The organism is Ectobacillus sp. JY-23 (genome assembly GCF_023022965.1).
GTDB lineage: Bacteria > Bacillota > Bacilli > Bacillales > Bacillaceae_G > Ectobacillus.
In genome coordinates this window covers 2,460,001-2,575,343 of the sequence record NZ_CP095462.1, presented here as the reverse complement: position 1 = coordinate 2,575,343, position 115,343 = coordinate 2,460,001, and the positions used below count along the sequence as shown (strand labels likewise).

Sequence of the window (115,343 nt, the reverse complement as noted above, 5' to 3'; positions counted from 1 at the left end):
ATTACTCGATGATTGTAGCAACTACACCGTGACCTACTGTACGGCCACCTTCGCGGATAGAGAACTTAGTTCCCTCTTCAACAGCGATTGGAGCGATAAGCTCAACAGACATTTCGATGTTGTCGCCAGGCATTACCATTTCAGTACCTTCTGGTAACTGCATGATACCAGTTACGTCAGTTGTACGGAAGTAGAACTGTGGACGGTAGTTGTTGAAGAATGGAGTGTGACGTCCACCTTCTTCTTTAGATAGAACGTAGATTTCAGACTTGAATTTAGTGTGTTGTTTAACAGAACCTGGCTTAGCAAGTACTTGTCCACGTTGGATGTCATCACGAGCTACACCACGAAGAAGTGCACCAATGTTGTCACCAGCTTGTGCTTGGTCAAGAAGCTTACGGAACATTTCAACACCTGTTACAGTTGTGTTTTTAGTTTCTTCCATAAGACCTACGATTTCAACTACGTCACCAACTTTAACAATACCACGCTCAACGCGGCCAGTTGCTACTGTACCACGACCAGTGATTGAGAATACATCCTCAACTGGCATCAAGAAAGGCTTGTCAGTGTCGCGCTCTGGAGTTGGAACGTATGCATCAACTTCAGCCATAAGCTCGATGATTTTAGCTTCCCACTCAGGATCTCCTTCAAGACCTTTAAGAGCAGAACCTTTTACTACAGGAACCTCGTCGCCAGGGAAATCGTACTCAGACAATAGGTCACGTACTTCCATTTCAACTAGTTCAAGCAATTCTTCGTCATCAACCATGTCGCATTTGTTCAAGAATACAACGATGTAAGGAACACCTACTTGGCGAGAAAGAAGAATGTGCTCACGAGTTTGTGGCATTGGGCCATCAGCAGCAGATACTACTAGGATAGCGCCGTCCATTTGAGCAGCACCAGTGATCATGTTTTTAACATAGTCAGCGTGTCCTGGGCAGTCAACGTGTGCGTAGTGACGAGTTTCAGTTTCGTACTCAACGTGAGCTGTAGAGATTGTGATACCACGCTCTCTTTCTTCTGGAGCAGCATCGATTTGATCGTATGCACGTGCTTCAGCACCACCAGCTTTTGCAAGAACTGTAGTGATAGCAGCAGTTAGAGTTGTTTTACCATGGTCAACGTGGCCGATTGTACCGATGTTAACGTGTGGTTTAGAGCGTTCGAATTTAGCTTTAGCCATTAGAATAGCCTCCTTAATAATATAGATGATTAATTTATATAGGATAGAAAGCGGCGGCGCAAGCCTGTCCGCTTTCTAGGCTTACATAGTAGTTATACTTGAACAATCGATAAAAATCAATTATTGTCCTTTATTTTTCTTTACGATTTCTTCAGCAATGCTGCGTGGAACTTCTTCGTAGTGATCGAACACCATGGAGAATGTTCCGCGACCTTGCGTGTTAGAACGTAGAGATGTCGCATAACCGAACATTTCAGAAAGTGGAACCATTGCGCGTACAACTTGTGCGTTACCGCGTGCTTCCATACCTTCTACACGTCCGCGACGAGAAGTTACGTCACCCATGATGTCACCTAGGTACTCATCAGGGATTACAACTTCAACCTTCATCATTGGCTCAAGAATTGCTGGGTTACACTTAGAAGCAGCAGCTTTAAGTGCCATAGACGCAGCAATCTTAAACGCCATCTCAGAAGAGTCAACATCATGGTAAGATCCGTCAACCAATGCAGCTTTAACGTCTACTAGTGGATAACCAGCTACTACACCGTTTTGCATTGCGTCTTTTAGACCTGCTTCAACAGCTGGGATGTATTCACGAGGAACAACCCCACCCACGATTTTGTTTTCGAATACGAAACCTGCACCCTCTTCGTTAGGCTCGAACTCAATCCAAACGTGACCGAATTGACCGCGACCACCGGACTGACGTGCGAACTTACCTTCAACTCTAGCCGCAGCGCGGAAAGTTTCACGGTAAGCAACCTGAGGAGCACCAACGTTAGCTTCTACTTTGAACTCGCGACGCATACGGTCAACGATGATATCAAGGTGAAGCTCACCCATACCGGAGATGATTGTTTGACCAGTCTCTTGGTCAGTATGAGCACGGAATGTAGGATCTTCTTCAGAAAGTTTTACTAGAGCTGTACCCATTTTATCTTGGTCAGCTTTAGATTTAGGTTCGATAGCTACAGAGATAACTGGCTCTGGGAATGTCATGGACTCAAGGATTACTTGATTTTTCTCATCACATAGAGTGTCACCAGTTGTAGTATCTTTTAAACCTACAGCAGCAGCGATGTCACCAGAGTAACATACAGAAATCTCTTGACGAGAGTTTGCGTGCATTTGTAGGATACGTCCTAGACGCTCACGCTTACCTTTTGTGGAGTTAACAACGTAAGAACCAGCTTCTGCTTTACCAGAGTAAACGCGGAAGAATGTTAACTTACCAACATAAGGGTCAGTCATGATTTTAAATGCCAATGCAGAGAATGGACCTTCGTCATCAGCAGGACGTGTAACTTCCTCATCAGTATCAGGAACGATACCTTTGATTGCCTCAACGTCAACTGGAGATGGCAAGTAGTCAATTACTGCATCTAGCATAAGCTGAACACCTTTGTTTTTGAAGGCAGAACCAGCAACTACTGGGAAGAAGTTTACGCTTAGCGTAGCCTTACGAATCGCAGCTTTTAACTCTTCAACAGTAACTTCTTCACCTTCAAGATACTTCATCATCAACTCTTCATCGTGATCAGCAAGTGCCTCGATTAGAGATCCGCGAAGTTCTTCAGCTTTATCTTGATATTCAGCAGGGATTTCACCTACTTGAATGTCAGTACCTAAGTCATTCGTATAGAAATGAGCTTTCATTTCTACAAGGTCGATGATTGCTTTAAATTGATCTTCCGCACCAATTGGTAACTGGATTGGATGAGCATTTGCTTGCAAACGATCATGAAGTGTACCTACAGAGTATAGGAAATCAGCACCGATTTTGTCCATTTTGTTGATGAACACGATACGTGGTACTCCGTAAGTTGTAGCTTGGCGCCAAACAGTCTCTGTTTGAGGCTCTACACCGGATTGTGCATCAAGTACAGCAACTGCGCCATCAAGTACGCGTAGGGAACGTTCTACTTCAACTGTGAAGTCTACGTGTCCTGGAGTATCAATGATGTTTACGCGATGACCTTTCCATTGAGCAGTTGTCGCAGCGGACGTGATTGTAATACCACGCTCTTGCTCTTGCTCCATCCAGTCCATCGTTGCAGCACCTTCGTGCACTTCACCGATTTTGTGTACACGGCCTGTGTAAAACAAAATACGTTCAGTTGTAGTTGTTTTACCCGCATCGATGTGGGCCATGATACCAATGTTACGAGTGTTATTTAAGGAGAACTCTCTTGCCATATGGTATTCTTTCTCCTTCCTTTAATGGAATTAGATTTTTTATAGCAGCATAAAATTTCAGTTTGTCGTATGTAAGTATTCTCAATGACATCCAATTTATGTAAAGGGACGTTCATTGAAGAGAGAGGAATTTCTCCCTCTCTCTACTTTTCATGAACGACAAGCCTAGCTTAATGCATACAATTATTATTTTAATCTTACCAACGGTAATGAGCAAACGCTTTGTTTGCTTCTGCCATTTTGTGAGTGTCCTCACGCTTCTTAACAGATGCACCAGCGTTGTTCGCTGCATCAAGGATTTCGTTAGCTAGACGCTCTTCCATAGTTTTTTCACCACGAAGACGAGCGTAGTTAACTAACCAACGAAGACCTAGAGTAGTACGACGCTCCGGGCGAACTTCTACAGGAACTTGGTAGTTAGCACCGCCGACACGACGAGCACGAACTTCAAGAACTGGCATGATGTTCTTAAGAGCTTGTTCAAATACTTCCATTGGATCTTTACCCGAGCGATCGCGTACGATATCAAACGCGTTATAAAGAATAGCTTGGGATGTACCTTTTTTACCGTCAATCATCATTTTGTTGATTAAGCGAGTAACAAGTTTAGAGTTGTAAAGCGGATCTGGTAATACGTCTCTTTTTGCAACAGGTCCTTTACGAGGCATGTTGATTTCCTCCTTTCAAAGAAAAATGTCTATTATTTTTTAACTTTTGGTCTCTTAGTACCATATTTAGAACGGCCTTGTGCACGATTGTTAACACCAGCTGTGTCAAGCGCACCGCGAACGATGTGGTAACGTACCCCTGGTAAGTCTTTTACACGACCACCGCGAATTAGTACTACACTGTGTTCTTGTAGGTTATGTCCGATACCAGGAATGTAAGCAGTAACCTCAATACCATTTGTCAAACGCACACGAGCATATTTACGCAACGCGGAGTTTGGTTTCTTTGGAGTCATTGTACCAACACGAGTACATACGCCACGTTTTTGTGGTGCAGAGATATCAGTTGATTTTTTCTTCAAAGAGTTGAAACCTTTGTTCAACGCTGGTGATTTGGATTTCCATACTTTATCAGTACGACCTTTTCTGACTAATTGGTTAATAGTAGGCATGGTTTGTCCTCCCTTCACATCTTTGTATGACCACATATCCAGGTGGTTCATTATTAGTTGAAAACAAAGTTTTTGCAAGGGGGAACCATGCGCTCCCGCCTCACAAAAACAGTTTTAACTGATTATATTAAAGCTTTTGCTCATTTTCAGAAGAGATCGCAATGTGCTGTTCGCAATCATCCGAAGCCCCTCATGAGCAACCTTGCTTATATTAACATTTTGACGTACGCAATGTCAACTGCTGATGTGCACTTTTACATATTATTTATACTAGAAAATTTTAACTTTCTACATAAACCTCTGTGTTTTCAAGTGTTTCATCTTCAGCTGAAGTTTTTGTAAGTTCTACTTTACGGTAACGGCTCATACCCGTACCAGCAGGAACCAACTTACCGATGATAACATTTTCTTTCAGGCCAAGAAGCTCATCGCGCTTACCTTTAATTGCTGCATCTGTAAGAACGCGTGTTGTTTCTTGGAAGGAAGCTGCAGACAAGAAGGAATCCGTTTCAAGAGACGCTTTTGTAATACCAAGAAGGACAGGACGTGCCGTTGCCGGCTGCTTACCTTCGAGCAATACTTTCGCGTTCGCATCTGTAAATTGGTGAATATCCAGTAGTGTACCAGGCAGTACATCTGTGTCACCTGCATCCATAACGCGAACCTTACGAAGCATTTGACGTACCATTACTTCAACGTGCTTGTCGCCGATTTCTACCCCTTGCATACGATATACTTTTTGTACTTCGCGCAATAGGTACTCTTGTACTGCTGTAATATCTTTTACTTTTAGTAATTCCTTTGGATCAATAGAACCCTCTGTTAGTTCTTGACCGCGCATAATTTGCTGACCTTCAGCAACCTTCAAGCGCGCGCCATATGGAATTACATAAGGGCGTGACTCTACATCACCTTGGATAATTACTTCTTGACGATCTTTTACATCGTTGATTGCAGACACAACACCATCGATCTCAGAAATAACCGCTTGACCTTTTGGATTACGTGCTTCAAACAACTCTTGAATACGCGGTAGACCTTGTGTAATATCATCTCCCGCAACCCCACCTGTATGGAATGTACGCATCGTCAACTGTGTTCCAGGCTCACCGATAGACTGCGCTGCAATAATACCTACTGCTTCGCCGACTTCTACATCAGTACCTGTCGCAAGGTTGCGGCCGTAACATTTCTTACATACACCGTGACGCGTATTACATGTGAACGCAGAGCGGATGTGTACTTCTTCTACACCAGCTTCTACCACAACTGTAGCAAGATCTTCTGTAATTAATTCATTTTCAGCAACCAGCACTTCATGTGTACCTGGGTGCTTAATTGTTTTTCTTGCAAAGCGACCTACTAGACGATCATATAATGATTCGATGACTTCATTACCTTCTTTAATTGCACGTACAAGCAAGCCTCTATCAGTTCCGCAATCATCCTCACGAACAATCACGTCCTGTGCAACGTCAACAAGACGACGAGTCAGGTAACCGGAATCGGCAGTCTTAAGCGCTGTATCAGCAAGACCTTTACGCGCACCATGCGTGGAAATGAAGTACTCTAGTACAGTCAGACCCTCACGGAAACTTGATTTAATTGGAAGTTCGATAATACGTCCTGACGGGTTGGCCATCAATCCACGCATACCTGCAAGCTGCGTAAAGTTTGATGCGTTACCACGGGCACCAGAATCACTCATCATGAAGATCGGGTTGCGTTTATTCAAGGATTTCATCAACTTACCTTGAATAACATCCTTTGCATTACTCCAGATTGTGATAACACGGTCATAGCGCTCTTCCTCTGTAATCAAACCACGACGGAATTGCTTTGTAACTGTGTCTACCTTCGCCTGTGCTTCACGAAGAATTTCTTCCTTTTCACCCAATACTACGATATCTGCAACACCAACCGTAATACCAGCTTTTGTTGAGTATCTGAAACCTAGGTTTTTCATACGGTCAAGCATACGAGACGTTTCTGTAATTTTGAAACGCTTGAATACTTCCGCAATGATGTTACCCAGGATTTTCTTTTTAAACGGTGCTACTTCTTCGCGCTCAGCAATAATTGCTTTTATATCTGCGCCTTTTGGAACAAAGTACTTAGCAGGTGTTTCTCTCTCTAAGTTATCTTTTGTAGGCTCATTGATATAAGGGAAAGAAGTTGGTAGGATTTCGTTGAAAATCAACTTACCTACTGTTGTTAACAACAACATGCCTCTTTGCTCTTCTGTAAACGTTTCGTTATCTAATGAACCTGCTGCAACCGCAACGCGTGTATGCAAATGTACATACCCATTGTGATATGCAAGCAAAGCCTCGTTTGTATCTTTAAATACCATACCTTCACCGACTGCACCTTCGCGCTCCAGAGTCAGGTAATAGTTACCTAATACCATATCCTGAGATGGTGTAACAACAGGTTTTCCATCTTTCGGGTTTAGGATGTTTTGCGCAGCAAGCATTAATAGACGAGCTTCCGCTTGTGCTTCAGATGAAAGCGGTACGTGAACCGCCATTTGGTCTCCATCAAAGTCAGCGTTATATGCTGTACATACAAGTGGATGCAGACGGATTGCGCGACCTTCTACAAGAGTTGGTTCAAACGCTTGAATACCAAGACGGTGAAGCGTTGGGGCACGGTTTAGAAGTACAGGATGCTCTTTAATTACAGATTCCAATACGTCCCAAACTTCAGGCTGTACACGCTCAATCTTTCGTTTCGCACTCTTAATGTTATGTGCTAATCCTTTTTCTACAAGCTCTTTCATAACAAAAGGCTTGAACAGTTCAAGAGCCATCTCTTTTGGAAGACCACATTGGTACATTTTCAAGTTCGGTCCTACGACGATAACAGAACGACCAGAGTAGTCAACACGCTTACCAAGCAGGTTTTGACGGAAACGGCCTTGCTTACCTTTTAGCATGTGAGAAAGAGATTTTAATGGACGGTTACCAGGCCCTGTTACTGGACGACCACGACGACCGTTATCGATTAATGCATCTACCGCTTCTTGAAGCATACGCTTCTCGTTTTGTACGATGATGCTTGGTGCACCAAGGTCAAGAAGACGTTTTAAACGGTTGTTGCGGTTGATTACACGGCGATATAAGTCATTCAAGTCAGAAGTCGCAAAACGACCACCATCCAATTGAACCATCGGACGAAGCTCCGGTGGAATAACCGGAAGTACATCAAGTACCATCCAAGATGGTTCGTTACCAGAACCACGAAATGCCTCCAGCACTTCTAGACGCTTGATCGCACGTGTGCGGCGTTGTCCTTGTGCTGTTTTCAATTCTTCTTTTAAATAATCTACTTCTTTATCTAAGTCGATGTCTTGAAGTAGCTTTTTAATTGCTTCTGCACCCATAGATGCTTGGAATGTATTTCCGTATCTTTCACGGTATGCGCGGTACTCCTTTTCAGATAAAAGTTGCTTTTTATCAAGAGGTGTATCGCCACTTTCCGTTACAACATAAGAAGCAAAATAAATAATTTCTTCCAGTGCACGCGGAGACATATCAAGGACAAGACCCATACGGCTCGGAATACCCTTGAAGTACCAAATGTGAGAAACAGGAGCAGCTAGCTCAATGTGACCCATACGCTCGCGACGTACTTTTGCACGAGTAACTTCAACGCCACAGCGATCACATACAACACCTTTGTAGCGCACGCGTTTGTATTTTCCACAATGGCATTCCCAGTCCTTTGTAGGACCGAAAATGCGCTCGCAGAACAAACCGTCTTTTTCAGGCTTTAATGTACGGTAGTTAATCGTTTCAGGTTTCTTAACTTCACCATGTGACCAAGAACGGATCTTGTCAGGTGAAGCAAGTCCAATCTTCATATATTCAAAGTTGTTTACATCTATCAAGGGGCCTACCTCCCTTTTAATCTACAGGTTATACCCAATTATTCTTTCGTTGTCTCAACTTCGATGTTTAGTCTATCGGCAGATTGATGATCATCATCATCATCCATGTCACGCATCTCGATTTCTTCATCGTCGCTTGACATCATTTTTACGTCCATACCCAAGCTCTGAAGCTCTTTAATTAATACCTTAAAGGACTCTGGTACACCTGGCTCTGGAACATTTTCGCCTTTAACAATCGCTTCGTACGTTTTCACACGTCCTACAACGTCATCGGATTTTACTGTCAAGATTTCTTGCAATGTGTATGCTGCACCGTAAGCTTCCAGTGCCCATACTTCCATCTCACCGAAGCGCTGTCCGCCGAATTGCGCTTTACCACCAAGCGGCTGTTGCGTTACAAGTGAGTAAGGTCCTGTAGAACGAGCATGTAGCTTATCGTCAACCATGTGCGCAAGTTTAATCATATACATAACACCGACAGATACACGGTTATCAAAAGGCTCCCCTGTGCGTCCATCGTATAGAACTGTTTTTGCATCACGAGCCATACCCGCTTCTTCAATTGTTGCCCAAACATCTTCTTCACGTGCACCATCGAATACAGGCGTTGCTACATGAATACCTAAATGGCGTGCTGCCATACCAAGGTGAAGCTCTAACACCTGACCAATGTTCATACGAGAAGGTACCCCTAGCGGGTTCAACATGATGTCAATTGGCGTACCGTCTGGAAGGAAAGGCATATCTTCTTCCGGTAAAATACGGGAGATAACACCCTTATTACCGTGACGACCGGCCATTTTGTCACCCTCAGAAATTTTACGTTTTTGTACGATATACACACGTACCAGCTGGTTTACACCTGGAGGAAGCTCATCGCCATCTTCACGGTTGAACACTTTCACATCCAGAATAATACCGCCGCCGCCGTGAGGAACACGAAGAGATGTATCGCGTACTTCACGCGCTTTTTCACCGAAGATTGCATGCAATAGACGTTCTTCAGCAGTAAGCTCTGTTACACCTTTTGGCGTTACTTTACCTACAAGAAGGTCACCGTCTTTTACTTCCGCGCCAATACGAATGATGCCGCGCTCGTCTAGGTTACGAAGTGCATCTTCTCCAACATTCGGAATATCGCGCGTAATTTCTTCTGGTCCAAGCTTTGTATCACGAGCTTCTGACTCATACTCTTCGATGTGAACAGATGTATACACATCATCCTTTACAAGGCGTTCACTCATGATGATTGCATCCTCGTAGTTGTAGCCATCCCATGTCATAAAGCCAACAAGCACGTTGCGACCAAGCGCAAGCTCACCTTTTTCCATAGATGGTCCATCAGCAAGGATTTCCCCTCTTACTACTTCATCACCAACACTTACAATTGGACGCTGGTTGTAGCATGTTCCTTGGTTAGAGCGGATGAATTTCAACATTCTGTAGCGATCTAAATCGCCTTTTACTTTTTGTCCGTCTACATCAATATAACGACGTACCCAAACTTCTTTTGCTTCTACACGTTCTACAACGCCCGGATGTTTACAGATAACTGCCGCACCGGAGTCTTTGGCAGAAACGTATTCCATACCTGTTCCGACAATTGGCGCCTCAGGGTTTAACAAAGGAACCGCTTGTCGTTGCATGTTCGCTCCCATTAGCGCACGGTTGGAGTCATCGTTCTCTAAGAACGGGATACAAGCCGTCGCAGCAGAAACAACCTGCTTAGGTGATACGTCCATATAATCGACGCGATCGCGATTTACGACGATGTTCTCACCACGGAAACGAGCAATAATATCTTCATCAATAAAGTCTCCCTCATCAGATAAACGCATATTTGCTTGTGCTACCACATAGTTATCTTCTTCATCTGCAGTTAGATAATCTACACGGTTTGTAACACGACCTGTTTCAGGGTCAACACGACGATACGGTGTTTCAATGAAACCAAACTCATTCACCTTCGCAAAAGAAGACAAGGAGTTAATCAAACCAATGTTTGGTCCCTCTGGCGTTTCAATCGGACACATACGACCATAGTGAGAGTAGTGAACGTCACGCACTTCAAAACCTGCGCGCTCACGTGTTAAACCACCAGGTCCAAGTGCAGATAGACGACGTTTATGTGTTAACTCAGCCAATGGGTTTGTTTGATCCATGAACTGAGATAACTGAGAGCTACCGAAGAACTCTTTAATAGATGCAATAACTGGACGAATGTTAATTAACGCTTGTGGCGTGATCGCATTCGTATCTTGAATAGACATTCTCTCGCGAACAACACGTTCCATACGAGAAAGACCAATTCTGAATTGATTTTGTAACAATTCACCTACAGAACGTAAGCGGCGGTTGCCTAGATGATCAATATCATCTGTATCTCCTACTTTATAAAGAAGGTTAAAGAAGTAGCTGATAGAAGAAATAATATCAGCAGGTGTAATATGCTTTACACCTCGATCGATGTTGGCATTACCAATTACATTGATCACATGCTCACCATCTGATTCAGGTGCATAAATCTTAATAGACTGCATATTTACATCTTCATCAATTACACCACCCATAGGTTTTGCAACCTTGAAGCCAATGTTCTTCTCTAAATAAGGAAGAATACGGTCTAGCGTACGGCGATCAAGAATAGTACCTTCTGAAACAAGGATTTCTCCTGTTTCTGGATCTACCAATGTTTCTGCTACACGCTGATTAAACAATCTATTTTTAATATGAAGCTTTTTGTTCATTTTATAGCGTCCTACATTCGCTAAATCATAGCGCTTCGGATCAAAGAAACGGGAAACTAGCAAGCTTTTGGCATTTTCTACTGTAGGCGGCTCACCTGGGCGAAGACGCTCATAGATTTCAAGCAATGCTTTTTCAGTGCTATCTGTATTGTCTTTCTCAAGGGTGTTACGTAAGTACTCATTTTCCCCTAAAAGATCTACAATCTCTTGATCAGAGCCAAAACCTAATGCACGAAGCAACACTGTTACAGGAAGCTTACGTGTACGATCAATACGTACATACACAACATCTTTTGCATCTGTTTCATACTCTAACCAAGCACCACGGTTTGGAATCACAGTCGCTGTGAAACCACGCTTTCCGTTTTTATCAATTTTGCCACTATAATATACACTCGGCGAACGAACAAGCTGTGAAACGATAACACGTTCTGCTCCATTGATCATGAACGTACCAGTCTCCGTCATTAACGGGAAATCACCCATAAATACATCTTGCTCTTTCACTTCGCCTGTTTCTTTGTTGATAAGGCGTACCTTCACACGCAACGGCGCAGCGTATGTAACGTCGCGTTCCTTACATTCTTCTACAGAGTACTTAGGCTCACCTAAGCTGTAGTCAATGAATTCAAGCGATAGATTACCTGTGAAGTCCTCGATAGGAGAAATGTCTTGGAACATTTCGCGCAAACCTTCATCCAAGAACCACTGATAAGAAGAGGTTTGAATTTCAATAAGATTTGGTAACTCCAATACTTCACTAATACGGGCATAACTTCTTCGTTGGCGGTGGCGTCCGTATTGAACTAGTTGACCTGTCAACTGCTTCACCCCTCAAATCATGAGTATTATAAAAATGCACTTTTAAAAGTGCAAAACAACAAACAAAAGACGACTAACACTTCTAAAGCGTAGCCTTAATACAGTTTTCATTCTTAGCCTGCAAAAAAGAAAAATGGTTTCTCATCAGAAAACCATCATTCTATTTCACGTTTTTACCGATTTTACTATCATTTCCAAGTTTCCAAAAAATATACATACTAAAGAAACCCAGAAAATCACACATTGGCATTGTATAATGTTAACACAACCAAAAATAACCGTCAACGTTTTTTTGATTTTATGATATAATATCCTTTTTTCTTTTCTACAGTTTCTGCAGACCCAAACACTTCTTCCATCTTAGCTATAGCTGAAGGCGCTCCTTGCTTCTTTTGAATTACAATCCAAAGTTCCCCGCCCACCACTAAGTGGTTATAAGCTTTCTCTAAAATTTCATGAACAACCTGCTTCCCCGCTCTAATGGGAGGGTTAGATAAAATGGCAGCATAAGAACCTTGTACATTTTCATATACACTACTAGAAAATATACGAACATTCTTCACCCCGTTTAATTGTGCATTTTCAGCCGCTAATTCCATAGCACGTTCGTTTACATCAACCATATCAACATGACGATCAAATTCTTTCGCAAGCGATAAACCAATTGGACCATAACCGCAGCCTACATCAAGCAACGCACCTTCTACCGCAGGCAGCTCAAACATCTCAATTAATAAACGAGAACCAAAATCTACTTCACTCTTAGAAAAAACGCCGTGATCAGAATAAAACTGCATAGTGCGTCCACGCAACGGGAATTGCCATTTTCTTTTATCACTCTTACTAGTCGGGCTATTTGAAAAATAATGCTCTGTCACTATTCTCACCTCTTATATCGTACAGAAATTACAATATCCTTGTTATAGACATGATACTGCAGATCCTATACGCGGCACACAATATAAACTTCAAAACCTCATAATATATAAGGATAAAAAAAAGCTCGCATAAGAGCGAGCTTTTTTATGCAGCATCAGTGAAATTACTTAACTTCAACAACTGCTCCAACTTCTTCAAGTTTAGCTTTGATTTCTTCAGCTTCTTCTTTAGAAGCGCCTTCTTTAACAGCTTTAGGCGTGTTGTCAACTAGTTCTTTAGCTTCTTTCAAGCCAAGACCTGTAAGTTCACGAACAACTTTGATAACTTTGATTTTTTGAGCGCCTGCGTTAGCAAGTACTACATCGAACTCAGTTTTCTCAGCAGCAGCTTCAGCAGCGCCACCAGCCATAACAGCTACTGGAGCAGCAGCAGTTACGCCGAATTCTTCTTCGATAGCCTTAACTAGGTCGTTAAGTTCTAATACAGTCATATTTTTAACCGCTTCAATGATTTGTTCTTTAGTCATTTGAAGATCCTCCCTTATTTACACGTAGTTTAAGTTAATAAAAATTGGTTGTAGGCGAAAATTAAGCGCCTTGTTCTTCTTTTTGGTCCGCCACAGCTTTTGCAGCAAGTGCAAGGTTGCGGATTGGAGCTTGAAGAACGCTAAGCAACATAGAAAGTAAGCCTTCGCGAGATGGAAGTTCAGCGATTGCTTTAACTTCTTCTACGGATACTAATTTACCTTCGATGATACCAGCTTTGATTTCTAAAGCTTCATGCTTCTTAGCGAAATCGTTCAATACTTTAGCAGGTGCTACTACATCTTCATTGCTGAATGCGATAGCGTTAGGACCTGTAAGGTATTCGTTCAGTTCAGCCATTTCAGCTTCTTCTGCCGCGCGACGAGTCAATGTGTTTTTGTAAACCTTGAACTCGATGCCAGCTTCACGTAATTGCTTACGAAGTTCAGTTGCTTCACCAACAGTCAGACCGCGATAGTCAACAACAATTGTTGATTTACTCTCTTTAAGTTTGCCTGCGATTTCAGCTACTACTACTTGTTTTGCTTCGATTGCTTTGCTCATCGTTACACCTCCTGTAAGACTGGATTGTACCGATACCGTGCGTCATAAAAAACCTCCACGCTAAGCAGACATGGAGGTTTTATAGTCACAGAAAAAGATCCGTTTCTATTCAAACACCTCGGTAGGAAATTAAGCCAATTGGCACCTACTGTCTACGGTACAGGTAATTAAATTAACAACGTTATTGATTATATACAAACTTCAATAAGAAGTCAACTTCCAATTATTATGCAAAAGTAGAAACGTCTACTTTTACGCCAGGTCCCATTGTAGAAGAAACTGTTACGTTCTTCATGTAAGTTCCTTTAGCAGCAGATGGCTTAGCTTTAAGCATAGCTTCATATACTGTTTGTAAGTTTTCAGCAATCTTATCGTTTTCGAAAGATACTTTACCTACTGGAACGTGGATGTTACCAGCTTTATCAACGCGGTATTCTACTTTACCAGCTTTGATTTCGTTAACTGCTTTTGTTACATCAAATGTAACTGTGCCAGTTTTAGGGTTTGGCATTAAACCTTTAGGTCCCAATACGCGACCAAGCTTACCAACTTCACCCATCATATCTGGAGTTGCAACTACCACATCAAAATCGAACCAACCTTGTTGGATTTTGTTGATGAAGTCAGAATCTCCTACGTAGTCAGCGCCAGCAGCTTCTGCTTCTTTCGCTTTTTCACCTTTAGCAAATACCAACACGCGTTGTACTTTACCAGTACCATTTGGAAGTACTACAGCACCACGAATTTGTTGGTCAGCTTTCTTAGGGTCTACACCTAAACGGAATGCAACTTCTACAGTCGCATCAAATTTAGCAGGGTTTGTTTTCTTAACAAGCTCAATTGCTTCTGTTACAGAGTAAGCAGTAGCACGATCTACAAGCTTTGCAGCTTCTAGGTACTTTTTACCTCTTTTCGCCATTTCAATTTCCTCCTTGAATGTGGTTTTAGCGGAATAACCTCCCACGTATATGCCTTTTTAGAGGATAAGGCACCATCCTTGTATATAAAACCTGACATATTTTACGATAATAAAGGTTGCAGTGTTACCCGCAACCTTCTTTTGCAACAAACAAATCGAAATTAGTCTTCGATAACAATGCCCATACTGCGAGCAGTACCTTCGACCATACGCATAGCAGCTTCTACGCTAGCAGCGTTTAGATCTGGCATTTTTTGTTCAGCGATTTCACGTACTTTATCACGCTTTACAGTTGCCACTTTATTACGGTTTGGTTCACCAGAACCAGACTGAATTCCAGCTACTACTTTCAATAGAACAGCAGCAGGCGGAGTTTTTGTAATGAAAGTGAAAGAACGGTCTTCGAATACCGTAATTTCAACAGGAATGATCAAACCAGCTTGGTCTGCTGTACGAGCGTTGAACTCTTTACAGAAGCCCATGATGTTAACACCCGCTTGTCCTAGTGCCGGACCAACCGGTGGAGCTGGATTAGCTTTACCTGCAGGAATTTGTAGTTTAACAACTTTAATTACCTTTTTAGCCACGAGACACACCTCCTTAAGTCCGTGATGTGGTAAATGGGCTTTTGCCCTCCCACTCTATTCTTTCATCTCTTTATGAGATAAAAGTATGCAAGTTACTGTCTTCTGTATGAAGACATACTGACTTTAAAGATATTATCACTTTTTGTTTTGGATTTCAAGTTTTATTCTTATAATTTTTCAACCTGATTAAAATCAAGTTCTACCGGCGTTTCGCGACCGAACATATCAACAAGCACAGTTACTTTTTGCTTTTCCATATCAATCTCTTCAATTATACCTGTATAGTTTGCGAAAGGACCTTCCTTGACGCGAATCGTTTCTTTCATTTCAAAGTCAAAGTCAACCTTTTCACTTTCTACACCCATACGTTTTAAGATAACTGCAACTTCTTCCTCCAACAAAGGTGTGGGTTTTGAACCAGATCCCGCAGAACCAACGAAACCTGTTACACCAGGTGTATTACGCACAACGTACCAGGAATCATCTGTCATGACAAGCTCTACTAAAACGTAGCCTGGAAACACCTTTCGCTTCATGAGCTTCTCTTTGCCATTTCTCATTTCTACTTCTGTTTCTTCCGGTACAACCACTCGGAAAATTTTATCTTGCATATTCATTGTTTCTACACGTTTTTCTAGGTTCGTTTTTACTTTATTTTCGTAACCAGAATACGTATGCACTACATACCAGCGTTTTTCCATTCCGTTAGGACAACCGTCCTTCCCTCCCCGACTCTATTATTTTTGCTCAAACGAAAAAACCCGTTCACCGGGTTTTCAACACAGTTCGTATAGATATTATTATACCATGTACACGCGCATCTTATTCAAGAATTAAACGGATTAGTGAAGAAATACCCATGTCTAATACCGCAAAAAAGATAGCGAAAAATACAACAGTAACAAGAACTGTAATGGTGGAACGAACAAGTTCTGCTCGTTTTGGCCAACTTACTTTTTTCATTTCACGACCTACATCGCCAAAAAAGGTAGTCAAACGCATTTACGGGACCTCCAATATGAATAGCAATTCTTATTTTGTTTCTCTATGAATCGTATGATCATTGCAAGATTTGCAGAATTTCTTCATTTCAAGCCGCTCCGCAGAGTCTGCCTTTTTCATTGTGGAGTAGTTTCTGCTGTTACAACTCGTGCATGAAAGTACAACTTTTTTACGCATCTTTACACCAGCCTTATGAAACTATGTCTTTAAAACTGTACCATATGTTAAAAAGGCATGTCAATTGCAGGTATAAGATATAATGAGAGAAATATGCATGTATACACAGAAAAATAACATTCTTTTTAACAGGATAGAGCAGATAATGTGTGACTACAGTCAGAGCCTACCTAGCGACACATTCTCGCACCTTTATTTTCTTATGGCTTATAAGTTGCATAAACTTATACAGTAATGATACATATAATCCCCTGCGACAGACAGACGCAAGGTGTTATATGTATCATCTAATTCATTGCCGCACTTTCTCTCATTTCTACGTAGCGCTCCATTTTGCGCTTCACACGCTGCAGCGCATTATCAATTGATTTGACGTGACGATTCAGTAATTCAGAAATCTCTTGATAAGAACGCCCGTCCAAGTATAAAGAAAGTACCTTCCTTTCTAAATCGCTTAATAATTCAGAAATTTTAAGTTCTATGTCAACATACTCTTCTTGACTAATAATCATTTCCTCAGGATCTGTCACCTTGGATTCAGAAATAACATCCAAGAGCGTACGATCCGATTCTTCATCGTAGATAGGCTTGTCCAATGAAACATATGAATTTAAAGGAATGTGCTTTTGCCTTGTAGCCGTTTTAATAGCTGTAATAATTTGGCGAGTGATGCAAAGCTCTGCAAATGCTTTAAATGATGAGAGCTTGTCTTCTTTGTAGTCTCGAATTGCTTTAAATAAGCCAATCATACCTTCTTGGATGATATCTTCTCGATCTGCACCTACTAAAAAGTACGATCTTGATTTGGCGCGTACAAAATTTTTGTACTTATGAATTAAGTACTCAAGTGCCAATACATCACCCTTCCTGACATACTCGACAATTTCTTCATCTTCTAAATCAACGAATTGCGCGTTGTGTTCACTTAAGAAGTTCAGTTCCAAATTGCACCCTCCCCCAACCGCTAATTAGACTACTTTTGAACCATTATATAAAGCACTGTTCATTTTCATATGTTTTTTACTAAAAAAAACACATTTTTACAGTTAGAAATATTATACAGTACGTCATGAAAGAGCGTCAATCACTCAACGCTCTCCGCGACGTAATTTTTCTAACTTTTCTGTAATTTCTTTGCTATATCTTGATTCAAACATACCTTTTTGTGATTTTTCCTTTGCAATTTCACGTCGAACCCGCTTTTCCATACTTTTCACTTCAATTTCAAGTTCGCGTGCAGATTTGCGAAGAGCACCTTGTGCAAAAATAACCCATTGCTCTGTATAATCAGAGGTAGCTACATGAATGCGAGTATCCAATTGCTTTAGCTCTCTTGCTAATTGTTCAATCTTTTCATCCGCAGTTTGGTTTTTTCTTGTAAAAATGACCTCTACTTTAGCTTGGTTTATCTTTTTCTCAATTCCTTGTACAAAGTGAGCATCAAATACAATAATTACTTTTGTCCCCATATAACCTTGGTAATCAGCCATCTTGTCTATTAACATATCTCGGGCGGCCTGCAGATCATCATCACGGAGCTTGCGCAAATCTTCCCAAGCTCCAATGATGTTGTAACCATCCACTATCAATATCTCTTTCATTTCCTATTCACCGAGCGGCATTCTTTTACGAAACACCTCATACATTAACAATCCTGCGGCAACCGATGCATTCAATGATGTAACCTTTCCCTTCATCGGCAATCTAATTAAGAAATCACATTTGTCCCTTACCAGGCGACTTACACCTTTGCCTTCACTTCCAATTACAAGTCCAAGGGGCAATGTACCATCTAGGTTTCGATAGTCATCGCTACCTTTTGCATCTGTTCCTGCAATCCAAACACCGCGTTCCTTTAACTCGTCAATAGTTCTCGCTAGATTGGTGACACGCGCTACAGGTATATACTCGATTGCGCCGGTTGAAGACTTTGCTACCGCTGCCGTCAATCCAACTGCTCTACGCTTTGGAATAATAATTCCATGCGCTCCGACTGCGTCTGCTGTTCGCATAATAGAGCCTAAATTATGCGGATCTTCAATTTCATCAAGCAGTAAGAAAAAAGGAGCTTCTCCTCTCTCTTCTGCCAGCTTAAACAAATCATCCACATCTGCATACTCGTATGCAGCTACTTGTGCAATGACCCCCTGATGATTACCTTCTACCATTTGATCTAACTTTTTCTTAGGAGACTGCTGTACGATAACTCCATTTTCTTTAGCTAATTGAAGTACCGTTTGAATCTGCCCTTTATTTGCTCCTTCAGCAACCCAAATTTTATTGATATCTCTCCCTGACCTTAATGCTTCAATGACAGGGTTCCTTCCAATTACATAGTCCTGACTCATTGCTCTCTTCCTTCCTTGTTCTCGGAAAGCGAAATGGCTCTTTCAATAATTTCCGAAAGTCTATTATGGTTGTCCAATAAATAGTGATAGCCTACTAATGCTTCAAATGCTGTACTGTACCGGTATGTTTGTACATCTGTGTTTTTCGGAATTGTTCCTGACTTAGCATTTCTTCCTCTTTTCACAACAGCAATTTCTTCTTCGTTGACAAAGCCTTCTTCAAGCATTTGTAAAATCACTTTTGCCTGCGCTTTTGCTGAAACATATTGCGTACTAAGGCGATGAAGCTGATTAGGCCGAATATTTCCTTTTAAAAGGAGGTGATGCCGAACGTACTTCTCGTAAACGGCATCACCCATATATGCTAACGCCAAGCTGTTTAATTGCTTTACATCAATCATATTTATCCTCTTTTCCAACGCGTTCCTTGCGGTGTGTCTTCAAGAATAATATTACGCTCCTTCAGCTCATCGCGAATTTGGTCAGCTCGTGCAAAATCTCGATTTTTACGTGCATCAATTCGTTGTTGAATTAGATCTTCAACTTCTTCATCCAACAACTCAGCCTCTTGGATTAATTGTAAACCAAGGATAGAAAATAAATCTTCAAATTCCTTTATGAATGTCTCAATAACGACTTTTGATGTATGCTGTTCGAGCAAATATTGATTCGCTAGATTCGCTAGATTGTACAGCTCTGTTACTGCATTCGCCGTATTAAAATCATCATCCATAGCTGTTTCAAAAGCTGTTCGGAACGATGTTGCTTCTTTTACCCATTTTTCATCGCTATCCGTTAAATTTGTGCTGCTTTCCATACGATGCTTTAGATTTTCATAAGATGTACGAATCCGCTCTAAGCCTTTTTGCGTACTCTGCAATAATGATTCACTAAAGTTAATTGGATGGCGATAATGTACAGATAACATGAAGAAACGAATTAATTGTGGATCATACTGCTTAATGATGTCATGTACAAGGATAAAATTACCTAGCGATTTCGACATCTTTTCATTATCGATATTGATATAACCATTATGCATCCAATACTTTGCGAATGGCTTTCCTGTTAACGCTTCTGATTGCGCAATCTCATTTTCATGATGCGGGAATGCCAAATCCTGACCGCCCGCATGGATATCAATCGTATCTCCTAAGTACTTTCTAGCCATGGCAGAGCACTCAATATGCCAGCCCGGACGACCTTTCCCCCAAGGACTTTCCCAGTAAATTTCGCCTTCTTTTGCTGCTTTCCATAATACGAAATCAAGCGGATCTTGTTTCTTTTCGCCAACCTCAATACGAGCACCATGACGAAGATCAGCTATTGATTGATGAGAAAGTTTTCCGTACCCATCAAACTCTTTCGTTTTGTAATAGACATCACCTTGTGATTCATACGCATAACCTTTATTAATTAGTTCCTGTACAAATTCAATGATGATATCCATATTTTCTGTTACACGAGGATGTACATTTGCATGCTTGCAGCCTAGTGCCTGTGTATCATCAAAGTACGCTTGAATAAATCGCTCTGCAATTGTTGGTACATCTTCACCTAACTCATTAGCTGCCTTAATCAACTTGTCATCTACATCAGTGAAATTGGAAACATAGTTTACTTCAAAGCCTTTATATTCTAAGTAGCGGCGTACCGTATCAAATACAATAGCAGGTCTCGCATTCCCTATATGAATGTAGTTATACACTGTTGGGCCGCATACATACATTTTTACTTTCTTTTCTTCTAGCGGAATAAACGCTTCTTTCTTGCGTGTTAAAGTATTATACAGATGAATTGTCATAATCCTTCTTCCTTTCTTGTAACCCCTGCAGTTGTAACTTTAGCTGCTGCATCTCTGCCTCCATTGCTTTTAATTTATCAGCAATCGGATCGGGTAAATCTGTATGATTTAAATCATGTTTGACTTTGATACCATCCCGGATGACTACACGTCCCGGAATACCTACTACGGTTGAATTTGGAGGAACTTCCTTTAAAACTACTGAGCCAGCACCGATTTTAGAATTTTCACCTACTGTAATGGAACCAAGGACTTTTGCTCCCGTTGCAATAAGAACATTGTCCTTAATGGTAGGATGCCGCTTTCCTTTTTCCTTCCCTGTACCACCAAGTGTCACACCTTGAAAGACAATTACATTATCTCCAATCTCACAGGTCTCACCAATTACAACTCCCATACCATGATCAATAAAGAACCTTCTTCCTATTGTAGCGCCAGGGTGTATTTCAATACCGGTGAAAAAGCGGCTAATTTGCGAAATGACACGAGCGAGAAAGAAAAAACGCTTCTTATATAAAGCATGTGCTACTCTGTGTGACCAAATTGCGTGCAGTCCTGAATACGTTAAAATTACTTCCAGGTAGCTCCTGGCCGCCGGATCTTGTTCAAAGACGACTTCTATATCTTCGCGAAGTCTCTTCAACATAATTGGTTCCCCCTTTGTTTACAATCTTCCCCATTTAACATTATGAACAGATTAAAACTTACTCGTTCGTGATAGCTGTTTAGCTCAAGCCCCTTAGAATGTATAGCTTCTTTTCAAATCGTTCTGTGAAGAGTCTCTGTTACTTGCTGCTCTGCAGCGGTTTGTTTTTTATTGGCTCTGTTAAATTTCGTTGTTGATTTCCGTTATGGGGGTTCGCTTTCCGCGTGCGGACAGGGAGTCTCACCCCTTCATTCCAATGCACAAGTGCCAATTAGCAGCATTAGGCTTTAACACAGCCTTTTCATTAACACACATTACTTAACACCATTTTCTAAATAAAAAAGACGCCTCTGTAAAGACAGAGACGCCAAGGCGCGGTTCCACTCTGTTTAAGTCCCATAAGGACCTCAACTTATGTTTCGTAACGGCTCTTCACCGCTTCCGCCTACTGTATCATTCAGCGGAAGACTCCAAGGGGCACTTCAAAAGCTAACTCATAAATCGCTCACAGCCAAGGCGATTCTCTCTGTAAAGAGTATAACTTCCTACTTTTCCTTATCGTCGCTTTATCATATGAATTGTGCTTGTTTACATATTGTCATATCTCTGAGCTTACTGCAAGAATTCTGTATGAATCTAAAAGTATTCTTATTATATTGCAAAGTTCCAAAAAAGTTAACGAATTGCTTTGCTAATTCTTGATAAAACTTTTTGTTTTCCTAAAAGTGCGATTGCTTTCGGTAAATCAGGACCATGCGTTTGACCTGTAGTAGCTACGCGAATTGGCATAAATAATTTTTTACCTTTTTGTCCTGTTTTCTTTTGAACAGCTTTAATAGATGTCTGCACTGCTTGAGCCGTAAATTCTTCTAAGGATTCAAGCTCCGCAGCAAATGCCTCCAACACTTCTGGAACTTGCTCTTCCCCTATCACAGTAGCCGCTTCTTCATCATAACTGATTTCATCTTTAAATAGCACGTTAGACAGTTCGACAATTTCAGCACCATAACTAAGCTGCTCTTGATAAAGGGCAACAAGGTCTCGTACCCATTGTAGCTCTTGCTCAGTTGGATGTTCTCCAATGCGGCCTGCTTTCACAAGATGCGGCATACAAAGCTCCATCACACGCTCAACCGATTGCTTTTTGATATATTGATTGTTCATCCATGTTAGTTTTTGTGTATCAAACACAGCTGGCGATTTAGACAAACGTGCTGAGTCAAAGATATCAATGAATTGCTCTTTCGTAAAGATTTCCTCCTCACCGCCCGGAGACCATCCAAGCAAACCGATAAAGTTAAGGAGCGCTTCAGGAAGATAGCCAAGTTCTTCGTACTGCTGAATGAACTGAATGACAGATTCATCACGCTTACTTAATTTCTTACGATTTTCATTTACAATTAGTGTCATGTGACCAAAAATCGGTGTCTCCCAGCCAAAAGCCTCATAAATCATCATTTGCTTCGGTGTGTTGGAGATATGCTCTTCTCCGCGCAGTACGTGTGTAATTTTCATAAGATAATCATCTACCGCTACCGCAAAGTTATAAGTAGGAATGCCATCCTTTTTTACAATAACGAAGTCACCGAAATCTTCTGAACCGAATCGTACTTCTCCCTTAACCATGTCATTGAACACGTATTCCTTGTTTTCAGGAACGCGGAAACGGATGCTTGGGATACGTCCTTCTGCTTCAAAAGCTTGCATTTGCTCTGGTGTTAAATTTCGATGCGCACCAGAATACTTTGGATTTTCTCCAGCTGCCATTTGTGCCTCGCGCTCTGCTTCCAGCTCTTCTTCTGTTACGTAACACTTATAAGCTAAACCTTTTTCTAAAAGCTGCTCGTACAGTTCACGATAAATGTCAAGACGCTCTGTTTGGCGATACGGACCGTACGGGCCGCCTACATCTACACTTTCATCCCATTCGATACCTAACCATTTCAAATATTTTAACTGGCTTTTCTCACCATTTTCTACATTACGCTTTAAATCTGTATCTTCAATACGAATAATAAAATCTCCACCATGATGTTTGGCAAATAAATAGTTAAATAATGCTGTTCTTGTATTTCCAATATGCAAATGTCCTGTCGGACTAGGTGCATAACGTAACCTTACCTTTTTATCCATAACGTACACCTTCCAAATTTAAAATAATTTATCGTTTTTTCTGTAATAACACAACAGCCTGTGAAGCAATTCCTTCTTCTCTTCCAGTAAAGCCCAGCTTCTCAGTTGTCGTTGCTTTTACATTTACATTTTCAATAGAGGTTTGCAACAGTTCACTGATGCGCTTTCTCATATCTCCAATGTAAGGAGCCATTTTGGGTTTTTGAGCAATAATAGTACAATCTATATTTACAAGCTCATAGCCTTTTTCAGTTACAATATCCCATACTCTTTCCAGTAAAACAGCAGAATCGGCATCTTTGAATGCCTGATCTGTATCCGGAAAATGTTTCCCGATATCCCCTTCTGCTACAGCACCCAAACACGCATCTGCAATCGTATGAAGCAACACATCTGCATCTGAATGTCCTAACAGCCCTTTTTCATAAGGAATGGTGATACCTCCTAGGATAAGCGGTCTTCCTTCAGCAAAGGCATGGACGTCAAACCCTTGTCCAATTCGAAACATGATGTTTCCTCCTATCTGTTCGTTCGCAGAAAAGCTTCTGCTACAACTAAATCATCCGGCGTTGTCACCTTAATGTTATAGTAGCTTCCTTCTACCACCGTAACCTTGTGCTTTATGTATTCCACCAAACTTGCATCATCTGTCCCATTATAACCTGCTTCACGGGCAATTTGATGCGCTTTTTTCAGAAGTGGTAGGTGAAATCCTTGTGGTGTTTGCACCGCCCATAGAGATGCGCGTTCCACAGTCTCTGCAACCATACCATCTACAATTCGTTTAATGGTATCCTTTACTGGAACAGCACAAACAGAAGCCCCGTCTTCCACAGCAGCATCTAAAACACGTCGCGTAACATCCTCCGTTACAAAAGGTCTCGCTCCATCATGCACCAAAATATATTCGTATTGTGCATGACATATACCATTATAAACACTGTCCTGCCTTTCTCTACCACCATTTACAAAGACCACATCTTTTTTTATATCATGTTTTGCCAGTAAATCAGAGAATATTTTATACTCATCTTGACTAATCGCCAAAATAATCTCTGCACAGTTCGAATCATGCTCAAATGCTCGTAATGTATGAATAATAACAGGAACAGATTGAATAGGTACAAACAGCTTGTTTACCCCTGCTCCCATGCGTTTTCCTTTTCCCGCAGCAGGAATTACCAGAGTGTATTTCATAACATTCTCCTATAGCGCTTTTTCCAATTGCTTTCTTTTTGCAAAGATCATTCGACCTGCCGAGGTTTGCAGGACGCTTGTCACCAATACATCCAATTGCATACCAATATAATCCCGGCCATCTTCTACAACAATCATTGTACCGTCATCTAGATAAGCTACGCCTTGATTATGTTCTTTCCCATCTTTTACAACATACACACGCAGTTCCTCACCCGGCAAGACGACTGGTTTAATAGCGTTTGCGAGATCATTAATATTAAGAACCTTAACACCTTGGAGTTCGCACACTTTATTTAAGTTAAAATCATTGGTGACAACAGTTCCATTCATAATTTTAGCTAACTTAACCAATTTGCTATCAACCTCTTGAATATCTTCAAAATCACCTTCATAAATTTCGACCTTAATATCTAGCTCTTTTTGAATCTTATTTAAAATATCTAGGCCGCGACGTCCCCTGTTACGTTTTAATGTATCCGAGGAATCGGCAATATGCTGCAACTCCCCAAGCACAAACTGCGGAATTAAAATCGTACCTTCAAAAAAACCGGTTTGACAAATATCCGCAATTCTCCCATCAATAATTACGCTCGTATCAAGAAGCTTAAAATTAGTCACTGTGGTCTCTTCAACGTCTTCATCATGGTTCACTTTCTTTTTTCCCGCGCGCTGAGGCAGTGAAAATAGCGCCACAAGCTCGTTTCGTTTTTTAAAGCCAACCTGAAAGCCTAGATAACCTAATAATAAAGTCACAAAAATTTGCAGCACTGTACTGATAATATCAATGGTGATAGATTTAATAGGCAAAAGTATTAAATAAGCTACTATAAGTCCAAAAATCAGCCCTAAACTACCAAAAAGAACATCCGTTACAGGTGCTCGAACCATTGCTTCTTCTACATACTTAATTAAATGGACAATATAATCGACGAGCCAAAACGTTGTGATAAATAGAACAAGTGCACCGACAATTGCACGGATATATGATATTTCTAAAAGAGCAACAGATTCCATGCCAAGTACATCTGTAATTTTAGGAATAAGAAAAATTCCCAAGGTTCCTCCTACTATTAAAAAGAAGAGTTGTACAATCCGTTTTAACATCCAACCACCTCCTACTCATTATAGACCGCACTGCTCACTTAAAAACAAAATGCACAGTATTTCTTTCTAAATCATGGTTCTATCATACCATAACTCACAATACCTTGCGTGCTGACACACATGAATACGCTCATTAATTATGACGACTTATGTAAAGTTGCTCTTGAATACGTTTTAATCCGTCGCGAATTTTCTTTGCGCGCACTTCTCCAATTCCCTCTACTTCATCCAAGTCATCTATCGTTGCTCTGCAGATGCCTTGCAAATTTTTAAACTGATTAATTAAGTTTTCAATAACTAAAGGAGGTAATCTTGAAATCTTCCCCATAATACGATATCCACGAGGTATAACTTGTTTTTCTTCTAGCTTTAATTGACTTGGATATCCTAGTAGTTTAACAAGGTCGCTATCTTCAAGTAGTTCAACATTCGCTAACTCCTGAAGCTTTTTTAAGATTTGATAATGATCTTGCGTTTTTTCATATGAGTAATCTTTAATAAGTAGCGCCGCCTCTTCTTCTAAATCAGCTAATAATTCATCGAGCTGCAGTCGAATAAGGCGTCCTTCCGTTCCAAGCTCATGTATATAGCTTAAAATCTCATTTTTAATACGCAACACCATTTCCACACTATGTAATACATGCATAACTTCTGCTAATGTTACAACCTCCTCAAACTCTAGAACCCCTAAATTCGTAATCCCTTCATTCCACACCGCTTTATATTTTTCCAGCGTTTGAATAGCTTGATTTGCTTTTGTTAAGATAACTCCAATATCTTTCAATGTATAACGCAGGTTTCCGCGATATAGTGTGATAACATTACGTCTTTGGGAGATGGCAATAACCAAATTTCCTGTTTGTTTCGCAACTCGCTCTGCTGTTCTATGACGCATTCCTGTTTCTTTAGATTCTATAGCTGCTTCCGGCATAAGCTGTGCATTTGCAATTAATATTTTACTACCGCTTTCATTTAGAATTAAGGCGCCATCCATTTTAGCAAGCTCATATAAACTAGCAGGGGAAAACGCACAGTTTATATGAAAACCACCATCTACAATATTCTTCATTTGTTCATTATAGCCAAGAACGATTAATCCGCCTGTTTGCGCGCGCAATACATTATCAATCCCTTCACGCAATAATGTGCCCGGAGCAACAAGCTGAAGTATACCAATTATTGTTCTTGAACGCTGTTTGTGTTCATCCATTACTATGCTCCTCCTAATGTATGACGAAGTGCTTCCCCAATGTTTGATACCCCTACTACTTCAATCCCTTCTGGAATATTCCACCCACCTAAATTTTTACTTGGCATAATGACTCTTTTAAAACCAAGCTTTGCAGCTTCGTGTACCCGTTGTTCAATACGAGAAACCCTTCTAATCTCTCCTGTTAAGCCTACTTCCCCGATTACCGCATCAACGGGCGAAGTAGGTTTATCTCTAAAGCTGGAAGCGATGCTGACCGCAACTGCTAAATCAACAGCAGGTTCATCAAGTTTAATACCGCCCGCTACCTTTAAATATGCATCTTGGTTTTGTAAAAGAAGCCCGGCACGCTTTTCTAGTACAGCCATAATAAGTGATACACGATTATGATCTACCCCTGTAGCCATACGACGAGGATTGCCAAAGCTTGTAGGAGAAATCAACGCTTGCACTTCCACCAAAACAGGACGCGTCCCCTCCATAGAAGCTACAACTGTTGAGCCAGCCACTCCAACAGGGCGTTCCTCCAAAAATATTTCAGAAGGATTTAACACTTCCTCAAGTCCAAGCTCCTTCATTTCAAAGATTCCCATTTCATTCGTAGAACCAAAACGGTTTTTCACAGCTCGTAATATGCGATAGGTGTGATGTCTTTCACCCTCAAAATATAATACAGTATCCACCATGTGCTCAAGTAATCTTGGCCCCGCAATATTCCCTTCCTTCGTAACATGTCCCACAATGAAAATAGGAATTCCTTTTGTCTTTGCAATTTTCATCAACTCCGCCGTACATTCACGTACTTGCGAGACACTGCCCGGTGCAGATGTTACATCAGGCATATAAATGGTCTGAATGGAATCAATAACGACAAATGCCGGATTCATATCTTCAATATATTGAACAATTCGTTGCAAGTCCGTTTCAGAGTATACATACAAATTGCTGCTTGCAGCATCTAACCGATCAGCACGTAATCTAATTTGCTTAGGAGACTCTTCTCCTGATATATATAGAACTTGATGATTATGCTGCGCCAGCTGCGCAGAAACTTGTAAAAGAAGTGTGGACTTTCCAATCCCTGGATCTCCCCCAATTAATACTAGAGATCCGCCTACAATTCCTCCCCCAAGTACACGGTTCAACTCTTGATAGTCGGTTGTAATACGCGCCTCTTGTTTTGTTTCTACATCTGTAATGGGGCGAGGCTTAGCTGCCTCTGTTTGTAAACCTGTTGCGAACGTTAGCCTTCGATTGGATGCAGAAGGTGCCAGCTCTTCCACAAATGTATTCCATGCCCCACATCCTGGACATTTTCCCATCCATTTCGGAGACTCATAACCACAATCCTGACACACAAATTTTGTTTTTTTCTTAGCCATACTGTGTCCCTCTTTATATCCTTTTTACTCTAGCTAGATATGTAACTGCGTTTACTATATAAGAAAAGGGGCTGTGCTAGCCCCCTTTTCCTGTTTATTATTATTTTACCTTTTCAGCGCTACGAATGACAAATGTTTCCCCTTCTGCATCAAAGATAACTTTTTGTCCTTTCTCAATAGCACCTTTTAATAGTTCTTCAGATAGACGATCTTCCACATGCTTCTGAATTGCCCGGCGTAATGGGCGTGCTCCGTATTCTGCATCAAAGCCCTTATCAGCAAGTGCACTTAGCGCTTCATCTGTAATCTCAAGCTCGATTTCTTGCTCAACCAGACGCTTTTGCAGCTGATTTGCCATAAGCGATACAATTTCCTTAATATGCTTCTTCTCTAATGGATGGAACACGATAATTTCATCAATACGATTCAAGAATTCAGGACGGAATGCCTTTTTCAATTCATCCATTACTTTCCCTTTCATATCAGCGTAATCACGGCCTTCGTCTTGTACATTGAAGCCCATGTGCTTACTGCGCTTCAATGTATCTGCTCCCACGTTAGACGTCATGATTACAATTGTATTGCGAAAATCAACTGTGCGTCCTTTAGAATCAGTCAATCTACCATCCTCAAGGACTTGCAGAAGGATATTAAACACATCTGGGTGCGCCTTTTCTACCTCATCCAACAAAATAACGGAATATGGTTTACGTCTTACTTTTTCTGTTAATTGGCCACCTTCTTCATAACCTACATAACCAGGAGGCGAACCTACTAGACGCGATGTAGAGTGCTTCTCCATGTATTCGGACATATCAATGCGAATTAAAGCATCTTCATCACCAAACATGGATTCAGCTAAAGCACGTGCTAGTTCTGTTTTACCTACGCCTGTAGGACCTAGGAAGATGAAAGAACCAATCGGACGCTTTGGATCTTTTAAACCTGCTCTTGCGCGACGAACCGCTTTTGCTACCGCAACAACAGCTTCTTCTTGACCAATTAATCGATCATGTAAAATTTGTTCTAAATTTAACAGTTTATCCGTTTCTGTTTGTGCTAATTTAGATACAGGGATACGTGTCCATGTAGATACAACGCTTGCTATATCTTCTACCGTAACCTCTGAATTTTCTTTTCCTTGTTTTTCTTTCCACTGGCGCTTTGTATCCTCTAATTGCTCGCGCAGGCGTTGCTCTGTATCACGCAAGGATGCAGCTTTTTCAAATTCTTGACTTTGTACAGCCGCATCTTTTTCTTTGCGAACCTCTTCTAGCTTTTGCTCACATTGCTTTAAATTTGGCGGAGCAGTATAGGAACGTAGGCGTACTTTAGATGCTGCTTCGTCAATTAAATCAATTGCCTTATCTGGCAAGAAACGATCTGTTATATAACGGTCTGATAGCTTGACTGCAGCTTCAATAGCTTCATCTGTAATAGATACACGATGATGTGCTTCATAACGATCACGCAGTCCTTTTAAAATTTGAACAGATTCTTCTGCACTTGGTTCATCTACTTGAATTGGCTGGAAGCGTCTCTCTAATGCAGCGTCTTTTTCAATATATTTTCTATACTCATCAAGTGTCGTAGCACCAATACATTGTAACTCACCACGTGCAAGAGACGGCTTTAAAATGTTAGAAGCATCGATTGCCCCTTCTGCGCCACCTGCGCCAATCAGCGTGTGTAATTCATCAATAAACAAAATAATGTTGCCCGCCTGTCTAATTTCATCCATAACTTTCTTTAAGCGATCCTCAAACTCACCGCGATATTTTGTTCCAGCAACAACTGTTCCCATATCAAGTGTCATAACACGCTTATCACGTAACGTTTCCGGCACTTCATTATTAATAATTTGTTGTGCCAATCCTTCAGCGATAGCTGTTTTACCAACACCAGGCTCACCAATTAACACAGGGTTATTTTTCGTACGACGGCTTAATACTTCAATAACGCGTTGAATTTCTTTACTGCGCCCAATTACAGGATCAAGGCGTCCTTCTCTTGCGATAGCAGTTAAATCACGTGCTAGGCTATCTAAAGTCGGTGTATTTGCATTAGCCGTAGCGCCACCCTGGCCTCCTGAATTTGTCTCATTGCTTCCTAAGAGCTGCAATACTTGTTGTCTTGCTTTGTTTAAGCTAACACCAAGATTATTTAAAACACGTGCAGCAACGCCTTCTCCTTCTCGAATCAACCCAAGCAAAATATGTTCAGTCCCTACATAAGAGTGACCTAGTTTACGAGCTTCATCCATGGATAGCTCTATTACTTTCTTGGCACGCGGTGTATAATGAACTGTTTGTGTTGTATCTGTTCCGCGTCCAATCAAAGCTTCGACCTCTTTTTGAATTTTTTCAGGGCTTAATCCCAATGCAACAAGCGCCTTTGCTGCAATTCCCTCACCTTCGCGCACTAACCCAAGTAAAATATGCTCGGTTCCTATATTGTTATGGCCAATGCGGATCGCTTCTTCTTGAGACAAAGCCAATACTTTTTGAGCTCGCTCTGTAAATCGTCCAAACATCATATGAATCAGCTCCCTACATATTTTTATTTTCTTCAAATTGTAATCTTTCACGAATTAATGAGGCACGACGTTGATCGCGCTCCTCAGGCCTTAATGGAAAGCCTGCATACTGCTGTAAGATACCTGGTTGGGTCAAAATCATTAATTCGGTTAATATGTTACCAGACAAATGTTTGATGTACCCTAAATCAATCCCTAATCTTACATCAGATAAACAACTAGCTGCTTCTGCCGACTCAATTAAACGGCAGTTAGCTAGAACGCCATATGAGCGATATATCTTATCCTCGAGGCGTATGCCTGAGGCTCTCGCAATAGCATCTCGAGATGCTCTTTCCTGCTCAATGATTTGTAATACAACACTGCGCAAATCTTCAATAATGTCGTTTTCGGATTTTCCAAGAGTTGTTTGGTTAGATATTTGAAAAATATTACCGAGGGCATCGCTGCCTTCACCATATATACCTCGCACTACTAACCCCAGCTTATTAATAGCTGTAACAATACGAGACATTTGACCTGTTAGCACCAATCCCGGCAAATGCATCATAACAGAAGCTCGTAGACCAGTTCCTACATTGGTCGGACAGCTTGTTAAATAGCCAAGATGTTCATCAAATGCATATTCTACATTTGATTCAAGCAAATCATCCACTGAATTAGCTAAATCTAATGCCTCTTTTAATTGTAAGCCCGGGAATAAACATTGTATGCGAATGTGATCTTCTTCATTAATCATAACGCTAATTTGTTCGTTTTCTGATAATAGACAAGCACCTGCAAAAGGAGCTTCAGCTAAATCAGGGCTAATTAAATGCTTTTCCACAAGTACCCTTCGTTGCAGTGGCTGTAACTCATCCATCCTAATTGATTGGAGTTTACCTATCTTTGCATCTTTATCTTGCAAAATGCCTTGTAGCTCATTCAATACCTTTAAAGCTCCATCTTCTGATAAAAAAGCAGGAAATGTATATCGTTTTAAGTTCCGTGCAAGTCGAACCCGACTGCTTAATACAATATCCTCCTCAGGACCATGTTCTTTCATCCAAGGACTAATAGCCTCATTCATAATTCGATCAAGTGACATAGACTAATCCTCCTCCCTATGCTCACTCAACTGTTTGCTAATCTCACGAATACGATCGCGAAGCTCAGCAGCTTTTTCAAACTCTTCTTTCTGTATATGCTGTGTCATGAGATGTTTTAACTGTTCTAATTCTTTTTTAAGACGTATATTTCCTTCCAGGCGCTCGGGAAATTTCCCTTTATGTGTGTTGTTACCACCATGTAGCTTCCTTAATATTGGTTGCAACTGCTCCCGAAAGGTTTCATAACAATGAGAACAACCAAATTTCCCAACCTGTATAAACTGCTCATATGTCATATGACAGTGTTGACATCGCTTCTGTGTATCGTCAGCAACTTTTTGAGGCTGATTGACAATGGTATGCTCATGATTTAAAAGTCCCGCTAGAAGGTTATGAAATGAAAAGCTAGAATTTTTTCCTGAAAAGAATGCACTATACTTATCTTGCTTTGCACATTCATCACAAACATGTATTTCTGTTTTTTCACCATTCATTATCTGCGTAAAATGCAATGTGGCTGGTCGCATTTGACATTCTTGGCAAATCAAATTTCATCCCGCCCTTTTCTTACTTGTATTTTAAAGCTGTAAGCATTGCTTTTAGCATACGAGCCCGCAATTCATCACGATAAGGCAACTCAGCTAATAAAACAGAACGATCTAGCACACTTAACATAATCTTCGCCTCTCTAATAGTAATAATTTCTTCCTCAGCAAGACGAGTGACAATGCTTTCCGCACCAGATTGAGAAATGCTGTTATGTGCCAAACGAATCATCTGGTCAATCATATGAATCTCATCGTGAAGCTTAACTTTAATAATCCTAATATATCCCCCGCCACCTCTTTTACTTTCAACCACAAAACCTTTTTCTAGTGTAAACCTAGTGTTAATAACATAATTGATTTGAGATGGTACACAGTCAAACTTATCTGCAACCTCACTGCGCTTAATTTCTACGGCGTGATTTTCGCTTAAGTCAATAACATGCTTCAAGTACTGCTCAATAATATCAGATATATTTCTCATTCACCTTCCACCTTCATTGACTTTGACTATCTTTGACTTTAATTATATACATCTACATATTTTTTGCAACTATTTTGTATGATATCAGTATCACCAAATCAAACCAGGTTTAATCCAAAGGTACTCATGTTTAATAAAGCTTTCATTTATATCTTATATTCTTTACTGATTTCTGCTACAGAGGTTTGCTTTCCACAAGCGGTCAGAGAAATCCTACCGACATGTAGAGATATCGAGACATTTCATCAATATTAAAATTTAACAAAAACAAAAAAGCCGGTCAAAATGACCGGCTTACTGTGTGCCTAGCGACGTCCTACTCTCACAGGGACAAGGTCCCAACTACCATCGGCGCAAAAGAGCTTAACTTCCGTGTTCGGTATGGGAACGGGTGTGACCTCTTTGCCATCATCACTAGACTTTTTTTAGAGACAATCATTATTATAATGATTTCTCATGAGATGTCAACATGTTTTTTAAAGAGCTTCGCTCTTTTGAAGGCATGTTCCTTCAAAACTGGATAACAAGTGTGTAATCTAGCTCCAGCTCGCTAAACGCTCGCTTCTGCTTTTTTGGTTAAGCCCTCGATCGATTAGTATCAGTCAGCTCCACACGTCGCCGTGCTTCCACCTCTGACCTATCAACCTGATCATCTTTCAGGGATCTTACTAGCTTGACGCTATGGGAAATCTCATCTTGAGGGGGGCTTCATGCTTAGATGCTTTCAGCACTTATCCCGTCCGCACATAGCTACCCAGCGATGCCCTTGGCAGAACAACTGGTACACCAGCGGTGCGTCCATCCCGGTCCTCTCGTACTAAGGACAGCTCCTCTCAAATTTCCTGCGCCCGCGACGGATAGGGACCGAACTGTCTCACGACGTTCTGAACCCAGCTCGCGTACCGCTTTAATGGGCGAACAGCCCAACCCTTGGGACCGACTACAGCCCCAGGATGCGATGAGCCGACATCGAGGTGCCAAACCTCCCCGTCGATGTGGACTCTTGGGGGAGATAAGCCTGTTATCCCCGGGGTAGCTTTTATCCGTTGAGCGATGGCCCTTCCATGCGGAACCACCGGATCACTAAGCCCGACTTTCGTCCCTGCTCGACTTGTAGGTCTCGCAGTCAAGCTCCCTTATGCCTTTACACTCTTCGAATGATTTCCAACCATTCTGAGGGAACCTTTGGGCGCCTCCGTTACATTTTAGGAGGCGACCGCCCCAGTCAAACTGCCCACCTGACACTGTCTCCCGCCCCGATGTAGGGGCGCGGGTTAGAACTTCAATACAGCCAGGGTAGTATCCCACCGACGCCTCCACCGAAGCTGGCGCTCCGGGTTCATAGGCTCCTACCTATCCTGTACAAGCTGTACCAAAATTCAATATCAGGCTACAGTAAAGCTCCACGGGGTCTTTCCGTCCTGTCGCGGGTAACCTGCATCTTCACAGGTACTATAATTTCACCGAGTCTCTGGTTGAGACAGTGCCCAAATCGTTACACCTTTCGTGCGGGTCGGAACTTACCCGACAAGGAATTTCGCTACCTTAGGACCGTTATAGTTACGGCCGCCGTTTACTGGGGCTTCGGTTCAAAGCTTCGCTTGCGCTAACCTCTCCCCTTAACCTTCCAGCACCGGGCAGGTGTCAGCCCCTATACTTCGCCTTGCGGCTTCGCAGAGACCTGTGTTTTTGCTAAACAGTCGCTTGGGCCTTTTCACTGCGGCTCTCGCTAGAGAGCACCCCTTCTCCCGAAGTTACGGGGTCATTTTGCCGAGTTCCTTAACCAGAGTTCTCTCGCACACCTTAGGATTCTCTCCTCGCCTACCTGTGTCGGTTTGCGGTACAGGCACCTTTTACCTCGCTAGAAGCTTTTCTTGGCAGTGTGGAATCAGAGAGTTCGCCCATACGGGCTTCCCCATCACAGCTCAGCCTTACGATGAGCGGATTTGCCTACTCATCAGCCTAACTGCTTAGACGCACGCGACCAGCGGTGCGCATCTCCTATCCTCCTGCGTCCCTCCATTGCTCAAACGGTAAAGAGGTGGTACAGGAATATCAACCTGTTGTCCATCGCCTACGCCTGTCGGCCTCGGCTTAGGTCCTGACTAACCCTGAGCGGACGAGCCTTCCTCAGGAAACCTTAGGCATACGGTGGATGGGATTCTCACCCATCTTTCGCTACTCATACCGGCATTCTCACTTCTAAGCGCTCCACCAGTCCTTACGGTCTGACTTCACAGCCCTTAGAACGCTCCCCTACCACTGATACCATCGGTATCAATCTGCAGCTTCGGTAGTATGTTTAGCCCCGGTACATTTTCGGCGCAGAGTCACTCGACTAGTGAGCTATTACGCACTCTTTAAATGGTGGCTGCTTCTAAGCCAACATCCTAGTTGTCTAAGCAACTCCACATCCTTTTCCACTTAACATACATTTTGGGACCTTAGCTGGCAGTCTGGGCTGTTTCCCTTTTGACCACGGATCTTATCACTCGTAGTCTGACTCCCAAGGAATAAGTCATTGGCATTCGGAGTTTGACTGAATTCGGTAACCCGAGGGGGGCCCCTAGTCCAATCAGTGCTCTACCTCCAAGACTCTCACACTTGAGGCTAGCCCTAAAGCTATTTCGGGAGAACCAGCTATCTCCAGGTTCGATTGGAATTTCTCCGCTACCCACACCTCATCCCCGCACTTTTCAACGTGCGTGGGTTCGGGCCTCCATTCAGTGTTACCTGAACTTCACCCTGGACATGGGTAGATCACCTGGTTTCGGGTCTACGACCACGTACTATGTCGCCCTATTCAGACTCGCTTTCGCTGCGGCTCCGTCTTATCAACTTAACCTTGCACGGGATCGTAACTCGCCGGTTCATTCTACAAAAGGCACGCCATCACCCGTAAATGGGCTCTGACTACTTGTAGGCACACGGTTTCAGGATCTCTTTCACTCCCCTTCCGGGGTGCTTTTCACCTTTCCCTCACGGTACTGGTTCACTATCGGTCACTAGGGAGTATTTAGCCTTGGGAGATGGTCCTCCCGGATTCCGACGGAATTTCACGTGTTCCGCCGTACTCAGGATCCGCTCAAGAGGGAACGAAGTTTCAACTACAGGGTTGTTACCTTCTATGACAGGCCTTTCCAGACCGTTTCGTCTACCTCGTTCCTTTGTAACTCCGTATAGAGCGTCCTACAACCCCAAGAGGCAAGCCTCTTGGTTTGGGCTAATTCCGTTTCGCTCGCCGCTACTTGGGAAATCGCATTTGCTTTCTCTTCCTCCAGGTACTTAGATGTTTCAGTTCCCTGGGTCTGCCTTCCTTACCCTATGTATTCAGATAAGGATACCATTCCATTACGAATGGTGAGTTTCCTCATTCGGAGATCTCCGGATCATAGCTTACTTACAGCTCCCGAAGCATTTCGGTGTTAGTCCCGTCCTTCATCGGCTCCTAGTGCCAAGGCATCCACCGTGCGCCCTTTCTAACTTAACCATTAAAAAGTTTACACTTTTTGAATTACACTTGTATTGTTATCCAGTTTTCAAGGTACATGTTTGAGAGATAGTTCTCTCAAAACTGAACGAAGTTGTCAAAACGTATTCATACAATGAACAGCGTTCATTGATGTCTCCATAGAAAGGAGGTGATCCAGCCGCACCTTCCGATACGGCTACCTTGTTACGACTTCACCCCAATCATCTGTCCCACCTTAGGCGGCTGGCTCCTTACGGTTACCCCACCGACTTCGGGTGTTACAAACTCTCGTGGTGTGACGGGCGGTGTGTACAAGGCCCGGGAACGTATTCACCGCGGCATGCTGATCCGCGATTACTAGCGATTCCGGCTTCATGCAGGCGAGTTGCAGCCTGCAATCCGAACTGAGAACAATTTTATGGGATTCGCTCCACCTCGCGGTCTCGCAACCCTTTGTATTGTCCATTGTAGCACGTGTGTAGCCCAGGTCATAAGGGGCATGATGATTTGACGTCATCCCCACCTTCCTCCGGTTTGTCACCGGCAGTCACCTTAGAGTGCCCAACTGAATGCTGGCAACTAAGATCAAGGGTTGCGCTCGTTGCGGGACTTAACCCAACATCTCACGACACGAGCTGACGACAACCATGCACCACCTGTCACTCTGTCCCCGAAGGGAAAGCCCTATCTCTAGGGTTGTCAAAGGATGTCAAGACCTGGTAAGGTTCTTCGCGTTGCTTCGAATTAAACCACATGCTCCACCGCTTGTGCGGGCCCCCGTCAATTCCTTTGAGTTTCAGCCTTGCGGCCGTACTCCCCAGGCGGAGTGCTTAATGCGTTAACTTCAGCACTAAAGGGCGGAAACCCTCTAACACTTAGCACTCATCGTTTACGGCGTGGACTACCAGGGTATCTAATCCTGTTTGCTCCCCACGCTTTCGCGCCTCAGCGTCAGTTACAGACCAAAGAGCCGCCTTCGCCACTGGTGTTCCTCCACATCTCTACGCATTTCACCGCTACACGTGGAATTCCGCTCTTCTCTTCTGCACTCAAGTCTCCCAGTTTCCAATGACCCTCCACGGTTGAGCCGTGGGCTTTCACATCAGACTTAAAAGACCGCCTGCGCGCGCTTTACGCCCAATAATTCCGGATAACGCTCGCCACCTACGTATTACCGCGGCTGCTGGCACGTAGTTAGCCGTGGCTTTCTAATCAGGTACCGTCAAGGTACGAGCAGTTACTCTCGTACTTGTTCTTCCCTGACAACAGAGTTTTACGACCCGAAAGCCTTCATCACTCACGCGGCGTTGCTCGGTCAGGCTTTCGCCCATTGCCGAAGATTCCCTACTGCTGCCTCCCGTAGGAGTCTGGGCCGTGTCTCAGTCCCAGTGTGGCCGATCACCCTCTCAGGTCGGCTACGCATCGTCGCCTTGGTGAGCCGTTACCTCACCAACTAGCTAATGCGACGCGGGTCCATCTGTAAGTGATAGCCGAAACCATCTTTCCATTTTGAACCATGCGGTTCAAAAACATATCCGGTATTAGCTTCGGTTTCCCGAAGTTATCCCAGTCTTACAGGCAGGTTACCCACGTGTTACTCACCCGTCCGCCGCTAACCTCCGAAGAGGTCCGCTCGACTTGCATGTATTAGGCACGCCGCCAGCGTTCATCCTGAGCCAGGATCAAACTCTCCATAAAAGTGTTTGTCTAGCTAAAATAAATATTGACGTTTTGTACTTCGTTCAGTTTTCAAAGAACTAATGGTGGAGCCTAGCGGGATCGAACCGCTGACCTCCTGCGTGCAAGGCAGGCGCTCTCCCAGCTGAGCTAAGGCCCCATGAAATCGGGAAGACAGGATTTGAACCTGCGACCCCCTGGTCCCAAACCAGGTGCTCTACCAAGCTGAGCCACTTCCCGTATAACGCGCCCGAAAGGATTCGAACCCATAACCTTCTGATCCGTAGTCAGATGCTCTATCCAATTGAGCTACGGGCGCATATTTAAGTGCCGAGGACCGGAATCGAACCGGTACGGTAGTCACCTACCGCAGGATTTTAAGTCCTGTGCGTCTGCCAGTTCCGCCACCCCGGCATAAGCGGAAGACGGGATTCGAACCCGCGACCCCAACCTTGGCAAGGTTGTATTCTACCACTGAACTACTTCCGCATATATTGGTGCGGGTGGAGGGACTCGAACCCCCACGCCAAAGGCGCCAGATCCTAAGTCTGGTGCGTCTGCCAATTCCGCCACACCCGCAAAATGTGAGCCATGAAGGACTCGAACCTTCGACCCTCTGATTAAAAGTCAGATGCTCTACCGACTGAGCTAATGGCTCATGTTGAGCGTTCTCAAAATGGTGCCGGCTAGAGGACTTGAACCCCCAACCTACTGATTACAAGTCAGTTGCTCTGCCAATTGAGCTAAGCCGGCATATGGTGGAGGATGACGGGATCGAACCGCCGACCCCCTGCTTGTAAGGCAGGTGCTCTCCCAGCTGAGCTAATCCTCCATTGCCTAGCGACGTCCTACTCTCACAGGGACAAGGTCCCAACTACCCTTGGCGCAAAAGAGCTTAACTTCCGTGTTCGGTATGGGAACGGGTGTGACCTCTTTGCCATCATCACTAGACTTTTTTTAGAGACAATCATTATTATAATGATTTCTCATGAGATGTCAACATGTTTTTTAAAGAGCTTCGCTCTTTTGAAGGCATGTTCCTTCAAAACTGGATAACAAGTGTATAATCTAGCTCCAGCTCGCTAAACGCTTGCTTCTGCTTTTTGGTTAAGTCCTCGATCGATTAGTATCAGTCAGCTCCACACGTCGCCGCGCTTCCACCTCTGACCTATCAACCTGATCATCTTTCAGGGATCTTACTAGCTTGACGCTATGGGAAATCTCATCTTGAGGGGGGCTTCATGCTTAGATGCTTTCAGCACTTATCCCGTCCGCACATAGCTACCCAGCGATGCCCTTGGCAGAACAACTGGTACACCAGCGGTGCGTCCATCCCGGTCCTCTCGTACTAAGGACAGCTCCTCTCAAATTTCCTGCGCCCGCGACGGATAGGGACCGAACTGTCTCACGACGTTCTGAACCCAGCTCGCGTACCGCTTTAATGGGCGAACAGCCCAACCCTTGGGACCGACTACAGCCCCAGGATGCGATGAGCCGACATCGAGGTGCCAAACCTCCCCGTCGATGTGGACTCTTGGGGGAGATAAGCCTGTTATCCCCGGGGTAGCTTTTATCCGTTGAGCGATGGCCCTTCCATGCGGAACCACCGGATCACTAAGCCCGACTTTCGTCCCTGCTCGACTTGTAGGTCTCGCAGTCAAGCTCCCTTATGCCTTTACACTCTTCGAATGATTTCCAACCATTCTGAGGGAACCTTTGGGCGCCTCCGTTACATTTTAGGAGGCGACCGCCCCAGTCAAACTGCCCACCTGACACTGTCTCCCGCCCCGATGTAGGGGCGCGGGTTAGAACTTCAATACAGCCAGGGTAGTATCCCACCGACGCCTCCACCGAAGCTGGCGCTCCGGGTTCATAGGCTCCTACCTATCCTGTACAAGCTGTACCAAAATTCAATATCAGGCTACAGTAAAGCTCCACGGGGTCTTTCCGTCCTGTCGCGGGTAACCTGCATCTTCACAGGTACTATAATTTCACCGAGTCTCTGGTTGAGACAGTGCCCAAATCGTTACACCTTTCGTGCGGGTCGGAACTTACCCGACAAGGAATTTCGCTACCTTAGGACCGTTATAGTTACGGCCGCCGTTTACTGGGGCTTCGGTTCAAAGCTTCGCTTGCGCTAACCTCTCCCCTAACCTTCCAGCACCGGGCAGGTGTCAGCCCCTATACTTCGCCTTGCGGCTTCGCAGAGACCTGTGTTTTTGCTAAACAGTCGCTTGGGCCTTTTCACTGCGGCTCTCGCTAGAGAGCACCCCTTCTCCCGAAGTTACGGGGTCATTTTGCCGAGTTCCTTAACCAGAGTTCTCTCGCACACCTTAGGATTCTCTCCTCGCCTACCTGTGTCGGTTTGCGGTACAGGCACCTTTTACCTCGCTAGAAGCTTTTCTTGGCAGTGTGGAATCAGAGAGTTCGCCCATACGGGCTTCCCCATCACAGCTCAGCCTTACGATGAGCGGATTTGCCTACTCATCAGCCTAACTGCTTAGACGCACGCGACCAGCGGTGCGCATCTCCTATCCTCCTGCGTCCCTCCATTGCTCAAACGGTAAAGAGGTGGTACAGGAATATCAACCTGTTGTCCATCGCCTACGCCTGTCGGCCTCGGCTTAGGTCCTGACTAACCCTGAGCGGACGAGCCTTCCTCAGGAAACCTTAGGCATACGGTGGATGGGATTCTCACCCATCTTTCGCTACTCATACCGGCATTCTCACTTCTAAGCGCTCCACCAGTCCTTACGGTCTGACTTCACAGCCCTTAGAACGCTCCCCTACCACTGATACCATCGGTATCAATCTGCAGCTTCGGTAGTATGTTTAGCCCCGGTACATTTTCGGCGCAGAGTCACTCGACTAGTGAGCTATTACGCACTCTTTAAATGGTGGCTGCTTCTAAGCCAACATCCTAGTTGTCTAAGCAACTCCACATCCTTTTCCACTTAACATACATTTTGGGACCTTAGCTGGCAGTCTGGGCTGTTTCCCTTTTGACCACGGATCTTATCACTCGTAGTCTGACTCCCAAGGAATAAGTCATTGGCATTCGGAGTTTGACTGAATTCGGTAACCCGAGGGGGGGCCCCTAGTCCAATCAGTGCTCTACCTCCAAGACTCTCACACTTGAGGCTAGCCCTAAAGCTATTTCGGGGAGAACCAGCTATCTCCAGGTTCGATTGGAATTTCTCCGCTACCCACACCTCATCCCCGCACTTTTCAACGTGCGTGGGTTCGGGCCTCCATTCAGTGTTACCTGAACTTCACCCTGGACATGGGTAGATCACCTGGTTTCGGGTCTACGACCACGTACTATGTCGCCCTATTCAGACTCGCTTTCGCTGCGGCTCCGTCTTATCAACTTAACCTTGCACGGGATCGTAACTCGCCGGTTCATTCTACAAAAGGCACGCCATCACCCGTAAATGGGCTCTGACTACTTGTAGGCACACGGTTTCAGGATCTCTTTCACTCCCCTTCCGGGGTGCTTTTCACCTTTCCCTCACGGTACTGGTTCACTATCGGTCACTAGGGAGTATTTAGCCTTGGGAGATGGTCCTCCCGGATTCCGACGGAATTTCACGTGTTCCGCCGTACTCAGGATCCGCTCAAGAGGGAACGAAGTTTCAACTACAGGGTTGTTACCTTCTATGACAGGCCTTTCCAGACCGTTTCGTCTACCTCGTTCCTTTGTAACTCCGTATAGAGCGTCCTACAACCCCAAGAGGCAAGCCTCTTGGTTTGGGCTAATTCCGTTTCGCTCGCCGCTACTTGGGAAATCGCATTTGCTTTCTCTTCCTCCAGGTACTTAGATGTTTCAGTTCCCTGGGTCTGCCTTCCTTACCCTATGTATTCAGATAAGGATACCATTCCATTACGAATGGTGAGTTTCCTCATTCGGAGATCTCCGGATCATAGCTTACTTACAGCTCCCCGAAGCATTTCGGTGTTAGTCCCGTCCTTCATCGGCTCCTAGTGCCAAGGCATCCACCGTGCGCCCTTTCTAACTTAACCATTAAAAAGTTTACACTTTTTGAATTACACTTGTATTGTTATCCAGTTTTCAAGGTACATGTTTGAGAGATAGTTCTCTCAAAACTGAACGAAGTTGTCAAAACGTATTCATACAATGAACAGCGTTCATTGATGTCTCCATAGAAAGGAGGTGATCCAGCCGCACCTTCCGATACGGCTACCTTGTTACGACTTCACCCCAATCATCTGTCCCACCTTAGGCGGCTGGCTCCTTACGGTTACCCCACCGACTTCGGGTGTTACAAACTCTCGTGGTGTGACGGGCGGTGTGTACAAGGCCCGGGAACGTATTCACCGCGGCATGCTGATCCGCGATTACTAGCGATTCCGGCTTCATGCAGGCGAGTTGCAGCCTGCAATCCGAACTGAGAACAATTTTATGGGATTCGCTCCACCTCGCGGTCTCGCAACCCTTTGTATTGTCCATTGTAGCACGTGTGTAGCCCAGGTCATAAGGGGCATGATGATTTGACGTCATCCCCACCTTCCTCCGGTTTGTCACCGGCAGTCACCTTAGAGTGCCCAACTGAATGCTGGCAACTAAGATCAAGGGTTGCGCTCGTTGCGGGACTTAACCCAACATCTCACGACACGAGCTGACGACAACCATGCACCACCTGTCACTCTGTCCCCGAAGGGAAAGCCCTATCTCTAGGGTTGTCAAAGGATGTCAAGACCTGGTAAGGTTCTTCGCGTTGCTTCGAATTAAACCACATGCTCCACCGCTTGTGCGGGCCCCCGTCAATTCCTTTGAGTTTCAGCCTTGCGGCCGTACTCCCCAGGCGGAGTGCTTAATGCGTTAACTTCAGCACTAAAGGGCGGAAACCCTCTAACACTTAGCACTCATCGTTTACGGCGTGGACTACCAGGGTATCTAATCCTGTTTGCTCCCCACGCTTTCGCGCCTCAGCGTCAGTTACAGACCAAAGAGCCGCCTTCGCCACTGGTGTTCCTCCACATCTCTACGCATTTCACCGCTACACGTGGAATTCCGCTCTTCTCTTCTGCACTCAAGTCTCCCAGTTTCCAATGACCCTCCACGGTTGAGCCGTGGGCTTTCACATCAGACTTAAAAGACCGCCTGCGCGCGCTTTACGCCCAATAATTCCGGATAACGCTCGCCACCTACGTATTACCGCGGCTGCTGGCACGTAGTTAGCCGTGGCTTTCTAATCAGGTACCGTCAAGGTACGAGCAGTTACTCTCGTACTTGTTCTTCCCTGACAACAGAGTTTTACGACCCGAAAGCCTTCATCACTCACGCGGCGTTGCTCGGTCAGGCTTTCGCCCATTGCCGAAGATTCCCTACTGCTGCCTCCCGTAGGAGTCTGGGCCGTGTCTCAGTCCCAGTGTGGCCGATCACCCTCTCAGGTCGGCTACGCATCGTCGCCTTGGTGAGCCGTTACCTCACCAACTAGCTAATGCGACGCGGGTCCATCTGTAAGTGATAGCCGAAACCATCTTTCCATTTTGAACCATGCGGTTCAAAAACATATCCGGTATTAGCTTCGGTTTCCCGAAGTTATCCCAGTCTTACAGGCAGGTTACCCACGTGTTACTCACCCGTCCGCCGCTAACCTCCGAAGAGGTCCGCTCGACTTGCATGTATTAGGCACGCCGCCAGCGTTCATCCTGAGCCAGGATCAAACTCTCCATAAAAGTGTTTGTCTAGCTAAAATAAATGTTGACGTTTTGTACTTCGTTCAGTTTTCAAAGAACTAACTTGCCGCTCAGAAGCGACTTTATTAATATAACATTTTGTCTTAGCCAAGTCAATAACTTTTTTCATTCAAGTTATTTTGTCAGCGACAACGTTTATAAATATAACAGCTATAAATTAGAAATGCAATAGTTTTTGTAATAAAACTTTATATAATTTTAACAGATAGCGTTTTTTAAGCTAGGAGACAGCGCAGAAGAGATTTACTTTGCTCTGAGAGCAGCAACTTCTAGTAATATTACATGTACGAAGTGAGCCATTCTTATGCTTTTTCATGACAACTTAATACAACAAAAGATTTATGCATACGTTTAATATACGAACACTTTACTCACACTTACTCTCTAAGTCGAAAAACTTTGTGCTCTCCCTTCGCTGAAGAAGGGGACTCCTGGACAATTTTAGTTCAAATTCTTTGCTGATTTCAGCGGACGATCAGAAGGTTCCGTTCCTTCCACTCTAATCAATAAGTAATTACTAACATGAAACTTTCACACTCCCAGCAAAATAAAAAATGCCCCAAAAACTATGGGGCATTTTTCTTATGAATAAACACGTGCAATTGGGTTCTCCTTTTATTATGAGGTTACCCTTTTGTCAAAATAACCGTTAGTCTTGCTTATGTCTCATCTGCGGGAATAATAATACATCACGAATAGATGGAGCATTAGTCAGTAGCATAACAAGACGGTCAATACCGATACCTAATCCGCCCGTAGGAGGCATACCGTATTCTAGCGCTTCAATATAATCATCATCCATCATATGCGCCTCATCATTTCCTTGCTCACGTTCTTTTAATTGTGCTTCAAAACGCTCTTTTTGATCGATAGGATCGTTAAGCTCAGTGAATGCATTTGCATGTTCACGCGCAACGATAAACAACTCAAAACGATCTGTGAAGCGCGGATCTTCCTCATTCTTCTTAGCTAGTGGAGAAATCTCAACTGGATGACCATAAATAAACGTCGGTTGAATTAGATGCTCCTCTACTTTTTGCTCGAAGAACTCATTAATAATGTGTCCCACTTCCATATGCTCAGTTACTTCTACACCATGTTCTTTAGCTAGAGCTCGAGCTTCTTCTACGCTCATAGGAGCCCAGAAATCCGCACCTGTTTGCTCTTTAATAGCATCCACCATGTGAACTCGTTTCCATTTTGGTTCTAAGTCTACTTCATACTCACCATACTGTACTTTTGTTGTACCAAGTACTTCTTTCGCAATATGAGCAATTAGGTTTTCTGTAAGTTCCATAATATCTTTATAGTCAGCATATGCCTCATATAATTCAATCATTGTAAACTCAGGATTATGACGAGTAGAGATACCTTCGTTACGGAATACACGTCCAATTTCATATACTTTTTCTAAACCGCCGACAATCAAACGTTTTAAATGCAGCTCGATAGCGATACGCATATATAGTTGCATATCTAAAGCGTTGTGATGTGTAATGAATGGACGAGCAGACGCACCACCTGCAATCGCATGCATCATAGGTGTTTCTACTTCTAAATAGCCATTGTCATCTAAATACCTTCTCATGGATTGAATAATTTTACTGCGAGCAATGAATGTTTTACGACTTTCCATGCTCGTAATCAAATCTAAATAGCGTTGACGATATCGTTGTTCAATATCTTTCAAGCCATGATATTTATCAGGTAGCGGACGAAGAGACTTTGTCAACAGCGTGAAGTCTGTGACTTTAATAGATAATTCGCCGACTTTCGTTTTAAATACTGTACCTGTCACACCAACAAGGTCACCTAAGTCAGCGCTATTGAACAACTCATATTGTTCTTCTCCCACCGCATCTTGTCTTACATAGATTTGAATTTGATTATGCAAATCCTGAACATGAGCAAAGCCCGCTTTACCTTTTCCACGCTTTGTCATGATACGTCCAGCAATAGAAACAGAGATTCCTTTTTCATCAAGCGCTTCTTTCTCTACTTCACCATAAAGTGCTAGCAATTGATCAGTAGAGTGCGTACGCTCAAATCGCTTACCAAACGGGTCCATTCCTTTTTCAAATAGTTTTTGCAACTTATCACGGCGGACCTGCAACTGGTCATTTAATTCTTCGTAGCTCATTACATCAACTCCAGATTGTTAAATTTACAATAATACATAGTATAACACTTTCTTTCAAGTATATATAAGTACAAGCAGAAAAACCAATATTCTTTTAAGATGAGAGGGCAAAGTAAGTCATGAACGACAAGCAGACTCTCCATTTTTATGAAGCTCTTTGCATTTACTCAATCTCTTTATCTTCCTACGAAACAAGGGCATCCCGTGACTACAGGACACCCTCTTTCATCTGTAATTATTATAAAAGTTAGCCTACCTGAATTGCTGCCTGCTTGTTCTCCATTTCTTCAGCAAATGCATGAAGCAACGAAACCATATCTTCTCTCGTGTTACATTCATTTACTGCGTTTCTTACTTTCGCGTTTCCGCGTACACCTTTTAAATACCACGCTGCATGCTTACGCATTTCTCTAACTGCAATTTTTTCATTCTTTAAGGCAATTAATCGGTCTAAATGCAGAATACATACATCCATTTTTTCTCTTACACCTGGCTCATCCATTAGTTCGCCTGTCTCTAAATATTTAACAGTTCTATAAATCATCCATGGGTTACCGAGAGCTGCACGGCCAATCATCACACCATCTACACCGATTTCATCAAGCATACGCTTTGCATCTTGCGGTGTTTCGACGTCCCCATTTCCGATAACAGGGATTTTAAGCGCCTGCTTTACTTGCTTAATGTAGCTCCAGTCTGCTTTACCCTCATACATTTGAGAGCGCGTTCGACCGTGAACTGCTACAGCCTGTCCTCCTGCTCGTTCAACAGCTAAAGCATTCTCAATTACATAGATGTGATCTTCATCCCAACCAAGACGCATTTTGACTGTAACTGGCTTTTGGACCGCATCTACTACGGACGCTACCATTTCATATACCTTGTTCGGGTTAAGAAGCCACTTTGCACCCGCATCACATTTTGTGATTTTTGGCACGGGGCATCCCATATTAATATCAATAATATCAGCAGTTGTATTTTTATCTACAAACTTGGCCGCTTCGACTAATGTTTCTTTTTCGCCGCCAAAGATTTGTAAGCTCAAAGGTTTTTCACGTTCATCAATATATAACATATCCATCGTTTTTTGATTATTAAATAGAATAGCCTTATCACTCACCATCTCCGCACAAACAAGTCCTGCACCAAATTCTTTTACTGTTAAACGAAATGCAGAGTTGCATACGCCTGCCATCGGTGCTAGCACAACCGGATTTTTCATTTCAATATTACCTATTTTTAACATACTCTCTCCTCCTCTCTTACTCCTTAGGTTTTAATTCCTCTATTGAAACATTCAACTCTTTAATAACTTGTAAAATAAATTCTTCACTCGGGAGTCGGTTACCACGTTCAATTTCTCCCAAAATAGAAACTGATATACCTAGACGCTTCGCAAAGCCTTCTTGTGTGTATCCTTTTAATTTTCTAAAAGCGCGGATGCGCCTTCCCCACTTGTCCGCTTCCATACCGTAACTCCTTCTCGCCTTATCATCTCTTCTAGTTGCATATCTGAAATAGCTTGTTTAACATCTTCATTGATATCACAAAGAGGTGCCAGTACAAATGCCCTTTCATACATACGAGGATGCGGGACAATAAGGCTCTCTGTTTCAATATTTTCGTGATTATACAGCAAAATGTCAAGGTCAATTGTACGAGGTCCCCAGCGAATTTCCCTTTTTCTTCCCAATTTCATTTCAATACTTTGCATAGTTTCCAAGAGTTGATGTGGCTTCAGATTGGTAGAAACTTGTATGGCGATATTAAGAAACGACGCTTGTTCTACATATCCTACCGGTGCAGTTTCATAAACAGTAGACACCTTTTCTACTTTAATGTTATCTGATTCATTCAGTAAGGAAACTGCTTGCTTTAAATACCCAAATCGATCTCCAATATTAGAACCTATTCCTATATATGCTATGTTTGTCATGTACGGCTCCTTGTAATCTCAACCGCCACCTCACGATAATGGCCAGGAATAGGCGGATCTGGTTTAATCACCTTCACTGTGCAAGATTGAATACTTTCATATTGATGCAAGACTTCCGTAGCGATACTTTCAGCAACAGATTCAACAAGCTTATATGGCTTGCCCTGCACAATTTTTTCACATAGCTGATACAACTCTCCATAATTTACCGATTCTGAAAGGTCATCTGTCATTCCTGCTCGACGTAAATCAAGGTGGACTGTTAAATCTACTTTAAATCGTTGTCCCAACCTTGTCTCTTCAGGAAACACACCATGATATCCATAGAACTCCATCTCTTTCACAAAAATTTTATCCAATCAAAACACTTCCCTTGCCCAGCATGGCATCCATCATTTTGGCCATTCTTGCTGTTTCTAGTACATCATGTACACGTACAATATCGCATCCTTTTTGGATACCTAAGCAAACCGTTGCCCCGCTCCCCTCCATTCTTTCCTCTACAGGAAGATCCAGCACATGCCCAATAAACGACTTTCTGGAAGTACCGAGCAATACAGGATATCCAAGTACGGTTAGCTGTTCTAAATTGCGCATAACCTCTAGATTTTGTTCTTGCGTCTTTGCAAAACCAATTCCTGGATCTAAAATGATATTTTCATCCCTGACGCCGGCGCGTTTCACAATTCTAACGCTTTCGTATAAATCACCGATCATATCGGCAAGTAAATTTCGATAGTTTTGGTTATCACGGTTATGCATTAACACAATAGGAACCTCATAATATGCCGCGACTTCTGCCATTTTAGGATCAGCTTTTGCCCCCCAAATGTCATTGATAATATGAGCTCCAGCTTCAATAGCCTGACGAGCTACCTCCGCTTTATATGTATCGACAGATATAGGAGCGGAAACTTGTTTAGATACAGCTTGAATAATAGGGATAACACGGTTTAACTCTTCTTCCTGCGATACCTTACTTGCACCAGGGCGTGTAGACTCCCCTCCGATATCAATGATATGTGCGCCTTGCTCAACCATCTCTTTTGCTCGGTTAACAGCTGCATGCACTTCATCATATGTTCCACCGTCGGAAAAAGAGTCTGGTGTAATGTTCAATATCCCCATAATTATTGTTTTTTCAGAAATACGAAGTTCATAAGGCCCACACGCTATATTATATCTGTTCATAACCCTTCTCCTTTCGCAACATCCTCGACACGCCATAAAGTGTTACGATGTTGCCTGTATGCATGACTAAGTTCATTTGTAATCTCACCTTGTTTTCCGGGAAATAAAATCGAGGAAATTTTGTGAATTGGTACAATTTCTTGAATCGAGTTAGTGACAAATACTTCTGTACTATTAAGGAGCTGCTCTTCTGTGTATAAACCTTCTTCTACCTTATATCCAAGGCTCTTAGCTAAACATATCACGAAATTTCGAGTGATACCGTTTAAAATCCCTGTTTCAACGGAAGGTGTATACAACGTATTATCTTTGCTAAAAAAGATGTTTGATACAACACCCTCTGCCAGCCAGCCTTCTTTTGTCAAAAATAAACCTTCCTTGTTTACGTCCGCTCCTACTTCCCTTTTACCAAGAACATTATTCATATAGTGGTGTGACTTTAAACGCCAAGGTCCCTCCGGCGTATTTCGAGCTATTTGTAGAATAACTCCTTCTTTTTCAACGGTAATATTAGATAAAGGTAGTGGCTTAATGAACATAATAACAGACGGTTTTGTATAAGGCGTTACCTGCAAGCCTACTTCGCCATTACCCGCTGAAACATTTAAGCGAATATACGCATCCTTTATACCATTTTTTCGCAATAGCTCTTGGAGAATATCCAATACGACTGCTTTGTCTATATTCCATTCAATATTTAAAAAAGCAAGAGCGGCAACAAGCCGCTCATAATGATCCTGAAACAAAAAGGGATGACCGTTATATACACGGAACGTTTCGAATACCCCTAGGCCATATAAAAAACCATGATCATAAGGAGATATTTTTGCATCCGCTTCTTCTACATATGAGCCGTTCACATAAATTAACATATTGTTTCTTTCCTACTGTAGTGTGCAATAAAGTTTTGCAGCAACTCCTTACCATGTGTCGTCATAATGGACTCAGGATGAAATTGTACACCTTCAACCGCTAATGTTTTATGTCTCACTCCCATAATTTCGCCTTGCTCTGTCCAGGCAGTAACCTCTAAACAATCCGGCAATGTCTCTTTTTTAACGATTAGAGAATGATATCGAGTCGCGTGAAACGGACTTGGTATATCTTTAAACACTGTACGTCCATCGTGGTACATTAAAGATGTCTTCCCGTGCATTAAGCGGTCTGCGCGAATTACATCTCCTCCAAATACCTGCGCAATAGCTTGATGTCCTAAACACACGCCAAAAATAGGTATTTTTCCTGCAAAATGTTTGATAACCTCCAAACTAATCCCCGCTTCATTTGGACTGCACGGACCTGGAGATATCATTAAAAAGGAAGGCTCCATTGCTTCAATCTCTTCTATTGTAAGTTCATCGTTTCTTTTTACGATGAGTTCTTGTCCTAACTCTCCCAGAAACTGCACAAGATTAAAGGTAAAGGAATCATAGTTATCAATCATTAAAATCATATCTTTACTCACCCACCTGTTCACTAGCTTCTTTAGCACGCCATAAAGCCACTGCTTTTTTTAATGATTCCTTATATTCATTTTGAGGATTTGAATCAATAACTATACCAGCTCCCGCCTGTACATGCGCATATCCACCCTTAGCCAGCAATGTACGAATCACAATGTTAAGCTCCATTTCACCGGAAAAGCTAATCCATCCAATAGAGCCTGTATAAATACCTCTTCGAACCGGCTCTAACTCTTCAATAATTTCCATTGTGCGGATTTTAGGTGCTCCTGTAATCGTACCGCCTGGAAACACTGCTTTTAAAATATCAAATGCATCTTTTCCTTCCTCTAGTTCACCGCGAACATTAGAGACAATATGCATCACATGGGAATACTTTTCAATCGCCATAAATTCATTTACTTCTACCGTACCATAACGACAAACACGTCCCAAGTCATTGCGTTCCAAATCTACGAGCATCACATGTTCAGCACGCTCTTTTTCATTTTCAATGAGTTCTTTTGCTAAAACTTCATCTTCTTGTGCGTCTTTTCCTCTTGAACGAGTACCAGCAATAGGACGGGTACTAACTTCCATCCCTGCTTTTTTAATAAGCAATTCTGGTGAGCCGCTCACAATTTGAAAATCACCTAGCTCCATATATCCCATATACGGTGATGGATTAATCTCACGTAATTTCTCATAAATTTCAATAGGATGAGAACGTAATGGCTGCGATTGTCTTACAGATAAATTAACCTGAAATACATCACCTGACGCAATATACTCTTGAATACGCTCTACAGCTTTTACAAACTCGTCTTCCGTAAACGACACGTGAGGATTGGATTCGTAAATATTTCGGAGTGGGATATATACGGAATCTACCTGCTGCGTCCATATATGCTGCAGATATTGCAGGCGCTCTGCTGCCTGCTTTTCATCATGATGACGCACCATTATCCACAACACGCGCTCTTTATGATCAAATACAATCACTTCATCGTATATCATCAAGAAAACATCCGGTAGTTCTAAATCATCTTGTGCTTTATCATCAAGACGCTCTATGTATCGAATACAATCATAGCTAAAATACCCCATAGCCCCACCCTGAAAAGGAGGCAAAGAGTCATCGTGTTCAACGTAACGTGCGGCCATGTAGTTCTTTACTAGATCTAGGGGGTTTCCTTTCAGAACGGATTCTTGGCCATTTTCCTGAATACGAAGCTCTTCACCTTTCCCACGTAAAACCGCTACCGGTTCCAGCCCTGCAATGCTGTAGCGACCACCGCGACCACTCTCTAAAATGAAGTGCTGTAGCTTAGATTGCGATAAAAATTTATATTGAAGAAAAACATCCTTTTCGTACGGCATAGAAACAGCGAATATTTGTTGCTTCATATTCACACCTCATATCAATTAGTTAGTACGCTTCCATTCTACACGATGTTTTTAGTCTCTTCACTCTTTTTTAAAAAGGCTCTGTTAAAATTCCTTTTTGATTTTCAATGCATGACGAGGGATAAAGAGTATCTTCAGCGCTACAATCCCCCTCTCCCAGCCAACCGATAACTACTCATTATCGGTATCAACTGGAAGTTATAACACTCTCTTTAAGAAGAGTAAAGCTGCTACTCTGTGCTTATTGTTATACCGAGTAAGAAATCCTAACCAAAAAGAGGGCATCCCCTTAATTTTCTAAGGGATGCCCTCTTTGTTATTTAAGATTCAAATTGGTATAGAGGTGTGCTTAGGTAACGTTCGCCGTTGCTTGGGATGATAGCCAAAACCTTCTTGCCTTTACCAAGGCGCTTTGCCACTTCTAGTGCAGCGTAGATAGCGGCTCCCGAGGAAATCCCTACAAGAATTCCTTCATTTTTGCCTACTAAACGTGCATATTCAAAGGCTTGCTCATTTTTTACTGTAATAACCTCATCATAGATACCTGTATCCAATGTATCCGGCACAAAGCCAGCGCCGATTCCCTGGATTTTATGAGGACCTGGTTTACCACCCGATAGAACTGGGGAATCTGCAGGCTCAACTGCAATAATTTGTAGATTTGGATACTTTTCTTTTAATACTGCACCAGCACCGGAGATGGTTCCACCAGTTCCAATCCCAGAAACAAAAGCATCCAATTGTTCACCCATTTGTTCAATGATTTCAGGACCTGTTGTTAAACGATGAACTTCAGGATTCGCTTCGTTTTTAAATTGCTGGGGCATAAAGTATCCGTGCTCTTTCGCAAGCTCTTCTGCTTTGCGAATAGCACCTCCCATCCCTTCCGGGCCAGGTGTTAAAACCAATTCTGCCCCGTAAGCACGCAACAAATTGCGACGTTCCATGCTCATCGTTTCAGGCATAACTAAGATTGCTTTATATCCTTTTGCTGCGGCCACCATAGCTAATCCGATTCCCGTGTTTCCACTTGTCGGTTCAATTAGTGTGTCGCCTTCCTTCAGTAATCCTTTCTTCTCTGCAGCTTCAATCATTGCTAAAGCAATACGATCCTTTACACTGCTGCCAGGATTCATGAACTCCAGCTTCAAGTAGATATCAGCACTATCCTCATCGACAATGCGATTTAGCTTCACAATTGGTGTTTTTCCAATCAAATCTGAAACAGATTGTGCAATCTTCATCTCCGTCACCCCTATTACCAAGTAATTTTATTGAATTTATAAACATTTTTACAGAGTGCTCATCATTTGTCAATCGTAATCACTTGGTATTGTTTATATTTTTTAGAAAAGTTAAAATTATTTTATTTCTTCGATAATCTGCGTTAAGTCCTCTTCTGTAAAAATATAGCGCTCGTTACAGAAATGACAATGTACTTCTGTTTTATCCTCTTCTTCACGCATTGCTTCCAATTCACTTTTTCCTAAGCTGACTAATACAGCTTCAATACGTTCCCTTGAACACGTGCATTTAAAAGCAACATCCAAATGCTCTAGAATCTTCAGGTTTTCTTCCCCTACCAGTTCGTGCAGCATTTGCTCAGGTGTAAAACCTTGTTCAACCATTTGAGAAACTGGGAGGATTGTTTTTAATTTATTTTCCAGGAAGGTAATCGTTTCCTCCTGCGCCCCAGGCATGATTTGCAAAATAAATCCACCAGCTGCCAATATACTATCATCACCATTCACAAGTACCCCAACACCAACTGAAGCTGGCGTTTGCTCTGACACAGCAAAATAATAAGTAAAGTCTTCTCCAAGCTCTCCTGAAACAATTGGAACCTGACCTGTAAATGGTTCTCTCATACCTATATCTTTTATAACGGTTACATATCCTTCCGTACCAACTGCTTGATAAACACGAAGCTTATTTTGCTCGTTCGCTTCAAAATCAACATGCGGATTTGCTACGTAACCACGAACCTCACCTTTAGCATTGGCATCAACTAGAATATGCCCAAGTGGCCCGTTTCCTTCCACCTTGATAGTAAGCTTTTGCTCACCTTTTAGCATAGCGCCCATCATAGCCCCTGCAGTTAGCGATCTTCCTAACGCGGCTGACGCTGTTCTCCATGTATCATGACGTCTTTGCGCTTCTCGTACAGTCTCGGTTGTAATTGTTGCATATGCGCGCACCTCACCATTGAAAGCAAGTGCTTTTACTAAATAATCCTTCATATCTAAATCACCCTTCTCTTATTGAATTACATTACGCTCATAAAGCATGTATAGCCCTTTTAATGTTAAAAATGGATCGACAATATCGATTACATCCGACTCTTCAGCAATCAATTTTGCCAGTCCGCCTGTGGCAATGACCAATGGATCTGTTTTGGCTTGCTCTTTCATACGCTTTACAATGCCCTCTACTTGACCAACATAGCCGAATAAAATTCCTGCTTGCATAGCACTAATCGTATTTCGTCCAATTACTTCACTTGGACGAGTAATTTCGATTCTAGGAAGCTTTGCAGCTCGGCTATATAAAGCTTCTGCCGAAATCATAATACCAGGTGTAATAGCCCCACCCATATAGTTTTTGTGTTCATCAATATAGCAATACGTTGTTGCTGTACCAAAATCTACAATAATCAACGGACCTCCATACATTTGGATGGCAGCCACAGCATTTACAATACGGTCAGCACCTACTTCACGTGGATTTTCATATTTAATATTAAGACCTGTTTTAATCCCTGGCCCTACTACAAGCGGTTTGCGTTTAAAATACTTTTCACACATTCTCTCTAAAGCAAACATAATAGGAGGAACTACAGAGGAGATAATAATTCCTGTAATATCACTAAACTGAATACCCTCGTGCTGTAGTAGTTGCTTCACAAGCATACCGTACTCATCTTCCGTTTTATTCCGATTTGTCTCTACTCGCCAATGTTGTCTAAGCGTCCTTTGTTCGAAGACGCCCAGAACCGCGTTTGTATTTCCCACATCTAGCACAAAAATCATATCTTCACACTCCCTACTGCATGTTCATTATCTTGCAAGAAAAAAGGAGTGACGTAAAGTCACTCCTTTGGCTCTTCTTCTTTTGCTTCATCTTTTTTAGCGGAAATATTAACTTTCACTTCATCTGTATTAAGCGTAGTTGCCTTTCTATCAGGCATTACACCATTTTCAAACAAACTTTTAATTTGTTCCGCATCCAAAGTTTCCACTTCAAGCAACGTTTTTGCAATGAGCTCAAGCTTATCACGATTATCAGTTAGGATTTGCTTCGCGCGAGCATAAGACTCTTTCATGATACGTTGCATTTCCAAATCGATTTCATGAGCAATAGCATCGCTGTAGTTTTGCTCGGAATGGAAGTCTCTGCCCAAGAATACTTGACCTTGTGAGTTTCCAAACTGCATAGGACCGAGTTTATCGCTCATACCGAATTCTGTTACCATTCTTCTTGCAATGCCCGTTGCGCGTTGGAAGTCATTGTGAGCACCTGTACTTACTTCACCAAACACGATTTCCTCAGCAACACGACCACCTAACAATCCTGCAATCTTATCCAACAGCTCCGGTTTTGTCATGAAGTAACGATCTTCTTTTGGAAGCATAACAGCATAACCACCGGCTTGCCCACGAGGAACAATTGTTACTTTATGCACCATATCTGCTTCATCAAGAACCATACCGATTACTGTATGACCCGCTTCATGATAAGCGACAATGTTTCTTTCTTTTTGAGAGATTACACGGCTCTTTTTAGCTGGACCTGCAATTACACGGTCCGTCGCCTCATCGATATCCTCCATGTCAATCTTCTTCTTGTTTTGACGAGCTGCTACAAGCGCAGCCTCATTCAATAGGTTTTCTAAATCAGCGCCTGAGAAGCCCGGTGTGCGCATTGCAATAGCACGCAGGTTGATGCTTTCATCAAGCGGTTTGTTACGAGCATGTACTTTTAATACTGCTTCACGACCATTTACATCTGGACGATCAACCGTAATTTGACGGTCAAAGCGGCCAGGACGCAATAAAGCTGGATCTAGGATATCAGGACGGTTTGTAGCCGCTACGATAATAATACCTTCGTTCGCGCCGAACCCATCCATTTCAACAAGCAATTGGTTTAGCGTTTGTTCACGCTCATCATGACCACCGCCAAGACCAGCGCCACGCTGACGACCTACCGCATCAATTTCATCAATAAAAATGATACAAGGTGCATTCTTTTTGGCATTTTCAAACAAGTCACGTACACGTGAAGCACCGACACCGACAAACATCTCTACGAAGTCAGAACCACTGATAGAGAAGAACGGCACGCCAGCTTCTCCAGCTACAGCTCTTGCCAGCAATGTTTTACCAGTTCCCGGAGGACCCACTAATAGAACCCCTTTTGGAATACGTGCACCTAGCTCTGCAAATTTACGAGGATCTTTCAAAAACTCAACAACTTCCACAAGTTCTTGTTTTTCCTCATCTGCTCCCGCAACATCACGGAAACGAACTTTCTTTTTATCATCGTTATATAGCTTCGCCTTACTTTTACCAAAGTTCATAACGCGACTACCGCCGCCTTGCGCTTGGTTTAATAAGAAGAAGAATAAAATAAAGATGATAACAAATGGAATGATAGAAGTGAAGAACGTTACCCACGCGCTCGTTTCTTCGGCAGGTTGATAATTCACTTTTGTATTTTTCGCACTGTCATTTAATTTCTTTTGCAACTCTTCTGTGTTGGCTGCATACGTCACGAAAAATTCATCCTTATTATATTCCGTGAATTGTCCTTTAAGCTCAAACACACCATTTTTCGGTTGCAAATTAACTTCCTTGACCTCTCCCTTATCTAAGCGATCCAGGAATGTATCATAGCGAACCGGCTTTGTTTGTTGGCTTGAACCATTGAAATAGCTTACCACACCGATTACAACTAAAAATATTAATAAATAAAAGATGGTATTACGGAAGATCCGATTCATTCCTAACCTCCTCTCACAGCATAAACACTATAATAAATAGTAACATACAAAAACTTTCCTATCCAATTGTAAGGCTTATGTATTATTAGCTTGAATACACACTAGGTTTTAATACACCAATATACGGCAAATTACGATACTGCTCTTTGTAATCCAAACCGTAACCAACCACAAACTCATTTGGTACGATATAACCTACGTAGTCCGCTTGGATATCAATTTTTCTTCCTGTCGGCTTATCGAGCAAGGTTACAATTTTTACTGATTTGGCTTTGCGATATTTAAACAGATCCACTAAGTAACTTAATGTTAAACCGCTGTCGATAATATCTTCGACGATTAAAATATCACGACCTTCGACAGAAGTATCTAAATCCTTTAGGATCTTTACTTCTCCCGTAGACACTGTAGAATGTCCATAGCTGGAAACCGCCATGAAATCCATCTCTAGGTAAGCATCTGTACGTTTTAAAAGATCTGCCATGAATGGCATCGCACCCTTTAGTACACCTACTGCCAACGGAATCGTGTCTTTGTAGTCTCGTGCGATAATAGCGCCGAGCTCTCTTACCTTCTCTTGAATTTGTTCTTCAGATACAAGTACCTTTTCAATATCTTGATTCATCATTTACTTATCCTCCTAGAAGACTCCTTGCTGTTGTAACGAATGAGTATATAATGCCCATGCTCCGTTGATGATGTGGCCCACGCAGATTGCTTTAGCAAGGGAATCCAGATAATCTCCCCTTGTACATCACAAACAATAGGCCAACTGTCTCTTTGCTGCTTCGGCACTTTTTCTTCAATAAAGATAGCTTTTATCTTTTTTGTACCGTTCATACCTTTTATCGTCATACGATCTCCATTTTTTCTTGTTCGAACGCTCAATGGTGTAGAAATCGCGTCATACGAGCCGACAAACAAAGAAGAATCAGACGTATGTGGGTATAACTTGCTTACCTCTGCCGTAACCTCATCTCCATTTGGTAGCACTACTTTTCCAGGCACTGGGAGGTTGTAAAAAAACTCCTCAGGCTTTTCTGAAAAAAAGTAAAATTCGCATTCTGTATAGGAACGCATTACCTTAAGTCCAACTGGAAAATCAAGTGAACCGGAAGGGTGAGGACGCCGTAAAAAAGATAGCGCTTGCTCAATATGTATAGAAGAAAGTGAAGAAGGAAGCTGGTATTCATAAAGATAGTTTAATATTAGTTGAATACCTCTTCTTTGTAAAGGCATAGGCAAGGATTCAAAAGCAGGAATTGAAATTACTATGCGATTTTTGTCTTTTTTCTTAATTACTGTATTCAGCTTTTCAAAAGCTAATTCCTGCAAATATTTCTCATCCTCTTCAACAAACTTGCTAAACCGCTGCAAATGAACGTGTACATTCGGATTTTCCTGTTTTAAAAAAGGGAGAATATATTTACGAAACCTATTCCTTGTATACGTGTCCTTCTCATTACTTGGATCATTTCGATAGATAATACCTTGATCTGCACAATAAGCTTTTATATCATCTTTAGTCACTGAAAGGAACGGACGTATAATTATACCACCGGCAAATGTTCGCTTAACAGGTATACCTGCATATCCCTTTGATATACTCCCTCGTACCATTCGCATCATAATCGTCTCTATTTGGTCATCACCATGATGTGCGAGTGCCAAACAGTCCGCTTGATACTTTTCCATTACCTTCGCAAAATGACCATATCGGCATTCCCGAGCTGCTTCCTGTACACCTAAACCATTTTCTTTTTGATATTGACTTACATTTACTTGTGCCGCTTCGCAAGTAAGGTTGAATTCTTCACAAACCTTTATTACATGATGCATATCCGCAGCTGACTGCTCTCCCCTAAACATATGATCAATATGGGCCACAATAATCTGTAAATGGTAGCGCTCTTTAATTCCCTGAAGATAATACAACAGAGCCATAGAATCCATACCGCCGGATACTCCCACTACAACTGTAGTGTGCATATTTAATAGTTCATTCTCGAAAATAAAACGCTCTACCTGAGAGACAAATGAAACACTCAAAACGCAATCACCTTCTATAAGCATGTTTCTTATTGTTATCGTACCATTATTTTATCTCTATTCGCAAAAAAAAGGCAGTATAAGCCTTAAAACACGCAATCTTTACAAAGAATCCCTACAAGTACATTGCTGTTGCTGCCTACTATCGTTACCTTTTGGTCTCTATTAAAGTTCATTGTTGAGTTCTCTACTCTAAAGGATTTCTTTTCACAGACCTTTCATACACCAATCAGCAAATACTCCATTATCAATATTACAATTTAATATAAGCTGTTTATTAAAAAAAATCCGAGATGCATCTCGGATTTTTCACAATTGTATACATCTAGCATCGACAAAAGGGATTGTTCTTATACTATTGAATTTGCTTACTAGCAATTGGAATGGTAGCCCACTTTGGCATATTTTTTTCTATCTTTGCCACTACTACTGTCATATCATCTTCAATAAATCCACCTCTAGAACGAATTACCTCTTCTATGAGAATATCAGCAATTTCTTGGGGATCTTGTGTCTGTATCTCTTTAATCTTTCTCTTCATCCATGCCTCATGATTTTCTACATGCTTAGGCCCTTCAAAGATACCGTCACTCATCATAATAAGTAAGTCCCCGCTTTTTAATTGCTCGCTAATCACATCAACCTCAAACTCCTCGATAATACCGATTGGCAAGTTGCTTCCTTCTACCTTAATTACGCGATCTCCCCGCTTTACAAAGCTTGGTGTTGACCCTACCTTAATAAACTTAGCGGTAGCATCTCTTAAATCTACCATAGCCAAGTCTAACGTTGTAAAAATTTCTTCTGTGGTACGCAGTGATAGAATGGAATTAATTGCTTTAATTGCAATCGTTTCTTGAATGCCGGACTGTAAGATTTTTTGAAGAAGCTTTAATGTCTCCTTACTTTCCATATGTGCACGTTCACCATTTCCCATGCCATCACTAATTGCCAATGCGTATTTTCCCGCACCCAGCTCCATCGTAGAATAAGAATCACCTGATAGCAGTCCTCCACCCATCGCTGCCGTTGCGATGCCCGTATCAACCGAGAACGTTTTCGCTGATCCAAAGCTTACTGTACTCATCCCATGCGGATAAGGAGACCGCTCTTCACGAACAACAAAAACGGTTTCTTTTAGAATATCTGATAACATAGGGGCAATTAATTTCTCACACTCACCCCGCTCGTTACTTACATTCGGAATCGTCATTTCAATATCTACATTGCCTTGGTCTAAACAATATATATCCACATTGCCAATCTCAACACCAAAACTCCGCAAGCATTCTATAATTTGCTCCTCTTGCACTTGGTGATTCTCTTTCTCTCTTTGGATTTCTTTCGCAAAATCCTCCATTACCTTTGAAACACCCTGTAGCTGTTCTGCTACTAGGCGACGATTTTCTCGCATTTGTCTGCGCATTTCTTGATCATTATAGAAATGCATTAAGTCTCGATCAACTACATCCATAACCTGCGAAGCTCGCATACAATGCTTGCTCCATTCTTTATGAAACTTCCGATTGCGCGCAAGCGTTCCTTCTTCTGTTTGCGCCATAATCTCTTTCATGTATTCATAGGTTTGTTCCGGTTTTACAGACCAACACTGCTCCTTTTTAAAGCAATTGTTACAAGTTTTTTTTGTAACATGCTCTAGGAACAAATCGATTTGTTCATCCTTATCCATTTCTTGCACATACCCATAGGTAGAAAAGCTGTTGGACAATGCTTGAAAAACATTAGCAAATCTTGCTATCTTTTGTGAAGTTACATCACGCATTTTCCGTAAATACTGCTGCTGATCTGCGGAATTCTCCACAGTGCCAGGAACGAATCTTGCCAGCTTGTCTAGCAAAAATTTAGGTGTAAAAAGAAAGATTGCAATGGCTGCTACTGATTCTAACAATGTAATCGCAATATCAGCCTGTTTATCTACATATAACGTAATCAGGCTAGTTCCAATCAGTAGACCTAGACCAACACCAATTCGCTTCCCTTCTTTCAGCATGCCACCAAGCAAACCTGAGAAAGCTAATAAACTCAATTGATATAAGCTCGCTACATTCGCTAAACTAAGAATTAAACCCGTTACAACACCAACTGTGGATCCAATTGCAGCGCCCGCAGTAAATGCGGATATTAAGACAAGGTAACGTGTGAAAATGTGCTGTACTGATAATCCATAGATATACCAGTCTGTTGTACCAGTAAGTACCGATGCCAATAAAATAATTAAACAAACAACCTCCTCTGTTTCTAGAGGCTGTTGTTTTCCTTTTCTTTCAGTAAGAAGAGGAACACTTTGCAAAAAAATCATTGTTAGCACAAAACTAAGGCCAGCTTCAATGGTACTAATGAAAACATCGTACAATACGAGAGATTGTTCCGTGAAATAAACAACAGTAAGGTGAGCTGTTAAAGCGGATAAAAATACTTGGAAAGGAACAAGACCGATTATTTTCTTTGTAAACCTGGCGAAAAACAGGTTGTACACGAAAAACATAAAGATCGAGGCAAATGTAAATGCTGTATTTTCGAGAGAGACCGTCAAGGCTCCTCCCATCAGCGCTAAAAAGGCCAGTGCCGTTTTTTCGCGCTTCATTACATATACAGCCGCAAAGAAAGGAAGTGCAAATGGTAGAATATTACTTAGAATATACGCTCTTCCTAATAAGAACCCAATTAAAACAATAACAAAGCCCCATCGAAAAAAAACACTCTCAATGACTGACTTAATTTTACTTGTCCAATTTGATAAATTCGCTTGACCGCGGTTCATCGCCAATATCCCTGCTTCTACCGTACTTTTTTCAGTTCTTGGCATACTTTTCACACCACCCGCATATTTTATTACTTGTATTATAAAATGATGCAAGCAGTTTTTTTGTCAAAATAGCAAGTTTGTTTTTTTGAATTGTTCGACTTTTTACCATAAATACTTCCATATGTATACACATTTGTTGGTTCTTCTTTATTACAAGTGTAGAAATTTATACAGATTGTATCTCTTTTTGTAGAAGAGCGTATATAAAAAAACGAAAAAGATCAAACCAAATTGGTTTGATCTTTTCATGATGACCCGTACGGGATTCGAACCCGTGTTACCGCCGTGAAAGGGCGGTGTCTTAACCACTTGACCAACGGGCCTTAATGGGATAGCGGCGGAGGGGATCGAACCCCCGACCTTACGGGTATGAACCGTACGCTCTAGCCAGCTGAGCTACACCGCCATATTGTATAATTCCTTAACGGACAATTACTATAATAACTATTATCCTGATATATGTCAACGTCTTTTTTTAATTTTTATATACGTATCAAAAAAGTTATTTTAGATAGACTATCTCTACTTATAATGCATGTGATGTTTCCTTCGCACAAGTAAAAAAGGCACTCGCACTCGAATGCCCTTCACCCTTAGTTAACCGCGTCTTGCACCACGGCCACCGCGCTTAGATTCTGTATTTCTTTTTAACGAAGACAAACGATCTTCACTTTCCTTTAGGAAACGAAGCATTTTTTGCTCAAAATTTTCTTTCGGAGCACGCTCTTCTCTATCGCGTCCACGACCACCGCGATCACGATCACCATAAGGGCGATTGTTATTGCGTTGCGGACGATTTGGACGTTGCTCAGCAGTTGCTCCTTCGCGCTCTTTCGCTTTCTTAATAGAAAGTCCAATCTTACCATCTTTTTCAACGTTGATGACTTTTACTTCCACTTGATCGCCAACTTTAAGATGATCATTGATGTCTTTTACATAGTTATCTGCAACTTCACTAATGTGGACGAGACCTGTTACTCCATCTGGCAGCTCTACAAAAGCTCCAAAATTAGTAATACCTGTTACTTTTCCTTGTAACTTGCTGCCTACCTCAATTGCCATAAAAAAAATGCTCCTCCTTAGGTTTGAAAAGGTCGATTTTACTACATTATATATAATCCTAAAATACAGTGTCAACAAAACCTGACTACTTAGAAATAGGAATAATTACCTCTCCTGGTTTAGAGAAAAAGTAGTCTCTTCTGGCGATGTTAGCAATATAGTCATCATCATTCAGTTTTTTTATCTCATTATGCAACTTTTTCTCTTCTGTCTGCAGTGTTTTTAGCTTTGTACTTAAACTCCGAATTTCCTTTTTCTGCGCTTCTACAGCAACAGATTGTTTATGCAAGCTGAAACTAACACTAACGACTACAACAAACGCAAAGGCAAAAAACAAAGACAAACGTCGCACTAAGCGTTTTTTACTTTTATTACCTGTTGTTATTGTATGCGAGAAAGTTTGATTTGAGCTTTGTTCCAAATGATTTTTCAGTTCCCTCATTCACGAGGTCCCCCTAACCTGTTTTTAATATATTTCCACCACCCAAGTATCTTTACCTTCATCTTCTCGAATCTACGTAAAAATCCTGCACAGTGTCTAATAAAAATTTTAACACGATTAGGAAGCACTTTCCATAGAAGTCGTAGTATAAATGCAATTGGAATAGAGATTATCTTCCATGCCAACAATAAAATTTTCATAGTAAGCTTGTATAACAACTGCGCTATTTTTTGTAGTAGCTGCAATAGGAATATAGAAATCGTTAGCAACAACTGCAGCAATATCAACACTGGACGAATAATGACAACTTTCACGACGGTAGCCAGAAGATGATAGGTACGAATAACAAAACGTATTATCATTTCCAACAGAGACGTATACATACGCTTGAACATGCTTTGATACGCAGCAAATCCACATAGAAGTGCTACAAACACATAGATTCGCAACTCCGCCTCATTAGAGAGCAGCAGCACGTAAAAAACAAGCAGAGCTTGGACAGTCCAAAACAATAAGTCACTGATAAAAACGAACCATCGCTTTCGCTTAGAACGCTTTAGAAAACGCTGATAGGTATCTAATGCTGCACCCGTCCAAGCTCCCATTCCAATCATAGAGAGCATGGTATAAAACTGTACTGTTAAGCTCATTTAAATAACTTGCTAAAGAACCCTTTAGCCTTCTCCGAATGGTGTTCATCAATATACATCATTTCGAAAACTTTTCCTTTGATGGACACAACACCCTTTTCCACATCCAGATTCTTCATTTGCAGATTCTGACCTCGGATCGTTAAAAACCCCATAACAGTTTCAAGCAAAAACTCTTCACTATCAAAGCTTTCAACTTGTTTAACACCGGTAATCTCCAAAAGCCGCCTTCCCCGCATCACTACATCATGCTCTACAGAAGCTGCTGTATTTTGAGAGTTCGTTTGATACCCGTTCATGTCAATCCCCCCATAATTTATACTGCTATCAATGTATGAAGAGACGTTTTTATTTAGAACAAGCCCTGTGTTTCTACTTTTTCTTCTTTTACGATTGAGTACATATCAACAGCGTTTTCTTTTTTGGTCGTTTCTTTAATCTCGTTGATTTTTACCGTGACAATTTTCTGACCGAATCGAACTGTTAGCTCATCTCCTACCTTAACAACCGAGCTTGCCTTGGCTTGCTGACCATTAATAGAAATTCGACCTTGATCCGCCACTTCCTTAGCTAATGTTCTTCTTTTGATTAAACGTGAAACTTTAAGAAACTTATCTAATCTCATAACATTTCCCTCCTAATGACTTTCCTCTTTCTTCGCTTCTTCCCAGATATGGTCCAGCTCTTCTAAAGTAAACTCTTCCCATGCTTTTCCTGTTTGGGCAACATGCGTTTCAATATAAGTAAATCGTTTCATAAATTTACGATTGGTCGCATGAACCGCTTCTTCAGGATTCAACTTATAAAAACGTGCAACATTTACAAGCGCAAACAAAATATCTCCAAACTCTTGTAACATTTCTTGTTGGTTCATATTACGTGCTTCCTGGCAAAACTCTTCCCATTCTTCGCGAACCTTCTCCATCATGGGCTCTACTTCTTTCCAATCAAATCCGACTTTCGCCGCCTGCTTTTGAATCTCATATGCCTGTAAAAGCTGTGGTAAGCTCTTAGGGATATCAGATAAAACAGATTTCGGTTTATCGACCTTTTCCTGCTTTTTAATTTCCTCCCAATTCGCTACTACCTCTTCAGCACCAGACACTTGCACATTTTGGAACACATGAGGATGGCGACGCACCATCTTGGCTGAAATAGAACGAATAACATCATCAATAGAGAACCATCCTTCATCTTCTCCGATTTGTGCATGAAGCATTACCTGCAAAAGAACATCTCCCAGTTCTTCAATGATGTGATCATCGTCTTCTTCATCAATTGCTTCTAACAGCTCATATGCTTCTTCAATTAAATATTTTTTTAGAGATTGATGCGTTTGCTCTTTATCCCACGGACAACCGTTGGGACCGCGTAACTCGCGAATTATTTGCCGCAGTGCATGGAATTGTCCATATAACACTTCCTTATCTTGAACCGGTGGCACATACACACTGGTCAGATTGTTTAATTCTGTTTGACGATCAAGTTCATATAATTGTACTTTTTTTACACTTTCAAACGAAGTGCCTGCAGCTGTGACAATATATACTTCATAGTCATCAGGCAATACTTCCATTAACGATAGCTTCACCTCGGAAGCGATGAAAGAATCATATACCTGACCAAAAATTAGATGATGTCGTAATTCAATCTCATCTAAAACAAAAGAGGTAGCATCAACTAATTGAAATCCTTCTATCGGATCTATCCTCACACTTGCAAATAAAGGATCTAAAAAACTTTGTCCACCTGCAATTTCAACTTCGACAATATTCTGTTGCAACAGCAGTTGTACGGTACGCTCGGCAACTAATGGATGTCCAGGTACAGCATAAACGATATCCTCTTTCAAAGCTTTATCTAGTAGTACTTTGACAATTTCTTCATACACTTGCTCGAATTGATCATGGTTTTCATAAATATGATCAAAAGAAGTATACTGTAATCCTTCACGTTCAAGCTGTTCAATAACTGGATGTTCTTTTGTACGCAAATAGACATGCGGTGTATTGATAAGCATTTTATAGACACCAAGTGTTAATTGCTCAAGCTCACCTGCACCTAGTCCAATAACTGTAATTTTATGTCCCAATTGATTATTCCTCTCTTTCCATTTTATAAGCGTTGAGAACGTAAGAAAAAAGGTAGTTTTTTCCCTTTCCAGACTGTACCGATCTCATCAATTGTAAATACGCCCCATCGGATAATTAAAATTAAATATAACATGCCTCCTATACAAACTGCACTTAAAGCCTCTACAGATATTAAAGAGCGACTTGTATGTTCAGCTATTGTATCTACTCCATATACGTATATCTTCAAAAAAAGTATCATCACAAGGCAAGCGAAAACAACCTTGCTTGCGTTCTTCCATCCAACTAAAGAAGTGTTCATTTTATGCTTTAAATACATAACGTTAAAAATACTGATGCAGCCTAAAGACAAAACCGTAGCCCACGCAGCACCCACATCCCCTAACTCCGGCATCAGCAACATATTACCCACATACTTAACAACAATGCCAACAACCGCAAAAAAGGCCGGTAAAACGGTATTCCCTATTCCTTGTAACACCGCTGATGCTACAATTCCAAATGAACCGAATAGAATAGACACAACTAAAACACCTAAAGTAAAAGAACCTTGATTATCCGTAAATAGCATAATATTCGTTTGTTCAATAATGCAAATGAGACCGCCCGTAGCTGCCAATGAAACGACTAAGGTTAGCTTCATTGCCAATTGCATATAATGCTTAACAGCATGATAATCACCTTTTGTCCGGGCAGCAGAAATCATCGGGATAAGCGGTAACACGAAAGAGGTAGCTACTACAGTACCTAGCTGGATAAGCGGAAAACCCCGATCATATACAGCCTTTATAACCTTCGACCTCTCTGAAGCTTCTCCTGTTTGTAAAAGCAATTCATAAAAGGTTACAGAATCGACCATTTGAATAAGAACTAAAGTTACATTACTAATACATATCAATATACCTTGTAGTACAACCAGTTTTATAATCATCCCTTTATTGCTTATAGCGGACCACGAAGCTTTATATATACCTGCTTTTCGTTGATACAGATAATAAGCTAAAATAATAATTCCAAGTATACTGCCAGCAACTGATCCGAACATAGCACCTCCACCTACTATATATCCGTTAGATCCCTGTGCAACCAAGTAAAGTGATAGCCCTACAATAATCGCAACTCTTAGCGCTTGTTCCGCTACTTGTGATACAGCAGTAGGCTTCATATCACCAATTCCTTGCAAATATCCACGCATCACGGACAAAAATGGCATTAACAGAAACGAAAAGGCGATAACCTGCAACAAGATTTGCAATGATGAATCTCCCATATATCCCGCAATGATTTCAGCACCAAAAAAGAATGTGCAAAATAATAGGATTCCTATACACATTAAGGCTAAAAATGAAATATATATGATTTCTTTGGCCTTTGTGGTGTCACCACTTTCTATACGCGAGGCAACTAACTTTGAAATAACGACCGGAAATCCATACGTACCTAAAATTAAGCATACGCCGTAAAAAGGGTATACTTGCTGATAGATATAAAATCCTACGTCTCCAGCAATGTTTTGGTAAGGAATACGATAAAAAGCGCTCAATATTTTCACAATGATGCCAGCAAGCGTAAGTATGATTGCACCCTGCCAAAACGATGCATATTTCTTTGTTTCCATGAGATAACTCCATTTCTGTAATTCTGATAGCTGTATAGCATTCGTCCCATATTATAACAAAAAAAAGGTAGCTGAAAGCTACCTTTTTACTGTTCCATTTGCTTCGCCAAGAAGCTTGCCGCCGTATCAACAGCTTTATGTTCCGGCTCACCTATAATTTTCTCTTTAGAGAAGATGATAACAGCTCCGATAGGATCGCCGTTTGCAATAATTGGACCAATTGTGTAAGAGGCAACTTGCTCCTTTAGTCCATCAATAATAGAGATCTCACTTGCATCCATCATGACAACAGAGTTACGCTCTTCCATTGCCTTCTCAATTAATTCGCCAATATTTTTATTTAGAAATTCCTTTTTTGAAACGCCCGCTACAGCAATGATCTGGTCGCGATCGCATATTAAAACATTATGACCCAAGCTATCGTAAAGCGCATCGGCGTACTCTTTTGCAAAATCACTAAGTTCGCTAATTGGTGAATACTTCTTTAAGATAACCTCTCCATCTCGATCCACAAAAATTTCCAAAGGATCTCCTTCGCGGATGCGGAGCGTTCTGCGAATTTCTTTTGGAATAACGACTCTGCCTAAATCATCAATTCGACGTACTATTCCAGTTGCTTTCATTCTAATGCTGCCTCGCTTTCTACAGATGGTAAAAGTAGTGGTTTCTTCTCCTTATATTGTCAAAACCACCAACTGTTAAGCATAGTATTGTTCACATTAGACGTTCTATGCACGCCGATTTGATTTTCTTGTTAAGTTAGGCATTTATTGCTTCTTTTTTTGCATCATCTAATCCTCTTATAAGCGTTTCAATTTGAGAAAGCCATTTAGAAGGCTCTATTCCTTTAACATCCATCACAATTTTTAGTTTGGCTCCTTCCATACCTAAGCGCATAGACCTACTAATGGAGTTTGTTAGCATAAATAATTTTCCTCCATCTAAATTACGGCTAGCTGATTCAGAAAATAGGAAGGTTACCTCTTGCTTGCTTTGCTTAATGCTTTCAATTTTCTCTTTCACTGCCAAAACCTTTAACATAGAAATTTGTAATAAATAGCCCACTTCTTGCGGATAGTCACCGAACCTGTCTGTTATCTCTTCCTGGAGCTCCTCAATATCCTCAACGGAAGATACACTTCGGAAATGCTTATACATAATTATTTTTTGCTTACTATCTGAGATATAGCTATCTGGCAAATATGCATCTACCTCTAGGTCCATTTCTACCTCAAAGTGTGCTTCAGCACCTGTTGTGCCTCTACGAGTTTCAATTGCTTCTTTCAGCATTTGTGAATATAAATCAAAACCTACTGAATCAATAAAGCCGTGCTGTTCAGCACCAAGTAAATTACCAGCGCCTCGAATCGATAAATCACGCATAGCAATTTTGAAGCCCGAACCAAGCTCCGTGAATTCCTTGATAGCTTGTAATCTGCGTTCTGCGACCTCAGAAAGCACCTTATCTTTTTTATAGGTAAAGTATGCATAAGCAACTCGGTTGGAGCGACCAACACGACCACGAAGCTGATATAGCTGTGACAATCCCATTCGATCGGCATCGTGTACAATTAATGTATTTACATTTGGAATATCTACACCTGTTTCAATAATTGTTGTACTTACCAAGACATCATATTGCCCATCCAAGAACGCAAGCATAACAGACTCTAATTCACTCTCATTCATCTTTCCATGTGCATAAGTAACACGCGCATCTGGAATTAGCATGGAAATCTCTTCAGCTTTTCTCTCAATATCCTCTACACGATTATATAAAAAGTAAACCTGTCCTTCTCTTGCTAGTTCTCGTTCAATCGCCTCTCGGACTAGACCAGCATTATATTCAACAACATACGTTTGTACTGGAAAACGATTTTCAGGCGGCGTTTCAATAACCGATAAATCCCGAACGCCCAGCATAGACATATGCAAGGTACGTGGAATCGGTGTAGCAGTTAGTGTTAATACATCAATATTGGCTTTCATTTGCTTAATTTTTTCTTTATGCGTTACACCAAAGCGCTGCTCTTCATCAATAATAAGCAAACCCAGATCTTTAAACACAATATCCTTAGATAAAACTCGATGCGTACCAATTACAACATCAATTGTCCCGTCTTTTAAGCCTTTTGTTGTCTCGTTCTGCTGTTTCCTTGTACGGAAACGACTGAGCAAGCCAATTTGAATCGGATAATCTTGAAAGCGCTCACGAATCGTTTCGTAATGTTGCTGTGCCAAAATAGTTGTAGGTACTAAAATGGCAACCTGTTTCCCATCCATTACAGCTTTAAAAGCAGCACGAATAGCAACCTCCGTCTTGCCATAACCTACATCACCGCAGAGCAAACGATCCATTGGTCGCTCCCGTTCCATATCCTTTTTAATTTCAGTAATAGAGCGCAATTGATCCTCTGTCTCTTGGTAAGGAAACGAGGTTTCAAATTCCCTTTGCTCTGCTGTGTCCGGAGTAAACGCATATCCCTTAGAAGCTTCGCGTTCTGCGTATAATTTGATTAAATCATCAGCAATATTTTGAACTGACTTTTCAACCTTTGTTTTAACACGCTTCCAGTCCGTTCCACCTAGCTTGTATATTTTAGGCTCTTTCCCTTCAGACCCAACATATTTTTGAACTTGATCAATCTGTTCAACAGGTACATACAGCTTATCATTACCCTGATATTTAATATGCAAATAGTCTTTATGAACACCGTTAATTTCTAATGTCTCAATACCATAAAACTTTCCGATGCCGTGATTGACATGAACAACATAATCACCTGGTTTTAATTCTGAATAGCTTTTAATTCTCTCCGCATTAGAAAGTTTTTGCCTACGCTGCGGCTTTCTCACCTTTTTATTGAACAATTCTTTTTCTGTAATAACAGCGAGCTTTTGCATTGGCAATTCAAATCCCGCATGCAACGCTCCTTGTATAATTTGAATACGATCACTTGCTATATTCACAGATCCCACATCGGCTTCTAAGCCGTAGTCCTGTAGAATTTGTAATTGTTTTTTTATCCGCTCTTCATCTGCTGCAAGCAAAACAACTGTATAACGGCCTTTTTGCCAACGTTCTAGCTCCGTTTTAAAAAGTTGCATTTGCCCATGAAAATCTTGCATTGTTTTACAAGTCATATTGACAATATTTTGGGGACTTGTATGTGGAATATGCCTTAAAAATAAGTTTAAATATAGATAACTTCGCTTTTTTTGCTGCAACTCCTTAAAGAAATCATGAGAGAACGACAACCCTCGCACTACTGTACCTTCTTCAAGTAAAGATATATACCATTCTCCCTCTTCTTTTTCAAGATGCTCAGCGGTCTCTTGAATCCTTGATACCTCGTCTAAAATAACGATACCATCTTTAGGAAGATAGTCTACTAAACTATAAGGTTGCTCATAATAGAGAGATAAATATTTAAATATTTGCTCAATAGATTGGCCATTTTTTAAATATTCCAGCTCACGTCCCACATTGTCCGCGATTTGTTCTTTTAATCTTATGTCTTTCGTATCTGCCAATGCTTGTGCCAAACTTTCTTCTAAGCGCTTTGTTCCATGCTCTCTCTGCTCCTTTGTAAAAACAAACTCGGAAGCAGGCCCAAAAGAGATGGATAGTTTTTTTTCTTGCGAACGTTGATCTTCAATACTGAATGAGCGAATGGAGTCGACTTCTGTATCGAAAAATTCTATTCGTACCGGCAGTTCCTCTGTTAGAGGGTATACATCTAATATTCCGCCGCGCACACTAAAATCTCCAGGCGCTTCCACCATAGATTTGCGTTCATATCCCATTTCTACCAAAGACCTTGCTAAATCTTCCAACTCTAAATCATTGCCTACATGAATCTGTTTTTGATAAGCTTCCCAAACTCTCTTTGCAGGAAGATAGCGACGTAAGCCAGCTACCGGCGCTACAATAATAACCGGCTCGTCACGTAGCAGCCGATTCATCACTTCAATTCGTTGCGCCTGTAGTTCAGGACTTGCGACACCAATTTCCGAAGCAATTAGCTCGTTTACAGGATATAAAAGCACGTCCCGCTCTCCTAACAAGGCTAGAAGATCATCATGTACCTTTTGGGCCTGAAACAAATTATGGGTGACTATGAGTTGAGACTTCTTCGTCTGTTTATACAAAGCTGCCATCAGCAAGGTACGAGCAGAATTGGACATACCTGAAATAAGTTGCTCTTTCAGGCCTTTCTCTACCCCACTAATAATTGTTGCTATTTCTTTACTATCATAAAAACGCTCTAATAAACCTAGCATTTTTCAAACTCCTCTCAACCAAAGGACAAATCAGTTTATATATCCGCCCTATCTTATACGGACAAAGATAAAAATATAACAGAAAAACGCTTTGGCTAAACCAAAGCTTACTGAATAAATGACTCGTACTCATGATAGTGCGGATAGCTATCTAACGTTTCTTGACAGTGCTCGCATATCGCTTTTACATACATATTTCCGTACTCATCATAATGCAACGTATCCAACTTTTCTGTTGGTGATAAATCACCTAATAACGACTCTGTCCTATATCCAATAGTTCCTACATGACTTCCACAATGACGGCAATAATAATGCGTGTTCATTAATTCCTCCTGAAGCTTCGCAATTATTACCAGTATGGATGATAGAGACAAGTTTTATTCGTATATGAGTGTATTATACAACAATTACCTAATTAAACGTATTCATAACTTGTAAAAAAGGTGTACGTAACCACGCTTCACATGCATCTGCGCTTTTTTGTACAGCATGACGCATATCGGGACCTTCCTCAGCTGTAAATCGTCCCAGCACATAATCGGGCACCTTCATTCCATTTTTTGGACGATCAATACCGATGCGAATACGATTAAATTCTTGTGTTCCCAAATGAGCAATCGTCGATTTTATGCCATTGTGGCCACCTGCACTTCCTTTCATACGAAGACGCAGCTTTCCTACTGGTAAATCTAAATCATCGTATAATACAACAAAGTCTTCGATGTCGATCTTATAATAATCCATTAACGGGCGAATGCTCTCTCCTGAGAGGTTCATGTACGTTAGCGGCTTTAATAAAATAACCTTTTCTCCATTTACAACACCGGTTCCGTATACACCTTTAAACTTTTGTTGGTTCAACGGAATGTTCCATCTGTCGGATAATTCATCAATAACAATAAATCCAATATTATGACGCGTCGCTTCATATTCTCTTCCCGGATTACCAAGACCTACAATTAATTTCACCATCATGCAACTCCTTACAATATGAATACAAGTAAAGAAACTTTATTTAGACACTTAGTATAGTATGTACGAAAAGACGTAACCAAGTTTGGTTACGTCTTTATTCTATCAATCAAACAACGTGCTTACAGATTGTTCTTCATAAATGCGGATGATTGCTTCTCCAATCAAGTTTGCAACTGAAAGTTCTTTAATTTTATCAATTTTCTTTTCTTCAGGCAATGCAATGGAGTTTGTAACAACCAACTCTTTAATCTTAGAGTTTTGAATACGTTCAATAGCAGGTCCAGACAGAACTGGATGCGTACAGCAAGCATATACTTCACGCGCGCCATTTTCAACAAGAGCGTTCGCTGCTAGCGTAATTGTACCTGCTGTATCAATAATATCATCAATCAAAATCGCTGTCTTGCCTTCAATATTACCAACAATATTCATAACTTCAGAAACATTTGGTCTTGGACGACGCTTATCAATAATCGCAATCGGTGCTTTTAAGCGATCTGCCATTTTACGCGCACGCGTCACGCCACCATGATCTGGTGATACGATTACAATATCTTGTAGCTCTTTCTTTTCAAAGTACTCAGAAAGAATAGGAACTCCCATCATATGATCAATTGGAATGTCGAAGAAACCTTGAATTTGCGGTGCATGTAGATCCAATGTAATAACACGAGTTGCCCCCGCTGTTTCAAGTAAGTTCGCTACAAGTTTAGCTGTAATAGGCTCACGAGAGCGCGCTTTACGATCTTGACGTGCGTAACCATAATAAGGAATAACAATATTAATCGTTTTTGCGGATGCACGCTTTAATGCATCAATCATAATTAGCAATTCCATAATATTATCGTTTACAGGATTGCTTGTTGATTGAATAACGAAAACATCTCCTCCGCGGATACTTTCATCAATATTAATTTGAATCTCACCATCGCTAAAACGTGTAACAGAGCATTTTCCAAGCTCGACACCGATATGTTTTGCAATTTCAGATGCTAATCCTTGATTGGAATTCAGAGAAAATACTTTTAATTTAGAGTTAAGATATTGAGTTGGCACTGGATAGACCTCCGCATTAAGAATTTTTCTTGCTATTCAATTTATCCACATATTGCTCTTTATTCACTTGACGCGCACGCGCAATCGATAAGGCACTTGCTGGCACATCGTCTGTAATAGTAGAACCTGCTGCCACATAAGCACCTTTTCCTACTGTGACAGGGGCAATTAAATTGGAATTACAGCCAATAAATGCACCATCTTCTACTACTGTTTTAAACTTATTTTTCCCATCATAATTAACTGTAATAGAACCACATCCCAAGTTCACATCGGAACCAATTTCGGCATCACCGATATAGCTCAAATGAGATGCTTTGCTACCTTTTCCAAAAATAGCTTTTTTAATTTCAACGAAGTTACCGACGCGCACTTCATCACCGATAACTGAATCAGGTCTAATATGTGCAAATGGACCAATATTTACATCGTTTCCAATTTCACTATCACTCACATGCGATTGACGAATTTCCGTACGCATACCAATTTGACTGTCTTTAATTGTCGTATGCGGCCCAATTTGACAATCTGAAGCAATCATCGTCTTACCTTCAATGACTGTACCAGGATGCAATACGGTATCATTCCCAATTACTGCTTCAGCAGAAATGTATGTGTTAGCAGGATCAATAATAGTTACACCGTTAATCATATGCTTGCGATTAATACGCTTACGCATAATATGTTCTGCTTGTGACAAAGCAATGCGGTCATTTACTCCTAATGTTTCCTCAAAGTTTGACGTTTGATATGCTGTGACAATATGACCTTGTGATTTTAAAATTTCAACTACATCAGGAAGGTAAAACTCCCCTTGTGCATTTTCGTTTGAAACATTAGAAAGTGCCTGGAATAAAAGTTCATTATCAAAGCAATACGTACCTGTATTGATTTCACAAATACGCAATTCTTCTTCACTTGCATCTTTTTGCTCAACAATTCGTTCTACATGACCTTCATCGTTTCGTACAATACGTCCATATCCGAACGGCTCATCTATGTAAGCTGTTAGGACAGTTGCCTTAGCATCCATCTTTTCATGATGTGCAAGTAATGCGGCAATTGTTTCTGTTGTAATTAAAGGCGTGTCACCGCAAATGACTAAAGTTACACCTTTTTCTCCTTCTAGCAAAGGTTGAGCCTGCATAACAGCGTGTGCTGTTCCAAGTTGCTCGGCTTGCAGTGCATATTCGCTGCTTGCGCCAAGCTGCTGTTTGACCATTTCTGCACCATGACCTACAATTGTAACAACTTTTTGCATACCAAGTTCAGAGATATGATCCACTACATGCTGTACCATTGGCTTTCCACAAACAGGATGCAATACTTTATATAGCTTGGACTTCATACGAGTGCCTTGTCCCGCAGCTAAAACGACCGCAAATCGATTCGACATAAAAACCCTCCATGGTTACCTATTTATCCAATAAAGATATTATATTAAAACGCGCGTCATTTCAAGGAAGGTAGTCAAACTCTTAAATTTTACCACAAAAAAACTCTTGCCAGCAGCAAGAGTTTTTAAAGAACTATTTCAGCTCATGAATATATGGTTTACGAAGCACCAGCCTCTTCGAATTCTACTTCCTCCAATTCACCGAGGCGATGATACTCAGCTAGCACCGCATCTTGAATCTTAGAACGAGTACCCGAATTGATTGGATGCGCAATGTCACGGAATTCTCCATCCGGTGTACGTTTGCTTGGCATCGCTACAAATAAGCCATTGTTGCCGTCAATCACGCGAATGTCATGAACAACGAATTCATGATCCAAAGTAATGGATGCAATCGCTCTCATGCGGCCTTCTGTGCTTACGCGGCGTAATCTTACGTCAGTAACTTCCATCTTATGTTCACCACCCTTTTTTTAAATAAGCGATATACACTATAAATTCCATAATATTTTGTATTTTCCTTCTAATCAAACAAATTTTTTTATGTTTATTTTGTTAGTGCAATTACTTCAATTTCAACCGCTACATCCTTAGGGAGACGCGCGACTTCTACACAGGAGCGCGCTGGTTTATGTACATGAAAATATTTGCTGTATACATCATTAAACGCAGCAAAGTCATTCATATCCTTCAAAAAAACTGTTGTTTTCACAACCTGTTCAAAAGATGAACCTGAGGCATTCAATACGGCCTGTAAATTTTTAAATACTTGATGTGTTTGTACTGTAATATCTCCAGAAACTAAGGTTCCATCTGCTTGAAGAGGAATTTGCCCGGAGCTGTAAAATACATTATTGACAACAATACCTTGCGAATATGGACCAATTGCTTGAGGTGCTTCATTTGTTTGAATAATTTTCATGAATTATCATACCTTTCTGATATTTTATTCTAAAAAAAAGCCCTGAAAAGGAAAAGGGCTTGTATACTTATTCTTCTGTCACTAATTCTTCCTGTTGTAACGCCGGAAGCGCATAGTTTCCTCTTTCGAGTTCAATCACTTTATCACGGATATCGACGGAAGATAATCGTACAAGAGATACATAATCATCAATGAGCCGTTCCTCGATATCAACAGCTTCAACTAATACTCCAATACCTACAACATTTGCTTTAAATTCCTCAAGCATACTTACCATACCTTGTACAGTGCCGCCCGCTTTCATAAAATCATCAACAATTAGTACATTAGCACCTTCTTGCAGGCTTTTCTTAGATAGAGTCATAACTTGAATCCGTTTAGATGAACCGGATACATAATTGATACTTACTGTAGGGCCTTCTGTTACTTTACTATCTTTGCGCGCAATCACTACGGGCACATCTAAATAATTGGCAACTGCATAAGCAAGAGGAATCCCTTTTGTTGCCACTGTCATTACTACGTCAATGTCATGCTGTGCAAAGATTGAAGCAAACAATCGACCAGCTCCATTGATATAGTGAGGATTACTCAGCAAATCTGCCATATATAAATAGCCTCCAGGAAGAAGACGCGTAGGATCAGATAGTTGCTTACAAAACTCCCCAATTAAAGCATCTGCTTCTTGTTCATTCATATATGGGATATATTTGACACCACCAGCTGCCCCAGGAATGGTTTGCAATGTACCAACACCTTGTTGCTCGAACGTTTGTTTAATAATTACTAAATCTTCACTTATAGAAGATTTTGCAGATTGATATCGTTCAGCAAAAAAAGTGAGAGACATCAAACGTCTAGGGTTTTGTAGCAGGTAGTATGTCATGTCGACCAGTCGAGTACTGCGTCTAATTTTCACACCTTCACCTCAAATCACGAATATTCTAAATAAATCATACCCCATTATACGTCTTTATTCAAGTTTTTCTCGCTCACCAAGCATGCGAACTGCATACACGTGTTCACAAAAACCTTTTAGCCCATTATAGATACGCTGCATGCGTGAATCATAACGAACAAGCCCAAAAACAGTTGGACCGCTACCACTCATTAACACTGCATCCGCTCCAAAGCGCTTCATCTGTTCCTTAATATGCTGTACCTCAGGGTGCATACGGAACGTAACTTCCTCAAGTACATTTCCCACAGAGCTGCAAATTCCGTCATAGTCTCCTTCACGGATACTTTGAATCATGTCATCTACATTGGGATGTTGAATACGATCTACTTTTAAATTTCGGTATACATCCGCTGTTGATACACCGATTTTAGGTTTAGCTAAAATAACCCAACAAGGTGGAGGCGCTGGAATATGCTCAATTCTTTCTCCTCTACCTGTCGCGATAGCTGTTCCACCATATACACAAAACGAAACATCCGATCCAATTTCCGCGCCTATCTCTGCCAGTTCATCAACAGACAGTCCCAGCTTCCAAAGCTGATTCAACCCTCGCAAGGTTGCAGCTGCATCACTGCTTCCGCCAGCTAAACCTGCTGCAACAGGAATAGTTTTCTCAATTGCAATCGAAACACCTTTATCTACACGGTAACGTTCTTTAATTAATTTAGCAGCTTGATATGCCAAATTTCTTTGATCATCAGGAACATAACGGTTATGTGAAACAATTTCAATCCTATCTTCTGACAGCTCTGTTAGCTCTACACGATCTGCCAAGTCAATCGTTGTCATAATCATTCGCACATCATGGTAGCCATCCGTTCGTTTGCTCAATACATCTAAGGATAAATTAATCTTAGCTGGTGCCTTTACTAATAACTTCAATCTTTTCACCTACTCTAGATACTCAATCTTTGTCGTTTATTTTATCATACTTACATAGTCAGTAAGCCTAATTATAACCGAAAACTTCCATTAAGAAAAATGCTCGAGAATAAAACCATTTCTTTTATGGTGAAAGAGAATATCATACTTTGCTCCATAATACTTTAAAGCGATTTGTAAGAGTTCGTGCTCTATAAAAATAAGACTGCCAGGGAAACCTGACAGCCTTATTACCGCAGTTGAAAAGAATATATTTACTATTGATGCTTCTGACTTGCAAGCCGTTCTTCAGCTATCTCGATGGCTCGCTTTACCATGTTTCCGGCATCTTTGGCACGAATGCCTCCCCAGCCTTCCTTCTGTACAACATCATAAAAACCGAGTTCTTTTGCCAATTCTTCTTTAAAACCTTCTGACATGATACCTCGTCTTCTACTCAACGCAAACCCTCCTTTTTATGCTGCGGTATATCAGTACGCGTAGTTTTCCCACATAATAAACGGCAAGACAATACACACTCGAAAACTAAGGGTTATGAGCTTTTTTTCTACCGTCTACAAATTGTCCCTTTTCTACTCGTACTTCCATAGTATTAATAACAACGAAGGGTTTCACTACTAGCAAGTTATGTAAGGTTTAATGACTACTCCAAGCCGTGCCATCTGCTTGTTCATCTAAGAAAGTTAGTTCTACTGTTTCTGTTAATACATCCGCATAGCTATAAGATACACGCTGAAACGCATATTCTTCCTGGTCAAGTTGTATGACGAAAACAGAGGGATATGTTTCGGCTAAAAAGCCGGAGCGTTCGATAGTTTTTCTTCTCCCACTATTGGCTTTTAACATTAATCGTCTTCCGAGCTGGCCGTCTAAAGAATCTTTAATCTCAGTTAACCGTTTTGTCATATGTGATGCACCTCGCTGCTTGCGTATTTGTGAAAGTGACCTTATTTGACCGTAATTCACGCTTATAGTGTGTACAGCTTGGTTCTTTTTTATGTACAAAAAGTTTTGCTAAATCCTTGTATTCATGTTAAGGCCTGCCAATTGGAATCTAGCGTAGCTTCTATTAGGAAGAGAGCATGTATCAGAATGCTCCTTAATTATCAGTACGTGCAGAAAAACTATATTGTCATGTAGAAGGAGCTTTTCCTAAAGAGTCCGTTCACCTCCACGGACTCTTTAGCAAACACAAACAAACCCTTAGTAAGTTAATCTTCGTAATGTTGAAATGGCAATCCGGTTCGTAAAATTCCCCTTGTTTCAATCCCTCCAAGTCCTCGCTCACCTGTAATGGTATTCCGTACAACATCCCAAACGTTTACTCGATCAGCAAACGATGTAAAGCTGATTTTAGCAACCACATACACCGGATCCAATGCGTGAATATTAATTCTTGAAGGTGAGCTAGCAAAATTAGCTCCAGCCCGAATCAATGCCTCAAAATGGGATTGACATGCTCCTGCAAAAATAACAAGTTGATCTAAAGAAGGATACTTTTGCCTCGCTTCCTTCACTGCCTGTACGAAGTGTCTAGAATTACGATAAGCATGTAGGTCTCCTATTTTCCCTTTACTTTTTGTATAGGAATCATGTCCGGTAATCACCAATATATCTGGTTGAAATTGTATTAATAGTTCAGCAATTCTCTGTGGCATTTCTTCTTCTTTACAATGAACACCTTGTACAGGCACTCCTATTTTGGCATATAAATCTAAGCATTTTCGTAAATATAATGGATCTCCGTCCAGATGTAATACCTTACCTGGTAACTGAAAGTAGTTCACATCTGCAGTATACCCACTTGTTGAGTAATACTCATTACGCTGCTGAACCAAACGATAATCCTGCTGAAATAACTGATATGTGCGATCTAATTTGTTTTTCCCTTCTTTAGAACGTTCTCTATATTCATGTGAACTAACAATGATTAAATCATCAAGCGGCGCATCCGCGACTAATCGAAATTCTTCTCCAAACAGAACCGCGACTTTATTTGTATGATCCTCCCGTAACTCAATTACCCGAAAAAGAAGGTCACGCTGATGAGACGCTCTTTCCACTAAATCACCAATCTTTACCTCCATCTCTTCCTACCTCCAAGCTTCGGCGCATCGCTTTTCATTTCTTTATCTAGCCTATGAAGGAAATAAAAAAAAGTTACAAAAAAGACAGCTGCTTATTCTGCAGCTGCCTTACCTTGTAACAAAGCGTTGCTTAAACGAGCGAATTCTTCAATCGTTAATGTTTCGCCCCGGCGCTTCGGATCAATATCAATACCAAGTAATGTTTGTTCTAGCCATATCTTATCTTTTGGAATACCGCTTAAATTATTAGCTAGGTTATTCATTAATGTCTTGCGTCTTTGCGCAAAGCTAGCACGAATAACAGAGAAGAAGAAAGCCTCATCTGTTACATCAACCAATGGTTTAGAGCGCTTCGTTAAACGAATGACCGCCGAATCCACATTTGGCTGCGGCACGAACACCGTACGCGGTACAGTCAGAACTGTTTCTGCTTCTGTATAATACTGAATTGCAATGGACAATGAGCCGTACTCCTTTGTACCCGGACCTGCCGTAATCCGATCAGCTACTTCCTTTTGCATCATGGCTACGATGCCTCGAATTGGCAGATTTTCCTCGAGTAGCTTAAAGAGAATGGGTGTTGTGATATAGTATGGTAAATTCGCAACAATCATAACATCTTGACCTTCTCTAAACTCCTCCTTCATCACCTGTTTAACATCGGCTTTTAAGATGTCACTATGAATGACTTTAGCATGTGGATACGGTGCGAGTGTTTCTTCAAGAATAGGTAAAAGGCGTTGGTCAATTTCAAACGCTACAACTTTATTCGCTCGCTTTGCCAGTTGTTCTGTCAAAGCCCCTATACCTGGACCGACTTCAATCGCTCCTGACGTATTATCAAGATCTGCACAGTCTACAATTCTGTTTAATACATTTGTATCAATCAAAAAGTTCTGCCCAAGGCTTTTCTTAAACGAGAAGCCGTATTTTTCAAGTATCAATTTTGTCCGGTTAGGTGTGGCAATATCTTTCATTTCTTTTCCTCCTGTAACACTTGAGACATTGCTTCTGCAAACGCCTCTTTCGAAATCTGAAACATTTGAATTCGCTTAAATAATTGCTTACCATTTGTATGTCCAATTTTTAAGATTTTGCCTAGACGCATACGGCGATCACTTGCTTTTTCTCCTCCAGTCAGTCCTGCATCCACAATATCTTCCCATGTAATTTCACTTACATATTCTTTCATCTCTTCTTTTACATCCTGTAAGGCGCGGCGAATTGCTTCAGGTGTCGCATGCTCGATTCCTAGTCCTTTTTTCCGCTTGGCGATCGCTTCTTCTTTTGGCAAAAAAGCATGTTTGCACCCAGGGACCTTCTCTGCCACAATTTTACGAATACGTTCCCCTGGGTAATCAGGGTCTGTTAAAATAATAACGCCCCTTGTTGCCTGTGCAAGACGAATCCTTTCAATTACATCCTCACCAATTGCTGAACCATTTGTTTCAATTGTATCTGCATTTACAGCTCTTTTTATTGCAACTGTATCGTCTTTTCCCTCAACAACAATAACTTCTTTAATTCTCAATCCATTTGACACACTTTCACTCACCTTTACAAGCCTCTATAGAAAATCATTTTATTCTTAAAAATTTTTGTATACATTGAGCATTCCCTTATTATACTACAATACACAGCTGGATGTTTTATTTAATCAAATCCTCTTTTTTAACGTTGGCTCTGTTAAAGTTTGTTGTTGATTTCCATTATGGGGGTTCGCTTTACGCTGGCTCCCTTTACTCAAATAAACTCTAAATATCAACATCAAGCAACAGCCTACATATAAAAAAACAGAAGCCCTAGGGCCTCTGTTTTATCTTAGAATACGAATTTTTACTCGTTTACGTCCCCAAGCACTAGCTTGAGCTTCCGTCGGCATTAGAACGTCAATTTTTCTTCCTTTAATAGCGCCTCCAGTATCTCCCGCAATTGCATATCCATATCCCTCTACCCATACTTTCGTACCAAGCGGGATAATGCGCGGATCAACTGCAATCAACTTCATATGCGGATTTGCTTTATAGTTATATCCACCAGCACTTGTTCCCTGACAACCTCTGCAGTAAGGTGAATACGCAGTAGCCTCAACATAATACTCATCAGCAACAACGCCTCCTTCAGAACCACGAGAAGGTTCAACAGCCGCTGTTTGCATGGTTCCTACTGCGATCATTTTATCTTTACTTTCCTTTAAAGTAACCTGATTGCTGACAGTACGTGAAACTTCTACACCGTTTTCCTTAATAACTTCAAAGGTTTTTTGAACTTTACCTTCTTCGCCTTCTTGCAATACTTTCTCGGTTCCGATAGCCAATGAAGAATCCTTTTGCTTCACTATAGCGAACGGAACCACTTCTTCCACCACATCGCTAATCTTTTCGACACGAGTGATCTTAATATGCATGTTTGGTGTAATTGTTTGATCACGAGATGGCTCTACTCTGTCAGTTTCATTCAGCTTTACCTGTTGTTCATCTAAAAGATCAGCGACCGTAGCCGAAGCAGACCATAGTTGTTTCTCTTCCCCACCAACGTTTAATGTAAGAGCAAACGCATATCGTACTGTTACAGTGTCATTTTCTTTAAGTGGTGTATCTAAGCTTGGTGTAACTTTATCATGCTCGCCAAGCTCAATATCTTCATTTTTCAAAAGCTCTTTTACTGTTGTAGCTGGAGACTTTAATTCTCTTTTTTTACCATTTACTACAAGCGTAAATGATTCTGCTTTTTCCACTACAATATTCATGTTATCTGTCACCTTCGCAGATGCACTCGGTGTAACATGGTCATATTTATTGATTGTAATTCCTTTTTCCTTAAGTAATTCTCCTACCGTATCGGCATGCGTACGGAATGCCTCTTTCTTTCCTTCCACATCAACCGTAACGTTATCTTTTGTTCCAGCATAAGCTGCTGTGCCTACTGAACTGGATATTACTAGAGCGCTTGTAAGTTTTACTGCTAGCTTTTTACTTGTCCTCAACTTTAATAACAGGTTCTTTGTATTCACGAAGAACGCCTCCTTTATGTTTGAGATCAAATGACTAGCTTCCCCTTATGAATCTAGTAAATCCGGGCCGGTAAGATAATAGGAGAAGAAATAATAAAAGAGGGGTATATAACACCTGTGGTTTAATACGTAGCCTTTCGTATATAACCCTCTTTACCATATATTATTGGATATCGAAGATTCGCTTTGCATTTTCAGTAGTTACACGAGCAACCTCTTCGTAAGAAAGACCTTTTATGTCCGCAATCTCTTGCGCTACAAGTGAAACATATGCTGGCTCATTTCGCTTTCCGCGATGCGGATGGGGGGCCAAGTACGGACAATCCGTTTCAATGAGAAGTTTTTCAAGCGGAATTTGCGCCGCTACTTCCTTAGGCTTTTTGGCATTTTTAAACGTAACCGGCCCTCCTAAAGAAATCAAGAAGTTCATTTCAATGCACCGCTTTGCTGTTTCAGCACTTCCGCTAAAGCAATGCATAATTCCTCCTACTTCAGAAGCACCTTCTGATTTTAAAATATCTACGATATCCTGTGTTGCCTCTCGATTATGTATTACAATCGGTAAACCCACTTTTTTCGCTAGTCTAATTTGCTTTTTAAATACTTCTTGTTGTACTTCTTTTGGAGATTTATCCCAATAATAATCCAGGCCCGTTTCTCCAATAGCTACAACCTTTGGATGAGCGGCTAATTCTTCTAGCCACTGTAAATGTTCATCTGTCATGTCAATCGCATCAACAGGATGCCAACCGACAGCTGCGTAAATAAAATCATAGCGCTCAACGAGTTCCATTGCTTTATGAATAGTAACCTCGTCAAAGCCTACAACTACGATACGAGAAACGCCCGCTTCCTTTGTGCGTTCAATTACTTGTTGTAAATCTTCTTCAAATTGTTCCGCATTTAAGTGCGCATGTGTATCAAATAGCATTACATGATCCCCTTTACTGTGTTTAAGTCTAACATAACAGAAAATTACTTTCCTAACAGCCAAATAACAACTGTATTACATTTAGAATACATCTCATGTATATATTTTACAAAAAACGACAAAAAATCAGATGAAATACCCCATTTGATTACAGTTTCTTTACAAAAAGAACACAGACCTTGTAACAGAATGATATTTATCGACGCATTTTGGAACTCTACAACAAGAAAGAAGATGTTTCTAGTTGTTACACGTGAAACATCTCCTTTTTTGTCGATTTATTTAATTTTCGTACCGTTTGGTATAGATTGATCTATCGTGGCTAGTGAAAGTTTTCCGTTATCGCTTCCTGCAAGAATCATTCCTTGCGACAACTCGCCGCGAAGCTTTACAGGCTTTAAGTTTGTTACACAAATTACTTTACGCCCTTTTAGCTCTTCTGGAGAATAATACTGTGCAATGCCGGATACCACTTGTCTCTTTTCAGTTCCTAAATCTAATTGCAACTTAAGTAGCTTATCTGCTTTTTTAATTGGTTCGACCTCTAAAACTTCTGCTACACGTAGCTCTACTTTAAAGAAATCGTCAATTGTAATCTCAGATACTTCTTGTATCTCTTGTTTAACTTCTTCTTTTTCTTCTTGTTTCGGTGCTGTACCTTTCATTTGCTCTTGAATATATGCAACTTCAGGTTCCACTTCTAGCCTTGGAAAGATTGGTTGTGCTTTTGCTACCTTTGTTCCTTTTGTAATACCTGTAAAGTTCCCTAAGCTATCCCATGTTTGTAGCTCACTTTGTGTTAAGCCTAGCTGTGCGAAAATTTTTGCTGGTGTCTCCGTAAGGAATGGCATTAACATAATAGCAGACTGACGAAGTACTTCTGCTAAATGAGCCATTACCGCACTTAACTGCTTACGATTTTCTTCACTCTTAGCCAAGGCCCAAGGCTGTGTTTCGTCAATATACTTATTAGCGCGGCTAATCAATTGCCAAATCGTTGTTAACGCTACGGAAAACTCCATATTTTCCATAGCCTCTTCTACTTTAGCCACAGTAGCCTTCGCAACATCTTGCAAGTCCTGGTCAAAGTTTGTAGCAATACCTTCATAAACTGGAATTTCACCTTCAAAGTATTTATCAATCATTGCAACAGTACGGTTTAATAGATTTCCTAAATCATTTGCCAAATCGTAGTTTAGACGCTCAACAAAACCTTCCGGTGTAAACACACCATCTGACCCGAATGGTACTTCGCGAAGTAAATAATAACGCAAAGCATCTAGACCATAGCGATCGATAAGCATAACTGGATCCACTACATTTCCTTTAGATTTACTCATCTTTCCATCCTTCATTAAAATCCAACCATGAGCAAATACTTTCTTCGGTAGCGGCAAATCTAATGCCATCAGCATAATTGGCCAATAAATTGTATGGAAACGAACGATCTCTTTTCCTACAAGATGCACATCTGCCGGCCAGTATTTTTTATAGTTCGTATCGTTATCCGTACCATACCCTAATGCTGTAATGTAGTTTGATAGTGCATCTATCCATACATAAATGACATGTTTGGGATTACCAGGTACTTTAATTCCCCAATCAAAAGATGTACGGGAAACAGCTAGGTCTTCGAGGCCTGGCTTAATAAAGTTATTAATCATTTCATTTTTACGAGATTCTGGCTGAATAAACCCTGGATTTTCTTCGTAAAACTTTAATAAACGATCTGCATATTTTCCCATACGGAAAAAGTAAGATTCTTCTCTTACTAACTCGACAGGATGACCACTGTCAGGACTCTTACCGCCAACTACTTTCCCATTTTCCATAATTGGATCTGCCAATTGGTGTTCTGTATAGAACGTCTCGTCTTGTACAGAATACCAACCTTCATACTCATCTAAATAAATATCACCTTGATCCAGAAGCTGTTTAAAAATCTTCTCAACCACTTCTTTATGACGATCTTCTGTTGTTCGAATAAAGTCGCTATATGAGATATCCATTTTAGTCCACAATTCTTTAATACCTGCAACAATTCCATCTACATAGGCTTGTGGTGTAACCTGTAGCTCTTCTGCTTTCTTTTGAATTTTTTGACCGTGTTCATCGGTTCCAGTCAAATAATATACATCAAACCCTCGCAGGCGTTTGTAACGAGCCATCGCATCTCCGGCAACTGTTGTGTATGCGTGTCCAATATGCAACTTACCACTTGGATAGTATATTGGTGTGGTAATATAAAAAGTCTTTTTTTCCTCTATCATTGTTTATCCTCCCAAATGACCTATGTACTAGTACTAGTATATCAAAAACCTTTATACAAAAACGAGATTACAACACTCAATTCTACTCAATATTATCAGGTATTTCTATTACCACTTAAAAATATACGTTAAATTAAAAGTAATACATCTATTTTCTATTACAAAAATAAACAATTTAAAATTTAAAATATATCAATTTTATATTTTTTAATTTATTTACATATCGCTATAAGATTATAAGTAGTAAAAATGTGTCAAATCTATTACATTTCGACATATATTTCTTAAATTTTTTATAGAAATTTAGAATTTAATAATTGACGTAAATGTAAATCATTGGTATGATGAAGCAGTAATAAATTTTGTCGAAAAATGACGAATTTAGATATATAATTATCTTATAAATAAATAGTATTTGAGAGGAGAAAAAGAGATGAAATCTACAGGTATTGTTCGTAAAGTTGATGAGTTAGGACGCGTGGTAATTCCTATTGAATTACGTCGCACACTTGGTATCGCAGAGAAGGATGCACTGGAAATTTACGTAGACGATGAGAAAATCATTTTGAAAAAATATAAGCCAAACATGACTTGCCAAGTTACAGGTGAGGTGTCTGACGATAACCTTTCTTTAGCTGATGGCAAAATCATTCTTAGCCCAGAAGGTGCAGAAGCTATTCTTTCTGAATTGCAACAATATCTTACAACAGTAAAATAATACATGAAAAAAAGCTGAGCGCAGTGCTCAGCTTTTATTCGTGTATATGATATGCCTGGTACACATCTCGTTTCGACATATTTCGCTCTTTTGCTACTGTTTTAACTGCTTCTTTTGCGTGAATTCCCTGCTCAGCTACATAAAATTGCACATGCTCTAGAACAGATAATTCATCCCACCAAGCCTCTTCAGTTGGTGCTTCTTCTTTTGATCCTTCCACTAATAAGCAGAATTCTCCTCGTACTTCCCCTTGTTTGACCCATTCTAGTACGTCGTCTAATGGCCCTCGAATAAATTCTTCAAACTTCTTCGTTAACTCGCGACATATAGCTACATTGCGGTTTCCTAACACTTCACGCATGCTAAGCAAGCTTTCTGTGAGTCGATGTGGTGCTTCATAAAAGATCAACGTATCCTGTATGTAGCGTAACTTGTCTAATTCCTGCTTGCGTTCTTTCTTATTCCTTTGCAGAAATCCATAAAAATAAAAGTGCTTTGTCGACAAGCCTGATGCGATTAAAGCAGTGAGTGCTGCATTAGCACCGGGTAGTGGAACAACTGTATACTGAAGTGAGGTTGCTTCTACTACCAATTCATAGCCCGGATCAGATATACATGGTGTTCCAGCATCGCTTACAAGAGCTATGGTTTTTCCCTCTTCTAATAGGCTAATAATTTTCTGTTTACTCGTTTCTTTATTATGCTCATGGTGGCTTAATATAGGGGTATCAATTTCAAAGTAATTACATAATTTTTTTGTTTGTCTCGTATCTTCAGCAGCAATAAAGTCTACTTCCTTCAGAATGCGAATTGCTCGAAATGTCATATCTTCTAGATTTCCTATTGGCGTAGGAACAAGAAATAATGTGCCTTTGTTATTGGGCTGAAAGCTTTTTTGTTGCCACATGGCAATCTCCTCTTTTCATATAAACTTCTTTCTGACTGCGTCTTAGCTGTTTAAAATGATATTCTGCCTTCATTGCATCTGATTTTGAAGCAAATATCTCATAATAAATAAGCGTTACTGGTCTACGGGCTCTTGTATATTTTGCACCCTTTCCCTCATTATGATGAAGGATACGTTGTTTTAGACGATTTGTATAACCCGCATAATAACTTCCATCACTGCATTGAACCACATAAAAATAATGATTATGCTCCATACAAAATAGCACGCATTTCTTTTGTATATTCATTATTATCTTGATAAACAGTAAGTGGCGGTAATACTTTTAAATCTGGATTTCCGTCTTTTATTCCCTCTATTAATAGCATGTTTGCTTCCTTACCTTCTTTCGGATATACAAGCTGCAAACGCTTTGGTTCTACCTTATATGCTCTCATAAGGGTAATAATATCTAAAAGCCTTCCAGGCCTGTGAACAAAAGCAATTTTACCGCCTTGCTTCACAAGCTGACTGCTAACACGTACTACATCCTCCAATGTACACATAATTTCATGTCTAGCGATAGCCAAATGCTCGTTTGGATTTATTTCTGATGTGTTTGGTGTTTGAAAATAGGGTGGGTTACATGTCACAGCATCAAACTTATGGTATCCCAACACGTTTGGCATATCTTTTAGGTCTCCATGAATTAAACGGATGCGTTCTTCCAATTTATTTTCTTCAATACTGCGTACACCCATATGATAAATACGTTCTTGTATTTCAACACCTGTAATATTTCCCTTCGTACGACTGCTCATAAGCAGGGGTACGACTGCATTACCGGTACATAAGTCTAGAATTTCTCCTTTTTGAATAGGTAACCAAGCAAATCTTCCAAGTAACACTGCATCTAACGAAAAGTTAAATACAGAGGGACTTTGAATGATTTTTATATCCTCTCCAGGTAAATAATCCAACCTCTCATCATCATACAAATGCATACATAAGCTCCTTTGACGTTATATAAAAATTACCTTTCCAATCTCTTGGAAAGGTAATTTCACTTTTTATTAAGAAAAGAAAGGCAAAACAAGCAATCGCCTTCTTTGCGAACACTTCCGTAATGTAAGTTACAAATATGAAAGCCTTCTTGATATAATCTGGCCAAGTTATCGTAGCCTTCTCCAATATCTTTTGCTACTTTCTTTTGTCTCTCTTTAGAATGAGTACGTTTGGATTGTGAAACTTGTTCAAAATGTTGACGAAGATTCTCATTTTCCATTTTGATATGTTGGTTTTCTTCCAACAACTCTGCAAGATGTTGCTTTAATTCACCCAATTGCTTATATAAATGTCCAATCTGCTCTTCCATGCTAGAAACAGATTGGAAAATATCCTTTTTCTCCACAAGCATCCACCCCATTAATCCGTGGCTTGACTAGAAACGACGCCTCCATTAATTAGCTCGTCCAATGTATATTCAATTACACGATCTTTTCCGATAAGTTCCACTTGGATTAAACGCTCCAGTATATTTAATCCAACTACTCTTCCCAGACCGCTTGGTGTTTGGATTTTTTGCTCTAAATCCGGCAGCTGCTCTTTTGCCGCTTCATATTCATCATTTTCATACTTTAAGCAGCACATTAAACGGCCACATAGTCCTGAAATTTTTGCAGGATTTAAAGATAAGTTTTGATCCTTTGCCATCTTAATAGAAACTGGATCAAAATCACCCAGAAATGTCGAGCAACATAGCATCCTACCACAAGGACCTATTCCACCCAGCATTTTCGCTTCATCACGTACCCCAATTTGCCTTAGTTCAATACGTGTGCGGAATATAGCAGCTAAATCTTTTACAAGCTCTCTAAAGTCAATACGGCCGTCTGCAGTGAAATAAAAAATAACTTTATTCCGATCAAATGTGTACTCTACATCCACAAGCTTCATATCTAACTCATGAATCGCTACTTTTTCTGAACATACACGATAGGCTTCTTTCGCAGCTACTTTGTTTTCTTCCACAATACTTCGATCATTTTCATCCGCAATACGAAGCACCTTTTTCAGAGGAAGCACTACATCGTTTTCATCGACCTTTTTTTGATTCATTACAACCTTACCATATTCAATTCCTCTTACTGTTTCTACAATAACGAATTCGTTTTCAGGAATATCAAGATGGTTTGGGTCGAAGTAATAGATTTTTCCTGCCTTTTTAAACCGTACTCCTACTACATCGTACAAGCAACTACCCCTCCTGTAAGCGCAATACCAATTGTTCAAATGTCAGCTGTACATTTACATTAGCATTTAGCCTATTTTTTGCTTCTAATATATTTGAAAGTGCCGAAACAATACGTTTTTGAGAATAGGAGAGCGTCTCAAATAAAGATTGTTGGTCAATAAATGTTATATTTTCCGTTTCATTAAGTTGAACATATAATAAATCCTTATAAATTAGGAGTAATAAGTCCAAACCAATTTGAATTTGCTCTTTATCTGTAAAATGCTTGAGCCACTTTTCTCGAACAAAAAAAAGCGATGAGGCATCTCCTAAAGCCTCACATAATTTTATCACTAAAGCTCTAGCTTGTGCAAACCATTCATCGTTACATAGTTCTTCCGCTTCTTGGATATTGTTTGTTAACTGCGCAACAGTTAGTGCAAATGGTTTGGATATTCCCTTTTCCTCAAGCCTCATAACCATGGCATGCTTTACTAGTGGTTGGAATGTTAGCGTTTGGCAACGTGAAAGGATCGTGTTTAAGATCTTGTGACTGTTTTCTGTTAGGAGGATAGCCATTGTTCCGCTATGGGGTTCTTCTAAAAACTTCAACAATGTATTTGCCGCTGTCGTTGTCATACGATCTGCATGCTCAACAATATATACCTTTTGATTTGACTCAACACCAGTCTTAGCAAACTCCTCTTGTAAATCTTGCACCTGTTGCTTTTTAATAGAAGCACCTTCCGGTTTTACAATATGCACGTTGGGATGATTACCTGACATAATGCGTTTACAATTGCGACAAGCTTGACATGGTTCATACCCATTACGTTGTTCACAAAATACACTTTTCGTAAGTTGCAAAGCTACATCCAGCTTCCCTGTTCCTTTTGAACCCTCAAATAAATAGGCATGGGATATTCTATTTTTCTTTATACTATTGGTTAACATCTTTGCAACAAGCGGTTGTACAACCATAAATTGCTCCCACGTTGTTCCCATTTTATATCACTCACTTATATCGTATTTCTATAAAAGGACTACTTATATCTTTATTATACCAACTTTCTTGTGCATATGTTATGTTTCCACTTTTTTCATATATACTGTTTTACAAGATACAATACATCCTGTAAAACCTGGTCTGCTTCTTGATTTCCTTCAATACGCTTCATACGCTCAGGGAATAGATTTAACAGCTGTAGGTAACCTTCTCTTACCTTATGGTGGAAGGCTATTCCTTCTAAATCTAGTCTATTAATTTCTCTTTCATTATCTTTATGGATACGGGCTAAGCCCACTTCAGGCTCGATATCTAGATAAATAGTAAGATCGGGCATACGCCCCTCTGTCGCAAAACGATTGATTTCTAAAATATTCTCTATTCCCAGGCCCCGCGCGAAGCCTTGATAGGCAAGTGAACTATCTATAAATCGATCGCAAATAACGATTGTTCCTCTTTCCAATGCCGGTATTACCTTTTCTATAAGATGCTGTCTACGGGCAGCTGCATATAACAAAGCTTCCGTCCTTGCGTCCATCGCAAGATGTGATGGATCATGAATGATTTCACGGATTTTTTCTGAAATCTCGATACCACCTGGTTCTCTTGTAAGCAGAACATGATATCCTTCTTGTTGCAAGATAGGAACAAGCTTAGTTAATAATGTTGTCTTGCCTGATCCTTCAGGCCCTTCAATTGTGATAAACTTCATAATCTATTCCCCTTCTTTACATCATATACTTTAATATATTCTATATCGGTTTGAAATGTTGCCCCAGCCTCTTTCAAGTGCATAATGTGACGCAAATGAGTCTGTGTAATGCGTTCCCCCTTCAAAAGCAACGGAATGCCAGGCGGATAGGGAACAATAGGTTCGGCTGCAAGATAGCCCAAAGCTTCCTCTAGAGGTAACTCCCTCTTAAGTAGTTGAGCTAATTGCCCATAAGGAACTTCTAACGCTTGTAGAAGTGGTTCACTATTTGCAGTAAGCTTATTGATTGGCATCACAGGATACGCACGTAAAGCATCTGCGATAATATCTATTACTTGTTCAAGAGTTTCATCTATATATAACGGCAAAATAAACAGTACATTATATACATCTGCTAGTTCTGTATAAATTCCTTTTTCCTCAAACAGCGCTTGTAGCTCAAAGCCTGATAAAGCACATCTTGTCTGTATAATGACTTTTAGCGGGTCGTTTGGGTATAGTATTTCAATTTGCGGTATACCTGCAAGTCGCTCTTTCCATACACGATAAAAGGCAAGTAGCGGTTCTATGTTACTTTCTTTTATTTGCGCTAACTCAAATCGTGCCAAATCTAAAGATGCCATAATTGGATAGGATGGACTACTTGATTGTAACATATGGAGATATTCTGCAACCGTTTCCTCTTCTACTCTACTACTATTTATGTGCAAGTAAGATCCCATCGTCATAGCAGGCAACGTTTTATGAGCTGAATGCACAACGATATCTGCACCGTAAGCTAATGCCGATTTAGGAAAAGGATGTCCTAAGCAAAAGTGTGCACCATGTGCTTCATCAACCAATACAACGAGGTGATGCTTATGCGCAAGATCAATCATATTTTGTAAATTTTGTGTCATTCCATAATAATTGGGGTGTGTTAGAATAAGTGCCTTGGCATGTGGATATGCCTCAATAGCTGCTTCTAGTGTCTCATATGCTACACCAACAGGAACTTGCGCCTTCTCATCGACCTCTGTTCGCAAAAAAACAGGCACAGCACCAGCAAGCTGAATGCCATTTATAACTGACTTGTGACAGTTGCGTTGCACCAATATTATATCCCCTGAACGGCATGTAGCTAAAATCATCGCTAAGTTCCCTACAGTAGAACCATTCACTAATAAAAAGCTTTTTTTCACACCATATAAATCTGCAACAAGCTCTGCTGCTTCTTTAATACATTCTGTTGGATGATGTAAATCATCTAAATTGCTTAACTCCGTTACATCAATCTCTAGTAAATGATTAAAATGCTTACTAGCATGCTTAGAGGCAAAACGCCCATTTTTATGACCTGGTACATGAAATGAAACAGGTTTGTGTTGAGCAAATTGCACTAATGTATCATATAAAGGGGTTTTTGATTGATTCATTTTGATTATCCTCAGCTTAGTTAATATTGACTAGTATATCTTTTGACAGTTTACTATAATAAGTCTTTCAGTAGAAGAGAATGGGTCTGGCCACATCTGTGCCAGCCTATCTTTTTCATGCTTCTTGGAGAAGAACTTCAGTGAACGATAAAAAAAACAATAGGCTATAGCCTACTGTTTTATAGATTTTTCGAATGCGAAAGCTCACTTCTATATAACGGGAATATCAAGCGTGTATCCTTCGCAATTTTGTAAGATAAAATTCATACTTAGGATCGTTGGTTTCCGTACATATAATATCTTTCTCGCAACTCTCGCATATAAACCCATTATACAACGTAATACCAGTAGGCTTTTCAAGATCACATACAATACAAGATTTTGTTACATTGATTGTATTCTCCAAACCCTTCACCTCCGTATTATTATAGTTAACTGTTATCTTAATTTTTATACATTTTTAAATTATTTAGTTAATTATTCGTCTTATATCCTATGATACAGATATTTTATTGGTGCCTATCTTTATTTGATTTACAATCCTCTATGTTATATAAAGTAAGAGCCCTTTGAAACAAAGCTCTAAGGTTCTTTATTGATTTTCATTACAGGATTTTACTTTCAAAGAGCCGTTCGGGGGCTCCTTAGCACTATGTGCCTTTGGGATTCTCATACATCGTAATTAATAAATACAGATATCAAGATTAAATTTTAACACAACCAAAACAAAAAAGCCGGTCAAAATGACCGGCCTACTGTGTGCCTAGCGACGTCCTACTCTCACAGGGACAAGGTCCCAACTACCCTCGGCGCAAAAGAGCTTAACTTCCGTGTTCGGTATGGGAACGGGTGTGACCTCTTTGCCATCATCACTAGACATATGAAGGCATGTTCCTTCAAAACTGGATAACAAGTGTGTAATCTAGCTCCAGCTCGCTAAACGCTCGCCTCTGCTTTTTTGGTTAAGTCCTCGATCGATTAGTATCAGTCAGCTCCACACGTCGCCGCGCTTCCACCTCTGACCTATCAACCTGATCATCTTTCAGGGATCTTACTAGCTTGACGCTATGGGAAATCTCATCTTGAGGGGGGCTTCATGCTTAGATGCTTTCAGCACTTATCCCGTCCGCACATAGCTACCCAGCGATGCCCTTGGCAGAACAACTGGTACACCAGCGGTGCGTCCATCCCGGTCCTCTCGTACTAAGGACAGCTCCTCTCAAATTTCCTGCGCCCGCGACGGATAGGGACCGAACTGTCTCACGACGTTCTGAACCCAGCTCGCGTACCGCTTTAATGGGCGAACAGCCCAACCCTTGGGACCGACTACAGCCCCAGGATGCGATGAGCCGACATCGAGGTGCCAAACCTCCCCGTCGATGTGGACTCTTGGGGGAGATAAGCCTGTTATCCCCGGGGTAGCTTTTATCCGTTGAGCGATGGCCCTTCCATGCGGAACCACCGGATCACTAAGCCCGACTTTCGTCCCTGCTCGACTTGTAGGTCTCGCAGTCAAGCTCCCTTATGCCTTTACACTCTTCGAATGATTTCCAACCATTCTGAGGGAACCTTTGGGCGCCTCCGTTACATTTTAGGAGGCGACCGCCCCAGTCAAACTGCCCACCTGACACTGTCTCCCGCCCCGATAGAGGGGCGCGGGTTAGAACTTCAATACAGCCAGGGTAGTATCCCACCGACGCCTCCACCGAAGCTGGCGCTCCGGGTTCATAGGCTCCTACCTATCCTGTACAAGCTGTACCAAAATTCAATATCAGGCTACAGTAAAGCTCCACGGGGTCTTTCCGTCCTGTCGCGGGTAACCTGCATCTTCACAGGTACTATAATTTCACCGAGTCTCTGGTTGAGACAGTGCCCAAATCGTTACACCTTTCGTGCGGGTCGGAACTTACCCGACAAGGAATTTCGCTACCTTAGGACCGTTATAGTTACGGCCGCCGTTTACTGGGGCTTCGGTTCAAAGCTTCGCTTGCGCTAACCTCTCCCCTTAACCTTCCAGCACCGGGCAGGTGTCAGCCCCTATACTTCGCCTTGCGGCTTCGCAGAGACCTGTGTTTTTGCTAAACAGTCGCTTGGGCCTTTTCACTGCGGCTCTCGCTAGAGAGCACCCCTTCTCCCGAAGTTACGGGGTCATTTTGCCGAGTTCCTTAACCAGAGTTCTCTCGCACACCTTAGGATTCTCTCCTCGCCTACCTGTGTCGGTTTGCGGTACAGGCACCTTTTACCTCGCTAGAAGCTTTTCTTGGCAGTGTGGAATCAGAGAGTTCGCCCATACGGGCTTCCCCATCACAGCTCAGCCTTACGATGAGCGGATTTGCCTACTCATCAGCCTAACTGCTTAGACGCACGCGACCAGCGGTGCGCATCTCCTATCCTCCTGCGTCCCTCCATTGCTCAAACGGTAAAGAGGTGGTACAGGAATATCAACCTGTTGTCCATCGCCTACGCCTGTCGGCCTCGGCTTAGGTCCTGACTAACCCTGAGCGGACGAGCCTTCCTCAGGAAACCTTAGGCATACGGTGGATGGGATTCTCACCCATCTTTCGCTACTCATACCGGCATTCTCACTTCTAAGCGCTCCACCAGTCCTTACGGTCTGACTTCACAGCCCTTAGAACGCTCCCCTACCACTGATACCTTTGGTATCAATCTGCAGCTTCGGTAGTATGTTTAGCCCCGGTACATTTTCGGCGCAGAGTCACTCGACTAGTGAGCTATTACGCACTCTTTAAATGGTGGCTGCTTCTAAGCCAACATCCTAGTTGTCTAAGCAACTCCACATCCTTTTCCACTTAACATACATTTTGGGACCTTAGCTGGCAGTCTGGGCTGTTTCCCTTTTGACCACGGATCTTATCACTCGTAGTCTGACTCCCAAGGAATAAGTCATTGGCATTCGGAGTTTGACTGAATTCGGTAACCCGAGGGGGGCCCCTAGTCCAATCAGTGCTCTACCTCCAAGACTCTCACACTTGAGGCTAGCCCTAAAGCTATTTCGGGAGAACCAGCTATCTCCAGGTTCGATTGGAATTTCTCCGCTACCCACACCTCATCCCCGCACTTTTCAACGTGCGTGGGTTCGGGCCTCCATTCAGTGTTACCTGAACTTCACCCTGGACATGGGTAGATCACCTGGTTTCGGGTCTACGACCACGTACTATGTCGCCCTATTCAGACTCGCTTTCGCTGCGGCTCCGTCTTATCAACTTAACCTTGCACGGGATCGTAACTCGCCGGTTCATTCTACAAAAGGCACGCCATCACCCGTAAATGGGCTCTGACTACTTGTAGGCACACGGTTTCAGGATCTCTTTCACTCCCCTTCCGGGGTGCTTTTCACCTTTCCCTCACGGTACTGGTTCACTATCGGTCACTAGGGAGTATTTAGCCTTGGGAGATGGTCCTCCCGGATTCCGACGGAATTTCACGTGTTCCGCCGTACTCAGGATCCGCTCAAGAGGGAACGAAGTTTCAACTACAGGGTTGTTACCTTCTATGACAGGCCTTTCCAGACCGTTTCGTCTACCTCGTTCCTTTGTAACTCCGTATAGAGCGTCCTACAACCCCAAGAGGCAAGCCTCTTGGTTTGGGCTAATTCCGTTTCGCTCGCCGCTACTTAGGAAATCGCATTTGCTTTCTCTTCCTCCAGGTACTTAGATGTTTCAGTTCCCTGGGTCTGCCTTCCTTACCCTATGTATTCAGATAAGGATACCATTCCATTACGAATGGTGAGTTTCCTCATTCGGAGATCTCCGGATCATAGCTTACTTACAGCTCCCGAAGCATTTCGGTGTTAGTCCCGTCCTTCATCGGCTCCTAGTGCCAAGGCATCCACCGTGCGCCCTTTCTAACTTAACCATTAAAAAGTTTACACTTTTTGAATTACACTTGTATTGTTATCCAGTTTTCAAAGAACATGGTGGAGCCTAGCGGGATCGAACCGCTGACCTCCTGCGTGCAAGGCAGGCGCTCTCCCAGCTGAGCTAAGGCCCCGTTATTCAGAAAGTATGGTGGGCCTAAATGGACTCGAACCATCGACCTCACGCTTATCAGGCGTGCGCTCTAACCAGCTGAGCTATAGGCCCATACTTATTGAGTTGAACACTCAAAACTAAACAAAACAGAGAACGTCTTTTCATACAATGAACAGCGTTCATTGATGTCTCCATAGAAAGGAGGTGATCCAGCCGCACCTTCCGATACGGCTACCTTGTTACGACTTCACCCCAATCATCTGTCCCACCTTAGGCGGCTGGCTCCTTACGGTTACCCCACCGACTTCGGGTGTTACAAACTCTCGTGGTGTGACGGGCGGTGTGTACAAGGCCCGGGAACGTATTCACCGCGGCATGCTGATCCGCGATTACTAGCGATTCCGGCTTCATGCAGGCGAGTTGCAGCCTGCAATCCGAACTGAGAACAATTTTATGGGATTCGCTCCACCTCGCGGTCTCGCAACCCTTTGTATTGTCCATTGTAGCACGTGTGTAGCCCAGGTCATAAGGGGCATGATGATTTGACGTCATCCCCACCTTCCTCCGGTTTGTCACCGGCAGTCACCTTAGAGTGCCCAACTGAATGCTGGCAACTAAGATCAAGGGTTGCGCTCGTTGCGGGACTTAACCCAACATCTCACGACACGAGCTGACGACAACCATGCACCACCTGTCACTCTGTCCCCGAAGGGAAAGCCCTATCTCTAGGGTTGTCAGAGGATGTCAAGACCTGGTAAGGTTCTTCGCGTTGCTTCGAATTAAACCACATGCTCCACCGCTTGTGCGGGCCCCCGTCAATTCCTTTGAGTTTCAGCCTTGCGGCCGTACTCCCCAGGCGGAGTGCTTAATGCGTTAACTTCAGCACTAAAGGGCGGAAACCCTCTAACACTTAGCACTCATCGTTTACGGCGTGGACTACCAGGGTATCTAATCCTGTTTGCTCCCCACGCTTTCGCGCCTCAGCGTCAGTTACAGACCAAAGAGCCGCCTTCGCCACTGGTGTTCCTCCACATCTCTACGCATTTCACCGCTACACGTGGAATTCCGCTCTTCTCTTCTGCACTCAAGTCTCCCAGTTTCCAATGACCCTCCACGGTTGAGCCGTGGGCTTTCACATCAGACTTAAAAGACCGCCTGCGCGCGCTTTACGCCCAATAATTCCGGATAACGCTCGCCACCTACGTATTACCGCGGCTGCTGGCACGTAGTTAGCCGTGGCTTTCTAATCAGGTACCGTCAAGGTACGAGCAGTTACTCTCGTACTTGTTCTTCCCTGACAACAGAGTTTTACGACCCGAAAGCCTTCATCACTCACGCGGCGTTGCTCGGTCAGGCTTTCGCCCATTGCCGAAGATTCCCTACTGCTGCCTCCCGTAGGAGTCTGGGCCGTGTCTCAGTCCCAGTGTGGCCGATCACCCTCTCAGGTCGGCTACGCATCGTCGCCTTGGTGAGCCGTTACCTCACCAACTAGCTAATGCGACGCGGGTCCATCTGTAAGTGATAGCCGAAGCCATCTTTCCATTTTGAACCATGCAGTTCAAAAACATATCCGGTATTAGCTTCGGTTTCCCGAAGTTATCCCAGTCTTACAGGCAGGTTACCCACGTGTTACTCACCCGTCCGCCGCTAACCTCCGAAGAGGTCCGCTCGACTTGCATGTATTAGGCACGCCGCCAGCGTTCATCCTGAGCCAGGATCAAACTCTCCATAAAAGTGTTTGTCTAGCTAAAATAAATGTTGACGTTTCATGTTTTGTTTAGTTTTCAAAGTTCATTTGCCGCCGAAGCGACTTTATTATCATATAACATCCAAATCCTGAAGTCAACAACTTTTTTCATAGTGTCGCTGACGACATTTATTAATATACCATGTACATAACCTATGGTCAACACTTTTTTAACTTTTTTATCATAACAATTTTATCATTTTAATTATGAGTCACATTAAAGCGTGGTGTTGATAATTAGCACTTGTTGATTAGAGTGAAGAAGTTAAGGCTTCTGTGAAAAAAGTCAGTCAAAAAGAGAGTACACAGATGCGTAGCGCGGAGGAGACTATCTGACCGCCCGATGAAAATGAGCATCGACACAACCAAACTATAAAAAACCACCCTTTTTGTCTCGTAAGGATGGTTTTACCTAAAACAAGAACATCATTATAAAGTGCCTCTTCTCTTAAAGAGGGATAATATACAGCTGAATCACAGCTAGTGCAATTATTCCTGGTATTCCTAAAATTCCTGTTATAGATGCGGTAACTGCATTAATAGGAACATGCAAGCCATACTTGGATCCTGCCATGTTCAGCACAAATAAAAAGATAGCCCCTAGTAATATCTTTACTATTGTCCCCCCTACGAAGCGAATCGGTTTAAGCGGAGCCCCAATTAATAACAGCATGACAATTAAACCTACTATGCATGAAATTACAAGTAAGTTGTTCATTTTTCATCCCCCTTATAACTTGTACTATTATACTTATGAGGAGCTTTTGAAAAATACAACCTATGTTAGAGAACTCTAACTATACTTTCATGCTGATTTTTATAGTAACTAAATCTTGTAGCGACTTCATATAATTATAGATTTACTTCCCATCAAACAGAAAAAAAAGACGCCTTTTTAAGACGTCTTTTTACTTTCTTAATGAGACTTTACGTAATTTCGCTTCTCTTAATGCATAAAAGTACTTCACTTCGGCTAGTTGCAGATGACATAATACCTCTTCAGATGGCTCTAGACTCTGTTCAACTATACGCTTTTGCCTCATCCACTCTTGCTTTAATTCTTCTAATAGTTCAATAAATTTTCTATCATACTGACGTCTAATGTGACCTTTACGGCGAAAAATCATAATTAGACCTCCTACAGCTCTCTACGGCCTTCTAAGGCTTTAGAAAGAGTAACTTCATCGGCATACTCCAAATCTCCTCCAACAGGCAATCCATGAGCGATTCGCGTCACTTTAATACCTGACGGCTTCAATAAGCGCGATATATACATAGCCGTTGCTTCTCCCTCAATGTTTGGATTAGTAGCCAGTATGACCTCTTTAACCATTTCATCATGCAGACGTTTTAATAAATCAGGAATATCAATATCTTCTGGACCAATTCCCTCCATTGGAGAGATTGCGCCGTGCAGAACATGATATACGCCTTGGTATTCTTTCATTTTTTCCATTGCAATTACATCTTTTGGCTCTTGTACTACACAAATCACTGACTTATCGCGGCTATTATCTTCACATATATAGCAAGGATCACGATCAGTAATGTGTCCGCAAACGGAACAATAGGTTAGATTGCGTTTAGCATTTACAAGTGCCTTCGCAAAATCTAATACATCGTCTTCCTTCATGTTAAGTACGAAAAAAGCCAATCGAACTGCTGTTTTTGGGCCAATGCCGGGTAGTTTCATAAAGCTATCTATAAGCTTTGATATCGGTTCTGGATAGTGCACTGGTATCTCCCCTTAGAAAAGTCCGCCCGGTAGATTCAATCCTTTTGTGAATTGTCCCATAGTAGACATTGTTAAGTCTTCAATTTTCTTTAATGCATCATTTGTAGCTGCCATTACTAAATCTTGAAGCATTTCAATGTCATCTGGATCTACTACGTCTTCTTTAATCTTCACTTCAAGCACTTGTTTATTACCGTTTACCACAACAGTTACCATACCGCCACCTGCAGTACCTTCAACTGTTTTTTCAAGAAGCTCCTCTTGTGCAGCCTGCATTTGTTTTTGCATTTTTTGCATTTGTTTCATCATATTATTCATATTTCCCATACCACGCATCATTTCAATTCCTCCTAGATTTATTCTTGTATTTCTACTAGTTCTTGGCCTACTAATTTAATTGCTTCTGCTACAATAGGATCTTCGGCCTTAGGAGTATCTTCGACTTGTTCTTTTAAAAAGCCTTCTCGAATTTTACTCCACTCAGATTTGGGAACAGCTATCATATTGAATTGTTCCCCTAATAAATCATATAAGATTTGCTCGACTGTGTCTGTACCATCTTGATTTTCCCCAGCCATTTTACAATGAATTTCATACTCAAATGCCAGTACATAGGCTCCAGCAGCCGCTGCGACGGGCTCACTTTTTTCGAGCAACACGGCGTATGCAACCTTATTTCTTGCCTTTAGCTGGTCTAAAACCTCTCCCCAAGCACCTTTCAGTTTTTCTAAATCTTTGCGAGTAGCATTTTTTAAGACCTCATGAATGCGTCCTATCGGGAGCTTTAATGTTGTTTTTGCACTTGGTTTAGCAGTTTTCTTTGGCTCAGGTGGAGCTGCTACAACACCGTTTCTTTTCAATTCTTTAAGGGCATGCTCCATTTCCTGCAAACGCTGCATTACTGCCTCTAAACGATCTCCCCCTCGCAGTGCGAATTGCTGACAGAGCTTGACCATTACCACTTCAAGAAAAATACGCGGGTGATTTGTCCATTTCATTTCTTGCTGACTTTTACTAAGTGTATGAATTATATCGTAAATTGCATCTGCTTGTATCTTATCACTGAAGCTACGGAACGATTCGTCAACAACCACTCTTTCCAGTAAATCCTCAAGTCCAGAAGAAGTTTGATATAGTAACATATCACGAAAATAATAAATAAAATCTTCCATAAAACGTAATGGATCTTTTCCTTGATTCATCATACGATTAACAATCCGTAAAGCTTCTGCTACATTGTTATTGTATATACATTCAACCAACTGATTTAAATATTGCTGTGATACAGAGCCTGTTACAGTGAGCACTTCTTCTGCAGTAACCTCGTTTTCACTATAAGAAATTGCCTGATCTAGCAAGCTTAACGCATCACGCATACCACCTTCAGCGGTTCTTGCAACAATATGAAGAGCTTCATCCGTTATAGTAATATGTTCATTATGTACAACGGTTGTTAAGCGTTCTACGATATCCTGAACAGAAATTTTCCTGAACTCAAAGCGTTGACACCGCGATATAATTGTTGGCGGTATTTTATGAGGCTCTGTTGTAGCCAAAATAAAAATAACGTGCTTTGGAGGTTCTTCTAACGTTTTTAACAACGCATTGAATGCGCCAATCGATAGCATGTGAACCTCGTCAATGATATATACTTTGTAACGAACTGAACTTGGTGCATATTTGACTTTATCGCGAATATCACGGATTTCATCTACACCATTATTCGAAGCTGCATCTATTTCTAATACATCCCCAATTGTTCCGTCTGTTATCCCTAAACAAGAAGGACAAGTATTACATGGCTCTGCAGTAGGTGCTTGCTCGCAGTTTACAGCTTTAGCAAAAACTTTCGCAATTGTCGTTTTCCCTGTACCGCGCGGACCAGAAAACAAGTACGCATGTGATACCTTTTGTTGTAGAAGGGCATTTTGCAGCGTCTTCGTTACATGCTTTTGACCTACCACATCTTCAAACATTTGTGGTCGCCACGTTCGATAAAGCGCCTGATATGACACGAGAGCGTTGCCTCCCTCAAACTTTTTTATTCATTTTATTATACCTTATTTGCAACTTTGATTCCATTTCAAAAAAGGCTATCAAAAAACCCACTCTTCATAGAGTGGGTTTATGATTTAAGTTAAACTGCCGTGCACCTTTCGTCGATTATGTGCCATAAGCGTTACTTAAGCAGTTAGCTCGGCCCAGGCACCCCTGCGGCACACGAGAGCTTCCGCTTATTGCTGCTTCCTTCCGGACCTGACAAGGTTCACGGATTCCCGTTGCGCAGGACCCAGACGTCAACGCCACTTACTTAAGGCAGCCCTACAGCAGCATAACCTCGGAAAGGAATTCGGCCTCGCTAGAGCGGATTGCGAGTACAGGGCACCGCTACCTCCCCGCTTAGCACGGCAAAGTTAAAACCATATTTAGTTGCCTTGTTGAAGGCACTATTAGTATAACGCGTTTCTACATAAATTGCAACTTGTCACTTTTTGCTATTGTCAGCCAGCTTCTTTTCTTTTTTCTTTTGCCTAAGTTTGCGAAAAAAATCTGATAATAACTGCCCGCATTCCTCTTGTAAAACACCGCTTATGACCTGTGCTTGGTGATTAAATCTCTCTTCATTCAATAAATTCATTAAAGTTCCTGCACATCCACCTTTCGGGTCTGCTGCTCCGTATACCACTCTTTTTACACGAGATAATACGATAGCACCCGCGCACATGGGGCAAGGTTCTAATGTAACATATAGCGTCACATCCTCAAGTCTCCATGTTCCTAGCTTTTTACAAGCTTCATCAATTGCCAGAAGTTCCGCATGTGCAATAGCACGTTGCTCAATTTCCCTTAAGTTATGAGCACGACTAATAACTTGATCTTGCCATACAATAACAGCCCCAATTGGAACCTCATCAATTGCTTCCGCTTTTTTTGCCTCTTCAATCGCCATTTGCATGTAATACTCATCCGTATACATTTAATAATCCTTTCTTTGTTACAAATAACTTTTTTCCTTTCTACCAAAACTAAACCGAAAGGAAGGAGAATGCAATATGAAAGATACTGCATTATTAATTATAGATATGATTAATGACTTTGATTTTGAGCATGGTCCAACTCTTGCACATAAATGTAGAGAAATCGTCCCGGCCATTATAAACTTAAAAAATTTTGCTAATCAACACGACATACCTATCATTTATATTAATGACCATTATAATATTTGGCAGACAGATATGAAAAAAATTATTGCTCATTGCAGCAATACATTAAATAAAACTTGGCTTAATGATATTTCTCCCGGTGAAAGTGATTACTTTCTCATCAAGCCACATTATTCAGCTTTTTACGAAACACCTTTAAACACATTACTTGGATATCTTAAAATCCAATCTCTTATTTTAACAGGTATAGCTGGTAACATCTGTGTGTTGTTCACAGCAAATGACGCACATATGCGAAATTACAAATTATATGTCCCTCATGACTGTATTGCATCTAATTCTGATAAAGATAATGATCATGCGCTACAAGTAATGTCACATATTTTAAAAGCGGATACATCCCACTCTACCTTGTTATTTACACAATAGGTTTGCTGTACTAGTATAAATTTCTAAACAAATTTTTGTAAAGAATTCGTCCTTTTACGTCCTCTCTTGTGCTACAATAATCCTGTTTTGATTTTTTTGTTCGTCTTAAGACGCCGTGGTAAAGGAGGAGCAACAATGGTAAAAGTACCTTTTATAACTGTAGAGGGGCCGATCGGTGTCGGAAAAACTTCACTTGCCAAAGCTATATCAGATTATTTCGGTCTTCATTTATTAAAAGAGATTGTAGATGAAAATCCTTTCTTAGGGAAGTTTTATGAAAACATCAGCGAATGGAGCTTTCAGACAGAAATGTTTTTCCTCTGCAATCGCTATAAGCAACTAGAAGATATCCACACCAAGTACCTGCAACAAGATAAGCCAGTTGTAGCAGATTATCATATCTTCAAAAACTTAATTTTTGCATCCAGAACTTTGCAACCAGCTCAATATAACAAGTATATTAACATTTATGAGATTCTCACACGAGACATGCCTGTACCCAATGTTATCATATACTTAACAGCAAGCTTAGAGACCCTGCAAAAGCGTATTGCCATGCGTGGTCGTGAGTTTGAAAAAAATATGAATCCGCAGTACTTAGTACAACTTATTGCGGACTACGAAACTGCCATGGACACTTTCATTGCAGAGCACCCGCACATTCCTGTGTTGAAATTCAACGGTGACAATATCGATTTTGTTAATAACGAAGCTGATTTGAAAGCCATTCTATCCGCGTTAGAAAATACGCTTAAAAAGGAGATCACACTCTAATGAACTTAAGACAAAAATATGATATCCCTAACGATGCGGTGATTACAATTGCCGGTACAGTAGGTGTAGGAAAATCTACGATGACTAATGCACTTGCTAATGCGTTATCATATCGAACTTCCTTTGAAAAGGTTGATACAAACCCTTACTTGGACAAATTTTATGCAGACTTCACCCGCTGGAGCTTTCACCTGCAAATTTATTTTTTAGCTGAACGCTTTAAAGAGCAAAAGAGAATTTTTGAATATGGCGGTGGTTTTATACAAGACCGCTCTATCTATGAAGATACAGGCATTTTTGCCAAGATGCATTTTGAGAAGGGAACCATGACAACTACAGACTACGAGACGTATAAAGGTCTTTTTGATGCAATGGTCATGACACCATACTTCCCACACCCTGACCTGCTCATTTATTTGGAAGGATCTTTCGAAGATATTGTAGATCGTATCCGTGAGCGCGGCAGACCAATGGAGCAGCAAACACCGATTGAATATTGGAAAGAAATGCACGAACGCTATGAAAATTGGATTAACAACTTTAATGCTTGTCCTGTATTACGTTTGAACATTAATGAATATGATATTATCCAAGATAGTGGCTCTATCGAACCAATTGTTGAGAAAATTGGGCATTTTATTAAACACACAAGAAAGCTTGTGAAATAAAAAATAATCCCGTGCATGATGCACGGGATTATTTTCGTTTAGTTGGCGCGATAATTTCTTGTTCACTCTTACCGGCATTGATTCGCTGACGTACAGTTGTTTGACCGATGCCATAAGTATCAGAAATTTCTTTTACAGTCATCTCTACACCGTTAATAACAGCAGTCAAAGTTTTGCCACGACGCTTCGCAGTCTTAGGTTGTACAGTAGACTGCATCTTACATACACAGCCGCAAAGCTTACGAAATGCTTCTTCACTTACCATATTTGAAACGTTTGCACCACTATTTAAAATTCTATTTCGTTTACAGCTGGGACATTGTACAAAATATAATGTTTTCCCCTTCATAGGGAATGTTTGGATGAGAAGATTCATAGCTGCTCCTTTCTCATTGTTAAAAATAAAAACCCGTTACAGCAGGTAACGAGTTTCACAATCTCAACTTATATGCGCTGTTGTCAATAATATTATGGCGGAGGAAGAGGGATTCGAACCCCCGCGCGGCTCTCACCGCCTGTCGGTTTTCAAGACCGATCCCTTCAGCCGGACTTGGGTATTCCTCCGTATTGACATGAAATATAATATCAAATTGCTATTTATTAGTCAAGCAAAAAATGTTTAATAAAGAAAACTAATATTTTAAACAAACTAGAATGGGTATCTTATTGATACCCATCCGTAGCTCATATTATTTAATTACGTCCTTATTACCCATATAAGGACGTAAAACTTCCGGAATCACGACAGAGCCATCTTCCTGCTGATAGTTCTCAAGAATCGCAGCTACTGTACGCCCGATTGCCAGACCAGAACCATTCAGTGTATGAACATGTTCAGGTTTCCCGTTTGCTTCGCGTCTAAAACGAATATTGGCACGACGTGCTTGGAAGCTCTCAAAATTACTGCAAGAAGAAATCTCACGATAAGAGCCATAGCTAGGAATCCATACTTCAATATCATACTTCTTGGCAGCCGTAAATCCTAAATCTCCTGTACACATACTGAGAACGCGGTATGGGAGGCCTAAAAGCTGCAATACACGTTCAGCATTCGCTGTCAGCTTCTCAAGCTCTTCATAAGAATCCTCAGGTTTCACAAACTTTACCAGCTCCACTTTGTTGAATTGATGCTGACGTATCAAGCCGCGTGTGTCGCGACCAGCAGATCCTGCTTCAGAGCGGAAGCATGCGCTAAATGCCGCATATTGAATTGGTAAGATATCTCCATTTAAAATCTCGTCACGATGCATATTCGTTACCGGCACTTCCGCTGTAGGAATTAAGAAATAATCTTCACTTTCGATACGGAATGCGTCTTCTTCAAATTTAGGAAGCTGTCCTGTTCCTGTCATGCTATCACGGTTTACGATGTATGGAGGGAGAACCTCTTCATAGCCATGTTCATCTGTATGAAGATCTAACATGAAGTTAAATAAAGCGCGTTCTAATCTTGCACCTAAGCCTTTATAGAATACGAAACGACTTCCTGTTACCTTCCCTGCGCGCTCAAAATCTAGAATATTAAGGTCAGTTGCGATATCCCAATGCGCTTTTGGTTCAAAGCCGAAATCACGAACCTCTCCCCATTTTCGTACCTCTACGTTATCGTCCTCTGTTTCACCTACTGGTACAGATTCATGTGGTAAGTTAGGAACAGAGAGCATTAATTGTTCTAAGTCATGCTCTACAACACGAAGTTCTTCATCAAGACCTTTAATACGATCTCCTACTTCACGCATTTCTAGAATTAAAGCTTCTGCATCTTGTTTCTGACGTTTTAACACAGAAATTTGTTGAGACACCTCATTACGCTTGCTTTTCAGCTCCTCTGTTTGTACAAGAAGTTCACGTCTTTTCGTATCTAGTTCTTCAAAACGTCCAAAATCGGTTAAATCCTCGCCTCTATGCTGAAGCTTTGCTTTTACTTCTTCAAAATTTGCGCGTACATACTTGATATCCAGCATTCTGTTTCCTCCTTCTTTCATAAAACCTTTTTATAAACAGGCTCTGTTAAAGCTCATTGTTGATTTCCGTTACGGGGGTTCGCTTTCCGCGGGCGGTCAGGAAGCCTCCTCAGCGCTATGCGCCTGCAGGGTCTCCCTTTGACCCGCTTTTCCCGCAAGAGCCTCTCCCCTTCACTCCAATTAACAAGTGCCAATTATCAACATTAGGCTCTAACACAGCCATAAACAACAAAAAACTCCCGTCCCCTTGGAAAGGGACGAGAGTTTACCCGCGTTGCCACCCTAATTGAAAGCATATGCTTTCCTCTTTACAGAATTAACGACTCTTCGCCGGAAGCGCTTATTCACGCCCTGCTCCAGGGTGGATTCGTAAGCTACTTTTATCGGTTTGCACCACCCACCGACTCTCTGTAAAAAGAAAAGCTTATTACTATGCCCTATCAACGCTTTTGTTATATAAGTTACCATCAATTTACTATAATCTTGTACAACTTGCAAGTTGCTTATACAACTTTTTTCGCTTTTGCTTCTTTAACCATATCAACAAAGTATGCTGTCATGCGATGATCGTCTGTTAATTCTGGATGGAAAGAAGCAGCCAAAAGATGACCTTGACGAACAGCTACAATACGATCTCCATGAACAGAAAGTACCTCTACTTCATCTCCTACGCTTACAACATAAGGCGCACGTATAAATACACCGACAAAATCTTCTCCCACACCTTTAATGGATAATGCTGCTTCAAAGCTTTCACGCTGTCTACCAAATGCGTTTCTTTCTACAGTAATATTCATTACGCCAAGGTGAGGTTCTTTATAATCCACTAAATTCTTGGCCAATAGGATCATCCCCGCACATGTACCGAACAAAGGTTTACCTTCATTTGCAAATGCACGTAGTGGTTCCATAAAGCCATATTTGTCAATTAGTCTTCGCATCGTTGTACTCTCGCCGCCTGGTAAGATAAGAGCGTCAATTTCTTGTAATTGCTCAATCTTTTTTACAACAACAGCTTTAGCACCGGATGCTTCAATTGATACTATATGCTCGCGAACTGCACCCTGCAGTCCCAATACACCGATTGTTATCATGTATAAAGCTCCTTTTTACCAGCCGCGTTCTTGCATACGCTCTTGTGGAAGTAATGAAGAAATTTCAATACCCTTCATTGGATTTCCAAGACCTTTAGATAGACTTGCAATTAGTTCATAATCTTCATAATGTGTAGTTGCTTCTACGATTGCACGAGCGAATTGTGCTGGGTTATCTGACTTAAAGATACCAGAACCAACAAATACACCGTCCGCACCCAATTGCATCATTAAAGCCGCATCAGCTGGTGTTGCTACACCGCCTGCTGCAAAGTTAACTACAGGTAAACGACCTAGGCGTTTAATTTCTAATAATACTTCATAAGGAGCACCTGTTAATTTTGCGTATGTCATTAATTCATCTTCACGCATAGCCGCAACCTGACGAATTTCAGCATTTACTTGGCGCATATGACGAACTGCTTCTACAATGTTACCTGTTCCTGGCTCACCTTTTGTACGAAGCATAGAAGCGCCTTCAGCAATACGTCTTGCAGCTTCACCGATGTCACGGCAGCCACAAACAAACGGTACAGTATAATCACTCTTAAGCAAGTGATATACTTCATCAGCTGGTGTTAATACTTCACTTTCATCAATGTAGTCTACACCCAATGCCTCTAATACGCGTGCTTCTACAATGTGGCCAATACGGCATTTTGCCATAACTGGGATAGATACCGCTGACATTACTTCTTCTACAATTGTAGGGTCAGCCATACGAGACACGCCGCCTGCAGCGCGAATATCAGCTGGTACACGCTCCAATGCCATGACAGCCACTGCACCTGCTTCTTCAGCAATTTTTGCTTGCTCAGCGTTAATTACATCCATAATTACGCCGCCTTTTTGCATTTCTGCCATACCGCGCTTCACGCGCTCTGTTCCTGTTAAGTTCATCTAGAAAGCCCCCTCATCTATATTCATCATTATTTTGCATCAAAAGATTAAGAATACTCTTACATTCTATCACTACCTATTACATCTTTGTCTACTATTTTTTACTTAGAATACAGAAGTTGTTTTAGGTAATTTCCGTACGTTATTACATAATATAGAATCTGATGTTCTGATATGGATATCATATAGAAGATATAATAAATAAAAACTGCTCATTTATGAGCAGTTTTTATCTTTAGCCTGTAATTTTCCCTACTGCGCTATCCCATAGGTTTCCGAAGAATGAACCAATGCTGCGCATAGTTAGCACAAACCAATTTGCTTTTTCTACTTTTTCAGTTGTTACAAGAGGTACCTTAAGCTCTTTTCCAGATAGAAATCCACTATTTTGTTTATCTTTAGAAGCAACAGTCAGAAAGCCAACTTGCTCCTTGGCTTTCAACGGTGCTTTTAGCTCGCCTTTATTTAAACTATAGCCTATCTGATAAGGATTTTTCTCCCCTTTAGGTACCGGTACTTTAATAGCTGATGCAGTCTCAATGTTCACTTCTTTTTCTTTACCATTTGGTACAGCTACTGTTTTCTTGTCTTTTGGCTGGTACCCTTTTTTATACAGCTCTTTCATTTCGAATCCACTAAATCCATAATCAAAAAGCTTTTTTGTTTCTTGGAAACGCGCTTCATAAGATTCTGTTTTAATGACTACTGCAATTAAACGCATGTTATCACGTTTAGCAGTACCCGTGAAACAATAACCTGCCGCAGGTGTTGAGCCTGTCTTAAGACCATCTACACCCTCATATCCATACACAAGGCCTTTTAACATCCAGTTCCAGTTATCCATTTGAACCGGATACTTTCCGCCTTCTTGAAACACCTTCTTAGTAATTTTAGCCGTATCTAAAATGTCAGGATAATCTTTAATTAAACGTTGTGCCAAAAGTGCTGAATCGCTCGCGGACATTTTGTTTTCCTCATCCGCACTTGTACCTTCAGGATGTTTTCCCTTTAAATCGCTATTTGTTAAACCAGTTGAGTTTACAAATTTTGAATTAAGAAGACCTAATTCTTTTGCTTTTTTATTCATTTCTTTCACAAAATTACCTTCTGAGCCGCTTATCAATTCAGCCAAAGCGATTGCTGCACCGTTCGCTGAATAAATAGCTACTGCTTCATATAACTCTTTTACAGTGTAAGATCCGCCGTTTTCTAAAGGTACATTAGACAAGCTACGATCTTGTGAAATAAGATGCGCATATTCAGAGGCTTGCGTTTTTTGTGTCCATTTTATTTTCCCTTTTGCAACTGCCTCGTGAACCAAGTACTCTGTCATCATTTTTGTCATACTCGCAATCGGTAAAGATTGATCTTTATTTTTTGCATATAAAATTTTGCCTGAATCTGCTTCTATTAGAATCGCTGCTTCACCTTTAATATCTAATCCTGTGTTGCTTTCTGCAGATGCTTTATATGTAAAAAACATACTAAAAAGCAACGTAAATGCCATCATTGTCGCAATTACTCGATTTTGAAACACAAATTTCACTTTGAAACCTCCTAAAAAACGTTTTCACATAAAAGCTATTCTAACACATTCCCAAAAAAATGGACAGGGATAGTCTGTCCCTGTCCAAAACTGGAATATTATAATGAATAGTTTGGTGCTTCTTTCGTAATTTGGATATCATGCGGATGACTTTCACGTAATCCTGCGCCGCTCATACGAATAAATTGTGCATTTTCACGTAGATCCTCTAAGTCTTTAGATCCACAGTAACCCATACCAGAGCGAAGCCCGCCTACTAGTTGATGTACTGTATCTGCCAAAGGTCCTTTGTAAGGAACGCGTCCTTCAATGCCTTCCGGTACAAGCTTCTTATTTCCTTCTTGGAAATAACGATCTTTACTTCCACTTTCCATTGCACCAACAGAACCCATACCACGGTATACTTTAAAACGACGTCCTTGGTAAATTTCTGTTTCGCCAGGGCTTTCTGATACACCTGCAAAAATACTACCAAGCATAACAACATGAGCTCCTGCTGCTAACGCTTTTACAATATCTCCGGAGTACTTAATCCCACCATCTGCAATAACAGGAACACCATATTTACGAGCCTCAGTCGCGCAATCATAAACAGCTGTTAGCTGAGGGACACCTACACCTGCAACTACACGTGTTGTACAGATAGACCCAGGTCCTATCCCTACTTTAACGATGTTAGCTCCTGCTTCAATTAAGTCACGAGTTGCTTCAGCTGTTGCCACGTTACCAGCAATAATATTTAATTTAGGATACTTTGCTCGAATCTCTTTTACCTTATCTAGCACACCTTTAGAATGGCCATGTGCTGTATCAAGTACAATTACATCTACATTAGCTTTTACTAACGCATCAACACGTACCATCGCATCAGGAGTAACGCCTACTGCAGCACCAACAAGTAATCGTCCTTGCTTGTCTTTGGCTGAGTTAGGAAACTCAATTACTTTTTCAATATCTTTAATTGTGATAAGACCTTGTAGTACACCGTCTTGATCAACAAGGGGAAGTTTTTCAATCTTATGCTTTTGTAAAATCTTTTCCGCTTCGTTCAATGTAGTTCCGACAGGTGCAACAATTAGGTTTTCTTTTGTCATAACATCAGAAATCTTAATTGAGTAATCCTGAATAAAACGTAAGTCACGATTTGTAAGAATACCCACTAGCTGACGATCAGCTTCGTTATTGACAATAGGTACACCTGAAATGCGATATTTTCCCATTAAATGCTCAGCATCATATACTTGATGCTCGGGCGTTAAAAAGAACGGATCTGTAATAACTCCGCTTTCACATCTCTTTACTTTATCTACTTGATCAGCTTGCTGCTCAATCGACATATTCTTATGAATAATACCTAGTCCACCTTGACGAGCCATGGCAATTGCCATCTCAGATTCAGTTACCGTGTCCATACCTGCACTTAAGATAGGGATATTGAGTTGTAACGTCTCAGATAAAACGGATTTTACACTAACCTCTCTTGGTAACACCTCAGACTTAGCTGGTACAAGTAAAACATCATCAAACGTTAAGCCTTCTTTTACAAATTTTGATTCCCACATAAGCTTTTCCCCTCCTGATTGCTAAAATATTATTTGTAGCTTAACAATTGGGCAAAATACTGTCAAGGAAGGTTGTATATGTTAGAATTTTTAAATTATTTAAGGAGTCATTTACTATGGATATAAACCTGATTTGGAGGGAGCTTAGTTTTTTTACTTCCTCCTTACATTCCCAAAAATATCTTTCTCATTGTTATAAACAATTAAAGATTGCAGAGCACGATAAGAAAAGCTTTGATAACTGTTACCCGTTTATTTATTATCTTGAACATGGTAAGAGTTATTATGAGTCCGCAAAAATATCGCCTCTTTCTATTCGTCCTGTTCTTTTGTTTTACGGTATGATTCAACTGCTAAAGGCTTGTCTCTTAACAGTAGACCCCAATTATCCAGAATCTACATCTGTTTTAGCACATGGTGTAACAACACGAAAACGAAAGAAACAAAGCTACGAATTTCTGCAAGATGAAGTGAAAATACAAAGAAACGGTTTATATACTCATATTGCAGAAAAGATGTTTTATATGCGTCATCTAGAGGGTGAAAAGTGTAGTATGGAAAATTTACTGAAACTGGTCGGAGAGTTAGGAAGGCTCTTTACATACAGCAAAAAGGCTCCTGAGCTCTATCCTATTGTACGAATGGATGATCACATAGTTTCTATATCTAAGCTAGTTTTAGACCGCTACAACATGACTGAGAAGCGTTTTATTGAATACTTACAAACTGCCTGTCCTTCTTTACATATAGAGCCCTCTACTAAAAAAGATAAGCATAACATTATATTGCATTCACCTAAGACAAATTGGGCTGGATTACAAAAAAGTCCACTTGTCTATCATATGTATGAAGATACCTATTATTTGCCAAGCAATCGCGAACAAATGAGTGCCTTTTCTGAAATACTAGTTCATTATTTAGTGCTCTATAATTTGAGCATGATCTCCAGGTATGAAACAGAGTGGTGGAGTGAGCTCTTACACAGTTATGCGACAGAAGATTATCCTTTTATTAATCAATTTCTAGCTGTATCTGCTGATAAAATTCCTTATTATATCTATCATTACTTAATGTCTAAAGCTTAATATAAGACAATATAACTTTCTTATATAAAACAAAAAAGCCGGTCAAAATGACCGGCCTACTGTGTGCCTAGCGACGTCCTACTCTCACAGGGACAAGGTCCCAACTACCCTCGGCGCAAAAGAGCTTAACTTCCGTGTTCGGTATGGGAACGGGTGTGACCTCTTTGCCATCATCACTAGACATATGAAGGCATGTTCCTTCAAAACTGGATAACAAGTGTGTAATCTAGCTCCAGCTCGCTAAACGCTCGCTTCTGCTTTTTTGGTTAAGTCCTCGATCGATTAGTATCAGTCAGCTCCACACGTCGCCGCGCTTCCACCTCTGACCTATCAACCTGATCATCTTTCAGGGATCTTACTAGCTTGACGCTATGGGAAATCTCATCTTGAGGGGGGCTTCATGCTTAGATGCTTTCAGCACTTATCCCGTCCGCACATAGCTACCCAGCGATGCCCTTGGCAGAACAACTGGTACACCAGCGGTGCGTCCATCCCGGTCCTCTCGTACTAAGGACAGCTCCTCTCAAATTTCCTGCGCCCGCGACGGATAGGGACCGAACTGTCTCACGACGTTCTGAACCCAGCTCGCGTACCGCTTTAATGGGCGAACAGCCCAACCCTTGGGACCGACTACAGCCCCAGGATGCGATGAGCCGACATCGAGGTGCCAAACCTCCCCGTCGATGTGGACTCTTGGGGGAGATAAGCCTGTTATCCCCGGGGTAGCTTTTATCCGTTGAGCGATGGCCCTTCCATGCGGAACCACCGGATCACTAAGCCCGACTTTCGTCCCTGCTCGACTTGTAGGTCTCGCAGTCAAGCTCCCTTATGCCTTTACACTCTTCGAATGATTTCCAACCATTCTGAGGGAACCTTTGGGCGCCTCCGTTACATTTTAGGAGGCGACCGCCCCAGTCAAACTGCCCACCTGACACTGTCTCCCGCCCCGATGTAGGGGCGCGGGTTAGAACTTCAATACAGCCAGGGTAGTATCCCACCGACGCCTCCACCGAAGCTGGCGCTCCGGGTTCATAGGCTCCTACCTATCCTGTACAAGCTGTACCAAAATTCAATATCAGGCTACAGTAAAGCTCCAC

General features: G+C 41.4%; 97 protein-coding genes, 14 tRNA genes, 11 rRNA genes, 1 other RNA gene and 3 other annotated features (1 of these 126 running past the window's edge). Of the genes, 5 read left to right on the top strand and 118 right to left on the bottom strand.

Annotation, left to right across the window (positions count from 1 at the left end; all coding sequences use genetic code 11):
- Position 1: 1 nt before the first annotated feature.
- From tuf to metG, 88 genes are all read right to left on the bottom strand, one after another.
- The gene (gene tuf / locus MUG87_RS13215; protein WP_247082773.1) at positions 2-1,189 is read right to left on the bottom strand and encodes an elongation factor Tu; all 1,188 of its coding nucleotides are present in this window, start codon (positions 1,187-1,189) and stop codon (positions 2-4) included.
- 120 nt (positions 1,190-1,309) lie between these two features.
- Entirely contained in the window at positions 1,310-3,388 is a 2,079-nt protein-coding gene (fusA, locus tag MUG87_RS13210) for an elongation factor G (RefSeq protein WP_247082771.1), read from the bottom strand.
- 197 nt (positions 3,389-3,585) lie between these two features.
- Entirely contained in the window at positions 3,586-4,056 is a 471-nt protein-coding gene (gene rpsG / locus MUG87_RS13205; protein ID WP_247082769.1) for a 30S ribosomal protein S7, read from the bottom strand.
- 32 nt (positions 4,057-4,088) lie between these two features.
- Positions 4,089-4,508: a 30S ribosomal protein S12 gene (gene rpsL / locus MUG87_RS13200; RefSeq protein WP_124565496.1), complete on the bottom strand. Its 420-nt coding sequence runs from the start codon at positions 4,506-4,508 to the stop codon at positions 4,089-4,091.
- A 280-nt stretch (positions 4,509-4,788) separates the two neighbouring features.
- Positions 4,789-8,400 (bottom strand): DNA-directed RNA polymerase subunit beta', encoded by a 3,612-nt coding sequence (rpoC, locus tag MUG87_RS13195; RefSeq protein WP_247082767.1) that lies wholly within the window; start codon positions 8,398-8,400, stop codon positions 4,789-4,791.
- 38 nt (positions 8,401-8,438) lie between these two features.
- A complete protein-coding gene (gene rpoB / locus MUG87_RS13190; RefSeq protein WP_247082765.1) occupies positions 8,439-11,972 on the bottom strand; it encodes a DNA-directed RNA polymerase subunit beta in 3,534 nt (1,177 codons plus the stop codon).
- A gap of 281 nt (positions 11,973-12,253) precedes the next feature.
- Positions 12,254-12,850 (bottom strand): class I SAM-dependent methyltransferase, encoded by a 597-nt coding sequence (locus MUG87_RS13185; RefSeq protein WP_247082764.1) that lies wholly within the window; start codon positions 12,848-12,850, stop codon positions 12,254-12,256.
- Positions 12,851-13,014: 164 nt separating this feature from the next.
- A complete protein-coding gene (gene rplL / locus MUG87_RS13180; RefSeq protein ID WP_247082763.1) occupies positions 13,015-13,377 on the bottom strand; it encodes a 50S ribosomal protein L7/L12 in 363 nt (120 codons plus the stop codon).
- 61 nt (positions 13,378-13,438) lie between these two features.
- Positions 13,439-13,939, bottom strand: a complete 501-nt coding sequence (gene rplJ / locus MUG87_RS13175) for a 50S ribosomal protein L10 (RefSeq protein WP_124565491.1) — start codon at positions 13,937-13,939, stop codon at positions 13,439-13,441.
- Between the two features lie 37 nt (positions 13,940-13,976).
- Positions 13,977-14,115, bottom strand: a sequence feature (ribosomal protein L10 leader region).
- Between the two features lie 50 nt (positions 14,116-14,165).
- A complete protein-coding gene (gene rplA / locus MUG87_RS13170) occupies positions 14,166-14,858 on the bottom strand; it encodes a 50S ribosomal protein L1 (RefSeq protein WP_247082762.1) in 693 nt (230 codons plus the stop codon).
- Between the two features lie 161 nt (positions 14,859-15,019).
- Positions 15,020-15,445, bottom strand: a complete 426-nt coding sequence (gene rplK, locus MUG87_RS13165) for a 50S ribosomal protein L11 (protein ID WP_164464297.1) — start codon at positions 15,443-15,445, stop codon at positions 15,020-15,022.
- Positions 15,446-15,612: 167 nt separating this feature from the next.
- Positions 15,613-16,146, bottom strand: a complete 534-nt coding sequence (gene nusG, locus MUG87_RS13160; protein ID WP_247082761.1) for a transcription termination/antitermination protein NusG — start codon at positions 16,144-16,146, stop codon at positions 15,613-15,615.
- 121 nt (positions 16,147-16,267) lie between these two features.
- Positions 16,268-16,447: a preprotein translocase subunit SecE gene (secE, locus tag MUG87_RS13155; RefSeq protein ID WP_247082760.1), complete on the bottom strand. Its 180-nt coding sequence runs from the start codon at positions 16,445-16,447 to the stop codon at positions 16,268-16,270.
- A gap of 30 nt (positions 16,448-16,477) precedes the next feature.
- Positions 16,478-16,624 carry a 50S ribosomal protein L33 gene (rpmG, locus tag MUG87_RS13150; protein WP_124565486.1) on the bottom strand — a complete coding sequence of 49 codons (147 nt, stop codon included), beginning with the start codon at positions 16,622-16,624 and terminating at the stop codon, positions 16,478-16,480.
- A gap of 287 nt (positions 16,625-16,911) precedes the next feature.
- Complete coding sequence (locus MUG87_RS13145) at positions 16,912-17,568, bottom strand: RNA polymerase factor sigma-70 (RefSeq protein WP_247082759.1); 657 nt, start codon at positions 17,566-17,568, stop codon at positions 16,912-16,914.
- 144 nt (positions 17,569-17,712) lie between these two features.
- The gene (locus MUG87_RS13140) at positions 17,713-18,225 is read right to left on the bottom strand and encodes an NYN domain-containing protein (RefSeq protein WP_247082758.1); all 513 of its coding nucleotides are present in this window, start codon (positions 18,223-18,225) and stop codon (positions 17,713-17,715) included.
- Positions 18,226-18,228: 3 nt separating this feature from the next.
- A complete protein-coding gene (gene rlmB / locus MUG87_RS13135) occupies positions 18,229-18,972 on the bottom strand; it encodes a 23S rRNA (guanosine(2251)-2'-O)-methyltransferase RlmB (protein ID WP_247082757.1) in 744 nt (247 codons plus the stop codon).
- Positions 18,969-19,373, bottom strand: a complete 405-nt coding sequence (locus tag MUG87_RS13130; RefSeq protein ID WP_247082755.1) for a Mini-ribonuclease 3 — start codon at positions 19,371-19,373, stop codon at positions 18,969-18,971. Before MUG87_RS13130 ends, rlmB begins: the two co-directional genes overlap by 4 nt.
- 2 nt (positions 19,374-19,375) lie before the next feature.
- Positions 19,376-20,776 carry a cysteine--tRNA ligase gene (gene cysS / locus MUG87_RS13125; RefSeq protein WP_247082754.1) on the bottom strand — a complete coding sequence of 467 codons (1,401 nt, stop codon included), beginning with the start codon at positions 20,774-20,776 and terminating at the stop codon, positions 19,376-19,378.
- On the bottom strand, positions 20,757-21,422 hold the full coding sequence (cysE, locus tag MUG87_RS13120; RefSeq protein ID WP_247082753.1) for a serine O-acetyltransferase: 666 nt from the start codon (positions 21,420-21,422) through the stop codon (positions 20,757-20,759). The genes cysS and cysE overlap by 20 nt, the downstream gene beginning before the upstream one ends.
- A 357-nt stretch (positions 21,423-21,779) precedes the next feature.
- Positions 21,780-21,993: a binding site (T-box leader), on the bottom strand.
- A gap of 104 nt (positions 21,994-22,097) precedes the next feature.
- Entirely contained in the window at positions 22,098-23,555 is a 1,458-nt protein-coding gene (gltX, locus tag MUG87_RS13115; protein WP_247082752.1) for a glutamate--tRNA ligase, read from the bottom strand.
- A 28-nt stretch (positions 23,556-23,583) separates the two neighbouring features.
- The gene (gene ispF / locus MUG87_RS13110; protein WP_124565478.1) at positions 23,584-24,063 is read right to left on the bottom strand and encodes a 2-C-methyl-D-erythritol 2,4-cyclodiphosphate synthase; all 480 of its coding nucleotides are present in this window, start codon (positions 24,061-24,063) and stop codon (positions 23,584-23,586) included.
- Between the two features lie 11 nt (positions 24,064-24,074).
- Positions 24,075-24,752, bottom strand: coding sequence for a 2-C-methyl-D-erythritol 4-phosphate cytidylyltransferase (ispD, locus tag MUG87_RS13105; RefSeq protein WP_247082751.1), 678 nt, complete (start codon positions 24,750-24,752; stop codon positions 24,075-24,077).
- A 9-nt stretch (positions 24,753-24,761) separates the two neighbouring features.
- Positions 24,762-25,859, bottom strand: coding sequence for a PIN/TRAM domain-containing protein (locus MUG87_RS13100; protein ID WP_247082750.1), 1,098 nt, complete (start codon positions 25,857-25,859; stop codon positions 24,762-24,764).
- Positions 25,860-25,992: 133 nt separating this feature from the next.
- Positions 25,993-27,069 carry a DNA integrity scanning diadenylate cyclase DisA gene (disA, locus tag MUG87_RS13095; RefSeq protein WP_247082749.1) on the bottom strand — a complete coding sequence of 359 codons (1,077 nt, stop codon included), beginning with the start codon at positions 27,067-27,069 and terminating at the stop codon, positions 25,993-25,995.
- Positions 27,070-27,071: 2 nt separating this feature from the next.
- Positions 27,072-28,451 carry a DNA repair protein RadA gene (gene radA, locus MUG87_RS13090; protein WP_247082748.1) on the bottom strand — a complete coding sequence of 460 codons (1,380 nt, stop codon included), beginning with the start codon at positions 28,449-28,451 and terminating at the stop codon, positions 27,072-27,074.
- Between the two features lie 100 nt (positions 28,452-28,551).
- Positions 28,552-30,987, bottom strand: a complete 2,436-nt coding sequence (gene clpC / locus MUG87_RS13085) for an ATP-dependent protease ATP-binding subunit ClpC (RefSeq protein ID WP_247082746.1) — start codon at positions 30,985-30,987, stop codon at positions 28,552-28,554.
- A 13-nt stretch (positions 30,988-31,000) separates the two neighbouring features.
- Complete coding sequence (locus MUG87_RS13080; protein WP_247082744.1) at positions 31,001-32,074, bottom strand: protein-arginine kinase McsB; 1,074 nt, start codon at positions 32,072-32,074, stop codon at positions 31,001-31,003.
- A gap of 3 nt (positions 32,075-32,077) precedes the next feature.
- Positions 32,078-32,623 (bottom strand): protein-arginine kinase activator protein McsA, encoded by a 546-nt coding sequence (locus MUG87_RS13075; protein ID WP_247082742.1) that lies wholly within the window; start codon positions 32,621-32,623, stop codon positions 32,078-32,080.
- A gap of 19 nt (positions 32,624-32,642) precedes the next feature.
- Positions 32,643-33,104 (bottom strand): CtsR family transcriptional regulator, encoded by a 462-nt coding sequence (locus tag MUG87_RS13070; RefSeq protein ID WP_247082740.1) that lies wholly within the window; start codon positions 33,102-33,104, stop codon positions 32,643-32,645.
- A 303-nt stretch (positions 33,105-33,407) separates the two neighbouring features.
- Positions 33,408-33,523, bottom strand: a 5S ribosomal RNA gene (gene rrf / locus MUG87_RS13065).
- Positions 33,524-33,676: 153 nt separating this feature from the next.
- A 23S ribosomal RNA gene (locus MUG87_RS13060) occupies positions 33,677-36,594 on the bottom strand.
- 144 nt (positions 36,595-36,738) lie between these two features.
- A 16S ribosomal RNA gene (locus tag MUG87_RS13055) occupies positions 36,739-38,274 on the bottom strand.
- Positions 38,275-38,337: 63 nt separating this feature from the next.
- Positions 38,338-38,413, bottom strand: a tRNA-Ala gene (locus MUG87_RS13050).
- Positions 38,414-38,419: 6 nt separating this feature from the next.
- A tRNA-Pro gene (locus MUG87_RS13045) sits at positions 38,420-38,493 on the bottom strand.
- Between the two features lie 5 nt (positions 38,494-38,498).
- A tRNA-Arg gene (locus MUG87_RS13040) sits at positions 38,499-38,572 on the bottom strand.
- A gap of 9 nt (positions 38,573-38,581) precedes the next feature.
- Positions 38,582-38,667, bottom strand: a tRNA-Leu gene (locus MUG87_RS13035).
- 3 nt (positions 38,668-38,670) lie between these two features.
- Positions 38,671-38,742, bottom strand: a tRNA-Gly gene (locus MUG87_RS13030).
- Positions 38,743-38,748: 6 nt separating this feature from the next.
- A tRNA-Leu gene (locus MUG87_RS13025) sits at positions 38,749-38,832 on the bottom strand.
- Positions 38,833-38,838: 6 nt separating this feature from the next.
- A tRNA-Lys gene (locus MUG87_RS13020) sits at positions 38,839-38,911 on the bottom strand.
- A 19-nt stretch (positions 38,912-38,930) separates the two neighbouring features.
- Positions 38,931-39,006, bottom strand: a tRNA-Thr gene (locus tag MUG87_RS13015).
- A gap of 3 nt (positions 39,007-39,009) precedes the next feature.
- Positions 39,010-39,085 (bottom strand) — tRNA-Val (locus MUG87_RS13010).
- 3 nt (positions 39,086-39,088) lie between these two features.
- A 5S ribosomal RNA gene (rrf, locus tag MUG87_RS13005) occupies positions 39,089-39,204 on the bottom strand.
- A gap of 152 nt (positions 39,205-39,356) precedes the next feature.
- A 23S ribosomal RNA gene (locus MUG87_RS13000) occupies positions 39,357-42,276 on the bottom strand.
- A 144-nt stretch (positions 42,277-42,420) separates the two neighbouring features.
- A 16S ribosomal RNA gene (locus MUG87_RS12995) occupies positions 42,421-43,956 on the bottom strand.
- Together the 16S, 23S and 5S rRNA genes with 9 tRNA genes alongside form the textbook arrangement of a ribosomal RNA operon.
- A 670-nt stretch (positions 43,957-44,626) precedes the next feature.
- A complete protein-coding gene (lysS, locus tag MUG87_RS12990) occupies positions 44,627-46,117 on the bottom strand; it encodes a lysine--tRNA ligase (RefSeq protein WP_247082738.1) in 1,491 nt (496 codons plus the stop codon).
- A gap of 247 nt (positions 46,118-46,364) precedes the next feature.
- A complete protein-coding gene (gene dusB, locus MUG87_RS12985; protein WP_247082736.1) occupies positions 46,365-47,363 on the bottom strand; it encodes a tRNA dihydrouridine synthase DusB in 999 nt (332 codons plus the stop codon).
- A 16-nt stretch (positions 47,364-47,379) separates the two neighbouring features.
- Complete coding sequence (locus MUG87_RS12980; RefSeq protein ID WP_124565636.1) at positions 47,380-47,586, bottom strand: helix-turn-helix domain-containing protein; 207 nt, start codon at positions 47,584-47,586, stop codon at positions 47,380-47,382.
- Positions 47,538-48,053 carry a 2-amino-4-hydroxy-6-hydroxymethyldihydropteridine diphosphokinase gene (folK, locus tag MUG87_RS12975; protein ID WP_247082734.1) on the bottom strand — a complete coding sequence of 172 codons (516 nt, stop codon included), beginning with the start codon at positions 48,051-48,053 and terminating at the stop codon, positions 47,538-47,540. The genes MUG87_RS12980 and folK overlap by 49 nt, the downstream gene beginning before the upstream one ends.
- Positions 48,050-48,412: a dihydroneopterin aldolase gene (gene folB, locus MUG87_RS12970; RefSeq protein WP_247082732.1), complete on the bottom strand. Its 363-nt coding sequence runs from the start codon at positions 48,410-48,412 to the stop codon at positions 48,050-48,052. The genes folK and folB overlap by 4 nt, the downstream gene beginning before the upstream one ends.
- A complete protein-coding gene (gene folP, locus MUG87_RS12965) occupies positions 48,405-49,244 on the bottom strand; it encodes a dihydropteroate synthase (protein ID WP_247082730.1) in 840 nt (279 codons plus the stop codon). Before folP ends, folB begins: the two co-directional genes overlap by 8 nt.
- A complete protein-coding gene (gene pabC / locus MUG87_RS12960; protein ID WP_247082728.1) occupies positions 49,241-50,116 on the bottom strand; it encodes an aminodeoxychorismate lyase in 876 nt (291 codons plus the stop codon). Before pabC ends, folP begins: the two co-directional genes overlap by 4 nt.
- Positions 50,110-50,697, bottom strand: a complete 588-nt coding sequence (gene pabA / locus MUG87_RS12955; protein WP_247082726.1) for an aminodeoxychorismate/anthranilate synthase component II — start codon at positions 50,695-50,697, stop codon at positions 50,110-50,112. Before pabA ends, pabC begins: the two co-directional genes overlap by 7 nt.
- Positions 50,698-50,701: 4 nt before the next feature.
- Entirely contained in the window at positions 50,702-52,093 is a 1,392-nt protein-coding gene (trpE, locus tag MUG87_RS12950; RefSeq protein WP_247082724.1) for an anthranilate synthase component I, read from the bottom strand.
- A 320-nt stretch (positions 52,094-52,413) separates the two neighbouring features.
- Positions 52,414-53,337, bottom strand: a complete 924-nt coding sequence (cysK, locus tag MUG87_RS12945) for a cysteine synthase A (protein ID WP_247082722.1) — start codon at positions 53,335-53,337, stop codon at positions 52,414-52,416.
- 117 nt (positions 53,338-53,454) lie between these two features.
- Positions 53,455-54,333 carry an Hsp33 family molecular chaperone HslO gene (gene hslO, locus MUG87_RS12940; RefSeq protein ID WP_247082720.1) on the bottom strand — a complete coding sequence of 293 codons (879 nt, stop codon included), beginning with the start codon at positions 54,331-54,333 and terminating at the stop codon, positions 53,455-53,457.
- A gap of 18 nt (positions 54,334-54,351) precedes the next feature.
- Complete coding sequence (locus MUG87_RS12935) at positions 54,352-55,122, bottom strand: type III pantothenate kinase (protein ID WP_247082718.1); 771 nt, start codon at positions 55,120-55,122, stop codon at positions 54,352-54,354.
- A 59-nt stretch (positions 55,123-55,181) separates the two neighbouring features.
- On the bottom strand, positions 55,182-57,095 hold the full coding sequence (ftsH, locus tag MUG87_RS12930) for an ATP-dependent zinc metalloprotease FtsH (protein ID WP_247082716.1): 1,914 nt from the start codon (positions 57,093-57,095) through the stop codon (positions 55,182-55,184).
- A gap of 85 nt (positions 57,096-57,180) precedes the next feature.
- Positions 57,181-57,723: a hypoxanthine phosphoribosyltransferase gene (gene hpt / locus MUG87_RS12925; protein WP_247082714.1), complete on the bottom strand. Its 543-nt coding sequence runs from the start codon at positions 57,721-57,723 to the stop codon at positions 57,181-57,183.
- The gene (gene tilS / locus MUG87_RS12920; RefSeq protein ID WP_247082712.1) at positions 57,720-59,144 is read right to left on the bottom strand and encodes a tRNA lysidine(34) synthetase TilS; all 1,425 of its coding nucleotides are present in this window, start codon (positions 59,142-59,144) and stop codon (positions 57,720-57,722) included. The genes hpt and tilS overlap by 4 nt, the downstream gene beginning before the upstream one ends.
- Before the next feature lie 355 nt (positions 59,145-59,499).
- Positions 59,500-61,971 carry a stage II sporulation protein E gene (gene spoIIE / locus MUG87_RS12915; RefSeq protein ID WP_247082710.1) on the bottom strand — a complete coding sequence of 824 codons (2,472 nt, stop codon included), beginning with the start codon at positions 61,969-61,971 and terminating at the stop codon, positions 59,500-59,502.
- 251 nt (positions 61,972-62,222) lie between these two features.
- A tRNA-Glu gene (locus MUG87_RS12910) sits at positions 62,223-62,294 on the bottom strand.
- Positions 62,295-62,303: 9 nt separating this feature from the next.
- Positions 62,304-62,377, bottom strand: a tRNA-Met gene (locus MUG87_RS12905).
- A 191-nt stretch (positions 62,378-62,568) separates the two neighbouring features.
- Complete coding sequence (locus MUG87_RS12900) at positions 62,569-63,033, bottom strand: S1 domain-containing RNA-binding protein (protein WP_247082708.1); 465 nt, start codon at positions 63,031-63,033, stop codon at positions 62,569-62,571.
- Positions 63,034-63,118: 85 nt separating this feature from the next.
- Positions 63,119-63,475, bottom strand: coding sequence for an FtsB family cell division protein (locus MUG87_RS12895; RefSeq protein WP_247082706.1), 357 nt, complete (start codon positions 63,473-63,475; stop codon positions 63,119-63,121).
- Positions 63,472-64,125 (bottom strand): spore cortex biosynthesis protein YabQ, encoded by a 654-nt coding sequence (gene yabQ, locus MUG87_RS12890; RefSeq protein ID WP_247082704.1) that lies wholly within the window; start codon positions 64,123-64,125, stop codon positions 63,472-63,474. Before yabQ ends, MUG87_RS12895 begins: the two co-directional genes overlap by 4 nt.
- Complete coding sequence (gene yabP, locus MUG87_RS12885; RefSeq protein ID WP_124565619.1) at positions 64,122-64,424, bottom strand: sporulation protein YabP; 303 nt, start codon at positions 64,422-64,424, stop codon at positions 64,122-64,124. Before yabP ends, yabQ begins: the two co-directional genes overlap by 4 nt.
- Positions 64,425-64,477: 53 nt before the next feature.
- Positions 64,478-64,750: an RNA-binding S4 domain-containing protein gene (locus MUG87_RS12880; protein ID WP_247082702.1), complete on the bottom strand. Its 273-nt coding sequence runs from the start codon at positions 64,748-64,750 to the stop codon at positions 64,478-64,480.
- Between the two features lie 12 nt (positions 64,751-64,762).
- The gene (gene mazG / locus MUG87_RS12875) at positions 64,763-66,217 is read right to left on the bottom strand and encodes a bifunctional methyltransferase/pyrophosphohydrolase YabN (protein ID WP_247082700.1); all 1,455 of its coding nucleotides are present in this window, start codon (positions 66,215-66,217) and stop codon (positions 64,763-64,765) included.
- A gap of 23 nt (positions 66,218-66,240) precedes the next feature.
- Entirely contained in the window at positions 66,241-67,836 is a 1,596-nt protein-coding gene (locus tag MUG87_RS12870; RefSeq protein WP_247082698.1) for a putative polysaccharide biosynthesis protein, read from the bottom strand.
- Between the two features lie 86 nt (positions 67,837-67,922).
- Entirely contained in the window at positions 67,923-68,459 is a 537-nt protein-coding gene (spoVT, locus tag MUG87_RS12865) for a stage V sporulation protein T (protein ID WP_247082696.1), read from the bottom strand.
- A 136-nt stretch (positions 68,460-68,595) separates the two neighbouring features.
- A complete protein-coding gene (mfd, locus tag MUG87_RS12860; RefSeq protein WP_247082694.1) occupies positions 68,596-72,120 on the bottom strand; it encodes a transcription-repair coupling factor in 3,525 nt (1,174 codons plus the stop codon).
- 107 nt (positions 72,121-72,227) lie between these two features.
- Complete coding sequence (locus MUG87_RS12855; protein ID WP_247082692.1) at positions 72,228-72,446, bottom strand: anti-sigma-F factor Fin; 219 nt, start codon at positions 72,444-72,446, stop codon at positions 72,228-72,230.
- An 88-nt stretch (positions 72,447-72,534) separates the two neighbouring features.
- On the bottom strand, positions 72,535-73,092 hold the full coding sequence (gene pth, locus MUG87_RS12850) for an aminoacyl-tRNA hydrolase (RefSeq protein WP_281503703.1): 558 nt from the start codon (positions 73,090-73,092) through the stop codon (positions 72,535-72,537).
- 108 nt (positions 73,093-73,200) lie between these two features.
- Positions 73,201-74,154, bottom strand: coding sequence for a ribose-phosphate diphosphokinase (locus MUG87_RS12845; protein ID WP_247082688.1), 954 nt, complete (start codon positions 74,152-74,154; stop codon positions 73,201-73,203).
- A 16-nt stretch (positions 74,155-74,170) separates the two neighbouring features.
- Positions 74,171-75,550, bottom strand: a complete 1,380-nt coding sequence (gene glmU, locus MUG87_RS12840) for a bifunctional UDP-N-acetylglucosamine diphosphorylase/glucosamine-1-phosphate N-acetyltransferase GlmU (RefSeq protein WP_247082686.1) — start codon at positions 75,548-75,550, stop codon at positions 74,171-74,173.
- A gap of 158 nt (positions 75,551-75,708) precedes the next feature.
- Positions 75,709-76,002 (bottom strand): septation regulator SpoVG, encoded by a 294-nt coding sequence (gene spoVG, locus MUG87_RS12835; RefSeq protein WP_124565610.1) that lies wholly within the window; start codon positions 76,000-76,002, stop codon positions 75,709-75,711.
- Positions 76,003-76,097: 95 nt separating this feature from the next.
- Positions 76,098-76,472 (bottom strand): RidA family protein, encoded by a 375-nt coding sequence (locus tag MUG87_RS12830; RefSeq protein WP_247082684.1) that lies wholly within the window; start codon positions 76,470-76,472, stop codon positions 76,098-76,100.
- Between the two features lie 67 nt (positions 76,473-76,539).
- On the bottom strand, positions 76,540-77,391 hold the full coding sequence (gene purR, locus MUG87_RS12825) for a pur operon repressor (protein WP_247082681.1): 852 nt from the start codon (positions 77,389-77,391) through the stop codon (positions 76,540-76,542).
- 54 nt (positions 77,392-77,445) lie between these two features.
- A complete protein-coding gene (gene ispE / locus MUG87_RS12820; protein ID WP_247082679.1) occupies positions 77,446-78,315 on the bottom strand; it encodes a 4-(cytidine 5'-diphospho)-2-C-methyl-D-erythritol kinase in 870 nt (289 codons plus the stop codon).
- A 257-nt stretch (positions 78,316-78,572) separates the two neighbouring features.
- Positions 78,573-78,755, bottom strand: a complete 183-nt coding sequence (locus tag MUG87_RS12815) for a small, acid-soluble spore protein, alpha/beta type (protein WP_124565606.1) — start codon at positions 78,753-78,755, stop codon at positions 78,573-78,575.
- A 196-nt stretch (positions 78,756-78,951) separates the two neighbouring features.
- Positions 78,952-79,221: a biofilm formation stimulator Veg gene (gene veg, locus MUG87_RS12810; RefSeq protein ID WP_124565605.1), complete on the bottom strand. Its 270-nt coding sequence runs from the start codon at positions 79,219-79,221 to the stop codon at positions 78,952-78,954.
- Between the two features lie 305 nt (positions 79,222-79,526).
- The gene (gene yabG, locus MUG87_RS12805; RefSeq protein ID WP_247082677.1) at positions 79,527-80,402 is read right to left on the bottom strand and encodes a sporulation peptidase YabG; all 876 of its coding nucleotides are present in this window, start codon (positions 80,400-80,402) and stop codon (positions 79,527-79,529) included.
- A gap of 92 nt (positions 80,403-80,494) precedes the next feature.
- Entirely contained in the window at positions 80,495-81,379 is an 885-nt protein-coding gene (gene rsmA / locus MUG87_RS12800) for a 16S rRNA (adenine(1518)-N(6)/adenine(1519)-N(6))-dimethyltransferase RsmA (RefSeq protein WP_247082675.1), read from the bottom strand.
- Positions 81,376-81,933, bottom strand: coding sequence for a ribonuclease M5 (rnmV, locus tag MUG87_RS12795; RefSeq protein WP_247087690.1), 558 nt, complete (start codon positions 81,931-81,933; stop codon positions 81,376-81,378). The genes rsmA and rnmV overlap by 4 nt, the downstream gene beginning before the upstream one ends.
- A 285-nt stretch (positions 81,934-82,218) precedes the next feature.
- Positions 82,219-83,415 (bottom strand): G5 and 3D domain-containing protein, encoded by a 1,197-nt coding sequence (locus tag MUG87_RS12790; RefSeq protein ID WP_247082672.1) that lies wholly within the window; start codon positions 83,413-83,415, stop codon positions 82,219-82,221.
- Positions 83,416-83,578: 163 nt separating this feature from the next.
- Complete coding sequence (locus MUG87_RS12785; protein ID WP_247082670.1) at positions 83,579-84,346, bottom strand: TatD family hydrolase; 768 nt, start codon at positions 84,344-84,346, stop codon at positions 83,579-83,581.
- A 278-nt stretch (positions 84,347-84,624) separates the two neighbouring features.
- Positions 84,625-86,616, bottom strand: coding sequence for a methionine--tRNA ligase (metG, locus tag MUG87_RS12780; RefSeq protein WP_247082668.1), 1,992 nt, complete (start codon positions 86,614-86,616; stop codon positions 84,625-84,627).
- A gap of 433 nt (positions 86,617-87,049) precedes the next feature.
- Here metG and MUG87_RS12775 point away from each other — a divergent pair, with 433 nt between their 5' ends.
- On the top strand, positions 87,050-87,334 hold the full coding sequence (locus MUG87_RS12775) for a transition state genes transcriptional regulator AbrB (protein ID WP_124565600.1): 285 nt from the start codon (positions 87,050-87,052) through the stop codon (positions 87,332-87,334).
- A gap of 34 nt (positions 87,335-87,368) precedes the next feature.
- Here the strand turns inward: MUG87_RS12775 and rsmI are convergent, their stop codons facing one another.
- From rsmI to tadA, 21 genes are all read right to left on the bottom strand, one after another.
- Entirely contained in the window at positions 87,369-88,241 is an 873-nt protein-coding gene (gene rsmI, locus MUG87_RS12770) for a 16S rRNA (cytidine(1402)-2'-O)-methyltransferase (RefSeq protein WP_247082666.1), read from the bottom strand.
- Positions 88,210-88,497: a GIY-YIG nuclease family protein gene (locus MUG87_RS12765; RefSeq protein ID WP_247082664.1), complete on the bottom strand. Its 288-nt coding sequence runs from the start codon at positions 88,495-88,497 to the stop codon at positions 88,210-88,212. Before MUG87_RS12765 ends, rsmI begins: the two co-directional genes overlap by 32 nt.
- Positions 88,487-89,224: a tRNA1(Val) (adenine(37)-N6)-methyltransferase gene (locus MUG87_RS12760; protein ID WP_247082662.1), complete on the bottom strand. Its 738-nt coding sequence runs from the start codon at positions 89,222-89,224 to the stop codon at positions 88,487-88,489. Before MUG87_RS12760 ends, MUG87_RS12765 begins: the two co-directional genes overlap by 11 nt.
- A 59-nt stretch (positions 89,225-89,283) precedes the next feature.
- Positions 89,284-89,631, bottom strand: a complete 348-nt coding sequence (yabA, locus tag MUG87_RS12755; RefSeq protein WP_247082660.1) for a DNA replication initiation control protein YabA — start codon at positions 89,629-89,631, stop codon at positions 89,284-89,286.
- 14 nt (positions 89,632-89,645) lie between these two features.
- Positions 89,646-90,473 carry a PSP1 domain-containing protein gene (locus MUG87_RS12750; RefSeq protein WP_247082657.1) on the bottom strand — a complete coding sequence of 276 codons (828 nt, stop codon included), beginning with the start codon at positions 90,471-90,473 and terminating at the stop codon, positions 89,646-89,648.
- A gap of 4 nt (positions 90,474-90,477) precedes the next feature.
- Positions 90,478-91,458 (bottom strand): DNA polymerase III subunit delta', encoded by a 981-nt coding sequence (holB, locus tag MUG87_RS12745; RefSeq protein ID WP_247082655.1) that lies wholly within the window; start codon positions 91,456-91,458, stop codon positions 90,478-90,480.
- Positions 91,459-91,553: 95 nt separating this feature from the next.
- Entirely contained in the window at positions 91,554-92,171 is a 618-nt protein-coding gene (gene tmk / locus MUG87_RS12740; protein ID WP_247082653.1) for a dTMP kinase, read from the bottom strand.
- On the bottom strand, positions 92,168-93,586 hold the full coding sequence (locus MUG87_RS12735; RefSeq protein ID WP_247082651.1) for an aminotransferase class I/II-fold pyridoxal phosphate-dependent enzyme: 1,419 nt from the start codon (positions 93,584-93,586) through the stop codon (positions 92,168-92,170). The genes tmk and MUG87_RS12735 overlap by 4 nt, the downstream gene beginning before the upstream one ends.
- Before the next feature lie 226 nt (positions 93,587-93,812).
- On the bottom strand, positions 93,813-93,992 hold the full coding sequence (locus MUG87_RS12730) for a sigma factor G inhibitor Gin (protein ID WP_247082649.1): 180 nt from the start codon (positions 93,990-93,992) through the stop codon (positions 93,813-93,815).
- Between the two features lie 355 nt (positions 93,993-94,347).
- Positions 94,348-94,463, bottom strand: a 5S ribosomal RNA gene (rrf, locus tag MUG87_RS12725).
- Between the two features lie 81 nt (positions 94,464-94,544).
- Positions 94,545-97,462 (bottom strand): 23S ribosomal RNA (locus MUG87_RS12720).
- A gap of 59 nt (positions 97,463-97,521) precedes the next feature.
- Positions 97,522-97,597, bottom strand: a tRNA-Ala gene (locus tag MUG87_RS12715).
- 15 nt (positions 97,598-97,612) lie between these two features.
- Positions 97,613-97,689: transfer RNA gene (locus MUG87_RS12710), tRNA-Ile, on the bottom strand.
- An 86-nt stretch (positions 97,690-97,775) separates the two neighbouring features.
- Positions 97,776-99,311 (bottom strand): 16S ribosomal RNA (locus tag MUG87_RS12705).
- Positions 99,312-99,773: 462 nt separating this feature from the next.
- Positions 99,774-100,043, bottom strand: coding sequence for a pro-sigmaK processing inhibitor BofA family protein (locus tag MUG87_RS12700; protein WP_247082647.1), 270 nt, complete (start codon positions 100,041-100,043; stop codon positions 99,774-99,776).
- A gap of 190 nt (positions 100,044-100,233) precedes the next feature.
- Positions 100,234-100,452, bottom strand: a complete 219-nt coding sequence (locus MUG87_RS12695; protein WP_247082645.1) for a YaaL family protein — start codon at positions 100,450-100,452, stop codon at positions 100,234-100,236.
- Between the two features lie 11 nt (positions 100,453-100,463).
- A complete protein-coding gene (recR, locus tag MUG87_RS12690; RefSeq protein ID WP_247082643.1) occupies positions 100,464-101,060 on the bottom strand; it encodes a recombination mediator RecR in 597 nt (198 codons plus the stop codon).
- Between the two features lie 12 nt (positions 101,061-101,072).
- Positions 101,073-101,399 carry a YbaB/EbfC family nucleoid-associated protein gene (locus tag MUG87_RS12685; protein ID WP_247082641.1) on the bottom strand — a complete coding sequence of 109 codons (327 nt, stop codon included), beginning with the start codon at positions 101,397-101,399 and terminating at the stop codon, positions 101,073-101,075.
- 17 nt (positions 101,400-101,416) lie between these two features.
- Positions 101,417-103,075, bottom strand: a complete 1,659-nt coding sequence (gene dnaX, locus MUG87_RS12680) for a DNA polymerase III subunit gamma/tau (RefSeq protein WP_247082639.1) — start codon at positions 103,073-103,075, stop codon at positions 101,417-101,419.
- 130 nt (positions 103,076-103,205) lie between these two features.
- Positions 103,206-103,469: signal recognition particle sRNA large type (gene ffs, locus MUG87_RS12675), an RNA gene on the bottom strand.
- 76 nt (positions 103,470-103,545) lie between these two features.
- On the bottom strand, positions 103,546-104,037 hold the full coding sequence (tadA, locus tag MUG87_RS12670) for a tRNA adenosine(34) deaminase TadA (protein ID WP_247082637.1): 492 nt from the start codon (positions 104,035-104,037) through the stop codon (positions 103,546-103,548).
- Between the two features lie 76 nt (positions 104,038-104,113).
- Here tadA and MUG87_RS12665 point away from each other — a divergent pair, with 76 nt between their 5' ends.
- The 3 genes from MUG87_RS12665 to MUG87_RS12655 all read left to right on the top strand — a co-directional run bounded on the left by MUG87_RS12665 (position 104,114) and on the right by MUG87_RS12655 (position 106,095).
- Entirely contained in the window at positions 104,114-104,653 is a 540-nt protein-coding gene (locus tag MUG87_RS12665) for a cysteine hydrolase family protein (RefSeq protein ID WP_247082635.1), read from the top strand.
- Positions 104,654-104,788: 135 nt separating this feature from the next.
- Complete coding sequence (locus tag MUG87_RS12660) at positions 104,789-105,427, top strand: deoxynucleoside kinase (protein ID WP_247082633.1); 639 nt, start codon at positions 104,789-104,791, stop codon at positions 105,425-105,427.
- Positions 105,427-106,095 carry a deoxynucleoside kinase gene (locus MUG87_RS12655; protein WP_247082631.1) on the top strand — a complete coding sequence of 223 codons (669 nt, stop codon included), beginning with the start codon at positions 105,427-105,429 and terminating at the stop codon, positions 106,093-106,095. The genes MUG87_RS12660 and MUG87_RS12655 overlap by 1 nt, the downstream gene beginning before the upstream one ends.
- Before the next feature lie 28 nt (positions 106,096-106,123).
- Here MUG87_RS12655 and MUG87_RS12650 read toward each other — a convergent pair whose 3' ends face one another.
- From MUG87_RS12650 to guaB, 7 genes are all read right to left on the bottom strand, one after another.
- Positions 106,124-106,471 carry a DUF3797 domain-containing protein gene (locus MUG87_RS12650; protein ID WP_247082629.1) on the bottom strand — a complete coding sequence of 116 codons (348 nt, stop codon included), beginning with the start codon at positions 106,469-106,471 and terminating at the stop codon, positions 106,124-106,126.
- 95 nt (positions 106,472-106,566) lie between these two features.
- A tRNA-Ser gene (locus MUG87_RS12645) sits at positions 106,567-106,659 on the bottom strand.
- A gap of 125 nt (positions 106,660-106,784) precedes the next feature.
- Positions 106,785-108,059 carry a serine--tRNA ligase gene (gene serS / locus MUG87_RS12640; RefSeq protein WP_247082627.1) on the bottom strand — a complete coding sequence of 425 codons (1,275 nt, stop codon included), beginning with the start codon at positions 108,057-108,059 and terminating at the stop codon, positions 106,785-106,787.
- Between the two features lie 250 nt (positions 108,060-108,309).
- Positions 108,310-108,512: a binding site (T-box leader), on the bottom strand.
- Positions 108,513-108,562: 50 nt separating this feature from the next.
- On the bottom strand, positions 108,563-109,153 hold the full coding sequence (gene pdxT, locus MUG87_RS12635; RefSeq protein WP_247082625.1) for a pyridoxal 5'-phosphate synthase glutaminase subunit PdxT: 591 nt from the start codon (positions 109,151-109,153) through the stop codon (positions 108,563-108,565).
- A 15-nt stretch (positions 109,154-109,168) separates the two neighbouring features.
- Positions 109,169-110,053: a pyridoxal 5'-phosphate synthase lyase subunit PdxS gene (gene pdxS, locus MUG87_RS12630; RefSeq protein WP_247082623.1), complete on the bottom strand. Its 885-nt coding sequence runs from the start codon at positions 110,051-110,053 to the stop codon at positions 109,169-109,171.
- A 235-nt stretch (positions 110,054-110,288) separates the two neighbouring features.
- Positions 110,289-111,599: a D-alanyl-D-alanine carboxypeptidase family protein gene (locus tag MUG87_RS12625; RefSeq protein ID WP_281503650.1), complete on the bottom strand. Its 1,311-nt coding sequence runs from the start codon at positions 111,597-111,599 to the stop codon at positions 110,289-110,291.
- 98 nt (positions 111,600-111,697) lie between these two features.
- Entirely contained in the window at positions 111,698-113,161 is a 1,464-nt protein-coding gene (guaB, locus tag MUG87_RS12620; protein ID WP_247082621.1) for an IMP dehydrogenase, read from the bottom strand.
- A gap of 116 nt (positions 113,162-113,277) precedes the next feature.
- Between guaB and MUG87_RS12615 the strand changes: the two genes are divergently transcribed.
- Positions 113,278-114,246, top strand: a complete 969-nt coding sequence (locus MUG87_RS12615) for a YaaC family protein (RefSeq protein WP_247082619.1) — start codon at positions 113,278-113,280, stop codon at positions 114,244-114,246.
- A gap of 65 nt (positions 114,247-114,311) precedes the next feature.
- Here the strand turns inward: MUG87_RS12615 and rrf (MUG87_RS12610) are convergent.
- Together rrf (MUG87_RS12610) and MUG87_RS12605 are read right to left on the bottom strand one after the other, a co-directional pair.
- A 5S ribosomal RNA gene (gene rrf, locus MUG87_RS12610) occupies positions 114,312-114,427 on the bottom strand.
- 81 nt (positions 114,428-114,508) lie between these two features.
- A 23S ribosomal RNA gene (locus MUG87_RS12605) occupies positions 114,509-115,343 on the bottom strand (it continues 2,085 nt past the right edge of the window).

Bases quoted from the DNA above. Each gene is read 5' to 3' on its own strand.
- clpC (WP_247082746.1), bottom strand. From the start codon at position 30,987: ATGATGTTTGGACGATTTACAGAGCGAGCTCAAAAAGTATTGGCTTTG.
- folP (WP_247082730.1), bottom strand. From the start codon at position 49,244: ATGAACAGATATAATATAGCGTGTGGGCCTTATGAACTTCGTATTTCT.
- lysS (WP_247082738.1), bottom strand. From the start codon at position 46,117: ATGAGCTACGAAGAATTAAATGACCAGTTGCAGGTCCGCCGTGATAAG.
- rpmG (WP_124565486.1), bottom strand. From the start codon at position 16,624: ATGCGTAAAAAAGTTGTACTTTCATGCACGAGTTGTAACAGCAGAAAC.
- fusA (WP_247082771.1), bottom strand. From the start codon at position 3,388: ATGGCAAGAGAGTTCTCCTTAAATAACACTCGTAACATTGGTATCATG.
- MUG87_RS12980 (WP_124565636.1), bottom strand. From the start codon at position 47,586: ATGGAAGCGGACAAGTGGGGAAGGCGCATCCGCGCTTTTAGAAAATTA.
- tmk (WP_247082653.1), bottom strand. From the start codon at position 92,171: ATGAAGTTTATCACAATTGAAGGGCCTGAAGGATCAGGCAAGACAACA.
- MUG87_RS13080 (WP_247082744.1), bottom strand. From the start codon at position 32,074: ATGTCACTTGATCGAATTATGAATGAGGCTATTAGTCCTTGGATGAAA.
- veg (WP_124565605.1), bottom strand. From the start codon at position 79,221: ATGACAAAACGGTTAACTGAGATTAAAGATTCTTTAGACGGCCAGCTC.
- cysS (WP_247082754.1), bottom strand. From the start codon at position 20,776: ATGACAATTCATCTGTATAATACTTTAACACGCAAGAAAGAAGCGTTT.
- serS (WP_247082627.1), bottom strand. From the start codon at position 108,059: ATGCTGGATATCAAGTATGTACGCGCAAATTTTGAAGAAGTAAAAGCA.
- MUG87_RS12870 (WP_247082698.1), bottom strand. From the start codon at position 67,836: ATGGAAACAAAGAAATATGCATCGTTTTGGCAGGGTGCAATCATACTT.
- pdxT (WP_247082625.1), bottom strand. From the start codon at position 109,153: ATGATAACAATCGGTGTATTGGGACTGCAGGGTGCAGTTCGCGAGCAT.
- spoIIE (WP_247082710.1), bottom strand. From the start codon at position 61,971: ATGCCAAGAACTGAAAAAAGTACGGTAGAAGCAGGGATATTGGCGATG.
- spoVG (WP_124565610.1), bottom strand. From the start codon at position 76,002: ATGGAAGTTACTGACGTAAGATTACGCCGCGTAAGCACAGAAGGCCGC.
- MUG87_RS12695 (WP_247082645.1), bottom strand. From the start codon at position 100,452: ATGATTTTTCGCCGTAAAGGTCACATTAGACGTCAGTATGATAGAAAA.
- gltX (WP_247082752.1), bottom strand. From the start codon at position 23,555: ATGGATAAAAAGGTAAGGTTACGTTATGCACCTAGTCCGACAGGACAT.
- yabP (WP_124565619.1), bottom strand. From the start codon at position 64,424: ATGAACGGGTATCAAACGAACTCTCAAAATACAGCAGCTTCTGTAGAG.
- spoVT (WP_247082696.1), bottom strand. From the start codon at position 68,459: ATGAAAGCAACTGGAATAGTACGTCGAATTGATGATTTAGGCAGAGTC.
- folK (WP_247082734.1), bottom strand. From the start codon at position 48,053: ATGACAAACATAGCATATATAGGAATAGGTTCTAATATTGGAGATCGA.
- rlmB (WP_247082757.1), bottom strand. From the start codon at position 18,972: ATGAGTCAGGACTATGTAATTGGAAGGAACCCTGTCATTGAAGCATTA.
- MUG87_RS12830 (WP_247082684.1), bottom strand. From the start codon at position 76,472: ATGAAAATTATTCAAACAAATGAAGCACCTCAAGCAATTGGTCCATAT.
- rsmA (WP_247082675.1), bottom strand. From the start codon at position 81,379: ATGAAAGATATTGCCACACCTAACCGGACAAAATTGATACTTGAAAAA.
- tadA (WP_247082637.1), bottom strand. From the start codon at position 104,037: ATGTATACGGATGAGTATTACATGCAAATGGCGATTGAAGAGGCAAAA.
- holB (WP_247082655.1), bottom strand. From the start codon at position 91,458: ATGGGAACAACGTGGGAGCAATTTATGGTTGTACAACCGCTTGTTGCA.
- tuf (WP_247082773.1), bottom strand. From the start codon at position 1,189: ATGGCTAAAGCTAAATTCGAACGCTCTAAACCACACGTTAACATCGGT.
- MUG87_RS12660 (WP_247082633.1), top strand. From the start codon at position 104,789: ATGGTAAAAGTACCTTTTATAACTGTAGAGGGGCCGATCGGTGTCGGA.
- rpsG (WP_247082769.1), bottom strand. From the start codon at position 4,056: ATGCCTCGTAAAGGACCTGTTGCAAAAAGAGACGTATTACCAGATCCG.
- MUG87_RS12685 (WP_247082641.1), bottom strand. From the start codon at position 101,399: ATGATGCGTGGTATGGGAAATATGAATAATATGATGAAACAAATGCAA.
- MUG87_RS12735 (WP_247082651.1), bottom strand. From the start codon at position 93,586: ATGAATCAATCAAAAACCCCTTTATATGATACATTAGTGCAATTTGCT.
- yabG (WP_247082677.1), bottom strand. From the start codon at position 80,402: ATGGAGGTAAAGATTGGTGATTTAGTGGAAAGAGCGTCTCATCAGCGT.
- rplL (WP_247082763.1), bottom strand. From the start codon at position 13,377: ATGACTAAAGAACAAATCATTGAAGCGGTTAAAAATATGACTGTATTA.
- pabA (WP_247082726.1), bottom strand. From the start codon at position 50,697: ATGATTTTAATGATTGATAACTATGATTCCTTTACCTTTAATCTTGTG.
- MUG87_RS12785 (WP_247082670.1), bottom strand. From the start codon at position 84,346: ATGCTATTTGATACACATGCGCACTTAAATGCGGAACAATTTGAAGAA.
- MUG87_RS13070 (WP_247082740.1), bottom strand. From the start codon at position 33,104: ATGAGAAATATATCTGATATTATTGAGCAGTACTTGAAGCATGTTATT.
- MUG87_RS12855 (WP_247082692.1), bottom strand. From the start codon at position 72,446: ATGAACACGCATTATTATTGCCGTCATTGTGGAAGTCATGTAGGAACT.
- MUG87_RS13130 (WP_247082755.1), bottom strand. From the start codon at position 19,373: ATGATTGATGTAAAGCAATTAAACAGCTTGGCGTTAGCATATATGGGT.
- rsmI (WP_247082666.1), bottom strand. From the start codon at position 88,241: ATGTGGCAACAAAAAAGCTTTCAGCCCAATAACAAAGGCACATTATTT.
- MUG87_RS12895 (WP_247082706.1), bottom strand. From the start codon at position 63,475: ATGAGGGAACTGAAAAATCATTTGGAACAAAGCTCAAATCAAACTTTC.
- MUG87_RS12900 (WP_247082708.1), bottom strand. From the start codon at position 63,033: ATGGCAATTGAGGTAGGCAGCAAGTTACAAGGAAAAGTAACAGGTATT.
- cysE (WP_247082753.1), bottom strand. From the start codon at position 21,422: ATGTTGAAGAGACTTCGCGAAGATATAGAAGTCGTCTTTGAACAAGAT.
- pdxS (WP_247082623.1), bottom strand. From the start codon at position 110,053: ATGAACTTAACAGGAACAGAGCGCGTGAAGCGCGGTATGGCAGAAATG.
- radA (WP_247082748.1), bottom strand. From the start codon at position 28,451: ATGGCTAAGAAAAAAACAAAATTTGTGTGTCAGGATTGTGGTTATGAG.
- MUG87_RS12665 (WP_247082635.1), top strand. From the start codon at position 104,114: ATGAAAGATACTGCATTATTAATTATAGATATGATTAATGACTTTGAT.
- MUG87_RS12935 (WP_247082718.1), bottom strand. From the start codon at position 55,122: ATGATTTTTGTGCTAGATGTGGGAAATACAAACGCGGTTCTGGGCGTC.
- hslO (WP_247082720.1), bottom strand. From the start codon at position 54,333: ATGAAGGATTATTTAGTAAAAGCACTTGCTTTCAATGGTGAGGTGCGC.
- rpsL (WP_124565496.1), bottom strand. From the start codon at position 4,508: ATGCCTACTATTAACCAATTAGTCAGAAAAGGTCGTACTGATAAAGTA.
- yabQ (WP_247082704.1), bottom strand. From the start codon at position 64,125: ATGAGCTTAACAGTACAGTTTTATACCATGCTCTCTATGATTGGAATG.
- secE (WP_247082760.1), bottom strand. From the start codon at position 16,447: ATGCGTTTGACTACCTTTTTTGGCGATGTAGGTCGTGAAATGAAAAAA.
- MUG87_RS12880 (WP_247082702.1), bottom strand. From the start codon at position 64,750: ATGAGATTAGATAAGTTTCTTAAAGTTTCACGTTTAATCAAAAGAAGA.
- cysK (WP_247082722.1), bottom strand. From the start codon at position 53,337: ATGAAGATTGCACAATCTGTTTCAGATTTGATTGGAAAAACACCAATT.
- MUG87_RS13100 (WP_247082750.1), bottom strand. From the start codon at position 25,859: ATGTTAAAACGGATTGTACAACTCTTCTTTTTAATAGTAGGAGGAACC.
- mfd (WP_247082694.1), bottom strand. From the start codon at position 72,120: ATGCTAGGTTTATTAGAGCGTTTTTATGATAGTAAAGAAATAGCAACA.
- metG (WP_247082668.1), bottom strand. From the start codon at position 86,616: ATGATAGAGGAAAAAAAGACTTTTTATATTACCACACCAATATACTAT.
- MUG87_RS13140 (WP_247082758.1), bottom strand. From the start codon at position 18,225: ATGAAAGAGATATTGATAGTGGATGGTTACAACATCATTGGAGCTTGG.
- MUG87_RS12760 (WP_247082662.1), bottom strand. From the start codon at position 89,224: ATGCATTTGTATGATGATGAGAGGTTGGATTATTTACCTGGAGAGGAT.
- MUG87_RS12615 (WP_247082619.1), top strand. From the start codon at position 113,278: ATGGATATAAACCTGATTTGGAGGGAGCTTAGTTTTTTTACTTCCTCC.
- trpE (WP_247082724.1), bottom strand. From the start codon at position 52,093: ATGAAGCAACAAATATTCGCTGTTTCTATGCCGTACGAAAAGGATGTT.
- hpt (WP_247082714.1), bottom strand. From the start codon at position 57,723: ATGATGAATCAAGATATTGAAAAGGTACTTGTATCTGAAGAACAAATT.
- guaB (WP_247082621.1), bottom strand. From the start codon at position 113,161: ATGTGGGAATCAAAATTTGTAAAAGAAGGCTTAACGTTTGATGATGTT.
- rplJ (WP_124565491.1), bottom strand. From the start codon at position 13,939: ATGAGCAAAGCAATCGAAGCAAAACAAGTAGTAGTAGCTGAAATCGCA.
- pabC (WP_247082728.1), bottom strand. From the start codon at position 50,116: ATGTTAATTTATGTGAACGGCTCATATGTAGAAGAAGCGGATGCAAAA.
- dusB (WP_247082736.1), bottom strand. From the start codon at position 47,363: ATGTTAAAAATAGGTAATATTGAAATGAAAAATCCGGTTGTGCTAGCA.
- disA (WP_247082749.1), bottom strand. From the start codon at position 27,069: ATGGATGAACACAAACAGCGTTCAAGAACAATAATTGGTATACTTCAG.
- MUG87_RS12765 (WP_247082664.1), bottom strand. From the start codon at position 88,497: ATGGAGCATAATCATTATTTTTATGTGGTTCAATGCAGTGATGGAAGT.
- MUG87_RS12650 (WP_247082629.1), bottom strand. From the start codon at position 106,471: ATGAATCTTCTCATCCAAACATTCCCTATGAAGGGGAAAACATTATAT.
- ispF (WP_124565478.1), bottom strand. From the start codon at position 24,063: ATGTTTCGAATTGGACAAGGGTTTGACGTCCATGCCTTTGCTGAAGGA.
- ftsH (WP_247082716.1), bottom strand. From the start codon at position 57,095: ATGAATCGGATCTTCCGTAATACCATCTTTTATTTATTAATATTTTTA.
- nusG (WP_247082761.1), bottom strand. From the start codon at position 16,146: ATGGAAAAACGCTGGTATGTAGTGCATACGTATTCTGGTTACGAAAAT.
- MUG87_RS12655 (WP_247082631.1), top strand. From the start codon at position 105,427: ATGAACTTAAGACAAAAATATGATATCCCTAACGATGCGGTGATTACA.
- MUG87_RS12700 (WP_247082647.1), bottom strand. From the start codon at position 100,043: ATGAACAACTTACTTGTAATTTCATGCATAGTAGGTTTAATTGTCATG.
- rplA (WP_247082762.1), bottom strand. From the start codon at position 14,858: ATGGCGAAAAGAGGTAAAAAGTACCTAGAAGCTGCAAAGCTTGTAGAT.
- MUG87_RS12775 (WP_124565600.1), top strand. From the start codon at position 87,050: ATGAAATCTACAGGTATTGTTCGTAAAGTTGATGAGTTAGGACGCGTG.
- ispD (WP_247082751.1), bottom strand. From the start codon at position 24,752: ATGAAATACACTCTGGTAATTCCTGCTGCGGGAAAAGGAAAACGCATG.
- glmU (WP_247082686.1), bottom strand. From the start codon at position 75,550: ATGTCGAATCGATTTGCGGTCGTTTTAGCTGCGGGACAAGGCACTCGT.